This window comes from Erwinia sp. E_sp_B01_1 (assembly GCF_036865545.1).
Lineage (GTDB): Bacteria > Pseudomonadota > Gammaproteobacteria > Enterobacterales > Enterobacteriaceae > Erwinia.
Genome location: NZ_CP142208.1, coordinates 1,605,639 through 1,720,981, shown reverse-complemented (window position 1 = coordinate 1,720,981; position 115,343 = coordinate 1,605,639). Strand labels below are relative to the sequence as shown.

Genomic DNA, 115,343 nt, shown 5'->3' with positions numbered 1-115,343 from the left:
GGTAATGAGTGTAGGCACGCACGATGTGCTGGTGTGCGAAGCCCAGGCACTGGTTTGTAACGAAAACACCCACGGCCTGATCTATTTCGATCGTGGCTATCATCATCTGCACCGGCAGGAAGCCTGATCCCGCCGCATCCCGCGGCTACTGCTTTATTCACTTCTCTGGAGAAGACGATGGCGAGTTCCTGGTTTCCTCAATGGCATAAGAAGTCCGCAATGGCGCAGGGTATCGTGGCACCTGATGAAACGTTACCTCTTGGGCAAACGGTGATTATGGGCCTTCAGCACGCGGTGGCGATGTTCGGGGCCACTGTGCTGATGCCCCTTCTGATGGGTTTAGATCCCAATCTGTCGATCCTGATGTCTGGCATTGGCACCCTGCTGTTTTTCCTGATCACCGGCGGCCGTGTGCCAAGTTATCTGGGATCCAGCGCGGCCTTTGTCGGCGTAGTCATTGCGGTGACCGGTTTTAACGGCCAGGGCATCAACCCAAATCTCAGCATGGCGCTGGGCGGGATCATTGGCTGTGGACTGATTTATACACTCATCGGCTTTGTGGTCATGAAGGTGGGAACCCGGTGGATAGAGAAGCTGATGCCTCCGGTAGTGACCGGTGCTGTGGTTATGGCTATCGGGCTGAACCTGGCACCCATTGCGGTACGTAGCGTCTCTGCCTCAACGTTTGACAGCTGGATGGCCGTGATGACCGTGCTCTGTATTGGCGTGGTAGCGGTCTTTACGCGGGGCATGGTGCAGCGACTGCTGATTCTGGTGGGATTGATTGTTGCCTGTGCCATTTATGCCCTGTTAACCAACGGCCTGGGGCTGGGAAAACCGGTCGATTTCAGCCTGATGAGCAGCGTCCCCTGGTTCGGTTTGCCCGCCACCACCTTCCCTGTTTTCGACAGCCATGCCCTGTTTATGATTGCGCCAGTAGCGGTCATTCTGGTGGCTGAGAATCTGGGCCATATCAAGGCCGTAGCGGGGATGACTGGCAAAAATCTCGACCCCTATATGGGACGGGCTTTTGTTGGAGACGGCCTGGCGACGATGCTTTCGGGCGGTATCGGCGGCAGCGGTGTGACAACCTATGCCGAAAACATTGGTGTGATGGCCGTGACCAAAGTCTACTCCACGCTGGTGTTTGTCGCTGCGGCAGTGATTGCCATTCTGCTGGGATTTTCCCCTAAATTTGGCGCGTTGATCCATACCATCCCCGGCCCGGTGATTGGCGGCGCTTCTATTGTCGTCTTTGGACTGATAGCGGTGGCTGGCGCGCGGATCTGGGTGCAGAACAATGTCGATCTCGGGCAGAACAACAACCTGATTATGGTGGCAGTCACGCTGGTACTTGGTGCAGGCGATTTTGCGTTAAAAATCGGCAGCTTTACCCTGGGCGGAATTGGCACCGCGACCTTTGGCGCTATTATTCTCAACGCCATTCTTACCCGACGCCGTGCCGCTGCGCTGAAAAATAGCGACGTGGCACATCAGGAAAGCTAGAGACTCTTTGTGTTCACAGGCGAAGGATCATCCTTCGCCTTTTTTTCCGACTGAGCTTCAGCTCACTGACCAGAACGCCCGCCAGGATCATCGCCCCACCCACCAGCGCGGCAGCGGGCAACCTTTCGCCGGCAATCCGGCCCACAATACCTGCCCATACAGGTTCACCGGCATAAATTACCGTTGCACGCGTGGGAGAAACGCTTCGTTGTGCCCAGTTCATGGTCACCTGGATTACCGCACTGGCTACCCCTAATCCCAGAGCGCTGAAGAGTAAATATGGGGAGTACTCCGGCACCTTCTCAGCGTTGGGGATCATCAGCAGAAAAGCCAGCAACGAAGCAAAAGCCAGTTGCACAATGGTCACTCTTTTTACATCTACCTTGCCCGTACTGGCACCGATCAGAATAATTTCTGCCGCAATGGCCAGCGTGCTGGCCAGTGTGGCAATCTCACCCGCTCCAAAGGCCAGCGAATTCCCCTCCGGCCCGGCCAGCAATATCAGGCCAGCAAAGGCCAGCGCCACGCCTGCCCACGACATCAGTCCCGGCGGACGCCTCAGAAACAGCCACTGAAGTAGCGGCACCAGTGGTACATACATGGCGGTAATAAAGGCTGATTTGCTGCTGCTGATGGTCTGCATCCCATAGGTCTGTAAGCCATAACCACAGCCAATAGCAATGCCAATCAGTGCGCCTGCTTTCACTTCAGTGCTGGTCAGGCCGCGCAGGGTTCGCCAGGAGATAGCGGCCAGCATCAGTGCAGCAGTAGCAAAGCGAACGCCTACAAAAAAGAAAGGGCCACTGACGGTCATAGCATGATGGACGGCGAGAAAAGTGCCGCCCCAGACCATAGTGATCAATACCAGCACCGATTCCTGGCGGGTAAAAGCTAGCTTATAGCGGGAGAGTAAGGCAGACATAGCAGGCTCAACGAAGGATTTGGCGCTAGTTTGCAGGGAGGATTTGTCGGGGTCAACAGTCTGACGGTCCCGCCGGTTTAACCCGGCGGGGTAAGGGAGAATCAGTCATTCTGGCCAGATTTACTCCGACTGCCACGACTGTTTCGCCCTCCTTTCTCGCCAGCCAGTGAGGCGCGTTGAGGGTCATTCTTAAAATTCCCTCCGCTGGCTTTACCGCCTTTGCGTCCTGCTTCTGAAGCTCTCTTACGATCTTCAGCGAAATTTCCAGATCCACCACGATGTTCGGCCATTTCATACCTCCGAATAGTTAAGCTCTCATACTGTATTCATAGGGCAGCTTTAAGGTCTGCCGCAACGGTAAATCAGGAAAAGCACTCCCTTTACCGCGTTACTAAGCATAGATTATCAAGCCTGAAGTGAGAGAAATTTCTGCTTTACCCGCCGGTTTCTCAGGTTGCATCTGGCCCGAAACCCCTGAAGAGTCTCATAATTAACGCTAATATTTTTTCATTTCCCGCTGGCCAGTTGCTTACTTCTTAGGCAAAAGCACCGTGACGCTCTGCACGTCCTGCAAGGCTCTTCTATACTGATTTGGTGGCTGCAAAGCCGTTGCACGATCCCAACCGATTTTTTTACGCAGTCAATGAGGGAACAGATGGCAAAAATATTAGTGCTCTACTACTCCATGTATGGTCATATCGAAACCATGGCCAACGCGATTGCTGAAGGTGCGGGTCGCGTTAGCGGCGCGGAAGTCACGATCAAACGCGTTCCCGAGACCATGGATGCAGAACGTTTCGCCCAGGTGGGCGGTAAATCCCAGCAGGCCGCTGAGGCCACACCCGATGAACTCCCACAGTATGACGCCATCCTGTTCGGTACGCCGACCCGCTTTGGCAATATGGCCGGTCAGATGCGGACTTTCCTTGACCGGACCGGGGGACTTTGGGCGTCTGGTGCCCTGTATGGCAAGCTGGCCAGCGTCTTCGCCTCAACGGGTACCGGAGGCGGTCAGGAGCACACCATCTCATCCACCTGGACTACCCTTGCCCACCACGGCATGGTGATTGTTCCCATCGGTTACGGCACCAAAGAACTTTTTGATATTTCGCAGGTACGTGGCGGTACACCTTACGGTGCCACGACCATTGCAGGCGGTGACGGTTCGCGACAACCCAGTGAAGAAGAGCTGACTATTGCCCGCTATCAGGGTGAATATGTCGCGGGTCTGGCCGTAAAACTTAACGGATAACGCTTAACAGGAGAACAACATGGCAACTCAACAATCGAAAGCACATCGTGTAGGTGAATGGGCAAGCTTGCGGAGCACCTCGCCGGAAATCGCTGAAGCTATTTTTGAAGTGGCTGACTACGATGAAAAACTTGCCGAAGGGATTTGGGAGCAGCAAGGCAGCGACGAAGTTCTGCAACTTGCCTTCGGAAAAACCGACAAAGATGTGCTCACCTGGGATAATAAAGTGGTTGAGCGTAAAAACGTTTAGCAGTTGAAATCTACATTCAGGGCGGATTTTCCGCCCTTTTTGCTGTTTTAAACCCTCAGAAACGTCTGAAACCCCCGGTTAATCACGTTGTGAAACCACCTTTTTTCTACCAGGCTTATGCCCAGATAAATTTTGCCTGACAGACAGGCCGATTACCGAAAAGGAGTCCACTATGTCTTATAAGACAATCAATCCCGCAAGTAACGAGCTTGTTAAAACCTGGCCGGATCATAATGATGAGCAGATTGAACAGTCACTGAAAATCGCAGATGACCTCTATCATTCCGACTGGTCGAAAGGCGCTATTCAGCCACGACTTCAGGTACTGAAAAAACTGGCCGACCTGATTGATGGTCGGGTTGATGAACTGGCTAAAGCCGCCAGCATTGAGATGGGAAAACTGATCAACCAGAGTCGCGGTGAAGTGAAACTTTGTGCGCAAATCGCCCGCTATTATGCTGAAAACGCCGAGCGTTTCCTCGCGCCTACCCGTTATCCCAGTGAGTTAGGTGAGGCCTGGGTTGAGAACCACCCGATTGGGGTCCTGGTCGCCGTTGAGCCGTGGAACTTCCCCTTCTATCAACTGATGCGCGTGCTGGCCCCCAACCTCGCAGCCGGGAACCCGGTACTGGCGAAACATGCTGCTAACGTGCCTCACTGCGCCACGCTCTTTGAAGAGCTGGTGACAGAAGCCGGCGCACCAAAAGGCGCCTGGACCAATTTATTTGTCAGTAACGAGCAGATTGCCACGCTGATTGCCGATGACCGCGTTCAGGGTGCAGCCCTGACGGGTTCTGAACGTGCCGGAAGTGCCGTCGCTCAGCAGGCTGGCAAGTATCTGAAAAAAACCACGCTTGAACTGGGTGGTAATGATGTGTTTGTGGTGCTGGATGACTGCGACCTGGATAAAGCGGTGAAGGCTGGTGCAGGTGCCCGTCTCAGCAACTGTGGTCAGGTCTGTACTGCCGCCAAACGCTTTATCGTGCACGAAAAAGTGGCTGATGCCTTCCTGGAAAAATTCACTCAGGCTTTCCGTGAAATCAAGATCGGCAATCCGCTGGATGAGAGCACCACCTTAGGCCCGCTCTCCTCCTCCTCTGCCCGGGATACGTTGGTAAAACAAGTTGAGCAGGCGGTGTCAAAAGGCGCGAAGCTTCATCTTGGTGGTAAACCTGTTGAGGGGCCTGGCTGCTTCTACCAGCCCACTATCCTGACTGGAATTACTCGCGATAACCCGGCTTATTTCGAAGAGTTCTTCGGCCCGGTAGCTCAGGTTTATGTGGTTAAAGATGATGATGAAGTGGTGAAGCTTGCCAACGATTCTCACTACGGTCTTGGCGGCGCAGTATTTACCCGCGACATTCCACGCGCTAAAAAACTGGCCTCGCGGATTGAGACTGGCATGGTGTATATCAACTCCGCCAGCGATACCTCGGCAGAGCTGCCCTTCGGCGGCGTGAAGCGTTCAGGCTACGGGCGTGAGCTGTCCGACCTGGGTATCAAAGAGTTTGTAAACCAGAAACTGGTGGTCGTCACCGGCGAGTAGCTGATCACCGGATCTAAAGCGGAGCAAAGTGCTCCGCTTTTTTTATGTCAGGCTCCCGGTGCCTCAGAAACTGGCTGCGTGTCCGGGCCCAGTTGATGAGCATAGTCACTCTGCCAGAGCTGATTGAACAGCCGATCCAGGCGCAGGGTCAGTGCCGTATCCTTCACTACAATTTCCAGATTGCGGGAGTTATCCAGATATCCTCCACTCCAGTTACTGGTCCCCACCCAACTGTGTGACCCGTCCAGCGTCATCACCTTGCTATGTAGTACCCTGGCATACGGAACAGGGCCGCTACTTGCCTCCGGAATATGGACATAGCGGATATTGATCCGGGGCAACATTGCCAGGCTCTTCAGATAACTGAGCGCGGGCTGATGAAGGTTCCAGTCTGCCACCATCAGATTGATTGTTGCCCCGTGCGCTGCTGCTGCGCGCACGGCATTATCAATAAGTGGATAATACTGGCGTACCGGCCCATGACCATAAGCCAGCGGCGTATAATCCATCACCATGATGTTGACCTGTTTTCTGGAAGAATTCAGGAGTGTGGTGAGTGCCTGTTCAGAGTCCGTAATACCGGCCGGATTCCAGGCTTTTGGACTGGCTACCAGCTGAATCCCGGGCGCATCAACAAAGGGGAGAGGCTGAATATTATCAGGTATCACTTTCTGGTCCGCAGCCAGCCTGGCCTGTAACTGCCAGTCGTGATCGAACAGGCTTTGCACTTGTTGCACGACTTTTTCATCGTGGATCAGCAGCCCCGTCTCATGAATATGCTCCAGTGCGCGCCAGTCGAGGTTCTGACTGCCAACCCAGGCATCCTTGCTGTCTACCACAAGATATTTGGCATGCTGAATGCCCCCGGTCAGGCGACCAAAAGGGATCTGACTGAATGTCAGATTTGGAATGGCTTTCAACATGGCAATGGTTTCTGGTGTTGACATCCCAGCCCCCTTCTCTTCCATCAACACGCGGATCTTTACTCCCCGCTCACCCGCAGCACGCAGATGCTCCAGAGTCCTGTTCAGACGAGACCCCGGCTTACCGGAAATATAGAATGCGGCCAGATCGATTTTCTGCCCGGCATGGTCGAACAGGGATTGCCAGACCTCTTCAGCCGGACGAAGGTCGTTCACTGCCAGCGAAGTCTCAACCGGGGCATTGTAGACCAGCTCCCAGCCAGGGGATCCGGCCTGAGCCGCACTGGCCAGGGAGGCCAGCAATAAAGCGGCCCCGGTCTGCCATCGGGCTGACTTTGGGCGCAAAGTGTATGCATTACAGTCAGGCATAATGATTTTTCTCAACCCCTGTCAGCCGGGAAGTACTGCTGGCAACTGACGGATGCCCACCCAGCGTGGCGCGGATCAACAGAATTTTGAACTGCTCCTGAATGGCCTCCATGCGGCTTTGCAGGAAATTGTTTCCCAGCAGGCACAACAGCGCAATAGCTATGCCTAATGCTGTAGCATTCAGCGCCGTCCCCATCCCGGCGGAAACCTGACCGGGATCGGAAATGCCGGAAGCGGCAAGCGCTTTAAAGGTATCGATGATTCCCATCACCGTTCCCAACAACCCCAACAGCGGTGCGGCGGTAACAATGGTTTCCAACAGCCAGATCCCCCGGTTTAATGCTGGCTTGCAGCTGAGATATTGCTGTTCGGTCAAATCGCTCAGTCCCTCACGATCGCGAACCCCTGCCTGCTCCATGACGGGTGAAATCATGCGTAAAGCCACTGAAGGGCGCGAACGGATTTTTTCCGGCAGGTGAGAAAGCTGAGTGATAGTCTCACCCAGAGCCTCCTGAAGCTGACGCGTGTGGCGATGCGTCCAGCTGTAATAAAGGGTGCGTTCAATGATGATGACTACCGCAATCACCAGTGCGGCATACATCACCCAAAATATAATATCGTGCATCAATGTAGCGTCCATTATTATCCCGTTTTACCTGTCAGAAGGTTGTTTCCAGCGAGGCGTAGAATGTCCGCTCCTCACCAATGTTGTAGTAAGGCGTATCGGCACTGAGGCCGTTCTGCGCCACGGAGTTGGTGACAACGGTGCGGGCCGAGCTCAGATACTCTTTATCAAACAGGTTGTTGATACCAAACCGGAGCGTGGCACTTTTAACAATCTTTTTATCAATTGGCAGATAAATTCCTGCACCGAGGTCGTATACGGTGCGGCCACCAATCTTCTGATCGTTGGTCAGGTCGCCATAGAAAGCGCCCGTGTAGCGACCCGTGAAATTGCCGTAGAACAGACCATCGTCATAGCCCAGCGTGGCGTTGAACATATTTTTCGGTACATTGGCCAACTCCTTACCGCTGGTGGAGAGTGTGCCCCCTTTGGCACTGATATCATCCCGCTGCTCTGAGTCGGTATAAGTGTAAGCCGTGTGATAATTCAGGTTGTACGGCAGCTTGCCGCCCCACTCCAGCTCCAGTCCTTTGTTTACCACGTCACCCACGTTGATCAGGATGTCATCGTTATCTGCATCTTTGGTGGACAGCTGACGGTTTTCAAAGGTGAGATAGAACAGCGTGGCGCTAACCAGCATCTCTTCGTTCTGGAAACGCCATCCCAGTTCGTTGTTCCAGCTCAGCTCGGGTTTGGTGTTGATTGAATCGCCGGTGTTGTACAGCACATAGTTCATCGGGGTACGCATATTACGCGTCAGGTTATAGAACAACTGCTGTTCGGGAACAAATTTCCAGCTGGCGTTAAAGCTCGGCAACAACTCATGATAGGTGGCATCAGTTCTTGCGGGAGCGGCGCTCAGGCTTCCATGATTTTCACCTCTGCGCTGGACATATTCATAGGCCAGCCCTCCACTGAATGTCCATTCAGGCGAGAAGAACCAGGTATCCTGAACCCAGACGCGATGTGCAGGGGTCGTGGTGTTTTGATTACGTCCCTGCACCACATTCCCGTTAGCATCCTTCACCTGATTTGAACCACCGGGCTCTCCCCACAACTCCGCCGGATTACCGTCGCTGTTGATATTGATATAGGGCTGAGTCTGTCGCTGACGAGCGCGCTCATACCAGTAGCCCACATCCAGGCTGTGTTCTTCATTAATATCCCAGCGGAGTTTAGTGGTGATACCCGGGCGCCAGGTCTGCGTCCACGAGGGGCGGTAATAGGTGTTACTCTCAAGGTCGCTCAGATCATACATTCCAGCCCTGTCGCTGGATGAAGAGAGGCTGCTCGCGGTCTGGCCGTTAAAGCTTCCGCCATTACCATAGTAATAATAAGGCTGGATGGTCAGGGATAAATCATCTCGTAACTGCAATTTCTGCGTGAAAGAAATAGTCATATTCTCAAACGGGTTACGGTCAATTTTATAATCATTTGCCACGCTTCCATCACTGTTATAGGTGATGCCGTGGCGGTAATCAGAACGGGGATCGCTGTTAAACTGATCGCGACTGGCAGTGTTATAGTTGGTCAGATCCTGACGATTGAACTTCACAATCAGGTTACTGCTGTTGCCACCTTCATCTTCGTAGAGGGTATTGAATTCCAGCTTATCAGCCCGCTGCCCCCCCTGACCTTTCCACTTATCTGCTTCAGTATGGGAATAAGACATCCAGGCGCTGAAGCCATCATGCTCTCCGGTTTCTACCCGGGCGAAAGTCTTGCTCAGATTGTTGCTGCCCATAGTTTGTTTCACAAAAGCGCCAGGCTCTTTTGACGGGCGACGGGTAGTCATGGCGATGTTTCCACCGCTGGAGCCGATATGCGGGCCGTCCATTTCTGAAGAGCCCTGGGTGACAAACATGCCATCAATGTTTTCAATATCACCCAGCAGGTTTGGATAGCTCGCATAGTTACCGGAATCGTTGATGGGAATACCGTCAATAGAGAGGCCAATCTGGTCAGAATTCATCCCCCGCATGGTGTAGTCAAACCCACTTAGTCCAACCGAGTCGTTGCTGTTAACGTTAATACCGGGGGTATATTTCAGCCGATCGATGGAGTTAGTTGCTCCTCCCAGCTTAGCGATAGCCTCTTTGGTGACGGTCGACCGCGCTTTTGCGCTGTCTTCCTGCACCATCATACCTCCGCCCAGCGACTGCCCTTCAACGTTGATACTGCCGACATCGGTAGAGGAGGTATCAGCCGCCTGCGCGCTCAGCGCTGCTAAAACGGCCAGCGCCACCGCTGAAATCGAAAAACGCTTCATCTTTGTCATCCTTTGGCAATAGTGTGGTTTTTAAGGCGCCCGATAGCTAAATGTGGCGCTGAATCTTTTACTGTTTTGTCCTGCATAGGCTTCCGCAGGGAAAGGCTTGACCTGTGTCAGTGACTTTAATGAGGTCAGTGCAGCACGGTTCAGCAGCATATTGGTCGCTCGCTTACCGATTCCCGAAGCTAAAACCCGTCCACTGCGATCCACCTCCAGCCAGACCTCAACATCCCCTTTTGGTCGCTCCAGCGCGGCCTGCCGACCGGTGGGGTAGCGTTTGGTTTGTTCCAGCAGCCCACGAAGGCCACTCTGGTAGCTATTTTCCTGCCCTGCATTGTTAGCCACAGGCCGGGTGACGGGCTCAACGGGAGCTTTTTTAACCGCCTGAGGGGCTGGTGCTACCTGCTTTGCCGGCGCAGCTTTTTTCACGGCGGGCGTCTTTTTCTCGGGTGCTCTCTTTGCAGGCTCAGGCTTACGAGGTTCAGGCTTGCGCACCGGAGGGGGCGGCTGAGGAATTTCCGCCGGAACGGGGGGGCCTCTGGCGGCGGTGGAGGTTCGGCCACAGGCTCTGGTTGAGGTTCAGGCGGCGTCTGAGGTTCAGGAGGTGGTTCAACGGACGGTGAGGGTTCAGCCGCAGGTTCGACCAGCGCCAGCTCCATGGTAGTTTCTTCGTAATGAGGCTGGATTTTCAGTGGTGCCTGTTTACTGACCTGCCAGAGAGTCACTAATAAGGCCAGAGCAGGAAACCAGCTGAGCAGGTGGCGGATACGATAGAGGTGGAACATATCAGCGCTTCCGGGTGGCGATTGATATGGAAAAGAAGCCGCCCTGACGCAGCGTATCCATCACTTCTACCAGGCGTTCAACCGGAACGCTCTTGTCGCTGTTAACAATGATGGTGGTCTTTTCATCGCCTGTCTGCTGTTGACGCAGCGTGTCTACCAGAGAAGCCAGCGACTGGTCTTTACCATCAAGCTGAAGCGTATTTCCTTCCCCAAGCGTCAGGATAGCTTTCTGCTGCGGTTTCAATTCCTGGGTAGTATTAGCGGAGGGAAGCTGTGTTTTTAGCCCCTGAGAGGGGATAACGTTCAGACTGATTAACACAAAGAAGACCAGCAGAAACATCATCACATCGATCATCGGGATCAATTCGATGTGCGCTTTTTGTTTCTTAAGTTCGTTCCAGTTACGCATGGCACCTCCATAAATTCGAAGGGCCAAATATAAGTAGAAAATATTTACGTTTTATTACTTTTTAAATCACCCGCATACACTTAACTGTCAATAAACTGACATATTTGATTCCATAACCCATTGATAACCTAGAGTTAAAGTTTCATTCCGATATTAAAGCATTTTTTAATATTCGATAATAAATAATTAAATCAGTTAGTTATACATTTCACCAGCAGCCAGATCTGTAAATATCAGCCGGATTTAACTACTTCTTATTTTTCCTCACACCACTTTTAAACAGATTTAATAAGTTCTGTTTTATTTGACCATTAAGATAAATCCCCCGTTGACTGCACCAGAAACAGGCAAAAAGATTAACGTAAAGGCATAAAAAAACCGCCCCTTAAAAGGAGCGGTTTTTGAGGATACTGAAGAGCGTCTGTCAGATTATTTTGCTCTTAGCTGTGCTTAAAGATCCCGGATCAGGAGGCTTTTTCAGCTTCTGCCTGTGGCTCAGCCGGTTGTTCGGTTTGAGCTTTTTCAGCGTTTGGTTTATCCGCGTCGGCTTTAGCAGGTTCCGCTTTGGCCTTACCGGCATCAGCTTTGGTTTTATCAGCCTCTGCTTTCTCTTTCGCAGCCTGGTCAGCAGCAGCTTTGTCCGCTGCAGCTTTCTCTTTGGCTGCCTGGTCCGCGGCGGCTTTATCCGCAGCCGCTTTTTCCGCAGAGGCTTTTGCCTGAGCCGCTTTATCCGCAGCAGCCTGATCGGCAGCCGCTTTGTCAGCCGCTATTTTATCTGCAGGTTGCGCTTCCGCTTTCGCTGGCGCAGCCGCCTGGGCTGGTGCTGGTGCCGCAGCAGGTTGAGACGCATTCGCCGCCATTGGCGTGCCCTGAATCGCTTTATTCAGCACCTGTGTAAACTGCTCCCAGGGGCAAAAACCGTTAGCATCTGTCTGGCAACCATTCATCTGCAGAGTGACACGCTGAGGTGGCGTATCCAGAGAGAGCGGCGTGGCATTACGCAATTGATCGCTGGACTGATAAACGTACTCAACTTTCACCAGTTCACGATCGTTTTTCTTGTCATGCCAGCGCTGGAACTGAATCATCCCACCGATTGGCGTGCGTTCATTCTGTCCCGGCAGCGTGTAAGCTTTGAAATCCAGGGCCGTAAGCAATGAAGCGATATTCGAGTCATGCCCTACCATCAGAGTGACTTTAGGAGCGGTAGCTTTATCTTCATCCACCAGCATACTGCGGATGTAGTCAACAAGCGGGGCTGCCACGTCACGAGCAACTTCAGGCGAGGTGAACAGAGTATCCTGGTAACCATTTTTAATGGCAGAAAGCTCTTTCCACTGTTCAGGCGTCTTGATCTGCCCCCAGGCAACCTGATCCAGCGGCATACCTTCGTAATATTGCAGGGTGAACGCATCAACCAGCGAGTTTCCTACTTTCAACGGACCGGAAACATTGGGTTCTTTGCCATTTTCTGCGCTGAACTTATTCTGATTATCGCTGGAAAGATCGCATTTCTTTTTGCCATCACAAGCCGCAGCATTTTTGTAATCAATGATTTTTTCCAGACGCTGGAAAGCCGGCTTAAGCGCCAGTTTTTCACCGGTGCTGTTCATGGCCGTCAGCGCCTGCTTGTTGAAAGCTTCACTGTCATCGGTAATCACCGGATTAAACACCGGGTCCATAGACCCCATCTCATCCTGGTGTGAAACAGGAATATCGCAACCCGGGAAGGCACCGGTAATGAAGAACTGTGCAGTAGCAACAGTACGTTGCAGGCTGTTGGCGTAGGCATAGACCTCATCAGAGGTCGGGCATTGATCCTCTTTGATCACTCCCTGTTGTGCCAGCCATTCACGGGTATAGCGGCCCATATAGACTTCCAGTACGCCACCTTTGGTGGTCAGCTGACCACCCGGCACATCCCACTTTGGCCAGGCTTTTTTAGTGGACTGTGCCAGCACGCTGCCGTTATCCGCAAGGGGTGCACGGAGGTTGTGGCGACTCATCATTAACACTTGTTCAAGCTGGTAGTTGTCGTCGGCCGCATAAGCTGACATCCCGGTGAGTGCCGAGCAGACGGCTAACGCGCAAAGACTGAACTTTTTAATCATCTGTTTTTCCATTGATTCAAGGGTATATCACCCGGCCGTAGTATGGCGATGCGGTTGGAAAAGTTCACAACAACGCAGAGAATACTCGCGACGGCGCTCCGGAGAAAATGGGCCAGGCGCAGGGTCTGATAGTGAGAATATAGCAGAGTAACGCCTTTGCGGTTTAGTCGCATCAGGAGATTGAAAAGAAACAGGATGTTTTTTGCAAAGCTAAGATCTGCAGGAATGACCGGAAGAGGAAAAGCAGGAGTAAGGCAGAAAGCAAAACGGGCCAGCCTGAGCTAACCCGTTGAATTTGATGGCGGAGGAGGAGAGATTCGAACTCTCGAACGGTTTCCCGTCGCCGGTTTTCAAGACCGGTGCCTTCAGCCACTCGGCCACCCCTCCGCACTTTTATCAGCTACCGTTCAGGATTGCTCCTGAGCAACTGATGGCGCGCATTATAGGGGATGCCAAAAGCTTTGCCAAGCAAAACTTTTCCTACTTTGTTGAATTTATGCGCTTTTATACAATTTATTTTTCAGTGCCTGGTAAATGCACAATCGGGCGTTTTTGCCGCCCATAGCAAAACGGGCCAGCTTTCGCTGACCCGTTAAATTTGATGGCGGAGGAGGAGAGATTCGAACTCTCGAACGGTTTCCCGTCGCCGGTTTTCAAGACCGGTGCCTTCAGCCACTCGGCCACCCCTCCGCAATGAGGCGAACTATAAACATCCCCCCCGGCGATGTAAAGTGCGTTTTGGTTCAGTTGTCTTAAAAACCAGCAAATGACGTTTAACTGCTGCTTATCTCGCCACCCTGCACGCAAAAACAGCTGCTTAACGCGTAAAGAAGGGTAAAACGGCTTCCCCCGCTTCGTCGCCCTGCCTATTCTCTCTGTTAATTTGGTGACCCTGGAGGCATTTTTATGGATCGCATTGTATCGACTACCCGCAGCAGCTCGCTGATTACCACCCACAAGGTGTTGCGCAATACCTATTTCCTGCTGGGGCTGACGCTGGCCTTTTCTGCCGTAACCGCCACCCTCAGCACCGTCTTTGCCCTGCCAGCCCCCGGATTTATCCTGATGCTGGCAGGCTTTTACGGATTGATGTTTTTGACCTACCGCCTGGCTGACAGCCCGACCGGCATTCTGGCAGCCTTCGCATTTACCGGCTTCCTCGGCTATTGCCTTGGCCCAATGCTGAATTCATTGCTCTCTGCCGGAATGGGAGATGTCATTGGTCTGGCGCTTGGCGGCACCGCGCTGGTGTTCTTTAGCTGTTCAGCCTATGTGCTGACTACCCGTAAGGATATGTCGTTCCTGGGCGGCATGATGATGGCCGGTTTTGTTGTGCTGCTGGTTGCCGTAGTGGCAAACCTGTTCCTCAACATTCCTGCCCTGCACATGGCCATCAGCGTGATGTTTATTCTGTTCTCTTCAGGCGCAATCCTGTGGGAGACCAGCAACATCATTCACGGCGGCGAAACCAACTACATTCGGGCAACCGTCAGCCTGTACGTGTCGATTTACAATATTTTCGTCAGTCTGCTGAGCATCCTGGGGATGTCCCGCAGCAACTAACGTCGCCCGATCTGTTTACAACCCCGCTTTGCGGGGTTTTTTTGTGTTGAATAAAAGCGGCGTTCTCTCTCCGTGGCTCATTTACAGACTACCCAGCCCTGATGCCATTTTGCTAAACTGCACGGCCAGGCAGAACTGACAGAGGCTACACAGTGTTATTTGAAGGTAAAGAGATCGTGCGGGACGCGCAGGGATATCTGAAGTCCACGGCGGACTGGAGTGAGGCGCTGGCACCTTTACTGGCAGAGGAAGAAGCCATTGAACTGACAGAAGCCCACTGGGAAGTGGTGCTTTTCGTCCGCGCTTTCTATCTTGAGTTCAACACTTCACCAGCCGTACGTATGCTGGTTAAAGCCATGGCTAAAAAGTATGGCGAAGAGAAAGGTAACAGCCGCTATCTGTTTCGTCTTTTCCCTAAAGGTCCCGCGAAGCAGGCAACAAAAATTGCCGGTCTGCCAAAACCGGCAAAATGCCTGTAAAGGTTAACCGGTAGTAAAACCGCCGGGAAGGGTCTGCGGATGATGAGGCTCTTCCAGCACTTTATCCACCCTGGCACTTCCCGGCCCGCCCTGCTTCAGCCATGCGATCAGCGACTGAACTTCCTGCTCTTCTCCACAGGCCAGCACTTCGACGCTGCCGTCATCCAGGTTTCTGGCATGCCCTGTCAGCCCCAGCTCTTTAGCCTTATGCTGAGTACTGAAACGAAAACCTACCCCCTGAACGCTGCCGTGTACCCAGGCTTTTACGCAGACAGTTGTCATATTTCTTCTCCTTTCACTACGCAGATTGCATTTTGCCGGCTTGCACCGGACAATAACGCCTGTTTTTCTGACTGTAAGCATAGCAAATATGACTGTTCGTTTGATTCTTGCCAAAGGACGTGAAAAGTCCTTACTCCGTCGTCATCCGTGGGTCTTTTCTGGTGCGGTTGCCCGCCTGGAAGGAAAAGCCGTATCGGGTGAAACTATTGACGTCTGTGACAGCCAGGGTAACTGGCTGGCCCGTGCTGCCTGGTCTCCCGAGTCGCAAATTCGCGCCCGCGTGTGGAGCTGGCAACAGGATGAGTCGATCGACATCGACTTTTTCATCCGTCGTCTGCAGGCCGCGCAATCCCTGCGTGACTGGCTGGCCGAACGCGATAACCTCGACAGCTATCGCCTGATTGCCGGTGAATCTGATGGCCTGCCGGGCGTGACCATCGATCGTTTCGGCAACTTCCTGGTGCTGCAACTGCTTTCCGCAGGCGCAGAGTATCAGCGTGCCGCGTTGATTTCTGCACTGCAAAGTTGCTATCCGGAATGCGCAATCTACGATCGCTCCGATGTTGCGGTACGTAAAAAAGAGGGTCTTGAACTGACCCAGGGTGTGGTACTGGGCGACACGCCTCCGGAACTGCTGCCAATAACCGAACAGGGTATGAAACTGCTGGTCGATATCCAGACCGGTCATAAAACGGGTTATTATCTGGATCAGCGCGACAGCCGTCTGGCGACCCGCCGCTATGCAAAAGACCGTCGGGTGCTGAACTGCTTCTCTTATACCGGCGGTTTCGCGGTTGCTGCGCTGATGGGCGACTGTCAGCAGGTTATCAGCGTGGATACGTCTCAGGGTGCGCTGGATGTTGCGCGCCAGAACGTTGAGCTGAACGGGTTGGATCTCTCTAAAGCGGAGTTTCTGCGTGATGACGTATTTAAATTACTGCGTCGCTACCGTGACAGTGGTGAAAAATTCGATCTGATCGTTATGGATCCACCGAAATTTGTGGAAAACAAAAATCAGCTTGCTGGTGCCTGTCGGGGTTATAAAGACATCAATATGCTGGCTATGCAGCTGCTTAATCCAGACGGCATGCTGCTGACATTTTCCTGTTCAGGGCTGATGCCAACGGATTTATTCCAGAAAATCATCGCGGATGCCGCGCTGGATGCTCAGCGTGATGTACAATTTATAGAGCAGTTCCGGCAGGCAGCCGATCACCCGGTGATCGCCAGCTATCCGGAAGGACTGTACCTGAAAGGGTTTGCCTGCCGCGTTCTGTGACTTGAAAACACCGTTCCTGCCCCCAAATCGGTAGCAGGGCATGTTTATCAGGAGGTCACAATGATTGCCAGCAAATTTGGACTCGGCCAGCAAGTGCGGCACCAGCTGCACGGTTTCCTTGGGGTGGTTGTGGATGTGGATCCGGAGTATTCATTAGAGGATCCACAGGAAGATGAGGTCTCTTCCAGCGAAATGCTGAGAGACGCTCCCTGGTATCACGTTGTAATGGAAAATGAAGAAGGCGAGGCTGTTCATACCTATCTGGCTGAAGCCCAGCTCTCCTGGGCACTGCCGGGCGATCATCCGGAACAATCGTCAATGGATGAACTGGCTGATTCAATCCGGGAGCAACTACTGGCACCCCGCCTCAGAAACTGATCAAAACCCCCGCTATGCGGGGTTTTTTTATCTTTTTTCCAGCCCCAGCCGGGGAATTTCGATTTTCGGGCAGCGATCCATCACCACTTTCATTCCCGCTTCCCCCGCCAGCACGGCAGCCTGTTCGTTGATGACGCCCAGCTGAAGCCACAAAGATTTTGCCCCCACGGCAATCGCTTCCTGCGCAACGCCCCAGGCGGCCTCAGCGTTACGGAAAACATCGACCATATCAATGGCTTCAGGAATATCCTCCAGCCTGGCGTACACCTTTTGCCCTAACAGCGTCTCCCCTGCCAGCTTAGGATTGACCGGTGTCACCTTGTATCCCTGCGCCAGCAGATAAGCCATTACGCCGTAACTGGCCCTGGCAGGATTATCGCTCGCCCCAACCAGCGCAATATGCCGGGTAGAAGTCAGCACATCAGCAATCATTTTATCTTGCATACACCTCTCCTTGTTTGTCAGATAAGTCAGTTTATGCCCACTTTGGCGATTCAGGGAACCGCGATAAACAGTGACAGGCAATCCGGAAGATAAAACGTCAATAAATATGTTAAAATGTTAATATGCTGCCATACTGAAAGACTTTGATACATTCGATGTTTTTGCGTTTTTTGTACCCGGGAGAAAGAATGAAGCTGCGTTTGGTCATGACAGGCGTTTTAGCTCTGCTGGTTGCGGCAAATGTTTCCGCAACCACGCTGAAGCTTGCCCCTGATATTGATCTGTTGGTACTTGATGGCCGTAAAATATCCGGTTCTTTGCTGAAAGGTGCTGAAGGTCTGGAGCTTGAACAGGGTCAGCATCAGGTGCTGTTTCGTGTGGAAAAGAGCCTGAAAAAAGATGCGCAAACAGCCACGCCCTGGATCTCTGTTCCATTAATCGTGACTTTTACTACCAAAGCTCAGGCTATTACCATCACTTTGCCTCCCCTCAGCACGGCGGCGCAGGGTAAAGTCTTTGATAAAAAACCTGAATTCCAGCTGCTTGATGAGCATGGTGCCGTCATTGAAAGTCAGCAGGATCACCTGATCGTTAAGCCAGGAACCAATTTCGAACAGGTGATGGTGATCTATAACCTGAAAGGAAATGTCGCATCGGTTCCCCGTTTTGCCCAGCCTCAGCCTTCCAGCTCTCCGGTCAGTAGCAGTTCACTGGATTTTGCCAACGGCAACCATGCAGGCAACCGCGTGCTGCAACTCTGGTATCAACAGGTCGATTCGGCAACCCGTCAACGCTTCGTTTTGCTGATGCGCGCACTGCGTACCAGTTGATGTCTGAAGCCCTTCGGCCTACTATCAGAACGCTTAACAGGCCTTTACCCTACTCTGTTTGACGCTAAACCAGGAAGCCGGAATGGATCAGACCACCCGTAAGATTCAGGAAAAAAAACATATCGCGCTGGTTGCGCATGACCACTGCAAGACCTCTCTTATGCAGTGGGTTGATATCCACAAAGAGGTTTTACAGGCCCATACGCTTTACGCCACAGGTACCACTGGCAATCTGATTCAGCGTGCCACTGGCCTGCCAGTCACGGCCATGTTGAGCGGCCCGATGGGGGGCGATCAGCAGGTGGGAGCAATGATTTCGGAAGGGAAAATTGATGTGCTGTTCTTCTTCTGGGATCCGCTGAACGCGGTGCCGCACGACCCCGATGTCAAAGCCCTGCTGCGCCTTGCCACCGTATGGAACATCCCGGTGGCGACCAACCGTGCCACAGCCGATTTTATTATCCACTCTCCTCTTTTTGCGCAGTCCGTGGAGATCATCATTCCGGATTATCAGCGTTATCTGCAGGAACGTCTCAAATAACAGCCTTAGCGTGCCTGCGCGTTAAGGTTTACGTAGTGCAGGCACCCCGAGGCGTTTTAACTCCTCCACAAAGCCCGACGGGTTCTCTTTATCGTAGAGTAACCATACCTGCTGTTTCGCTCGCGTTATTGCCACGTATGCCAGCCTGCGCTCTTCAGCGTCCGGGAAATCCTCTGGCTGAGGCAGTAAAGCCTGCTCCATCACCGACTCCCGTGCCGCCGCCGGGAAACCGTCTTTCCCGGCCTGCAAACCCAACAGTATTACATAATCTGCCTGCTGGCCTTTACTGGCATGGACAGTGGTGAAGTCGATTTGTAATCGTGGCCAGCGTGTGTTTGCCTTTTCCAGCAGCGCCGGACGCAGGTGATGGTATCTCGCCAGAATCAGAATACGTTCATCTGCGGTGGCATAGCCGCTGATTTTATTCAGCAGCGCTTCAAGCTGGTTTTCCACAAGCAGAGATATCGACTTCTTCGTTCCCTTGCTCAGGCTGTTTAAAGGTTTTTTCAACTGATGCGGATTGCTCTGCACAAACTTGTTGGCAATATCCCCGATGCGATCGTTGAACCGGTAAGTAGTGTCGAGCACGCAGCGATCGCCTTCACCAAAGTGATGATGAAAAGCGGTGGTAAGGCTCATTTCAGCGCCGCTGAAGCGGTAGATAGCCTGCCAGTCATCTCCTACCGCAAACAGCGAAGTTTGCCTGTTCTGCCTTCTCAGGGCGACAAGAAGTGCCGCGCGCTGTGGCGAGATATCCTGGAACTCATCAACCAGAATATGTTTCCAGGGGCTGATAAAACGGCCTTTATCGAGAATATTTACCGCCTGATGAATTAACCCGGAAAAGTCTACCGCCCCCTCTTCTTTCAGGGCATTTTTCCAGGCTTTCATCAGCGGCGCCATCAGCTTCACCCGTTTTGCAAAGCGATCGCGAATCTCCTCAGGCGCAGAGTCAATCATTGCCGCCTGAGCACCGCCATGCATACGCATCAGTCCCAGCCAGCGTTCCAGCCGGCTGGCTAACCGTTTTGCCAGTCGCTCATCTTTCCAGTATTCCCCTTCACCCAGCTCCCACTCCAGCTCCTCCTGCAGCCACTGCTTCCAGCCATTGGCATGCGCTTTCTTTTCACTGCACTGCTGACGCCAGACATCAAGCAACAACTTATGACGAAGAGCGGTATCGGTTTCCAGCTTGCTGATTGCGGGTGATTTGTTACTGCCCTGTTGAATGATGTTCAGGGCGAGTGAATGGAACGTGCGTGCCTGGATCCCATCAGTATTCAGGCGCGCGCTGATACGATCGTTCATCTCTTCTGCTGCCTGGCGGCCAAAAGCCAGTAGCAGAATTTGTTCAGGAGTGGATTGCCTGCGCAGTAACAGCCATCCGGCCCGGGCAACAAGTACCGATGTTTTACCGCTGCCCGCCCCTGCCAGCACCAGCAACGACTCTTCGCCATTGACCACGGCTTTAGCCTGAGAAGCGTTGAGCGGGGAGGTTTCCACCGTATTGAAAAAATCGGCATGCTGAATCAGCATCCTTTCTGACCACTGCGCGTTGCGCTTGTGGCGCTGGAGGTCGCTGCTGTCCAGCCACGAAAGAGAGTAAGAGTAAGCTTCCCGACAGTTATCAAACTCGTCCAGTCTTTCCACCGGCAGTGGCAAAGAGGAAAATGCCGCCAGGATTGCCTCGCGCCAGCCAGACATCTCGCTACGCTTCAGCCATTTATCCTGCTGTTCATCGTTGCGAAGCCGGTCAACCAGCTCATCAAGTACCCGGGCGGAGACATCACTCATCTCCTCACTCCAGTGCTGCCAGGCCTGATTGAGATAGTGATAAAAGCGCTGCGTTTCCTGCCACTCGGTGCCGTGCAGCCGGACCACTTTTTCGTCGGGCAAGGCAAACTCCAGCTCGCCCCAGACCAGCCCACGCTTGCACCTGATTGCCAGCAACTGATTGAACGGGATGAGATATTCATGCTTCTCACCACTGACCTCAACGCCTGCGCTCAGTAATCGCACCCGGTTATAGGGATGTTGCGCCAGATGCTTACCCAGCGACGTTGCTTTCAGTTCCATGACCTGCCTCTGGCTGTCGTTGCCTTTGATGGGCTGTAGTTTACCTGGCGGGAGTGTACCGCTCCAGAGTTAAAACGCGCTACAATCAACGCATTGTAATATTGTGCTGCGCGCACTTTACGGGAAGAAAATTCATGCGTACTGTTTTAAATATTCTTAATTTTGTTTTGGGTGGTTTTGTGACCACCTTTGCCTGGCTGGTGGCGACGATCGCCAGCATCGTTTTCATCTTCACGCTCCCTCTCACCCGCTCCTGCTGGGAAATTACCAAACTCTCCCTTTTGCCTTTTGGTAATGAAGCCGTGCATGTTGATGAAATCGAGCCGGGCCGAAAAAACGCCCTGATGAACTCGGGCGGCACCCTGTTGAACATTGTCTGGTTTATTGTCTTCGGCTGGTGGCTGTGCGTAATGCATATTCTGGCCGGGATAGCCCAGTGCATTACTGTTATTGGTATCCCCGTGGGGATCGCCAATTTTAAAATTGCCGCGATAGCTTTGTGGCCTGTCGGTCGCCGCGTAGTCAGCGTTGAAGAAGCAAAAGCTGCCCGCGAAGCCAACGCCCGTAGCCGGTTCAACTGAGGCTATGCGTGTATCCTTGAGTTCGGGGCTGCGGCGTTATGCCTTAAACAGTACGCTACTTTATAACCTGCGTATTCTGATTGCCCTGCTGGGCACCGCTGCTTTTCCCTGGTGGCTGGATCAAATTACCTGGACCATTCCCCTGACGCTGGGGGTGGTTGCCGCTGCTCTTGCCGACCTGGACGATCGTCTGAGCGGCAGGCTACGTAATCTGTTCATTACCCTGGTTTGCTTCTGCATTGCTTCTGTGTCGGTAGAACTGCTTTCGCCCTGGCCCTGGCTTTTTATCCTGGGGCTGGCGGTGTCAACCTGGGGCTTTATTCTGCTGGGCGCGCTGGGACAACGTTACGCCACTATCGCCTTTGGCGCTTTACTGATCGCAATCTATACGCTTTTAGGTCTCGGCTTATTCCCACAGTGGTACCTTCAACCCGCCCTGCTGCTGGTCGGGGCCATGTGGTATAACCTGCTCACCCTGACCGGGCATCTTATTTTCCCCATCCGCCCGTTACAGGAAAACATCGCCCGCTGTTTTGACGGTCTGGCCGTTTATCTGGAAGCCAAGGCAGGACTCTTTGATCCGGACATTGAAGAGAATGATAATGCCACGCTGATTGACGTGGCGATGGCGAACAGCCAACTGGTAGCCACGCTCAATCAGGCGAAAATTTCTGTTCAGTCCCGTCTGCGTGGCGATCGCGGCCAGCGCAGTACCCGCCGGACGCTGCACTACTATTTTGTCGCCCAGGACATACATGAGCGCGCCAGCTCTTCACATGTGCAATATCATGCCCTGCGGAAAGAGTATCGCTACAGCGATATCCTGTTCCGTTTTCAACGCCTGCTCACGCTTCAGGCGAAAGCCTGTCAGCAATTAGCCAGGGCTATTCTGATGCGTGAAACTTATCAGCATGATGGGCGTTTTGAACGGGCATTTGTGCATCTTAATGCGGCACTTGAGCGCCTCTCCAACGCGCAACCCGGCAGCAGTGAGGTAAAAGCCATGCACTATCTGCTGAATAATCTCAAGGCGATTGATGCACAGCTGGCAACCATAGAATCTGAGCAGATACAGGAAAATCATGTCGAACGGCACGATCAGACCCTTTCCCACGAAGGGCTGACAGGCTGGTCAGATATTCGTCTTCGCCTCAGCAGGCATTTGTCGCCCGAATCCGCTTTATTTCGTCATGCTGTGCGAATGTCCCTGTTACTTTGTTCGGGTTATGGGTTCATCCAGTTAACCGGCATTGAACACGGATACTGGATCCTGCTGACCAGCCTGTTTGTCTGTCAGCCTAACTATAACGCCACTAAACGCAGACTGGCATTGCGTATCGTGGGAACCGTAGCGGGGATTATTCTCGGGCTTCCTCTGCTCTGGCTGGTGCCATCAGTTGAGGGGCAGCTGATACTGATGGTGGTGACTGGCGTGCTGTTCTTTGCCTTCCGGCAGTCGCAATATGCCCATGCCACCATGTTTATCACTCTGCTGGTGCTGCTTTGCTTTAATCTGCTGGGTGAAGGTTTTGAAGTCGCGCTGCCGCGAATTATTGATACCCTGCTGGGCTGCGGCATTGCCTGGCTTGCGGTAGCCTTTATCTGGCCTGACTGGCGGTTCCGCCAGTTGCCTGCGGTTGCCGAACGTACGCTGAATGCTAACTGCCGGTATCTCGATGCCATTCTGGTTCAGTATCATCAGGGTAAAGATAATCGTCTTGCCTACCGTGTGGCTCGTCGTGATGCGCATAATGGCGATGCGGAACTGGCTTCTGTAGTGTCGAATATTTCTGCCGAAAAGAATGCACCAGCCAGCCTGCGTGAAGCGGCTTTCCGTCTTCTTTGCCTGAATCACTCTTTTCTGAGCTATATCTCTGCGCTGGGTGCCCACCGTGAAAAAATTACCCGGCCTGCCATGCTGCAGTTAATGGATGATGCCGTCTGTTACGTGGATGATGTCCTGCAGGTTGATCTTGTCGATGAAACCAAAGCCCAGAGATTGTTGGCCAGTCTTTCTGAACGTCTGGCAGCAACAGAAGCCGACCCAGAAACGAAAGAACCTCTCGTATTGCAACAAGTCGGCTTACTGATAGCCCTGCTGCCGGAAATAGCCCAATTGAAAAAACAGGTTTGGGAAAACTAGTTTCTGTAAAGTTCACTCAGAGACTGGTATAGCAGGGTTTCAAGATGCCAGAGCCGAAGCTCATCTTTAACGACAGACGGCAAAGCTTCATAGTGCAACCCCTGAATTGCTCCCTGCAGAGCCAGCAGAATGTTGACGCCAAGATTGCGGTTGCACGCATGCAGTTTTAGCCAGCTACGCTTGGCACCCTGCTCTTTCAGCATTTCAACCGTAGAGATGCCTACTCTCCTGAGCTGGACTTCGAGTTTCAGGCTCAGGTTGGGCAGATCTTTGAGGCGTCGTCTGTTCTGTTGGCTTTGACGTTGCTGCTGCGCGCCCTGCAGGCAGAGTTGAGACAGGGCCAGCAGCTGATCGGGCTCTGCCCAAAGAGGGTCATCAACCCGGTAGTACTCCAGCACCACCGGAATACCGCGTCGGGTAAATAACAGAGGCTCCATTTTCCGCTCAATAATATAAGGCTTAACTTCTTCACAGGCCCTCAGGTAGAGATCTCCCTCGCTGACAAGCGCAAATACCACGCTTTCCACCGAGAGACTGTACCCTCCGAACTGGCTGCGGCTGCTTATCTCCCCCAGCGGGGAAAGCTGCCGTTTAGCCCGGATGATACTTTTTTTTGCATCTTGCATAATCAGCATCCTTTTTATGGTAAAAATCCTGAAAAATCCTTTTGTTGCGCATTCTGAACATAGGCAATCGCTGTTACAAGTTCAATGAATAATTGCCTGAAAAGCCATCAGCATTCCGTTTTTGCGAGACGTTTTCAAAAAAAATAAGATTGATCTTTAGTCACCCTCGCTATACTGTATATCCATACAGTAACCTTGTGAGCGAAGCCAAAATGCATACTCATTCCCTGAAATCATCTTCTGTTAAAACTGCTCTGCGTTCTTCCGCAGAATGTGCAACTGCACAGCCCGCAGCCGCGACAGGGCTAATCAGTGAGCTGACATACAGCGAGCCCGGTATGACACAAATGCTGCTTCTGCCTTTGCTGCAACAGTTGGGTACGCAGTCCCGCTGGCAGCTGTGGCTGACGCCCCCACAAAAGTTGAGCCGCAGCTGGCTGAAGCAATCAGGGTTGCCGCTGGATAAAGTCATGCAGAGCCCTCAGACAGGGGCAATTACCACTGTAGAGGCGATGATTAAAGCGTTGCAGACGGGGAATTACAGTGTGGTTTTAGGCTGGTTACCTGGCGAGATTACGTTAAAAGATCGTCAACGTTTGCAGCAGGCCGCCTTAAAAGGTCATGCGCTAGGGTTAATTATGCGTCCGGATCGGATCAATATTGCCTCCCCCAGACCCTTTAGCGGGTTAAAAATTCACTCAAGTTTGTATCATTAAGTAAAAATAAGAATTTTCTCATAAGATTATTCCAGTGTGTACCGGATAAGCCTCTGATTATGCTGTGAGCCGGTGGGACAATGGTTTAGCGCCATTTTGGCCTTATTGCATTCAGTGAATTTGGCTCTTCAGATGTGTAAATTTGTGTACGAAACCCTGTTTTTTTGCGGAGCCCCGTCACATCATACTTGTAAGTTTGCTGGTACGTTGTAGACTTTACGTCGCCAGGGTGCTCAATAATCTCCCTTTTTTGGATGAGTCATAATCGAGCGTCAGAACCCGGCGAAGGATTAATCAAAGAGCTAATTAAAGCTCATTGCCTATTTGGATGATAACGAGGCGCAAAAATGAAAAAGACAGCTATCGCAATTGCAGTGGCACTGGCTGGCTTCGCTACCGTAGCGCAGGCCGCTCCTAAAGATAACACCTGGTATACCGGTGCAAAACTGGGTTGGTCTCAGTACCATGACACTGGTTACTACGGTAACAACTACGTCAACAACGACGGCCCAACTCACGAAAGTCAGCTTGGTGCTGGTGCGTTCGGTGGTTATCAGGCTAATCAATACCTGGGCTTCGAACTGGGTTATGACTGGCTGGGTCGTATGCCTAACAAAGGCAACAACGTAAACGGCGCATTCAAAGCACAGGGCGTTCAGCTGGCTGCTAAACTGAGCTATCCAATTGCTGACGATCTGGACGTGTACACTCGTCTGGGCGGCATGGTATGGCGTGCTGATTCTACCCAGAACAACAACGGTACCCGTCAGAGCGATCACGACACCGGTGTTTCTCCACTGGCAGCCGTTGGTGTTGAATATGCAATTACTCAGAACTGGGCTACCCGTCTGGATTACCAGTGGGTTAACAACATCGGTGATGCACAGACCGTTGGCGCTCGTCCAGACAACGGCATGTTAGCACTGGGTGTTTCTTACCGCTTTGGTCAGGATGAAGCTGCTCCAGCACCTGCTCCAGCTCCAGCCCCAGCGCCAGTTGTTGAAACCAAGCGTTTCACTCTGAAATCAGACGTTCTGTTCACCTTCAACAAAGCTTCCCTGAAGCCAGAAGGTCAGCAGGCTCTGGATCAGCTGTACACCCAGCTGAGCTCCCTGGATCCTAAAGATGGTTCAGTAGTTGTTCTGGGTTACACCGACCGTATCGGTTCTGACCAGTACAACCAGAAACTGTCTGAGAAACGTGCTCAGTCCGTAGTTGACTACCTCGTTTCTAAAGGCATCCCTTCTAACAAGATCTCTGCACGTGGCATGGGTGAATCTAACCCAGTTACCGGCAACACCTGTGACAGCGTGAAAGGCCGTAACGCCCTGATCGATTGCCTGGGCCCGGATCGTCGCGTAGAAATCGAAGTTAAAGGCATCAAAGACGTGGTAACTCAGCCTCAGGGCTAAGTTCACTTTGATGAAAAAAACCCCGCTTCGGCGGGGTTTTTTTATGCTCAATTTTAGCCTGTAACCGCTGTGCTCCACGGGGAAGATCAGTCCGGTTTACCGAGGATCGCTTTAAGATCCTGCTTCAGCGAAGACATCTGACTGGCATATTTCTCTTTACGTTCAGCGTCTTCAATTAACTGAACCACGGTTTCTGACAACGTGCTGTTACGGCGTTGAGCCAGACCCGCCAGGCGCTGCCAGACAAGGTACTCTAAATCGATGGATTTTTTACGCGTGTGCTGATGTTCAGCATTGAAATGGCGTTTACGACGGGCACGAATGGTCTGCTTCATTCGATTTTCAAGCGCTGGGTTTATGTGCTGCGCGATCCAGGTCAGTACATCAACCGGGCGGTTTTCCATCGCTAACAGTTCATCCACCACCACCTGAGCCGCACTGTATTCCAGATAGCGCGTGATCGCTTCACCCTCCCGGTGCTTCTTCACCAGGTATTTCCATTTCCAACCGCTTTCAAGATTTTCCAGTTGCTGATATTTCATCGGAATCTCATGCTGACTTCGTGACGAGTTTAGAATAACAGCTTTTATTGACCATGCCGCTAAGAAAACAGGCCTGTCATCGCATTCTGCTGGTGAACATCATCTGAAGTAACAGTCTACGGTGCTTAACAGGCTGAATTATTGTATAATGCCGCTTTTACTCATTTCAGAAAAATACGATAACTTTGACCAACAACCGACTTGAATGGCGTGCCCTGCAGCCCGATACAGAGAGCGTCCAGCCCCTATTCCTGCAGGCATCTGACGATACCAGCTGCTTTGAAGCCGTACAGTCACGCCTGTTCAACGGCCTCAGCCTGTTACTGCAAACACCGGCTAAATTGCCGATGATGCTGGTAAAAACAGCGGAAAACGTTGAATACCAGTCTTTGATGCAGGATATCCTCTTAAGCCTTACGGAAGAAGATAAGATAACGCTTCAGGGAGGCCATTACCACGTTGAAGGTATGTCGGTTAGCTGGCGCCCTGCAGAAACTTTGCAGGATAATTTTGCCAGCACCGGCGGCATTCATCGTGCTGACTGGATTGAAGCTGAAGAGCTGCTGGGCTGTGTCCGGATCCATAACAATACGCTGACGCTGGAACCCGGTCTGGTTCACAGGGCCAACGGCGGCACAATAATCCTTTCGCTGCGGACTTTGCTCGCACAGCCGATCCTCTGGTTGCGACTCAAACAGATCCTGACCAGACAGCGTTTTGACTGGCACTCGCCGGATGAAACCCGCCCCCTGCCGGTCTCTATTCCATCAATGCCCATGCAGTTTCGTCTGGTCCTGACCGGCGAGCGTGATGTGCTGGCAGAATTTCAGGAAATGGAACCAGAACTGGCAGCGCTCAGCTTCTACGCCGAATTTGAAGAGAATATTCAGATTGTGGACGCTGACGATTTCAGTCTGTGGGTGAAGTGGCTGCTTGCCGTTGCGGCGAGCGAAGGCTATGGCCCCGTTGCTGAAGATTTCTGGCCAGTGCTGATCCGCGAAGCCGTGCGCTATACCGGCGATCAGGACACGCTGCCCCTCTGCCCGCTGTGGATTGGCCGTCAGTTACAGGAAGCTGGCATGTACAGCCCGGACGAGACGCTCAATGGCGAGCAGCTTCAGACCGCTCTGGAGACAAGGTCATGGCGTGAAGGTTTTCTTGCTGAACGCATGCGGGATGAAATTCTTCTGGACCAGATTCTTATCGAAACAGAAGGTGAGATGGTTGGTCAGATCAATGCCCTTTCAGTCATTGAATTCCCTGGCCACCCCCGTGCTTTTGGTGAACCTTCCCGTATCAGCTGCGTTGTGCACGTGGGTGACGGGGAGTTTATGGACGTCGAGCGCAAAGCTGAACTGGGTGGCAATATTCATGCGAAAGGCATGATGATTATGCAGGCGTGGCTTATCTCCGAGCTGGAACTTGAGCAGCAGCTGCCCTTCTCCGCTTCGATTGTGTTTGAACAATCCTATTCTGAAGTGGATGGCGACAGCGCCTCACTGGCGGAACTTTGTGCGCTGATCAGCGCCCTCTCCAGCCAGCCACTGACGCAACAAATTGCGGTGACCGGGTCGGTAGATCAGTTTGGCCGGGTACAACCGGTTGGCGGACTGAATGAAAAAATCGAAGGTTTTTTCCACATCTGTCACCAGCGCACGCTCAACGGTAATCAGGGGGTGATTATCCCTGTATCCAACGTTCGCCATCTCTCCTTACAACAGGAAGTGGTGGATGCCGTTCGTGAAGGAAAATTCCATATCTGGGCAGTCAGCAGTGTGGAAGAAGCCCTGACAATCCTGACAGGTGCAGAATGGGACAAGGAGGAAGGTCCTTGTCTGCTAAGATCAATACAGGAGCGCATCGCGCAGATGACACAGCATGATGGGCGTCAGCGGTCGTGGCCGCTGCGCTGGCTTAACTGGTTTAACCAGAGCTGATCGGACTTGTTCAGCTTACACCTGTTAGCTAACCTTCGTGATTCACTAAAATAAGGCTTATTAAGAACATGGTAGATAAACGCGAATCCTATACAAAAGAAGACCTGATTGCCTCTGGTCGTGGTGAGCTGTTCGGTGCTGAAGGCCCACCGTTGCCTTCCGGCAATATGTTGATGATGGACCGCGTGGTCAAAATGACCGAAGACGGCGGTAACTACGGCAAAGGTTTCGTTGAAGCCGAACTGGATATCAATCCGGACCTGTGGTTCTTCGGCTGTCATTTTATTGGCGACCCGGTAATGCCTGGCTGCCTCGGTCTGGATGCCATGTGGCAGCTGGTTGGCTTTTACCTGGGCTGGTTAGGCGCTGAAGGTAAAGGACGTGCTTTGGGTGTGGGTGAAGTGAAGTTCACCGGCCAGGTATTGCCAACCGCGAAGAAAGTCTCTTACCGCATTCACTTCAAACGCGTGATTAACCGCAAACTGGTGATGGGTGTGGCTGATGGTGAAGTGCTGGTAGACGGTCATGTGATCTACACCGCTACAGATTTGAAAGTGGGTCTGTTTAAAGACACTACAGCTTTCTGATCGGCCTTTAAAACGGAAACCTCCGCTTCGGCGGAGGTTCTCATCCTTTTAACATTGAACAGTCAGATTACACCGTAGCCGTCCTGTCCTCCATGGCTTGTCGCCAACCTCCCAACCAGTGAGATCTCGCATCAATTAACTGATAAGGACACATCTCCTTAGAGCGTCCGGTGATACCGGCCTGATAGCCTCTTGAATGTGCCCGTTCGAGCCGATCTCGTTTCTGTCTCTTCATCATGCCTGTAATCCCCTCTTCAGGTCAGGTGGAATCTGGTGGAAAGAAATGAGTGGTCACAGAATGTGCAACCACTATTAAGTTCTAACGCCAACTGGCCCAAAAATCAATGCGCAAATTTCACGCCAATGTCATCTTTGTATGCCAGAGTGAGGGTGATCTTTCGCCTGAAAATCGTGGTGGGAAACGAATAAACTTCTGTTTAGCAATAAAAAAACCCCTGAATGCGGAAAATCTTAATTTTCGACAATCAGGGGTTTAGGTTTAAAGATTAAATTTAATTAATTAATGCCACGGATCACATTAGCCATCTGACTGGCTTCCTGCTGCCACCCCTGAGCCAAAGTTCTGACTAAAGCATCATACCCATCTTCGTTCTGCGGCAGGGTCAGCGCAAAAGCACGCTTGATCACCTGCCCCTGATGTTCCAGCACCCAGTCTCCGCTGATGACCACATGGCCATCGTACCGGCCATGGAAACCGGTGACGTTGACGTTAAGGGTATCCTGCTGCTGTCCTAGAGGTTTGGACGAGACCAGGGAGCCAGGCAGCGCCTGACTCAGATTGCTTACCAGCGTCTGCTGTAACTGTTGGTCCAGCGGGCTGGCCCAAAGATTATTACTGGCAATAACGTACTTCACGTCGCTGCTTTGATAGACAAGGCCGTTTCCGGCCAGGTAATCAGGCACGGAAACATGCTCTACGAATATCGCCGGTTGAGTGCCGGCAGAGAGGCTGCTGGCAGGACGGGAAGCAGCAGCGACCGCCGGCAACTGATAATAAGTTGTCTCCGGGGTACTGCTACAGGCAGTCAACACCAGCGCCAGCGCTACGGGAATCCATTTCATCATTATTTAGCCCTCTTCGGCTGTGGGTCCTGTCCGGGTTTGGCTTCAAACACCAGAGCATTGCTTTTACTGTTCAGCGTTTTCAGCACCGGTTGCAGTTCCCGCATCACCTGGTCCAGTCGCTGCATATCACCAACAAGTTTACTGTAGGCAGGCGATCCTGGCTGGAAACCTTTCATACTGCGGTTCAGTTCACGAAGCGTTTTCTGCATATCATCAGGCAACTCTTTCATCGACTGACTGGAAGTGATCTGGTTAATGTTATCCAGCGTTTTCTGCAGTTCACGCATGGTCTGCTGACTCTGTTTCAGCGTGCCGGTTGCCTGCTCCAGCAGCGGATTCAGTGGCAGATTATTCACTTTATCCAGCGCATCCATCAGCTTCTGCTGAATCTGAGCCAGACCTCCGCTCATGGTAGGGATCAGCTTATAGCCCGCAAAGTTAACAGGTCCTGTTACCGGTTTAGCATTTTTGTAGAAATCGAGATCGATATATAAGGCGCCGGTCAGCAGGTTACCCGACTTCAGGGAAGCCCTGAGTCCATTGGCAATACCCTCTGTCAGATGCTGATCAATATTGAACTCCTGTCCCAACATGCTCTGGAAACGATCCGGTTCGATACGGATCAGCACGGGTATGCGGTAATCGGTATCCAGCTGCTGAGTGACTTCCTTAGATTTATAAGGCACCTCTGCCACCGTACCTAAACGGATGCCGCGGAATTCAACTGGCGCACCAGGTTGCAGGCCACGAACAGAGTCACTGAAGAACATCAGGAAGTCTTCATGCACCGTGTATAGCGAATCCTGAATGCTGCGCTGATCGTCAAACAACTTGTATTCGGATTTGTTTTTGGCAACCTGTCCCAGTTCCCAGCCGTCAGGTACATCAAAACTGACGCCGCCGCTGAACAGGGTAGTCAGCGACCCCATTTCAACCCGCATACCTGAAGCCGACATATCCACAGCGATGCCACTGTCTTTCCAGAAGCGAACATTGGTAGTGATCAGACGATCGTAAGGCGCAGCTACAAACAGCTGGTAGGTCATCATGCGCTTGTCAGCATCAAAATGGCTGGTCTCGACTGTACCCACACGGTAGCCGCGGAACAGCACGGGATCGCCGGCGTTGAGCTGACCCGATTTGGCACTGTCCAGAGTGATGCGAATACCTTTAGCGTCTGGTGGAGCCAGCGGCGGTGAGTCTAGCAGTTCATACTGCTCTGCCTTTTCGCCTTTGTTGCCCGGCTGTAACTCAATATAGGCGCCGGAAAGCAACGTTCCCAGCCCCGTGACCCCCTCTCGGCCAATTGTGGGTTTGACCACCCAGAAGGCGCTGTCACTTTTGAGCAGTTTCTCCATGCCGGAGTTCAGCCGGGCAGTGATCTCGACATGGTGCAGGTCGTCTGTCAGCACCGCGCTTTCCACGATACCAACGTCCACGCTGCGGCTCTTGATGGTGGTTTTCCCCCCTTCAATTCCTTCGGCATTGGTGGTGATCAGCGTGACCAGCGGGCCCTGATGACTGAAATGATAAAACAGGATCCATGCCCCGATCAGCAGGGTGACAACAGGGATGATCCAGACCGGTGACCAGCGTTTGATTTGATCAACCTTCGCCACGCCGTGATTATTTTCCTTCAATGCTTGGCTCCTCAAGACTTTTTTCACGTACACGATCCCATGTCAGGCGAGGGTCAAAGGTGATGGCTGCAAACATAGTCAGAATAACTACAATGGCAAACAGCAGCGCCCCCGCCGCGGGATAAATATTCATCAGTTGCCCCATTCGCACCAGCGCAGAAAGGACAGCAATAACAAACACGTCTATCATCGACCAGCGGCCAACGAACTCTACGACCTCATAAATTTTGTGCATCCTTTCACTGTCATGATGCGCCTCTCCTTTGCTGTTGGCATCCCAGCACAGCCAGCCAATCGCCAGCATTTTCAACGAAGGCACCATGATACTGGCGATAAAGATCACCAAAGCGACCGGGTAGGAACCTTCGCTCCACAGCAGGATTACGCCTGCCATGATTGTTGAGGTGATTTTTGAACCCAGGGCTTCAGTGATCATGATTGGCATCAGATTCGCCGGGATATAGAGCAGCACAGAGGTTAACAGCAAGGCCATCGTCCACTGCAGGCTGTGTCTCCGACGCGCATGGCCACGCGTGCCGCAGCGCGGGCAGACAAGGCGATCGGCAGGAAGAATTGCAGTGCAGCACCGGCAGGAACGCAGGCCCTGATGTAAACCGGTGATTGCCGGAACCGGTTTAGCGGGGAGTAGCGGCATTGGGGTGATGCGATTCCAGAGCCAGCGGCGATCCACACACTGAAAAGCTCTGAGTTGAAGAACGCAGAAGAGACACCACGGGATAAAGCTGGTGCCGATGCCAATATCGCCATAAGCCATGAGTTTGACGAAGCTGACCAGCACGCCTGCCAGAAAAATCTCTGCCATGCCCCAGGTTTTAATCTGGAACAGGACGCGGGACATTGCACGCTTTAGCGGCAAAGGCAAGGTGACAGGATTGACCAGCAGGATAATGGCCACCATGCAGATGGCTGGCACCACCTGGACAAACACCATAAACAGGGTTGCCAGACTGCTGTAGTCTTCAGAAACCATCACCTGCGGGATGCGCAGCAGGGAAATTTCGCTACTCATCCCCGCCACGTGCATATTGACGAACGGGAACAGGTTAGCCAGAACCAGCATAAACAGCGCAGCCAGCGCATACCCGGTGGGCCGCCTCTGCGGCTCCACCCAGCTGGCGGTCAACGTGGTACTGCAACGCGGGCAGCTGGCTTTGCTGCCCGGTTTCAGTTCTGGCAACTGTGTCATCAGGTCACACTGCGGGCAAAGCATCCATTGGTCAGCGTGGTGCGATGAACACATAAACTACCTCTTACTTAAGCATCAGCCGTTTTTCAACGACTCCAGATATTCCCAGCGTTCAAACGCCGTCTCCAGCGCCTGCTCTGCTTCAGCTAATGCATCAAGCACTGGCTGAGTCACATCATGAGGCTGGTTGAAGAAGTCGCCATCCGCCACTTTTGCCTGCAGCGTTTCCAGCTGGCTTTCAAGGGCTTCCATTTTTTGCGGCAGCTGCTCCAGCTCGCGCTGTAAGTTATAGCTTAGCTTACTGGCTGCACGTTTCTCAGGTTCAGATTTTACATTTTCCTGACGGGCAACCGGGGCAGCTTTAGACTGAGAGCGGCTCTGCTTGTAAGCCGAACGCTGCAACTGGGCATCGTGATAGCCGCCGACAAAGGCACCGATTTCTCCGTTACCTTCGAAGATCCAGCATTCAGTCACGGTGTTGTCGACAAACTGACGATCGTGGCTGACCAGCAGCACGGTACCCTGATAGCCATCGACCAACTCTTCCAGCAGCTCCAGCGTTTCCACGTCCAGGTCGTTAGTCGGTTCATCGAGGATCAGCAGGTTGCTTGGCTTCAGGAACAGACGTGCCAGCAACAGGCGGTTACGCTCTCCACCGGAGAGCGCACGCACAGGTGTCATAGCGCGTTTAGGATGGAACAGGAACTCCTGCAGGTAGCCCAGCACATGGCGTGGCTTACCGTTAACCATCACTTCCTGCTTACCCTCTGCCAGGTTATCCATTACCGTACGGTCCGGATCCAGTTCTGCACGATGCTGATCGAAATAGGCTACTTCGAGTTTAGTCCCGATATGCACGCGGCCACTGTCTGCTTTCAGCTGATCCAACATCAGCTTCAGCAGCGTGGTTTTACCGCAGCCGTTAGAACCGATCAGGGCGATTTTGTCGCCACGTTGCACCTGGGCTGAGAAATCCCGTACCAGTTGCTTGCCACCCACGCTGTAGTTAACGTTTTCCATCTCGAAGACAATTTTGCCCGAGCGGCTCGCTTCTTCTACCTGCATATTGGCTTTACCCATCACTTCACGGCGTTCTGAACGCTCATTACGCAATGCTTTCAGCGCACGGACACGGCCTTCGTTACGCGTACGGCGAGCCTTGATGCCCTGACGGATCCAGACTTCTTCCTGCGCCAGTTTGCGGTCGAATTCAGCGTTCTGCATCTCTTCCACCCGCAGCGCTTCTTCTTTGCTTTCCAGATACAGGTTGTAATCACCCGGCCAGGAAACCAGCTTGCCACGGTCCAGATCTACAATACGGGTAGCCATATTGCGGATAAAGGAACGGTCGTGGGAAATAAAGATGATGCTGCCCTGGAACGTTTTCAGGAACCCTTCCAGCCAGTCGATCGTTTCAATATCCAGGTGGTTGGTTGGCTCATCCAGCATCAGTACGCGTGGATTGCTGACCAGCGCCCGGCCCAGAGCCGCTTTACGCAACCAGCCTCCGGATAAGGAAGAGAGCGGCGCATCCGCATCCAGACCAATCTGCTTCAGCACATCGTGGATACGGTTTTCCAGCTGCCACAGGTTCTGATGATCCAGAATTGATTGCAGGCGGCCCATCTCATTGAGGTTTTTATCGCTGGGATCGGTCATCACCAGGTGGGAGATGGCATGATAGGCTTTGAGATATTCAGCCTGCTCGTTGACGCCTTCCGCCACGAAATCATACACCGACCCCTTCACGTTACGGGGTGGATCCTGTTGCAGACGAGAGACGACCAGATCCTGCTCATAAATGATGCGGCCATCATCCAGCGGCTGCTCACGGTTAATGATTTTCATCAGCGTGGATTTACCCGCGCCGTTACGACCTACCAGACAGACCCGCTCATTCTCTTCAATGTGCAGTTCCGTGTTATCCAACAACGGGGCATCACTGAAGGAGAGATACGCACCATGAATACTGATTAATGACATAAAACCTTATTCCTTACCGGCGTGAGTAATCAGCCAGCAGTTATGTATTTGACGGTTGCGGGCAAAATCCTGAGACTGAGTTTTGGCGGTGATATCCTGCGCAGCAAGATTCAACCCGGCCAGACCCTCAAGGTCCATTTTGAAACCGCGTTTGTTGTTGGAGAACATAATAGTGCCGCCTTTACGCAGCAGCTTTTGTAAGTCTTTCATCAGGCCTAAATGATCCCGCTGAACGTCAAAACTCTCTTCCATTCGCTTGGAATTTGAGAACGTAGGCGGATCGATAAAGATCAGATCGAACTGTTCGTTGGCGTCCTTCATCCAGCTCAGGCAGTCGGCCTGCATCAGACGGTGCTGACGACCGGTCAGGCCGTTAAGGCGCAGGTTACGCTCTGCCCACTCCAGATAGGTACGCGACATATCTACCGTGGTGGTACTGCGGGCGCCGCCCAGCCCCGCGTGCACGCTGGCACTGCCGGTATAGGCAAACAGGTTAAGAAAATCTTTATCACGGCTCATCTGGCCCAGCATTTTGCGGGCAATACGGTGATCCAGGAACAGCCCCGTATCCAGATAATCGGTGAGATTCACCCACATTTTGGCATTGAATTCGGAAACTTCGAAGAAGTCACCCTTCTCACCCAGCTTCTGATACTGGCTTTTGCCTTTCTGTCGTTCGCGGGTCTTCAGCACCAGCTTGTTGGACGGCAAATCCAGCACGTGAAGCGTGGCTGAAATAACGTCAAACAGACGCTGGCGGGCTTTAGCCGGCTCGATGGTTTTCGGCGGCGCGTACTCCTGCACCACTACCCAGTCACCGTAGCGATCCACCGCTACGTTGTAATCAGGCAGATCCGCGTCATAAATCCGGTAGCACTCTATCCCTTCCTGCCGGGCCCACTTCTCCAGCTTCTTGAGATTTTTACGCAAGCGGTTTGCATAATCTTCGGCTACCTGGCCACCCGCCGCTGCGGATGGATTCACCGCCAGCTGATAGTTTTTCTGCACACAGTCCAGCGGGCCATTTTTCGCCTTGAACTGGCGATCGGCACGCAGCTGCAGGCAGCTCAGCAGCTCTGGTGAGGCGCTGAACAGCGAAAGGTTCCAGCCACCGAAGTGACTCTTCATGATGCGGCCCAGCTGGCTGTGCAACGCAATCAGTGCCGGCTCGCTGTCCAGACGCTCACCATAGGGAGGGTTGCTCAGCACGGTGCCGACTGGCCCCTCTGGCAGCGGATTGGTCAGCTTAAGCACATCCTGTACGGTGAAGCTAATGACATCAGCAAGACCGGCGCGACGGGCGTTCGCTTTAGCACGCTCAATCACCCGCGAATCATTATCGTAGCCATAGAAGCGGGAGGGGGTTTCCTGTAAACCACGCTTTGCGCGAACCTGTGCTTCACTGGTGACTTCACGCCACAACGCCTCATCAAATTTAGCCCAGCCGGTAAAACCCCAGTGTGGACGATGCAGACCCGGCGCCCGGTCGCTGGCGATCATTGCGGCTTCAATCAGCAGCGTGCCGGAACCACACATAGGATCGACCAGCGGCGCACCCATTTCCCAGCCCGAGCGCAGCACGATGGCGGCGGCCAGGTTCTCTTTCAGTGGCGCCTGACCCGCCTGCTGGCGATAACCACGCTGGTGAAGTCCCTCACCGCTCAAATCAAGTGCAATGCTGGCGGTATCTTTGTTCAGCCAGACATTGACGCGGATATCAGGCTGCTCACGATCCACATCCGGACGCGGCAGGTTTTTACGGGTGAAGCTGTCCACAATGGCGTCTTTGACTTTCAACGCGCCATACTGGCTGTTGCGGATCACTTCATTGAGGCCGCTGAAATGCACCGCAAACGTTTTATCACTGCCGAACATCGCCGGCCAGTCGATTGCCTGCACGCCCAGATAGAGATCCAGATCGCTGTAGACGCCGCATTCGGTCAACGGCAGAAGGATGCGCGAGGCCAGACGGCTCCACATCAGACTCTGGTACATCAGACGATCGTCACCCTGATAATGTACGCCGCCCTGGACGACCTGGCAGGCTTGCGCCCCCATCGCTTCCAGTTCACTTTTTAACAGCTCTTCGAGCCCACGCGCCGTACTGGCAAACAGAGAATTCATAGCGTCACTTATCGTCTTCAGAAAATTGCTGCGCATTATAGCTAATCACAGGCACATGTCATAAAGTTAGCTTCTTTTCATCAGGCAGCCCGCCGCTTTTCTTGCCTGAAAACCGCTTTTTCTCTTTTATTTGCTGGAGCGCACCATGATTAGCCTGTCCCGTCTGTTTATTCATCCGGTGAAATCCATGCGCGCCACGCAGGTTTCCCACGCGCAGGCACTGGAAAGCGGGCTGGCATTTGATCGTGTATTTATGATCGCCGAGATGGATGGCACCTTTATTACCGCCCGCCAGTTTCCGGAGTTGGTGCTTTTCACGCCAGCCCTGATCCCTGAAGGTTTATTCCTCTCCGCGCCGGACGGCACCAGCGCCACAATCCGCCTGGCAGATTTTGCGCCTCAGGAAGCGCCAACAGAAGTCTGGGGTAACACTTTTACCTCACTGGTTGCGCCAGAGGGGATCAACCAGTGGCTCAGTGGATTTTTCCCGCGTCCTGTTCAGCTTCGCTGGACCGGTCAGCAAATGTCACGTCGGGTAAAACGCTTTGAGCAGGTGCCGCTGGGCTTTGCCGATGGCTTCCCTTTCCTGCTTATTAATGAAGCCTCCCTGCACGATTTGCGTCAGCGCTGTCCGGCGGGCGTTAAACTAGAACAGTTTCGCCCCAATCTTGTGGTGACAGGCGCAACGGCCTGGGCTGAAGACAGCTGGTCCACTGTACGAATCGGCGAGATCCTGTTTGATGTGCCTAAACCCTGTAGCCGTTGCGTGTTCACAACCATCAGCCCTGAACGGGGCCGTAAGCACCCGAGCGGTGAGCCGCTGGCCACACTGCAAAAATTCCGGACCGCAACGGACGGCAGTGGCGATATCGACTTTGGCCTGAATCTGATTGCCAGAACCAGCGGCATCATGCGGGCAGGCGATGAGCTTCAGGTGCTGGCCAGCAAACCGCCCCGCCCCTATGGTGAAGGTCAGGTGACCGAATCACTGGAAGTGGAAAACAGCAACGCTGCAAGCATCGATATCAGCTGGCAGGGAGAAACGTTCAGGGGTAATAATCAGCAGATCTTGCTGGAGCAGCTGGAAATGCAGGGTTTCCGCATTCCTTACTCCTGCCGGGCCGGGATTTGTGGCAGTTGCCAGATGACACTGGTTTCAGGTGAAGTCAGCCCTTTGAAGAAAGGGGCTGTTCGGGATAATGGCACGATACTCAGTTGCAGTTGTATACCAGCTGGGGATATCGTCCTGACGCGCTGAGGCTATACAGCCCTGGCAAATGCCATGGGCTGAGACAAAGGCTGCAGACGATCGTGCATCACCTTAATCGCATCCCCCAATACCATTCCACGTCCGGCTACCGTTAACTGTGGCTGGGCCAGCAGACAAAGCGCGGCGTTTTCTCCGCCTTCCACCACCAGCAAACTGGCCTCTTCACCCGTTTCGCAGAGTTTTACACTGACCAGCTCGCCTTCTGCCGGGGTCAGGTAACCCTGGCGATGCGTTTCAAAATGCCAGCTTTTGGGCATCAGCGGCTTAAGAAAACGACAGGCCACCAGCGCATTTAACACCAGCTCTGCCCGTTGATCCGCGTTCAGTCCGCAACGTCGGCAGTTTTCTTCAAAAGTAAAAAACAGTGCGGCATCATCAACGCAAAAACCTGAGGTATCAAAGGCATCTGGCGTCAGCATCTTACGAGGAAAGCGTGAACGGAACAGCATTCCGTCAGCCAGATCCAGCATCATACGATCCTGTTCTTCATCAAAAAACCAGCGCCAGCTGTCGTCAGGTTTAATTCTCATGATGCATCCTGTAGTAAAAAACTAACCTTCTGTTCAATGGTCGCACGCCTGAAATGAACATTCTCATCAGTTTGTCTGCGGGCGAAAATAGGCTTATTACTGCTTAAACAGGATAAAATATAAACGAGCCAGTGGCGAAAATAAAGCCCCTGGCCAATTTATATGAGGATTCTCTTAGAGATGGGTCACGATCTCTTTAATCAGCGGCGGTCCTTTGTAAATAAAGCCGGAATATATTTGCACCAGCGAGGCACCCGCAGCAACTTTTTCACGGGCTGAAACCAGTGAATCAATTCCCCCAACGCCAATTATTGGCAGTTTGCCCTGCAATTCCTGAGAGAGGCGACGAATAATTTCAGTGCTGCGTAGCTGTACCGGGCGACCGCTTAATCCCCCTGCTTCTTCGGCGTGTTTTAAGCCTGCCACCAGCGACCTGTCCAGCGTGGTATTGGTAGCAATCACCCCATCAATATTATGACGGACCAGGCTGTCGGCAATCTGAATTAACTCTTCTTCAGAAAGGTCGGGCGCGATTTTTACCGCTACCGGAACATATTTGTGATGAAGCATTTCAAGATCTTTCTGTTTTTGTTTTACCGCTGACAGAAGATCGTCCAGTGCCTCACCATATTGTAATGTGCGTAATCCTGGAGTGTTTGGTGAAGAAATATTAATGGTGATGTAGCCTGCATAGGCATAGATCTTCTCCATGCAGATTAAATAGTCCTCTTTACCCAACTCTACCGGCGTGTCTTTATTTTTACCGATATTGATCCCAAGTACGCCATCGTAATGGGATTTTTTAACGTTCTCGACCAGGTTATCCACGCCGAAATTGTTGAAGCCCATGCGGTTGATAATGCCCTCTGCCTGCAGGACGCGGAACATTCTTGGCTTATCATTGCCTGCCTGCGCACGAGGCGTCACGGTGCCAATTTCAATCGATCCAAAACCCATCGCGCCAAAGGCATCAATACATTCGCCATTTTTATCAAGCCCGGCGGCAAGACCCAGCGCATTTTTAAAGGTCAGGCCCATGCAATTCACCGGCTTAAACGGCAGTGTCTGACGAACCAGATGCATTAATGGCGTGCCGGTCACACGGTGAAGCTGTTGCAAAGTCAGCTCATGGGCACGCTCAGCATCAAGCTGGAATAACGCCTTACGGACGAAAGGGTAATACATGGTTGCTCCTGACTGCCCGATACTCTCAGGCCTGAATAGGACAAAAAGTCGATATCGCATGACGATACAAACCCGTAAAACTGCGTTTATCGGTCACAGCCCTGACTTCACACCTTTATTGTGTTGTAAAAATTGGTCGTGAAGAGGGTTGGGCTGCCAGAGGGTAACCCTGTGACGCTGCAGGCGCGGGGGAAAATGGTAAGGGCCTTTGCCATGAAAGTAAAATGGTTGATATCCGCAAAACGACTTATTTAACCCGAATAAATCATTTAAGCCTCTCCGGGCTCTCTGTCAGGATAGATTCATCAGTTCCTGAATAAGACAGTTCAATAACTTTTAGTTATAAGGAGAGGTTATGCGCGTTATTACTCTGGCGGGAAGTCCTCGCTACCCTTCAAGATCCACCGCCCTGCTTACCATTTGCCAGCACCTGCTCGAACAGCGAGGCGTGGAAGTGATCCCGTGGAATCTGCATAACTTTGCCCCTGAAGATCTGCTCTATGCCCGGTTTGACTCCCCCGCTCTGCTGGCTTTGAAAGAGGATCTGGCGCAGGCCGACGGCGTTATCGTCGCCACGCCGGTATATAAAGCCTCTTTTTCCGGCGCGCTGAAAACCCTGCTGGACCTGCTTCCTGAACGGGCCCTGGAACATAAAGTTGTCTTGCCACTCGCCACGGGCGGAACCGTGGCGCACATGCTGGCGGTGGATTATGCCCTCAAGCCGGTGCTGAATGCCCTTAAGGCACAGGAAGTTCTGCACGGCGTTTTCGCCGATGATACCCAGGTGACCCAGTACGACCGCCAGCCGGAACTTGCGCCGATCCTGCAGGAACGCATCACAGAATCGATAGATACCTTCTGGTCGGCTCTCGCTCGCCGTCATCAACCTCTTGCCATTGCCGTGTAAGGAAGAATGTGATGACGTTTGCACGAATTCTGGCGGCGCTCACGCTGAGCAGCGTACTGGCCGCTCCGGCAATCGCTGCCGGAAACGCCGCGCCTGAAACTTTTCGTATTGGCTATCAGAAAGGATCGGTGAGCATGGTTTTAACCAAAACTCACCATCTGCTGGAAAAGCAGTTCCCTGATACGCGGATTAAATGGGTGGAATTCCCTGCCGGCCCACAGATGCTGGAAGCATTAAACGTCAACAGCATCGATCTGGGCAGCACCGGTGATATTCCGCCAATCTTCGCCCAGGCTGCCGGAGCGGATCTGCTTTATGTCGGGGCTGAACCAGCCAAACCAAAAGCAGAAGTGATCCTGGTCGCCAAAGACAGCCCCTATAAAAGCGTTGCCGATCTCAAAGGTCATAAAGTGGCGTTTCAGAAGGGCTCGAGTTCTCACAACCTTCTGCTGCGGGCACTGGAGAAAGCCGGGCTCAAGTTTACCGATATCCAGCCAGCTTATCTCACGCCCGCCGATGCCCGCGCGGCATTCCAGCAGGGCGACGTGGATGCCTGGGCAATCTGGGACCCTTACTACTCGGCAGCTTTGCTGCAGGGTGGCGTAAGAGTGCTGACCGATGGCAGCGAGTTAAGCAAAACCGGCTCTTTCTATCTCGCTACCCGGCCTTTTGCCGAAGCTAACGGCGCCTTTATCAGCCAGGTTCTTGCCACTTTCAGCAAGGCAGATGCACTGACCCTCAGCGACAGAGATCAAAGCATTGACCTGCTTGCTCAGGCAATGGGTCTGCCAAAGGCGGTGATCGCCAGCTATCTGGACCACCGTCCGCCCACCACTATCGGGCCGGTCAGTGAAAAAATCACTCAGGCTCAGCAGCAGACTGCTGATTTGTTCTATGCCAACCACCTGATGCCGGTAAAAGTCGATATTGCCAGTCGTATCTGGCACGCCGCCAGCACTAATAAAGGAGCCACACAATGAGCCTTTCTGTTTTCTGGTTTTTACCCACGCATGGTGATGGACACTATTTAGGCACGGCTGAAGGTGCCCGCCCGGTCGATCACGGCTATCTGCAGCAGATTGCTCAGGCGGCAGACCGTCTGGGATTTGGCGGCGTGCTGATCCCAACGGGCCGCTCCTGTGAAGATGCCTGGCTGGTTGCCGCTTCTCTGATCCCGGTAACTCAGCGTCTGCGTTTTCTGGTAGCGCTGCGTCCTGGCGTCATCTCACCTACTCAGGCTGCGCGTCAGGCGGCAACGCTTGATCGGCTGTCAAATGGCCGGGCCCTGTTTAATCTGGTTACCGGCGGGGATGCAGAAGAACTGGCAGGCGATGGTGTGTTCCTCGATCACCGCGAACGCTATGCCGAATCTGCCGAATTTACTCGCGTCTGGCGCAGGGTGCTGGAAGGCGAAACGGTAGATTATGAAGGTAAGCATGTTCATGTTCGCGGCGCCCGCCTGCTGTTTAAACCGGTACAGCAGCCTCGTCCTCCTTTGTGGTTTGGCGGCTCTTCTGAGCCTGCGCAGGATCTGGCCGCAGAGCAGGTGGATGTCTATCTGACCTGGGGTGAACCTCCTGCTCAGGTAAAAGAGAAAATTGAACAGGTGCGCGCCAAAGCGGCGGCCCAGGGACGCAAAGTGAAATTCGGTATCCGTCTGCATGTAATTGTGCGGGAAACCAATGAGGAAGCCTGGAAAGCTGCTGAACGTCTGATCTCACATCTGGACGATGCCACCATTGCCAAAGCTCAGGCCACGCTGGCGAAAACGGACTCCGTCGGTCAGCACAGAATGGCTGCACTGCATGGAGGCCGTCGGGACAAGCTGGAGATCAGCCCTAACCTCTGGGCTGGCGTTGGGCTGGTGCGTGGCGGAGCAGGCACCGCTCTGGTAGGTGACGGTGAAACCGTTGCGGCGCGGATGCAGGAGTATGCCGACCTGGGAATTGAAACCTTTATTCTCTCCGGTTATCCGCACCTTGAAGAAGCTTATCGCGTTGGCGAACTGCTGTTCCCGCATCTGGATCTGGCAGTACCTGAGATCCCACAACCTCGCGTCGTCACCCCTCACGGTGAAGCTGTGGCCAATGATTTCACGCCACAAAAAGTAGCCCAGAGGTCATCATGAATAAACAGCTTTCGCGTATCGGCAATCAGTTTGTGCCCTGGGCACTGCCCATTCTGCTGATTGTGGTCTGGCAAATTGCTTCGCAGACCGGCTGGCTTTCCACCCGAATCCTGCCCTCACCTGAAGCCATTGTGATTACGTTCTGGAACCTCTCAGCCAGTGGTGAACTCTGGCAGCATCTGGCTATCAGTAGCTGGCGCGCCGCTGTAGGCTTTGGAATCGGGGGTTCAATCGGGCTGATACTGGGGTTAATCACCGGCATGTCACGGTTAGGAGAAAGACTGCTGGATACCTCAGTGCAGATGCTGCGTAACGTGCCGCATCTGGCGCTGATCCCCCTGGTGATTTTGTGGTTTGGCATTGATGAGTCCGCCAAAATTTTCCTGGTCGCGCTTGGTACCATGTTCCCTATCTACCTCAACACCTACCACGGTATCCGTAATATTGACCGGGGTCTGGTGGAGATGGCCCGCAGCTATGGCCTTTCCGGCTGGAGCCTGTTTATCCAGGTCGTGTTGCCTGGTGCCCTGCCTTCAATCATGGTCGGCGTGCGGTTTGCACTTGGCCTGATGTGGCTGACGCTGATTGTGGCTGAAACCATCTCGGCAAACTCTGGCATTGGCTATCTGGCCATGAATGCCCGGGAGTTCTTACAAACTGATGTGGTTGTGGTCGCCATTATTCTGTATGCCCTGCTCGGTAAACTGGCTGATGTCAGCGCGCTGTTACTGGAACGCGTCTGGCTGCGCTGGCATCCGGCTTATCAACTGAAAGAGGAAAATGCATGAGCGAATTAACGCCTTCTCCGGCACGTCTCATTGCCGGTACGCCGCTGGTTATCAATGGCGTCAGCAAGCAGTACAAAGGACGTACGGTACTGAACAGCATCGACCTGCATATTCCTTCAGGTCAGTTTGTGGCGGTGGTGGGACGCAGTGGCTGTGGGAAAAGCACCCTGCTGCGTCTGCTGGCCGGGCTGGAAAAAACCACTTCGGGCGATCTGCTGGCGGGCAATGCGCCCCTCAGCGAAGCCAGAGACGACACGCGCCTGATGTTTCAGGATGACCGTTTGCTGCCGTGGAAAAGCGTGATTGATAATGTCGGCCTTGGTCTGAAGGGGAAAAGCTGGAAAAAGATGCGCTTGAAGCTCTGGAGGCGGTAGGGCTGGCAGACCGGGCGAATGAGTGGCCAGCAGCCCTTTCCGGTGGGCAAAAGCAGCGAGTGGCGCTGGCCCGGGCACTGATTCATCGCCCGGGACTGTTACTGCTTGATGAGCCGCTGGGCGCGCTGGATGCATTAACCCGAATCGAGATGCAGGACCTGATTGAATCCTTGTGGCAAAAACATCATTTCACCGTTCTGCTGGTCACTCACGATGTCAGTGAAGCGGTAGCAATGGCCGATCGGGTGCTGTTAATCGAAGAAGGCTCTGTCGGGCTGGATTTACTGGTTGATCTGCCCCGCCCGCGGCGTAAAGGGTCGGTCAGGCTGGCTGAACTGGAAGCCGAGGTGCTCGATCGCGTGATGAAACGTTCGCCGGTTGAAGCGGAGAAACGTTACGCACAGCGCTAAAGAAAAGGGGCCACTGAATGTCTCAGTCGCCCCTTTTTTACTCTTTAATCACTATCAGGCATTCAGTGCTTTACTGATTTTCTCGTAAAGATCGCCCGACAGTTTATCCAGCCCTTTCAGCTGCTCCAGCGCTTTACGCATCAGCGCCTGACGTCCTGCGTCATAACGCTTCAGACGGATCAAAGGTTCAATCATTCGCGCCGCAACCTGTGGGTTACGCGTGTTGAGATCGGTGAGAATTTCCACCAGGAACTGATACCCACTGCCGTTGGCTGCATGGAAAGCAGACGGATTAGCAGAGGCAAAAGCCCCAACCAGAGAGCGGACGCGGTTTGGATTGCTCAGGGTAAACGAACGGTGGCTCAGCAACGCACGCACGCGGTTAAGCACGTCCGGAGCCGGGCTGGTGGCCTGCAGAGCAAACCATTTGTCCATTACCAAACCATCTTTATGCCAGCGCTCATCAAATGCCATCAGCAACGATTCGCGGCACGGCAGCTGCGCGGCAACGGCTGCGGACATGGCGGCCAGCGAGTCAGTCATATTGTTAGCCTGGTTGAACTGCGCCTGCACCAGTTTGTCAGCCAGCCCAACTTCACCAAAGGCCAGATAGCCCAGGCAGACATTTTTCAGCGAGCGCTTCCCGATTTCGGCATGCTCAACGCGGTAGTCGGTGCTGTGATTAGCGTTGTAGACCGCCAGCCACTCATCCGCCAGTTCGGTAGCCAGCAGGCGAACCAGAGATTCACGCACGTCAGAGATGGCCTGAGGATCGATAGTCTCAAACAGCTCGGCAATTTCGTTTTCACCAGGCAGGGAGAGGATCAGCGCCATCAGCGCAGGATCGCTGTTCTCTTCCAGCAGCACAGCGCGAAACGCATCGGCCACATGCAGCGGCACCGAGAGCGGTTGTCCCTGCTGATGGCGGGCAACATTCAGCCTGATATAGGTTGCCATCAGGCTTTGTGCAGCATCCCAGCGGGCAAAGTCGTTGCGGGCGTGACGCATCAGGAAGGTTAACTGGGCATCGCTCCAGTTATAGTCCAGCTTCACCGGCGCAGAGAATTCGCGTAACAGTGAAGGCACCGGCTGGAAATAAACGTTATCGAAAACGAAGCTCTGGAACTCATCGGTGACGTTCAGCACGTTATGGACAGGATGGCCATTGTGCTGCAACGGAATGACATTGCCTTCACCATCATAGAGTTCAATATCCAGCGGAATATGCAGCGGCAGCTTCTCTTTCTGATCGGCTGTGGCTGGCGTTCTCTGTGTGACGTGCAGGGTGTACTGCTCCAGCTCGGCATTATAATCGTCTTTGACAGAGAGAACTGGCGTACCGGACTGGCTGTACCAGCGGCGGAACTGGGACAGATCAACGTTCGAAGCATCCTCCATCGCCTGCACAAAATCGTCACAGGTCGCGGCACTGCCATCATGGCGTTCGAAATAGAGCTGCATGCCTTTCTGGAAGTTTTCTTCACCCAGCAGCGTGTGCATCATGCGGATCACTTCAGAACCTTTCTCATACACCGTCAGGGTGTAGAAATTGTTCATCTCGATCACCTGCTCAGGACGAATCGGGTGCGCCATCGGGCTGGCATCTTCAGCAAACTGGGCACCGCGCATCACGCGGACATTGTCGATACGGTTTACCGCTCTCGATCCCAGATCGGAACTGAACTCCTGATCGCGGAACACCGTCAGCCCCTCTTTCAGGCTGAGCTGGAACCAGTCGCGACAGGTGACGCGGTTACCGGTCCAGTTATGGAAATATTCGTGGCCAATGACCGCTTCAATCCCCAGGTAATCTTTGTCGGTGGCGGTTTCGGCTTTAGCCAGAACGTACTTCGAGTTAAAGACGTTAAGGCCTTTATTCTCCATCGCGCCCATGTTGAAGAAGTCCACGGCGACAATCATGAAGATATCCAGGTCATATTCCAGACCGAAACGCTCTTCATCCCACTTCATGCTGTTTTTCAGCGAGGTCATCGCCCAGTCGGCACGGTCAAGGTTGCCCCGATCGACAAAAATTTCCAACGCAACATCGCGGCCTGAGCGGGTTTTGAAGCTGTCACGCAGCACGTCAAAATCACCGGCGACCACGGCAAACAGGTAGCAAGGTTTCGGGAAGGGATCTTCCCACTTCATCCAGTGACGCCCATCTTCTAACTGGCCGCCGTCAATACGGTTGCCGTTGGAGAGCAGATAAGGATAGAGCGTTTGCTCTGCAATAATGGTGGTAGTGAAGCGGGCCAACACATCCGGACGGTCGGGATACCAGGTGATATGGCGGAATCCTTCAGCTTCACACTGGGTACACAAAGCTTCGCCAGATTTATACAACCCTTCCAGCGCGGTATTCTGGTCCGGATGAATGTCGTTGATGATTTTCAGCGTAAACGTATCTGGCAGTTGAGCCAGCACCAGCGCCCCTTCTTCAAGCCGGTAATGTGGCCAGGCCCGATCGTTAATCTCCAGCGAAACAAGCGTGAGGTCTTCACCATCCAGACGCAGTTCCACGCCTTCAGCACCGACCCTTTTCACCTGGCTGACAGCAGTCACCCGGGTAGTGCTGGCATCCAGATTAAATGTCAGATCGATATCCGTAATGGTGTAATCCGGAGCGCGATAATCATGGCGATTTTTAGCTTGTGGCAATTGCGTCATAAGTCCTTCTCACGTCAATAATTAGTTAACCTTTTCAAGTCTATTCCTGTTAGCCCGATGTTGCCACGTTGAATCACGCTGTTAGCATGACATTGGCCTTAAAATATACATTTCATTAACAAGCGCACAGATTGCCCTCGACGATGCCGCAGGAATTATGCTGTGATCGGGTTCAATATATGAGTAATCAAGTTATACTCCTGCGTCATTTCTTTTTTTAACCAGGGATAACGCTCTTCGCCAGAGGATGCTGAAACGCACCATGACACGACATGCTACCCCGATCCTGACCACGTTGTTGGACACGGACGCCTACAAATTGCATATGCAGCAGGCGGTGTTTCATCGTTACCAGAACGTTTCCGTGGTGGCTGAATTCCGCTGCCGGGGTGATGAACTGCTTGGCATTTATGCCGATGAAATTGTGCGTGAAATCGCAACCCTGCAGCATCTCGCACTGACCGAAGAAGAAGCCGGTTATCTTCAGGGGCTGCCTTTCTTTAAAGCCGACTACCTCGCCTGGCTTCGCGAGTTTCGTTACGATCCCTCACAGGTGAGCGTGCGTAATAACAAAGGCAAACTGGACATCCGCATTCGCGGGGCCTGGCTTGACGTCATCATGTGGGAAGTGCCGCTGCTGGCGTTGATCAGTGAAGTGGTGCATCGCCACCGCTCACCTCTGGTCACCCCGGACATGGCCATCACGCACCTGCATAGCAAACTGGCAGGCTTTAAAGAGCTGACGGCAGACCTGGATATGTCCCGCTTCAAGCTGATGGACTTCGGGACCCGCCGTCGCTTCTCCCGCGATGTGCAACTGGCGATTGTTGGCACGCTGAAGCAAGAGTTCCCGTGGCTGGTTGGCTCAAGTAACTACGAAGTCGCCCGCCAGTTGTCCATTGCGCCGGTTGGCACTCAGGCCCACGAGTGGTTCCAGGCCCATCAGCAAATCAGTCCGGTGCTGGCGAACAGCCAGCGCGCCGCACTCCAGGCCTGGCTCGATGAATACCCCGACAGTCTGGGTATTGCGCTGACGGACTGCATAACCATGGATGCCTTCCTGCGTGATTTCGGTGAGAACTTTGCCACCCGTTATCAGGGGCTGCGTCATGACTCTGGCGACCCCTTTGAGTGGGGTGAAAAAGCCATCGCGCATTATCAGCACCTGGGCATCGATCCGATGAGTAAAACGCTGGTCTTTTCCGATAACCTGGATCTGGAAAAAGCCGTGGCGCTTTATCGTCAGTTTGGCCAGCGAACCAATGTTATTTTCGGCATAGGAACCCGTCTGACCTGCGACATTCCTCAGGTTACGCCGCTGAATATCGTGATCAAGCTTGTTGAATGTAACGGTAAGCCGGTGGCAAAACTTTCTGACAGCCCTGGCAAAACCATCTGTCAGGATAAAGCCTTTGTCCGCGCCCTGCGTAAAGCTTTCGATCTGCCGTTGGTTAAAAAAGCCAGTTAATAACAGGTTAAAAAGAGAAGAGGCTCCCGCCTCTCAGACTGCTGACAAAGCCCGGAGCTCAAGGAGCCTGTGCCTTGAATAAAGCATCACGGGCCACGGATGGCCCGTACTGAGCTGCCAGGGACGGCGCTTTTTGCGTCTTTGTGAGAGGCACAGGTTCCCTGAGCCTGCACTTTGCTCCTCCCTCTTCTCTTTTCTGTACCGATCATTTCCCGAAGAAATCTCCCGCCTTACCACGAATTCTTCTTGTGTCTCGCCTGTCGGCAAGTAACATAGCACTACCCCAAATCCGGGGTATTTTTTTCAATCCTGATTAATAGTGAGAGACTTTTATGAGCGTTGTGCCTGTAGCGGATGTACTGCAAGGCCGGATCGCGGTTGACAGTGAAGTCACCGTACGCGGCTGGGTACGTACCCGAAGAGATTCAAAAGCTGGTATTTCCTTCATCGCCGTGTATGACGGCTCCTGCTTTAATCCCGTCCAGGCTGTCGTCAATAATGCTCTGAATAATTATCAGGACGAAGTACTGCGACTGACTACCGGCTGTTCCGTAGCGATCACCGGCAAAGTGGTGGAGTCTCCGGGCGAAGGCCAGAGCTTTGAAATTCAGGCGACGGCAGTTGAAGTGGTGGGCTGGGTGGACGATCCGGATACTTACCCAATGGCGGCTAAACGTCACAGCATCGAATACCTGCGTGAGGTTGCTCACCTGCGTCCACGTACCAACCTGATTGGTGCGGTAGCGCGTGTTCGTCATACGCTGGCACAGGCGCTGCATCGTTTCTTCGATGAGCAGGGTTTCTTCTGGGTCTCCACCCCGCTGATTACCGCTTCTGATACTGAAGGTGCCGGTGAAATGTTCCGCGTCTCCACGCTGGATATGGAAAACCTGCCACGCACGCCAGAAGGCAAAATCAACTATGACGAAGATTTCTTCGGCAAAGAAGCCTTCCTGACCGTTTCGGGTCAGCTGAACGGCGAGACCTATGCCAGCGCAATTTCCAAAATCTATACCTTTGGCCCCACTTTCCGTGCAGAAAACTCCAACACCAGCCGCCATCTGGCAGAGTTCTGGATGCTGGAGCCGGAAATCGCCTTTGCCGATCTGGAAGATAACGCTGCCCTGGCAGAAGCCATGCTTAAGTACGTCTTCAAAGCAGTGCTGAATGAACGTGCGGACGACATGGCCTTCTTCGCCGAGCGCGTAGACAAAGATGCGGTAAATCGCCTGGAGCGATTTGTAACTACTGATTTTGCCCAGGTAGATTATACCGAAGCGGTAGAGATCCTGATTGCCTGTGGTGAGAAGTTCGAAAATGACGTTTCATGGGGTATCGACCTTTCCTCAGAACACGAGCGTTATCTGGCAGAAAAACACTTTAAAGCGCCGGTAGTAGTGAAAAACTACCCTAAAGATATCAAGGCGTTTTATATGCGCCTTAACGATGACGGTAAAACCGTTGCCGCTATGGACGTTCTGGCTCCCGGCATTGGTGAAATCATTGGCGGATCGCAACGTGAAGAGCGTCTGGACGTGCTGGATGCCCGCCTGGCTGAAATGGGCCTGAATAAAGAAGATTACTGGTGGTATCGTGACCTGCGTCGCTACGGCACCGTGCCTCACTCTGGCTTCGGTTTAGGTTTCGAACGATTAATCGCCTATGTCACCGGCGTACAAAATGTAAGGGATGTTATCGCCTTCCCAAGGACGCCGAGAAACGCTACCTTCTGATTTCATGCATTAAATATAAGAAATTCATATATATACTCAAGGTCAGCTCTGCTGGCCTTTTTTTATTTTTGTAAATTTAGAGATAGTTCACAAAGTTCCGTGTTTTTTACATTTTGTAATACATATTTTCCTCCTGTTACCAGAATAGGAGATTAGTAGCATTTTCGGGCTAGATAATCAGCGCCGCGAATGGAAAGATGCGTGCAGACACAGGAAGACACCAAACTCTCTTCGGGGTTCTGTAAAGAATTGTTGACGGCAGTGGCAGGTGTCCAAATAACTCCAATGAGGGTAATAAAAAATGATGAAGCGCAACATTCTGGCACTGGTTATCCCGGCCCTGTTAGCAGCTGGTGCAGCCAATGCAGCAGAAGTTTATAACAAAAACGGCAACAAGCTGGACCTCTATGGCAAAGCTGTTGGCCTGCATTATTTTTCTGATAATGACGGATATGCAAGCGACGGCGACAAATCCTATGTGCGCTTTGGTTTCAAAGGTGAAACCCAAATTAACGACATGATGACTGGATTCGGTCAGTGGGAATACAACATCCAGGCTAACCACTCTGAAGGCGGTAACGACTCTCAGACTGGTAACAAAACCCGTCTGGGCTTTGCAGGTTTAAAATTTGGTGATGCAGGTTCATTCGACTACGGCCGTAACTACGGCGTTGTGTATGATGCAATCGGCTGGACCGATATGCTGCCAGAGTTCGGTGGTGATTCTGGATACTCTGATAACTTCTTCGTAGGTCGTGGTAACGGTTTTGCTACCTATCGTAACACCAACTTCTTTGGTCTGGTTGACGGCTTAGACTTCGCTGCACAGTACCAGGGTAAAAACGAAGACAGCGCAACAGGTCGTGGCGTAGCTCAAGCTAACGGCGACGGCTATGGAGTTTCTGCTACTTACACCTTGCCAATCGGTATTGGCTTCACTGGTGCTTATGGTTCAGGTGACCGTACTAATGGTCAGGTGAACTCCTTCTTCGGCAACGGTGGCGACCGTGCTGAGCAGTGGGCTGGTGCAGTTAAATATGATGCTAACAACATTTATCTGGCAGCGATGTACAGCGAAACTCGCAATGCAACCTACATCGAAGATAACTCTGTAGGTAACACTACTTCTGGCAACGTTGGTTTTGCTAACAAAACTCAACAGATCGAATTCGTTGCCCAGTATCAATTTGACTTCGGCCTGCGTCCATCCATCGCTTACGTTCAGTCTAAAGCGAAAGATGTTGATGGCATTGGCGACGTTGACCTGACCAAATACTTCGAAGTGGGTGCGACTTACTACTTCAACAAAAACATGTCTACCTATGTTGATTACATCATCAACCAGATCGATGATAACAACCGTCTGGGCATCGGCTCTGGTGACACTGTAGCATTGGGCCTGGTTTACCAGTTCTAATTGCCTGCCGGGGTGATTCAGTTCACCACCGTGCAACTCTGAAACGGGGCTTTGGCCCCGTTTTTGTTTTTATGATTCTGGCTGCTGCTTTCTGCCTGAAGCGATGTTTCATCCTGCCCGCCCTGTCCGTCTCCCTTTTTTTACGATAACCCTTTTCCTCACCCTGTTTTTTAGCGCAAACGGTTGGCAATTTGTGCGCCCTGAGGGTAACCTGAAACCTCATTTCGCCTCAGTTTACGCTAACGGACTTCGACTATGTTTGAACGCATTGCAGCTGCACCCGCCGACCCCATTCTTGGTTTAGCCGACCTCTTCCGCGCCGATGACCGCCCAAATAAGATCAACCTTGGCATTGGTGTTTTCAAAGACGAAACCGGTAAAACCCCGGTACTGACCAGCGTGAAAAAAGCTGAGCAGTATCTGCTGGAGAATGAGACCACCAAAAACTATCTCAGCATTGATGGCCTGGCCGACTTCGGCAAGTGCACCCAGGAGCTGCTGTTTGGGAAAGAGAGCGTCATCGTGAGCGCTAAGCGTGCCCGCACGGCACAAACCCCAGGTGGAACCGGTGCGCTGCGCGTTGCGGCTGACTTTATTGCTACCCAGACCAGCGCTAAGCGTATCTGGGTCAGCAATCCAAGCTGGCCTAACCATAAAAACGTCTTTGAATCCGCTGGTCTGGAAGTATGTGAGTATCAGTATTACGATGCGGCGAACCACGCTCTGGATTTTGACGGGATGGTTTCTGTCCTGCGCGAAGTTAAAGCGGGCGATATCGTGCTCTTCCACGGCTGTTGCCACAACCCAACGGGTGTCGATCCTTCGGCTGAACAGTGGACGAAACTCTCTGAAATGTCACTGGCTAACGGCTGGCTGCCGCTGTTTGACTTCGCTTACCAGGGCTTTGCCCGTGGTCTGGAAGAGGATGCAGAAGGCCTGCGTATTTTCGCCTCCAGCCATCAGGAGCTGATCGTCGCCAGCTCCTATTCTAAAAACTTTGGTCTGTACAACGAGCGTGTCGGTGCCTTAACGCTGGTCGCCAGTGAAGCCTCAGTGGCTGACACAGCCTTCAGCCAGGTTAAAGCCACAATCCGTGCCAACTACTCCAACCCACCTGCACACGGTGCCGCTGTGGTAGCAACCATCCTGAGCAATGCTGAACTGCGTGCGCTCTGGGAGCAGGAACTGACCGACATGCGCCAGCGTATTCACCGTATGCGTCAGCTGTTTGTGAATACCCTTCAGGAAAAAGGGGCTAAAGGTGACTTCAGCTTTATCATCAGTCAGAACGGCATGTTCTCTTTTAGCGGCCTGACTAAAGATCAGGTGATCCGTCTGCGTGAAGAGTTTGGTGTCTATGCGGTGAATTCTGGCCGGGTAAACGTTGCCGGGATGACGCCTGACAATATGGCCCCGCTTTGCGAAGCCATTGTTGCCGTGCTGTAGAGCCTGTAAGCTACGCCCATAAAAAAGCCTGCATCGCGCAGGCTTTTTTTTGCCCTCTCTCCCGGAGAAAGAGGCGCCCCAATCCGGACCAGAGAAAATTATTGCAGGAAGGGATTAGAAATTCTTTCACGACCTAAAGTAGAAACCGGCCCGTGCCCCGGCAGGAAGGTCACGTCATCACCCAGCGGAAGAAGTTTGTTTTTAATGGAGGCAATCAGATCCGTGTGGCTGCCCTGAGGGAAATCAGAACGCCCCACGCCGCCATTGAAAATTACATCGCCGGAAATCAGCAGGCGTGAAGGCCGATCAAAAAAGACAATGTGGCCAGGGGTATGGCCCGGACAGAGCAAGATTTCGAAAGTAATCTCACCCAACTTCACGGTATCCCCCTCTTCCAGCCAGCGGTCTGGCGTCAGCGGATCGCAGTGTGTAAAGCCAAACATTTCGCTCTGCGTCGGCAGATTATCCAGCCAGAAAGCATCGGCTTTATGAGGACCGACCAGCGGTACTCCATAAAATTTCGCCAGTTCTGCAGCAGCACCAACATGATCGAGATGACCATGCGTCAGTAAAATCTGCGTGACGGTCACGCCCTGGTCAGCCACTTTGGCTTTAATGGTTTCGGCATCGCCACCGGGATCAACCACGGCGGCATGCTGCGTGGCAGTGCACCAGATCAACGTGCAATTCTGGGCGAATGCCGTGACCGGAATAATTTGATAGTCCATAACGCTCCGTTACCGGCGAGCCATGGCCCTGCCGGAATTTCATCTTACCAGTGCCGTGCCGGCCCGGTATCAATATGCACAAAGTTACTGCTGGGATAGTATCCTACACCACCCGTGCGCATGGAAAGCGCGGCTTTGCGAACATTGCTCAATGAAATCCCTTCAATATGAAAATCCATTGCCTGACCCAGCGTGTGGTAGCTGTGTTTTGCCACGCCCCTGCTGTGCTCGCGCAATGAATTATTGGTGGCCAGAGAGCGGTAACCGGAAATTAACTGCACCGGTTTGGTCGTTCCCAGCATCGCCTGCAGGCGGTAAAGCTGATCAAAAAGCTTAGGATCGATGCTTTTGATTTTATTGGCCCGAAAATCACGGAAAAAATGATCCAGACGCGACAACTCATCCTTGTCGTAACTTTTACCGTTGAAAAACTCCGTTTTGAGCGTTTCACCAGTATGCAGGTTATTCAGTGTCAGTATGCGAGGTCGTGAAGTGGAAAGCGAAGCAACAGCCTGCTTTGGCAGCAGCGCAAAACCCAGTGCAGCGCCCCCTAAAGTCAGCCACTTACGGCGATGAGAGTCGAAACTATTCATTAATCAGTGTTATCCAGCAAAATTGTTCAGAAATGGTGCAAAACGGTCACCGTCGGGAACCTTAACTGGCAGGAAGTGCTGAGTCAACTCGCGAAATGTGACAGGCGCTGCAATTCATAAGGTGAATTCAGCACCTGTCAGGAGTGACCGCAGTGGGGTCAGAGAGGAATATCAGAAGAATCAACCGTTAGAGCATTAATTGACCAGCCGCAGCCATGCTCTGTACTCCGGAGCGCGCGGTCATATCATAATTGTAAATATCTGTACGATATTGTGCCTTCCCATCGTCAGCAACCCATGCTGTCAGATAGTAAAGATTGACCGGAATACGATGACGAATTGGTACATAGCGCGTATCCCCTTCCTTAAGCGTGCTGGAAATACGGGTATCATTCCATCCTGCATCCTGTAACAGCAGGTTGGCGAGATCGGAAGCCTTATTGACGCGTACGCACCCCGAACTCAGTGCCCGAATATCTTTCTGGAACAGATTGTGGTTCGGCGTATCGTGAAGATAGATTGCATCCGAGCTCGGCATATTGAATTTATAACGGCCCAGCGAGTTGGTCGCCCCCGGAGCCTGACGGATGCGATAAGGGAATGAAGCCGCAGAGACCATGCTCCAGTCAATCATCGTTGGATCTATCACTTCCGCATCATTACTCCAGCCGGAAAGCAGCGTGTAATTATGCTTGTAGAGATAAGCCGGATCCTGCTTCACTTTTGGAACGATGTCCTTACGCACCAGCGTGGTAGGCACATTCCATGGCGGGTTAAGCACCACATTGTTTAACGCACTGCGCATCAGCGGGGTTTTACGATCCGGGCGGCCAACGATCACCCGCGACGTGAGGATCTGGCTGCCATTAAGATAGTAAATCAGTGAGTAATTGGGGATGTTCACCATAATCCCGTTGTGCATATCATCCGGCAGCAGGCGTAATCGCTGGATATTTAAAGCCAGAAGTGATGCCCTTAACTGCGGCGAGACATTCAGCCATTCACGAGTCCGGGGGCCAATAGCGCCATCGGGTTCCAGGCCCTGCCAGCGCTGAAAACGTTTCACCGCTTCCACCAGCTCAGCAGAATAAATATGCGTCGGGTCAGCGGGCACGGCTTCACTTTGTAAAATCCCGGAAGCTTCAGGCGAACCGGCCTGCTGTTCTTCAGGAGCGGGCGTAGCGGAAGGACTGACCGGAGCCTGAGGCACTGAGGTTGCTGAGGGGCTAACTGCAATCTCTTCATCTACGAAACCTGAGGGAACGGCCGTTGTCGTTACGGCATCTTCTGTTGGCTTAGGCGCCTCGTTTTCAGCACTCATCATCCCGGTACGCTGCAGAATCTCCCGCAGCGCCGGCACATCATCGCTGAGCTGGCCCGGTTTCAGGGTCTGTTTAGCGGCAAGCTGAGGCCAGGGATGGCTGTCTGCAAGCAGCGTTTTCAGTGCCTGATGCATAGGGACATACTGCGGATGCTGCGGGGTTAGAGAAGTGACAAAAACAGTTGTTCCGCCCTGTTCTACCGCTCGTTGCCACTGATTGATCACCGATAATGCCGGCACTTCCAGCTTGTAAGGCACATTGCTGTAAAGCCAGGTCTCACCTTTAGCTGGCACGGTAGAGACAAACTGCAGATAGCCCAGCATCGCATCAGACAGGACCACATCACGAGCCAGCCCGGTTATTGCCGGATCGGTTAACAGCCTGACCCATTGGTTAAACTGCGGCTGCACACCGGATATGGCCACTTCAGCAAGCTGCTGCTGAAACTGGTGTACGGCCTGGCGATCCTGCCACATCGGCTGCATGTCATGCGCTGCATAGAGCGAAGCCAGCGAGGTAAGATAAAAAGGTTTGTAGCCAGCAGGCAACGCAGCCATAAGCTGGCCCTGAGCCTGAGAAGCTGTATAGCTGGAGGTTACGGGCGCAGAAACAGGTGGGATCCCCGCAGAAGCGGGTTGCATCTGTCCCAGGGCTATCGCCAGACAGATAGCGGACAGCGTAAATTTTGCAGCATTCATTTTTGTCAGCAACATCCCTTGCCCCCTGTTCAATTGCCAAAACAGATGCAAGTCACCTGTTTATTACTTGTTGTTATCAGTATAGAAAAAGAAAACGGCATTTGCCGTAAATAGAGCAAATGCCGTTATGTAGAGTAATCCTACGCCTGGATTTTTACTATATCCGGCGGCGGTATTTTTCTCAGGAAGAGGCCTGTTGGTCCTCCGGCGTGACAGAGTTTGCTGCCGCAGGTTCAGCAGCAAAACCACGCAGCCCTACCACATGCACGTGTTCAATATTATTGACCACTTTACGGACCAGCTTATAAGTGGTGCCTTTCTCAGGACTGATGTTTTCCGGGGCCGCAATGATCAGCTGCATCTCAAGACGATCGCACAGCTCAAACAGGGTGGCGATGGATTTGGCATCCAGTCGGGCTGCTTCATCCAGGAACAGCAGGCGGCAAGGCGAGATATCTTTGCCACGCAGGCGACGAGATTCCTCTTCCCAGCTCTGCACCACCATCACCAGGATCGACATCCCGGTACCGATCGCTTCCCCCGTTGACAGCGCACCACTCTCTGCACGCAGCCAGCCATCCGATCCACGGTTAACTTCAACTTCCATTTCCAGATAGTTACGGTAGTCGAGCAGCTCTTCCCCGATGGTCTGCGGCGTGCGCTGACCCATGTCGATCTGCGGATTCAGACGCTGATAGAGCTTAGCCAGCGCTTCTGAGAAGGTCAGGCGGTTACTGTTAAACAGATCCTGATGCTGTTCATGCTGCTCAGACAACACATCCAGCAGCGTGGAGTGTGCTTCACGCACGTTCACGTTCAGACGCACGCTCTTTACCTGGCCAAAGCTGACGCTTTGCAGGCCCTGGTTCAGCTGGCGGATACGGTTCTGTTCGCGCTGAATCGTCTTACGGATAATATTCGCTACGCTGCGCGAACTGATAGCCAGCATCTGCTCGCGGGCGGTCAGCTCTTCTGTCAGGCGACCCAGCTCAATTTCCATCTGCTCAATCGCTTCTACCGGATCGTCCGTCCTGATAATGTCCTGACGGATACGTTCACGCAGATGCTGATAGACGGCAATAAAGAACTGGATTTTGCGTTCTGGCCGTTTTGGATCCTCAGAGAGACGCAGAACATCACGCAGATGTTCATTATCAGCCACCGCCAGACGCAGCGCACCTAAAGCCTTATCCGACATTGAGCGCAATTCGTCGCCACCCAGATAGGCCAGTTCGCGACGGTGCAGACGACGTTCCACGCCGTTGTCTTTCACCAGACGCAGAACGGCAACCCAGCCGGCCTTGGCATGCACAACCTGTTCACGGCCCTGGTGATAATCACGCTCCACACGCCTGAGTTTTTTCTGCAGCGCGTCCATCTCTGCTTCGCAGAAAGTAATCTGTTTTTCAAGCTGGTTACGACGGGCACGGTTGTTGCTTAAAGCAGCGTAGAGTTCATCGCGACGCAGGCGCGCGCGCTCTTCCGAGCTGGCATCAGCCTGTACGCCAATATCCTGCATCTCCTGCTGAAGTTCTTTCAGCATATCGCGCTTGGCATCGTAAGAGCTTTTCAATGAGGCCAGCACCTGCGAATACTGCGTAAACTGCGCCTGATGACTGCGCAGACGCTCACGGGCGCGGGCGCGTTCAGATTCAGCCTGCTCCAGACGCTTACGTAATTTCTCATTGAGATCGCTGTTACCGTCCAGCATACCCGCAGAGTCAACATAGCCAAAGTGGGCGCGACGCTGGACCACTTCAGTCAGGGCAAATGCCTGCTGGCGGGCATCGCGTTGCATCTGCTGCGCCTGCTGATAATCCAGCTTCAGCTGTTCGTGCTGCTCCGGATCGCTCTGCAATACGGCGATCAGAGGTTCCAGCTTAGCCAGCTGTTTTTCATGCTGCTGCAGGAAGCGGGCGGCTTCCTGCGCTTCGTCCAGCCGCTCCAGCAGTTCGTCATAGCGATCCTGCAGGGTCTCATCCTGTAACAGGCTGACGCGAGGCATCAGACGGTTCAGCTGCGCCACGCCCTCTTTCGCCTGGTCAAATTGCTGACGCTGCTGCTGATTTTCCGATTCATGAGCAGTCTGAGCGCGCTCAAGCTCGCTACGGCGGTTGTTGAGCACGCGAAGTTCAGCTTCCGGATCGGCTTCAAAGGCCACGGCCAGATGGCTACCGATAAAGCGGCTGAAAGACTGATGCAGACGCTGGGTTTTCTGCACGTCAAAGGACAAGGTGGCATAACGCTCAGCCAGCGTTTCACGCTCGGCATGCAGGCGCTCTAACTGGCTTTCGCGCGCTGCCCGGCCAAATAATGGCACTTTCGGGAAGCGCGAGTAGCGCCACTGACGATCGCCCGACTTGACCACAACCGCTTTCTGCAACTCGTCTACGTTGAAGACGCTGTCATCAAAGGATTGAGGATCCCCTTCGATCAGGTAGAGATCTTCTGGACAGTCTTCAAGGCCATCCAGCAGATCCTTAACCAGCGAGAGGTCCGGCACCACAATACCGTGACGCGCAGGACCGTACAGCGCCGAGAAGTAAGGCGCATCTTCGAGGGTCACATCATCATAAATTTCTGAGAGCAGCACCCCGCCAAAGCGTTCTGCCAGATGATTCAGGCGGGCATCTTCTGCGCCGCCTGGCTGGCTCAGACGCTCAATCTGGGCTTCAGCTTCGCGCTTGCGGGTGGAGACTTCGTCACGTTCTACGGTGGTTTCGCGTTCACGTTCCAGCAACTGCTGCATGAACTCCGTAACCTGCTGGCTGTTGTCAAACGCCTGGCCGGTCTGCTCGCTGAGCTGGGTCAGGATCTCCTGCGCCGCGTGCCAGTGAGGTGCCTGCTTAGTCAGACGGGCAATGCGATCGCGAACCTGCTCCAGCTCCTGACGCATTTCCATGCGCCGTTCACCGGCTTCCGACACGCTTTCAGAAAGCTGTTCGATGCGGGCTTCAAGCTCGTACTGGTAAGCTTCCAGATCCTGGGGTTCAAACTGCTGACCATGACGCTTACAAAACTCGGCGAGCAGGCGTTCCGCGTCCTGCTGTTCACGCAGGCGCTGTTCCATCTCTGACAGACGGGAACGTAAAGACTGGACCTGCTCCGCGTGATAACGCTGGTTGCTGGCATCGCGAAGCAGTTCCCGGCCACGCTGATACGCCTCTGAACGGCTGACCGGTCCGCCAATGCGGGTAACCAGTTCAAAAGCCTGCTCAAACTGACTGTGTGCGGCCTGAGCCACGCTCATCTTCTGTTCAAGCTGCAGTAATTTATCCGTGGCTTCCTGCTCCTTCGCCCGGAACGTTTCCTGCCAGGTTTCGGCATTGTCCACGCTCAGGTCTGCGATCTGGCAAACCTGCTGCGCACGCTGCAAGGCCTGCAACGCCTGCTGATACTGGATGGCGCGGGTTTGCTGCACATCCAGCGCCTGCTGGTAGTCAGCCAGCTGACTTTTCAGCTCATCCACTTCCAGTTCGGCGGCTTCGCTGCGCGCTTCGTTCTCTTCCTGCACTTCGCGTGCTTCGGCAACCACTTCACTCTGCTCTTCCAGACGGTAGGTCAGCTCATCGATGTCGCCTTCATAGCGCTCAATTTTTTCCTGCTGACGCATCGCCGTCTGCACCAGGCTCAGGTGGTCGCTGGCGCTCTGGTAATCGGTTTCAAGATCGCTCTCGGCACCGTTATGTTCGGCCAGTTCACGGGCCATTTCGACATGACGATACTGTTCGGCGCCGAGCTGCTTACGGCTGCCAGAAAGCTCATTGCGGTGCAGCAACGCGTTGTCGAGGTGGATGCGTCGCTCATTGGCATGACGCATATAGTCCGCCGCCACATAGCTGGTCGCTTCAGAGATCAGATGCTTAAAGAGATCGCGATCGGACTGGGTAACGCGAATGGCTTCCAGCGTCATGCGGTTTTCGCGCAGAGCCGCTTCCATATCCTGGAATGCTTTGCGCACGCCGCTGTTTTCAGGCAGCAGGTAATCGCGCAGCGAGCGGGTGATGGCGCTGGAAATCCCGCCATACAGCGAGGCTTCAATCAGACGATAATATTTGCTGCGATCGGAAGCTGAGCGGAGACGACGCGCCACAATCCCCAGATCAAACATCAGCGAGTGGTATTCAGTGATGGAGTTGAACTGCTTAAACTGCACGCTCTCCATCGCTTCGAACTTCTCTTTGAGTTCGCTAAGCGGCAATACGCGTGCCTGACGGGCATTCACGGTCTCGGTCAACACTTCTGTCGGGTTGATCGACATGGGCAGGCCGTGGATGCTGAACGGCTTGATGTCCACTTTGCGATCGCGGCCTGCGACCTGCTGAAGACGCACGCCCACAATCACGCGCTGATTAACAGAGTTCACCACATCCAGCGCGGCATAACAGACGCCCGGACGCAGCTTACCGTGCAGGCCTTTATCGCGTGAACCCGAGGTGGCACCCGCTTCAGTGGTGTTACGGAAGTGCAGCAGCGTCAGATCGGGGATCAGTGCGGTAATAAATGCCGCCATGGTGGTGGATTTACCCGCCCCGTTACCGCCTGACAGAGTGGTGACCAGCTCATCGAGATCAAAGGTTCGGGCAAAGAAGCCGTTCCAGTTAATCAGCGTCAGCGATCTAAATTTTCCGCGTTCAATCATTCGTCATTCTCCGCGTTTTCAGACCCGGCGCTCTGCGCCTCGTTGTCTTCTTCGCTTTCATCATTCAGCGCCAGGCCATCATCAATCGACATCGCCTCGCCATCCCTGATCATTCTCAACTGCGCTTCACGGGCATCGTCACCACTCCGCACGTCAGCACCAAAGCGAAACACCGATTCAATGATGCGGAACTTGCTGTTGTCATTCCCCATAAACCACACCATGCCCAGACGGCGCAGGCGGTTCAGGGAGGCACGCATTTTTTCCTGCAGCTTTTGCCGGTCGAGATCGGATCCTGTAGAGCGCTGGTTAACCAGCTTCAGCAGTTTGCCCTCATCGGCCAGCGTCACCAGCTCATCATAAAGTTCCTGCTGGGTAAAAATGCCTTCATTGGCCAGACGCTCAGGGCTGAGATAGAGATAGCAAAGAATTTTACCGACCATCATATCCAGCTCGGAAAGCACCGACCTTGGGATCAGCGTGGTGGAGCGAGGGCGCAGATAGAAAAAGCCCTCGGGCGCGCGGATTAACTCAACGTTGTAGCGCGCATAAAACTCTTCCAGATACTCCTGATAATCCATCAGGAAAGCGTGCTGGTCTAACTCTTCAATACCAATGTGGCGACCCGCACGTAGCTGGCTGTCCAGCGCCGGGAAAATCGAATTGGCCAGCGCCTGAGCCATTTTAACTGGCATCACTTGTTCAATATTTATCGATGACATGCGCCTGCACCTTGGCTCCGTAATCATTAATGACCTGCCATTCAGCTGGCAGGCCGGAGAAATCTGCTTCGGCCACGCCTAAGCGTACGGCCTGATCCACGACAATGCGCGCCACGTCAAAATGACGCGCCCGGGGATACTGCACCAGGTAATCACGCATCACTGCGCCCAGATTCAGCGGTTTTTGTTGCGCTTTATAGATGGCCAGCGCTTCTTCAATCATCGCCGCCAGCTGTTCGCGGATCTCGTTGAACTCTTCAAATTCCAGCTCGGAAGGCAGCTCGCCCGTGACCTCTTCGTTACGCAGGATTAATTCTTCGTCACGAACGTCGTAGAGGCGATCCGCATTGGCGTAAGTTAAGGCCCAGGGATGGTCAAAGTAAGTCTGAACTGAATGGCGAAGACGTTGAGCGAAGACGCGGTTTTTATCCATATCAATCGCGGTACGGATAAATTTATGCACATGCCGGTCATAGCCGATCCACAGATCGATCGCCTGCTGACCCCAGCTGATAATGCGGTCGAGCTTGTTTTGCAGGTCAAACACCAGCTTATCGATAAAGCCCAGGTCAGGACTGCTCAGTGTGGCATCCTGAATCCGCAGCAGGTTGGCCTGAAGTTTATCGCCTGCCGCTTCCAGCGTATCCTGCAACTCGCGCAGCGTGCCGGACGTTTCGTTCAGCAGCATTTCACAGCTGGAGATAGCGGCACGCCAGTCTTTGTTCAGCAACTGCGCGATATCATCTTTTACCGCCTGCTGCTGCTCATCCATGATGCGCTGGGTGATGTCGATGCTGTCAAAAATTTCCGCTACCGAGTACTTCAACGGCGCAAAGACATTACGGTGCCAGTGGAACTCATCACCATCTTCATCAGCCGCATCGGCAGCGCGTTTCAACTCACCGGCAACGATCGACAGCTGCATTGAGAGCCTGAGCGTGGAGAACTCCCGCTGACGTATGTAGTAGTCGGTAATTCCGATGGCGAGTGGCGTAAGACGGTAGATCGCGTTGCCCTCCGCCTGTTCACTGACAAAGCGGTTAAGCAGGCGCTGGCGTACCATATCGTTGATGGCATTGTTAGCCCTGACATTCACGGTTTCACTGGTTTGCTCAAACCCTTCACTGACGTGACGAAATGCGTCGGTCAGTTCACCTTCGCTCATCTCGCCATCCATGCGTTCTCCGTTCAGCGTGGCAACGGCCAGCAAAAACGTCAGGCGTTCGGTAGGCAGGGTGACGGAAAAGTCATTTTTTCGCGCCCAGGCGACCAGTTCCGGTACGGTCTGGGAAAATTCACTCATGGTTCGTCCTGTTTATGGGTTTCCGCGCTGTCACGTGGATATAACGGCCCAAACTTAAAAAAGGTTCCTGGCGGCAAAAGCGTTTTTCCAGCGCCAGAACTTCGTCAAATCGTTCAGTCTGCTTGAGCTTATCGCGCATGTAATCATGGAAAACGCGGATACCGGTTTTGTTCTCAACGGTAAATCCTGCTTCCTCCAGCCAGCGATAAACTTCCTGAGGTTCCCGCGGATAGTCAGGCGACAACGTTTTGCGTTTGCGCTTACGCAGACCAGCCTGCATATAGCCGAAGTTCCCCAGCACCAGCGTCTGCATCATCAGGCCATTGACGTTATAAAACATCAGCGACAACACGCCGCCTGGCGCCAGAGCATCATATAATGCTGCCAGAATGGCCTCGGGGTCGGCTACCCATTCAAGCACAGCGTGGAACAATACCAGATCGGCTGGCTTATCCAAATGTTGGCCGACTTGTTGGGCGCTAATTTGTCTGAATTGCATGTTCCCGCTCACACCTTTCTCTTCGGCGTTTGCCCGGGCGCGCTGCAACATTTCTTCGGATAAATCGCAAAGTAAAACCTGGTGGCCCAGCGCGGCCATACCGCAACCGGTTTGCCCTTCTCCTCCGCCTGCATCCAGAACCTGCAACGGCCTTTGCGGCAGACTGGCCAGAATTTCATCCAGCTCCTGCCAGACGATGGCCTGGCGGATACGCCCTTTGGTGGTACCGTAGATATTTTGTGAAAACTTTTCGGCTATATCATCAAAGTTGCGATCCTGCATGGCGGTTCCCGGCTGGTGAGAGGGTGAAACTGGGGGCTATTTTGACATACACTGACCCAGAATGAACCTTTCAGTGATCACAAGGCTCTCGGGTGGTGTTTTTTCGGACAAAAGGAGTCTGTTTTCATGCTTTTTGCATTAAAAAAATTCATTGGCGGGCTGTTACTTCCCCTGCCTTTGCTGATTATTGTTATGGCAATCGCCCTTTTGTTGCTCTGGCTCAGCCGTTGGCAGAAAACAGGCAAAATCCTCCTCTCTGTGGCCTGCCTTTCGCTGGCGCTGCTCAGCCTGCAGCCTGTGGCAGATGGCCTGCTGGCACCCACGGAAAATCGTTATCCAACCTGGCAAGGTCAGCAGAAGGTGGCATATGTGGTGGTGCTCGGCGGGGGATACACCTGGAACCCGGAGTGGGCACCGGGATCGAATATGATCGGTAACAGCTTGCCGAGGCTGGTGGAAGGGATCCGCCTGTGGCGGGAAAACCCCGGTTCAAAGATGATCTTCACCGGTGCGGCGGCACAAAACAATCCCGTCAGCTCTGCAGAGGTGACGTCCAGAGTAGCGCAATCTTTGGGCGTGCCGCTGAACGAGATCATCACGCTTGATAAGCCCAGAGATACGCGACAGGAAGCGGCTGAAGTGGCAAAAATTGTAGTGAGTCAGCCTTTCCTGCTGGTCACTTCCGCTTCTCATTTGCCACGAGCGATGATCTTTTTCCAGCAGCAGGGTCTGCACCCTTTACCCGCTCCGGCCAATCAACTGGCGATCGCTTCACCGCTGAATATCTGGGAGCGTGTCATTCCGTCCCCTCTCTGGCTGGGTCACAGCGATCGGGCGATTTACGAGTGGTTGGGCAGAGCCTGGCAGAAAGTGACCTCAGGCGAGACGGCGTCAACTGAGCCAGGGGAGCAGTGAGTCTGCGGCATGCTGGAAGCGCTGGGGATTAAACTGACCATTATGCAGCAGACGATCGGTTTCATCCCAGAGGGTATAGAGCCAGCGTCGGGCAACAAATCCTTCCGCTACAGGTGCCTGCTTCAGGTAGTGGAACAGCAACGATTGCGCCATACCCGCTTCATTCAGCCTGAAAAGTTCATATTCACGCGGTGCCCAGAGCATCATGCCGGGGTTTATCATCGACAGTAACCGATCGCTCCAGGCTTCTTTCAGAATAGTATTCAGGGAGAGATTGCCGTGCACCAGCACGCAGGGATCGTTGAAATCCGCCAGCAGATTACCAAGATTCTCCCGACTGCGGTAAAGCACCCGACGATGATCCATCGACAATGCTTCAGGCCGCATAAATCCCAGCGTTGACCAGAGAACCTCGACCCTTTGCGCATACCAGGCGACCCAGTTATTTTCCTGAGTACTGTCAACGCGGCCTACCAGTCCGTGGCTGTCGATACGATGCCAGGCCAGTAAAGCTTCAACAATCTGGTCCTGCAACTGTAACCAGCGTGCTGGCGTGCGGGTTGGAGCTTCTACAGAGACGCCACCCATACGCTCAATCAGCAACACTTCGTGCAGGGGTTGTTGCTGGCTGACAATCAGACCATAGACCGTGGGTAAACGAAGCGTGCTGTCACGCGCCAGCATTGAAAGCTTGTAAGCTTCCTGGGCTGCGACGCCCTTTACATTGAAATATTTTGCCACCAGCGGCAGTGAATGCCCCTGCTGGTCATAAAGCGAATAAAGGCTGGACCAGGGCTGGACGCTGATGCATTCGAGACGGCTCAGGGTTTCACCCAGCACCTGGGAAAGTTCAGTACGGAGTTGTTCCATCTCCTCCTCCTTTAAAAAAGTGGAGAGGGGGCCGGTGATGGCCCCAACAGCATTACTGCATGGCTTCGCGCACGCGCGCTAAATCCTCTGGCGTATCGACGCCGACGCTGGGGATCGCTTTCGCGACGGCAACGTGGATCTTCTCGCCGTACCACAGCACCCGCAATTGCTCCAGCAGTTCGATCTGCTCCAGCGGGCTCGGCTCCCAGCTGACATAACGGCGGATAAAGCCCGCCCGGTAGCCATAAATTCCGATATGACGCAGGAAGTGATCGCCGATTGTTTCACGTGAAGCGGTGAAACGCTCACGATCCCAGGGAATGGTAGCGCGGGAGAAATAGAGTGCATACCCTTTCGCATCCATCACCACTTTCACCGCATTGGGATTGAACGCCTCTTCTGCGGATTCAATCGGCACAGCCAGCGTCGCCATACCCGCTTCGCTGGTAGCCAGATTCTCAGCTACCTGACGGATTATGACCGGGGGGATCATAGGTTCATCACCCTGCACGTTCACAATGATCGTGTCATCCGGGAACTGATAACGTTCAATCACTTCGGCCAGACGTTCCGTTCCCGACTGGTGATCGGGCCGGGTCATGCACACTTCGCCGCCTGCGGCCTCAACTGCACGTGCCACATCATCGTTATCGGTTGCCACAATCACGCGATCGGCACCGGATTCCAGCGCCCGCTCCATTACGTGCACAACCATAGGCTTACCCAGAATATCTACCAGGGGTTTGCCTGGCAGCCGCGTTGAAGCAAAACGCGCAGGGATGATAGCGACAAAACTCATGGATGGATCTCTTCCATGGTCAGCGAGCGGGCTTCCGTCTCCAGCAGGACCGGGATACCGTCGCGCACAGGATAGGCTAACCCATCAGGCTTACAGATAAGCTCCTGCTGGTCTTTGTTGTAATACAGTTTGCCGTGACAAACCGGACAGGCAACGATTTCTAATAAACGGTGATCCATGGTTTCTCCCTGGTGGACCCGAACAGACAGATCCTTAGAATATCATAGCTGGGGAAAGAGCGGTTACTCCTGCAAGATGTTAAAGTGTCCACCCTTTTTGCCAGGCAGTCGCCAGCGGTTCCGGCATTTTATCCAGTACGACGGCATCAGCGCCCTGCCAGCGGGCAAACCGGGAAATGGCCAGACGCAGATCGTTAATCATCCCCTGACTGATACGTACCCCCGACTCAAACCAGAGTTGCTTAACCAGAAACACTTTCTCTTTACGCAACATTTTACTGTCAAGCCGCCCTTTCAGTTCACCCCGGTGCAGTATTGGCAGGACGAAATAGCCATATTGCCGCTTCGCTTCCGGGGTGTAGCACTCAAGCCGGTAGTCGAAGTTAAACAGCGCCAGCGCCCGTTTACGATCCCATACCACAGGATCAAAAGGAGAGAGCAGCGCAGTATGAGTCGCCTTTGGCCCGACTTCCAGCAAGGGCAGCAGCGAAGCGTGCAGATAGCATTGCCCCAGGGATTCAACATCTACCGAGACAACCTCCTGGTTCTCCAGCAACTCACCGATGACTTGCCGGATCGGTGCCCGTTTCAGCCGGTAATAATCTGCAAGCCAGGCATCCCGGAATAAGCCGAGACTCTTTGCGCTGTTGCTTAACATCTGCCTGACTGCCGCAGGTTCATCCAGCGCATGCACTGCGTCGTCCCATTCAGGCATCACCCTCTGACGGAGATCGTAGACCCGCTGGAAATTACGACGCTCAGTGACCATCAGTTCGCCGGCTGAGAAAAGATTTTCCAGATGACGCTTGTGCGGCTTCCAGGCCCACCATCCCGGTTTTTGCCCTTGTGGTGCGACGAAGTCTGCTGATTTCACCGGCCCGTTTTGTTCAATGTGTGCCAACAGTTCGCTGATTTCCTCCTGCCAGTTCTCCACCCACTCACTGTTATATTTCCAGCCAAGACGGTGGGGATTCAGCATCCGATGACGCAGCAAAGGATAGTCTTCGACAGGAATAAAACAGGCTTCATGGGCCCAGTATTCAAAGACACTGCCGGAGGAAAGCGCCTTGCCCAGCCAGGCTTCGGGATACTCGCCCAGCCGGCTAAACAGAACCAGATAAGGGCTGCGGGCAACGACATGGATAGTATCTATCTGTAACAGTGACATCTGACGTATGGCACTAAGCAGCTCTTCGTAACGGGCTTTGCGGGTAGGTGGACGCAGCAGTCCCTGGGCGGCGAGGTGAAGCTGCCGGGCCTGAGAAAGTGAAAGCTGAGAAGCGGACATAAAGCACCTTCATTGCCAGGATGCAGTGAGTGTAGACGCTTAGCCCCACTCCGGGGAACATAACCGGCATTTTCAGCCCGGTATCCGTTAGTCGCGCTGCCTTAACCCGACAGCAGGCCAGGTTATAGCTATCAGGGGTCAGGGGTCAGGTAGCGGGTTTTAGCGCCATGATGGTGTCGAGTAAAGAGTCTGCGGCCGCCTGAGGGAAATCCGCATCAACTGGCAGATACCACCAGTTATCACTCGCAAATGAGCGCGCTTTCACCGCATCCTTTTCGGTCATCAGTAATGTCTGACCTGGCTCAAGCAGAGAAGCAAGTTGCTGGTGTTGATAAGCCTGATGATCGGCAAAAGAAACTTCTTTTACTGCGGTTACGCCTTGCTGATGAAGCGTGGCAAAAAAACGGGGAGGATGACCAATCCCCGCCATGGCTACCACGTTTTCCAGCGCGGATGCCGGACGCTTTTCACCACTTTTCAAATTAACGGCCATGCCCGGCGTCAGTTGCATGGGCAATTCACCAGCCTGCGCCTCACCGCCATTCACAATGACAGCGTTCACGCTTTTCAGACGTGAAGCCCGTTCACGCATCGGGCCGGCAGGCAACCACCAGCCGTTACCAAAACGACGCTTACCGTCGATAACCACAATTTCAAAGTCTCTGGCCAGCGCATAATGCTGCAGACCATCATCAGTGATAATCACATCGATGTTGCCCTGCGCGGTCAGCGCCTGAACCGCCTCTTTTCTGACTGGAGACACCGCTACAGCCGCACCGGTCCGCTGGTAAATTAATACCGGCTCATCGCCTGCTTGTTCTGTAGTGCAGTGGTCGTCAAGCACCAGCGGATAACTTTCTGCCTTGCCGCCATAGCCCCTGGAGACAACACCGGGGCGTAAACCCCGTTGCTGAAGTGCCTGAACCAGCCAGATGACCACGGGCGTTTTACCATTGCCCCCGGCAGTGAGATTCCCCACCACCACCACAGGAACAGGCGCGCGCCACGCTTTGCGCCAGCCCCTGATATAACTGAGGCGGATCAGATTACTGATCAGACCATACAGCCAGCTCAGAGGCAGCAGCAGCAGATAAAGCGCGGAGCGACCGCTCCAGAGGCGCTCAATCATTGACCAAACTGCATCTTGTGAAGCTGAGCGTAGACGCCACGTTCCTGTAAGAGATCGGCATGGCTGCCACGCTCCACAATGTATCCATCCTCCACCACTACGATCTCATCGGCTTTTTCAATCGTTGAAAGACGGTGTGCAATAACCAGCGAAGTGCGGTTTTTCTGCAATTCATCCAGAGCAGACTGAATAGCACGTTCAGATTCGGTATCCAGCGCTGAAGTCGCTTCGTCCAGAATCAGAATGGGGGAATCGCGAAGCAGGGCACGAGCGATAGCGATACGCTGACGCTGACCACCTGAAAGCAACACACCATTTTCGCCAATCATCGTATCCAGGCCTTTATCCATTTTATTGATAAAGTCCATGGCATGCGCCATCACAGCGGCCTTTTCGATATCTTCACGGCTGTACTGTTCGTTACGCGCATAAGCGATGTTGTTAGCCACGGTGTCGTTAAACAGGTGCACATTCTGAGAAACCAGCGCGACCTGGTTACGCAGTGAACCCAGCGTATATTCACGCAGATCGTGGCCGTCCATCAAAATTTCGCCCTGCTGGACATCGTAAAAACGCGTCATCAGGCTGGCGATAGTGGATTTACCGGAGCCAGAACGCCCTACCAGCGCCACGGTTTTTCCAGCCGGGATAGCCAGATTGATATTGTGCAGCGCTGGTGCTTCACGCCCCGGATAGGTAAAGGTCACGTTACGGAATTCAATATCGCCCTTAGCGCGTTCGATAACACGAGTGCCTTTATCTTCTTCCTGCTCGCTATCCAGAATAGAGAACAGAGTCTGACAGGCCGCCATTCCACGCTGAAACTGGGCGTTGACGTTAGTCAGAGACTTCAGTGGGCGCATCAGAGCAATCATTGAAGAGAACACCACGGTGATGGTACCGGCGGTCAGCGTTTCCATCATGCCCTGCAGGCTCGCGGCTATCAGCACAAATGCCAGCGCCAGCGAAGCAATAAGCTGAATAATAGGATCGGAAATTGAAGAAGCTGAAACCAGTTTCATCCCCTGCTGACGCATACGGTTACTGACGCGGCCAAAGCGCTCGCTTTCTACCTGCTGGCCGCCAAAGATCAGCACTTCTTTATGCCCTTTCAGCATCTGTTCGGCGCTGGTAGTGACATGCCCCATGGTATTCTGCATGCCTTTACTGATATTTCTGAAGCGCTTTGACACGGTACGTATGGCAAAAGAGACCACGGGAGCCAGAACGATCAGCACCAGTGACAGCTGCCAACTGTAGTAAAACATCATGATGAACAGGCCGATAATGGAAGCCCCTTCACGTACCACGGTCACCAGCGCGCTGGAGGAAGAGGAAGCCACCTGCTCTGAATCGTAGGTAATTCTTGAAAGCAGCGTGCCGGTAGACTGCTGATCAAAGAAGGCAACAGGCATCCCCATCATATGGCTGAACAGCCGACGGCGCATTGACATCACAACGTTGCCAGATACCCATGAAATACAATAACTTGAAATATAGCTGGTCACACCACGCACTAACATCAGACCAATAATGGCCAGCGCCAGCCATCTCAGGATAGAGGGTTGCGCCTTGGAGAAACCGTCATCCAGCAACGGTTTCAACAGTGACAGCATTAATGTATCTCCCGCCGCATTAATTATCAGTGCTACCGCAGCCACAATCAGACCCGGTTTGAACGGTTTGATCATTGGCCAGAGGCGACGGAATGTCTGCCAGGTGGAGAGATCTTTTTCCTGATGCATTATTTAACCAGCTTTAAATGAAATAGCCGCTCATTCTACCTGGAATAACGTGGTACGCCAAACCACTGATGGTACCAACGAGACATTATTTGCGCCCTTAACCCTTTAACCTGCCAATTTTTTTGATAAAACGCGGCGCTCACCTGTCCGTAAACAGCCGTGTCATACCAGCTATAATGGTATTCCTGGTAACGCCTCAGTACCTTTTCAGCGGGGAGTTTCCAGGCGCTGTAACGTGCTGCAGATGCCAGCGCCACCTGCCCCTTAACTGCCCGAAGAAAAGGGGGGACTGAAGAGGTGTTACTGCCATGATGAGGTACCTGAAGGAGATCGGCATGCAGCGCCGTTCCGTATAGCCTGACCATCTCCAGTTCCGCCTGTGATTCAATATCGCCAGTCAGCAGAACGCGCCACTTTCCATCGCTGACACGAACAACGCAGGATTGATTGTTGCCCGACTGGCTCTGTCCGGATGATGGCCACAGGACCTGAAACAGTAATCCCCGCCAGCCCCAACTTTGGCCCATTTCACAGGGCAAATGGTTTTCAGTTCCCAGACCGCTGTGAACCACGGCATCAGGGAAAGCAGCAGAAAGGCTGGCAAAACCGCCAATATGATCAAGGTGGCCATGGCTGAGGATAATCTCTTTCACCTGTATTCCCTGCCAGCTAAGCCAGGGAAGGATCTGGCTCAGCGCCGCATCCCCTGCTGGCCAGCGGTTTCCCGTGTCATATACGACAGCCTCTCCCTGCTTTGAAATCACCACGGCCAGGCCGTGACCAATATCCAGCATATCTATCCGCCAGTCGGGCCGGGGCGTGTTCAGTCGCCAGCACCCCAGTGACAGGCAACAGCCAAGCAGCGTAACGGGCGAAGTACGCCACCAGTGGAACCGACAGGCGATAAGGCTCAGCCAGATCAAAGCGCTAATCAGCAGTGCCTGTTTATTCAGCGGCAGCCAGCCAGAGGGGAGCCAGCCCAGCGGAACGAACACCAGTTCAAGCGTGCGGTCAGCAAGCCACCAGACAGGATAAGAGAGCAGAGGAAATGGCGTCAGTGCCAGAGCACAAAGGATCAGGGGTACCGTCAGTAACGTCACCAGGGGAACCGCCCAGACGTTGGCGAGTAAGGCGCTGAAGCTGATGCCATGGAATATCAGCATTTGTACCGGCATCAGCAGCATAAAAAGACCCAACTGCAAATGCAGCAAATGCAACAGAAGCCAGCTTTTCTTTGCTGCAAACCGGGCAGGTAGCGGAAACCACTGAAACCAGAACAGCAGCCCTGCCACGGCCATTGCCGACAGCCAGAGACTGTCTGAAAGAATGCTCAGGGGATCGAAAAAGAGAATGATCCCGATGCAAATTCCCCAAACCTGCCAGTTATCGCAGCGAACCCCTGCCAGCCTGATGGTGCTCCAGGTGGATAAGGCCAGCATTGCCCTGATGGAGGGCGGATTCCCCCGGAAAGCCAGGTATAGGCCAGGGCGACCATCAGGCTGAGGAATAATGGGAAACGATAGCCAATCCAGTGAGCACGGAAAGTCAGTTGCAGTGCTCTGGCTATCAACCAGCCTACGCTGGCCGCCAGGCTGATATGCATACCGGAGATAGCCATGAGGTGCGCCGTTCCCGTCTCTCTCAACAGCCGGGTCATTTGCTGGCTGACCTCTCCCCGCTCTCCAAACGCCAGTGCGGAGATGATCGACTGCCACGGCAGGTCACCATACGCTGCCTCACTCCGCTGGATGATCCGATCGCGCCAGCCGCATCCAGCTTCCACTGGCTCCAGGGATAATACTCTTCCCGTTAGCGGCGTGCTGTTTGCCAGGGCAAAGCGTTGTGCATCAAATCCACCCTCATTCAGACGGGCATGGACGGGCCTGAGTTTGAGTTTCGCCGACCATTTTTGCGCCCGACAAAAGTGGCTTTTGTTCTGCTTTACGTTAATCAGCGCCTGGACGGGCGGAAAAATCTCTTTACCATTGACCTTCAGCAGCTTTATTTTGAGCCTTTCTGACTGGTTCAACACGCTCTCAATTTTTATCAATGCATCGGGTGTGCCCTGAGATAAAAGATCAACCTGATCAAGCAGGGTTCTCCCTGCCATTACCGCCCACAAAAAGAGCAGCATCAAAATAGCCAGATCTTTCGCCCAGCAACGGCACAGCCTCAGTAAACCCAGCGCACAAAGGACAATCCAGCCGTCATAGCGGGCTTCAGGAAGCTGGGGAAGGAAAACAAGGGGCAGCATAGCGACGATCGTCCACATCGCAAGCCGGCTGAGACTGTAAGGCATGACGGTTCTCCGTTATTCCGTCATCAGACACTACCTCCGTACTACAGGGCATGCAGCCCGGAATTATTGTTTTCCAGGTCCCGCTCGGTATATTTCAGAAGTCGTGACAATTTCACTCATTTTATTGCAGTCCGGCTCTCAGCGCTGGTGAAAAACAGGCAAAAAAAAACGACACCGAAGTGTCGTTTTTATTGGGTAATGCTAAGGCATCAGCCGTAAATATTTGCCCGGTCACGCAGCTCTTTACCTGGCTTGAAGTGTGGAACGTATTTACCTTCCAACTCCACTTTGTCACCCGTTTTCGGGTTACGGCCAGTGCGGGGTGCGCGATAGTGCAAAGAAAAACTGCCGAAGCCCCGGATTTCAATGCGTTCGCCCTGCGCCAAAGTGGTCGCCATGTGCTCAAGCATCTCTTTGACCGCATCCTCAACGACTTTCGCCGGAATATGAGAGTGCTGGCCAGCAAGTCTTTCAATAAGTTCTGACTTGGTCATAAATCCTCCGGTAAATTCCTGTTGGAAAAGCTCTGACAGTTACGGCATTCAGGGCAGCTTACACTGCCCTGCTGCAAAAGCAATTACTCGCCTTTAGCTGCTTTGAATGCTTCAGCCATAGCGTTAGAGAAGTTACCTTCTTCCTGTTTAGCGTTCACAGTATTGATGGCTTCTTTCTCGTCAGCCTGGTCTTTAGCACGAACAGACAAGCTCACTACGCGGTTTTTACGGTCAACACCGGTGAATTTAGCTTCAACATCGTCGCCAACATTCAGAACCAGAGTTGCGTCTTCTACGCGGTCAACAGAGGCTTCAGAAGCACGCAGGTAACCTTCAACGCCGTCAGCCAGTTCAACTGTTGCGCCTTTAGCGTCAACTGCAGTCACTTTACCGTTAACAATAGCACCTTTCTTGTTCAGAGAGATGTAGTTGTTGAACGGATCTTCTGCCAGCTGCTTAACGCCCAGGGAGATGCGCTCGCGCTCTGCGTCAACCTGCAGAACCACAGCTGCGATTTCGTCGCCTTTCTTGTATTCACGAACTGCTTCTTCTCCGGTAGCGTTCCAGGAGATGTCAGACAGGTGAACCAGGCCGTCGATGCCGCCGTCCAGGCCGATGAAGATACCGAAGTCAGTGATAGACTTGATTTTACCTTCAACACGGTCGCCCTTGTTGTGGGTTTCTGCAAACTGCTGCCATGGGTTGTTTTTGCACTGCTTCAGACCCAGGGAGATACGACGACGTTCTTCGTCGATATCCAGAACCATAACTTCAACAACATCGCCAACGTTAACAACTTTAGACGGATGAATGTTTTTGTTGGTCCAGTCCATTTCTGAAACGTGCACCAGGCCTTCAACGCCTTCTTCGATTTCAACGAAGCAGCCGTAGTCGGTCAGGTTAGTTACACGGCCAGTCAGACGGGTGCCTTCTGGGTAACGCTTAGCGATAGCGACCCAAGGATCCTCGCCCAGCTGTTTCAGACCCAGGGACACACGGGTACGCTCGCGGTCGAATTTCAGCACTTTAACAGTGATTTCGTCGCCAACGTTGACAATTTCGCTTGGATGCTTAACGCGTTTCCATGCCATGTCAGTGATGTGCAGCAGGCCATCAACGCCGCCCAGATCAACGAATGCACCGTAGTCAGTCAGGTTCTTAACGATACCCTTAACTTCCATGCCTTCCTGCAGGTTTTCCAGCAGCTGATCGCGCTCTGCGCTGTTTTCGGATTCGATAACTGCACGACGTGAAACAACCACGTTGTTACGTTTCTGATCCAGCTTGATTACTTTGAATTCAAGCTCTTTGCCTTCCAGGTGCAGCGTGTCGCGCACTGGACGCACGTCTACCAGTGAACCTGGCAGGAACGCACGAATGCCGTTCAGCTCAACAGTGAAGCCGCCCTTGACTTTGCCGTTGATAACACCGGTAACAGTTTCAGCTTCTTCGTAAGCTTTTTCCAGCGTGATCCACGCTTCGTGGCGCTTAGCTTTCTCACGAGACAGCAGAGTTTCACCGAAGCCGTCTTCAACAGCATCCAGCGCTACGTCAACTTCGTCGCCTACCTGGATTTCCAGTTCGCCGGCTGCGTTCTTGAACTGCTCTGCAGGAATTGCAGATTCAGATTTCAGACCCGCATCAACCAGAACGATGTCTTTGTCGATAGAGACAACAACACCACGAACGATAGAACCCGGACGGGTTTCGATTGTTTTCAGGGACTCTTCAAAGAGTTGAGCAAAAGATTCAGTCATATTGATAATCTTATGGATTCTTCAATTTAACGTCCACCTGACATCCTGACGGGTGGGGTTGTTTCACATGCCCCATGACGTCCATATCACAGGGTTATTTAAAATTTACGGGCCTGGAGGCCCGTGATTCACTGCGGCAAAGACAACTTTTCACGCGCATAATCGAGGGCGATTTTAATCACTTCCTCAATCGACATGCTGGTTGAATCCAGCACCAGCGCGTCATCTGCCGGTATCAGTGGTGCAATGGCGCGGTTACGATCGCGGTCATCACGCTCTTTTATCTCAGATAAAAGGCGCTCAAAGTTAACACTAAAGCCCTTTTCCTGCAACTGTAGCATACGTCTGTTCGCACGCTCATCCGGGCTGGCATCCAGAAAAATTTTCACTGGTGCATCAGGAAACACCACTGTGCCCATATCGCGACCATCGGCGATCAGACCAGGCATATCCCTGAAAGCCCGCTGACGGCGGAGCAACGCTTCCCGTACGCGGGGGAAAGCGGCCACTTTAGAAGCTGTGTTACTGACATCCTGCGTACGAATTTCGCCAGAAACGTCTTCCCCTTCGAGGATCACTTCCATTTCGCCATTCGTAGCCACGAAACGCACATCCAGATGCGCCGCAATGGGTACCAGCGCCTCTTCAGAGGTGATATCCACCTGATGATGTAACGCGGCTAACGCCAGCACGCGGTAAATTGCACCAGAATCCAGCAGGTGCCAGCGCAATGCTTCAGCCATCGCTTTACACAAGGTCCCTTTACCAGCACCGCTTGGGCCATCAATGGTGATCACCGGGGCTAAAGCCGTCATATCGTTCTCCTGTCGGTGGGATGCCTGTAAAACTCAGACAAATATCGACGCGCATTATACGCTATACAGACAGGATCGTTACCCCTTAAGCATAGTCGGGATCAAATTTATCGCGGGGATTAGCGGGAATAACCTTGCAGGACGTGAGTTGGCTCGCATCTCGCTGCACCGGAGTGCAGCGGAATGACAGATTTAAGCCAGCTTGCTGATACGGGCTAACTGCTCAAAATAATCAGGGAAGGTTTTGGCGGTGCATCCAGGATCAAGAATGGTCACTGGCGTGGAGGAGAGCGCAACCAGCGAGAAACACATGGCCATGCGGTGATCGTTATAGGTGCCAATTTCAGCATACTTTATCGTTTCTGATGGCGTGATGCGGATGTAGTCATGCCCCTCTTCCACTTCAGCGCCCACTTTACGTAATTCCGTGGCCATCGCAGCCAGACGATCCGTTTCCTTAACGCGCCAGTTATAGATGTTACGCATAACCGTGGTGCCTTCAGCAAACAGCGCGGCGGTGGCAATAGTCATTGCTGCGTCCGGAATATGGTTCATGTCCAGATCGATAGCCTTCAGTTCGCCGCGGGTGCAGGCAATATAGTCATCGCCCCATTCAATGACCGCGCCCATCTGCTGCAGCACATCGGCAAAGCGAATGTCACCCTGCATGCTGTTTCGACCGATACCGGTGACTTTTACCGTACCGCCCTTGATCGCAGCAGCAGCCAGGAAGTAAGAGGCTGAAGAAGCATCGCCCTCGACCAGATAGTCGCCAGGCGAAATGTACTGCTGATTGCCTGCGATCTGGAAGGTGCTGTAATTTTCGTTGATGACTTCCACCCCGAAAGTACGCATCAGGTTCAGCGTGATGTCGATGTAAGGTTTGGAAACCAGATCGCCTTTGATCACAATTTTTGTGTCGTTCGGTGCCAGTGGCGCTGTCATTAGCAACGCGGTCAGGAACTGGCTTGATACGCTGCCATCTACGGAAACTTCACCGCCGTTGAAACCGCCTTTCAGGCGCAGTGGCGGATAATCCGTCTGCTCCAGGTAATCGATCTCAGCCCCGCCCTGACGTAACGCATCAACCAGATGCCCAATCGGGCGCTCTTTCATTCGCGGCTCGCCGGTTAACACAATATCGTTGTGCCCCAGACAGAGTGCTGCAGCCAGTGGGCGCATCGCGGTACCGGCATTGCCTAAAAACAGCTCAACGGAACCTTCGGCACGCAGTGGGCCACCCTGACCCGTCACTTCACAGACGGTTCGATCTTCAGACAAGGTGAAAGCGACGTTCAGGGCTTTTAATGCTGTCAGCATGTGACGCACATCGTCACTGTCCAGCAGATTAGTCAGGCGGGTAGTGCCTTTAGCCAGTGCGGCCAGCAGCAAAGCGCGGTTCGATACGCTCTTTGAACCGGGTAAGTTAACTGTGCCATCTACCAGTGCAACAGGTTGTAGGGTCAGGGATTCCAGCATGTGAAACGTACTCTCCAGATAAAATGCAATGAAACCCCGCAACATCGCGAGGTTTCAATTTATTCAACTTATTAACCGGCTGACTTAACCGTGACGACGCTCAAAATCAGTCATAAAGTCGGTCAGTGCCTTCACGCCTTCCAGCGGCATGGCGTTGTAAATTGAGGCGCGCATACCGCCCACGACTCTGTGACCTTTCAGGGCATGCAGTCCGGCGGCAAAGGACTCTTCGAGGAACGCTTTATCCAGTGAAGCATCAGCCAGCTGGAAAGGCACATTCATCCGGGAACGGTTAGCCGTGGCCACTTCGTTGCGGTAAAATTCGCTTTTGTCGATGGTGCCGTAAAGCAGATCGGCTTTCGCCTGATTGCGCTTATCGAGTTCTGCCACACCGCCCTGCTCCTTCAGCCACTTGAATACCAGGCCAGAAAGATACCAGGCAAAAGTAGGTGGGGTGTTGAACATCGATTCGTTCTCACTGAGAACCTGATAATCCAGGATTGAAGGCAGCTCTTTCTTCGCCTTACCCAGCAGGTCTTCACGCACTACCACCAGCGTCAAACCAGCAGGACCGATATTTTTTTGCGCGCCCGCATAGATCACACCATAACGGTTGATGTCTATTGGCGAAGAAAGAATGGTGGAAGAGAGATCGGCCACCACCACTTTGTCGCCAAAGTCAGGCTCTTCGTGAATAGCCAGACCGTCAATGGTTTCGTTTGGGCAGTAATGAACATAGGCGGCATCATCTGATAATGCCCAGTCGCTCATCGGAGTAATAGCCCGCAGCCCATCCACCGTGGTTTTCACATCGATCACGTTTGGGGTGCAATATTTCAGTGCTTCATTAATAGCACTGTGCGCCCAGTAACCACCATCCACATAATCTGCAGTGGTTTTACTGCCTAACAGGTTCATGGGGATCGCCGCGAACTGCGCGCGGGCACCGCCATGAGAGAACAGGACTTTATAATTAGAAGGAATTTTCAGCAGGTCGCGAAAATCTTGCTCGGCCTCTACAGCTACCTGAATAAATTCTTTACTGCGATGGCTGATTTCCATCACAGAAGTGCCTAATCCCTGCCAGTTACGCAGTTCCTGTTCCGCACGACGCAGAACTTCTGCCGGCAGCATCGCCGGGCCGGAGCTAAAATTGAAAACCTGACTCATTTTCCCTCACCACTTTTAGTCCAATCGATTTCGATTCAGCTATCGGTTTTATCATTGCCCTTCTCCGGCTGCAATGTTTTATCCGGTAAGCCGACCAGTTCCGGAAAGATGCCAGTCAGCAGCGGCAGGAATTTCCCCCTCGCGTAGCGAATCGGGCAGAAACCCCGTATCATTGCGCCTTTTCCGCACAACCCAAAACAAGTGGGCACTATGACGCAAACTTATATTCCAGGCAAAGACGCCGCGCTGGAAGATTCCATCGCACGCTTTCAGCAAAAATTACAGGATCTGGGCTTCAATATAGAAGAGGCTTCCTGGCTGAACCCGGTTCCCCATGTCTGGTCAGTGCATATTCGCGACCGTGACTGCCCGCTCTGTTTTACCAACGGTAAAGGCGCCAGCAAAAAAGCGGCGCTGGCTTCCGCTTTGGGCGAATACTTTGAACGCCTGTCTACCAACTACTTTTTTGCCGATTTCTGGCTGGGCAACAACATTGCCAATGGCGATTTCGTTCATTATCCCAATGAAAAATGGTTCCCGCTGCCGGAAGATGACAGCCTGCCAGCCGGCATCCTTGATGAGCGCCTGAAAGCTTTTTACGATCCTGAGCAGGAAGTCAGCGCCAGCGAGTTGATCGACCTTCAGTCTGGCAACAGCGATCGCGGCATCTGCGCCCTGCCCTTTACCCGTCAGTCCGATCAGCAGACTGTTTACATTCCGATGAACATCATCGGTAACCTGTATGTCTCTAACGGTATGTCTGCGGGTAACACGCCTAACGAAGCGCGTGTTCAGGGCCTGTCAGAAGTGTTCGAGCGTTATATCAAAAACCGCATTATTGCGGAATCGATCAGCCTGCCTGCTATCCCGCAAACGGTGCTGGATCGCTATCCGGGCGTGGTGGAATCCATCGCCAGACTTGAAGCGGAAGGCTTCCCCATCTTCTCTTATGACGCCTCTCTCGGCGGCAAATATCCGGTTATCTGCGTGGTGCTTTTCAACCCGGAAAACGGAACCTGTTTCGCCTCATTCGGCGCGCACCCAGATTTTGGCGTGGCGCTGGAACGTACCGTCACCGAGCTGCTGCAAGGCCGTGGCCTTAAAGACCTTGATGTCTTTACGCCGCCAACCTTTGATGATGAAGAAGTGGCAGAGCATGCCAACCTTGAAACCCACTTCATTGATTCAAGCGGTCTGATCTCCTGGGATATGTTTAAAGATGACGCTGACTATCCGTTTGTTGACTGGCGTTTCGATGGCACAACGGAAGAAGAGTTCGCTACGCTGATGGCGATCTTTAAAGCGGAAGATCAGGAAGTATATATCGCGGATTATCAGCATCTTGACGTGTATGCCTGCCGTATCATCGTGCCGGGCATGTCAGATATCTACCCTGCTGAAGACCTGCTACTGGCGAATAACAGCATGGGGGCTTATCTGCGCGACACCCTGCTCTCGTTACCAGAAACTCAGTGGGAGAAAGCGGACTATCTGGCTCTGATTGAGCGTCTGGATGAAGACGGCCATGATGACTTCACCCGCGTGCGTGAACTCCTCGGCCTGGCTACCGGCAAGGATAACGGCTGGTACACTCTGCGCATTGGTGAACTGAAAGCAATGCTGGCGCTGGCCGGCGGTGATTTGGATCAGGCGTTGATTTGGACGGAATGGACGATGGAATTCAACAGTTCTGTCTTCACACCTGCCCGCGCTAATTACTATCGCTGTCTGCAAACTCTGCTGCTGTTAAGCCAGGAAGAAGATCGCGACCCGGTTCAGTATCACAATGCGTTCGTACGGATGTATGGGCTGGAAGCAGTGGAAGCCGCTTCAGCAGCCATTAGCGGAGAAGCCCCGTTCAACGGTCTGCAATCGGTGGATGAAGAGTTGCTGGCCTTCCCGGCTCATCAGTCTCTGCTTGCCGCCTATGAGAAACTTCAGCAGGCCAAGCGCCTGAACTGGAAATAACGTTAAAGCGGCCGGTAGCCTTTGCCGGTCGCTGTTTCTCTCCGTCAGTTTTGCTCCTCCCCTCCTCCTTTTTACTGTGCAAAAGTTAATGGAAAGTGAATTGTATTTTGGTTCCAGAAAACCCATTAACCTCCCAGCAACAAAACCAGCTAAAACAGGCCTCAACCAGGCGCAAAACGTGCTCATTTCAACTTTTTTTTAGAGTTTTAAAAAAAATTTAAATCAATAATTTCAATAAGATAAATCATTAACCTTGTAAAAATAAGGGTTTAATTGCCGCTTACTCCGGTGCAATATGATCCACATCAATTTCTCTCCTATACTCCTTTGTTAGTATCACGGCGTTGACTAATTTTGGGAGTAGTCAGAGTGAAAACTGCCAACCCGTTTGACTTAATATTGCCCTCTGAAATGGCCAAAGTGGCTGAAGAGGCGGGCGTCTATAAAGCCACTAAAAAACCTTTCGACACCTTTTTCCTGGCCATCACTGCGGGTGTCTTTATCTCTATCGCCTTCGTCTTTTACATCACTGCAACTACTGGCGCAGGTACTGCCCCCTGGGGCATGAGCAAGCTTGTTGGCGGCCTCTGTTTCTCTCTTGGCCTGATGCTGGTTGTAGTCTGCGGAGCCGATCTTTTTACCTCGACGGTCCTCACTATGGTAGCCAAAGCCAGCGGACGCATCACATGGGGACAACTGGCGCGAAACTGGATAAATGTTTATACAGGCAATTTTTTCGGCGCAATGTTCTTTGTCGCCCTGATCTGGTTTGCAGGTCAGGCTATGGCAGCCAATGGTGCATGGGGGTTAAATGTTCTGCAAACTGCTGACCATAAAATGCACCATACTTTTCTGGAAGCTGTCTGTCTGGGCACCTTGGCCAATCTGATGGTGTGTATGGCGGTGTGGATGAGCTATTCCGGCCGCAGCCTGACCGATAAAATGTTGGCAATGGTGCTTCCCGTAGCGATGTTTGTCGCCAGCGGGTTTGAACACAGCATCGCGAACATGTTTCTGATCCCCCTCGCCATCGTGATCAAAGATTTCTCCGGGCCAGAGTTCTGGCAGGCCACGGGCGCTACAGCCTCCCAGTTTTCCCATCTGACGGTCAGCAACTTTATTACAGATAACCTGATCCCCGTGACGATCGGCAACATTATCGGCGGTGGATTCCTGGTCGGACTGACATATTGGGTTATCTATCTTCGCGACAGAAATTATCATTAGCTGCACAACACTGATTAAGCACCTGCGGCTTTCAGGCGGCAGGAACAACAGAACTCCATGTAATTTAAGGCAGGTATCAAATGAGCGAGCACAACGAAAAACAGGCTGCGGCCTGGGAAAGCTTTGCACAGGGTGAATGGCAGAACAGCATTAACGTGCGTGACTTCATTCAAAAAAACTACACTCCGTATGAAGGTGATGAAGCCTTTCTGAGCGGTGCCACTGAAGCCACTACATCCCTGTGGGATAAAGTGATGGAAGGCATCAAGCTGGAAAACCGCACCCATGCCCCGGTAGATTTTGATACTGACCTGGCATCCACCATCACTTCACACGATGCGGGCTATATCAATAAATCCCTGGAAACTATCGTTGGTTTACAGACTGAAGCTCCCCTGAAACGCGCGCTGATTCCTTTTGGCGGCATCAAGATGGTGGAAGGTTCCTGCAAGGTATATGGCCGCGAGCTGGATCCTGGCGTTAAAAAAATCTTTAGTGAGTACCGCAAAACCCATAATCAGGGTGTGTTTGACGTTTATACCCCGGATATTCTGCGCTGCCGTAAATCAGGTGTGCTGACTGGCCTGCCAGATGCTTATGGACGTGGGCGTATCATTGGTGACTATCGTCGCGTAGCGCTTTACGGCATCGACATGCTGATGAAAGACAAGTTTGCACAATTCACCTCTCTGCAGGCAGATATGGAAAACGGCGTGAATCTCGAAGCCACTATCCGCCTGCGTGAAGAAATTGCTGACCAGCACCATGCCCTGCAGCAGATTAAAGAGATGGCCGCTAAATATGGTTGCGACATCTCCGGCCCGGCGCAGAATGCTCAGGAAGCCGTGCAGTGGACCTACTTCGGTTATCTGGCTGCGGTTAAATCCCAGAATGGCGCAGCAATGTCATTTGGCCGCGTCTCCACATTCCTGGATATCTACATCGAACGCGACCTGAAAGCAGGCAAAATCACCGAAGAACAGGCTCAGGAGCTGATTGACCACCTGGTGATGAAACTGCGTATGGTTCGCTTCCTGCGTACCCCTGAATATGATGAGCTGTTCTCAGGCGATCCAATCTGGGCAACGGAATCGCTGGCTGGTATGGGCGTTGATGGCCGTACACTGGTGACCAAAAACAGCTTCCGTTTCCTGAACACCCTTTACACCATGGGGCCTTCTCCGGAACCAAACATGACCATCCTGTGGTCTGAAAAGCTGCCGCTTAACTTCAAAAAATATGCGGCTAAAGTCTCCATTGATACCTCATCCGTTCAGTATGAGAACGATGATTTAATGCGTCCTGACTTCAACAACGATGATTACGCCATCGCCTGCTGCGTCAGCCCGATGATTGTCGGTAAGCAAATGCAGTTCTTCGGTGCCCGCGCTAACCTGGCAAAAACCATGCTGTATGCGATTAATGGCGGCGTGGATGAGAAGTTGAAAATGCAGGTTGGCCCGAAAGAAGCGCCAATGATGGATGAGGTGCTGGAATATAATAAAGTGATGGAGCGTATGGATCACTTTATGGACTGGCTGGCAAAACAGTATGTTACTGCGCTGAACGTTATCCATTACATGCACGACAAATACAGCTACGAAGCTTCACTGATGGCTCTGCACGACCGTGATGTTTATCGCACCATGGCTTGTGGTATCGCTGGTCTCTCTGTGGCTGCGGATTCTCTGTCAGCTATTAAATACGCTAAAGTCTCCACCATTCGTGATGAAGATGGCCTGGCCGTTGATTTTAAAATTGAAGGTGAATACCCGCAGTTTGGCAACAATGATGCTCGTGTGGATGATATCGCCTGCGATCTGGTTGAACGTTTCATGAAGAAAATTCAGAAACTGCAGACCTACCGTAATGCGGTACCTACTCAGTCAGTGCTGACCATTACATCAAACGTGGTTTACGGTAAGAAAACCGGTAACACCCCGGATGGACGTCGTGCTGGCGCACCATTCGGACCCGGTGCCAACCCAATGCACGGTCGCGATCAGAAAGGCGCAGTGGCTTCACTGACTTCAGTAGCCAAACTGCCGTTTGCTTACGCTAAAGACGGCATCTCTTATACTTTCTCCATTGTGCCAAACGCGCTGGGTAAAGATGATGACGTGCGCAAAGCTAACCTGGCCGGGCTAATGGATGGTTACTTCCATCATGAAGCCAGCATTGAAGGCGGTCAGCATTTGAATGTGAACGTGATGAACCGTGAGATGCTGCTGGAAGCAATGGAAGATCCGGAAAAATATCCTCAGCTGACTATTCGTGTCTCTGGTTATGCCGTTCGCTTTAACTCTCTGACCAAAGAGCAGCAACAGGATGTGATTACCCGTACCTTCACCAAAAGCATGTAAGTTTTGCCTCTGAGGCTCCACTTCGGTGGAGCCTTATCCAGTCTTGTTTGCCAGCCACCTTTACCCTGTTAAGAGGGCTGGCAAAACAGACTTAACGCAGCTTAAGACTGCGTGCCTGCCGAGAAATCAGGTTTAACGTGGAGAATTCATCGCAATGTCAGTCACAGGCCGTATCCACTCTTTTGAATCCTGCGGGACCGTTGACGGCCCCGGCATCCGTTTTATCACCTTCTTTCAGGGCTGCCTGATGCGCTGTCTGTATTGCCATAATCGCGATACCTGGGATACGCACGGCGGCAAAGAGATTACCGTTGAAGAGTTGATGAAAGACGTGGTTTCCTACCGTCACTTTATGAATGCTTCTGGCGGCGGTGTGACCGCTTCCGGCGGCGAAGCCATTCTGCAGGCGGAATTTGTTCGTGACTGGTTTCGGGCCTGCCATGCCGAGGGCATCAACACCTGCCTGGATACTAATGGGTTCGTCCGTCGCTACGATCCGGTCATCGATGAATTGCTGGAAGTGACCGATCTCGTCATGCTCGATCTGAAACAAATGAATGATGATGTTCATCAGATTCTGGTGGGCGTCTCAAACCATCGCACTCTGGATTTTGCCCGCTATCTGGCGAAGAAAAACATCCGCACCTGGATCCGCTATGTGGTTGTACCTGGCTATTCAGACGATGATGAGTCTGCACACCGGCTGGGCGAGTTCACACGAGATATGGGTAATGTCGAAAAAATCGAGCTGCTGCCCTATCACGAACTGGGCAAACATAAGTGGGTAGCGATGGGTGAGGAATACAAACTGGATGGCGTCCATCCGCCGACCAAAGAGACTATGGATCGGGTTAAGGGCATTCTGGAAGGCTACGGTCACAAGGTAATGTACTAAGAATTCCGGGCTGGTTACAGGCAAAGTGCAGGTTCTGGGAGCAGTTTATCAGCCGTCTGAAATGGAGCCATCAGGCTCCATTTTTTTCGGCTGTCCGGTCAGGCATGGGCAACAGGCGTGGCATGTTTGTCTGCTTTGCGTAACAGCATAACCAGATAGATAAAGGCCACGCCAGCGATCATCACAAACAGCACCCGGTCTGAATAGTTCTGCATCAGCATTGAGGTCATCGCCGGGCCCAGCAGGCTACCAATGGTGTAGCTCAACAGCAGTGCCTGATTCATTGCCACCAGCTCATGATGCGCCACGGTCTCACAGGCCCAGGACATCGCAACCGGGTAAAGCGTGAAGCCTGCACAACCCAGCACAAACAGGGCCGGGGCCATCGCAGCATTACTCAGCATGGCAAAGGCGCCCAGGATCACCACAAAGACCTGAACGCGCAGTACCAGCAGACGGCCATAACGATCGGCAAGACGCCCTACCGGCCACTGCCCTACAATTCCCGCGCTGACTAACAGCGCCATCCAGTAGCCGACTGTAGCGTCGCTCATGCCCTGATGGGAGAGGTAGAGTGGCATAAGACCGTACAGCGATCCCAGCAGGATGCCGGAAATGATGCAGCCATTGATCCCCAGACGCGCATTACGACGACGCAGCATCGACCACATACGTCCCGGCACCGCTTCATCATCACTCCCTCTGGCAGTAACTTTTGTGAAGACCAGGGGCAGAATTGCCGCCACCACAATGCCAGTCACCCACGGCAATACGTGCAGCAGTTCCGTTGAGACTTTACTGACCAGTAACTGGCCGGCAACGGTACCGATATAGTAAACGATCATATAAGCCGCCAGCAGCTGACCGCGATTACGCAACGTTCCGCTGCATAACAGCGCACTTTCGACCACAACCCATATCAGCGCACACCCCATCCCGGCTACGAAGCGCCACATTGCCCATGCCCAGAAGCCGCTTTCAAAACCCAGCGCCGCAGTAGCCACCGCAAAAACCGCCGAAGCGATATAATAACTGCGATTAAACCCCAGTTTTTTAATGGCCCAGCCTGCAAGCAAGGTGCCTGCAAGATTTCCTGTGTAATACGATGAACTGACCACACCAACCTGCCAAGTAGGCAACGAATCATGGGTGAGCCAGAGAGGAACCAGCGTATTCAGTACGGCGATAGAAATTGTCAGTAATAACAGGCCGCAGAGCAGCACAAGTACAGGGCGAGTCCAGGTAGACATAGGGGTGAAACTACCAAAAGAGGAGGAGATTTTGCGCGCATAATGCCATTAGCAAAAATATTGTCAACGGCACGAAATTGAGTGCAGCACGATTTGCTGCAGAGCGATTTAAATTTCTTATCTACAACGACTTAGATACCCCCTTCCGCCGCCAGGCCAAAAAGTTATCTCTATGAAAAAATGGCATTTTAACTATTCTGATGCATTTGATGTCGATAACTTTTATTTTTAGACTTTGGCAGCACTTTCAGAATCGTGCGTTTGACTGAAGATCCGTCAGCGGCTTTCATTATTCCCGGCCAGCTAAGGATTTGACGAGAAAGTCGCGGGGAAATTGCTGACAAAAAAAGCGCCCGGAGGCGCTTTCTGTTAGCTGACGTAATTCAAAGGCATTAGCCGATGAATTCCAGTCCTTTCATATAAGGTTTCAGTGCTTCAGGAACTGCGATACGACCATCAGCCTGCTGATAATTTTCCAGCACGGCAACCAGAGCACGACCTACAGCCAGTCCGGAGCCGTTCAGCGTGTGAACCAGACGAGGTTTTTTCTCGGTTTTGGTACGGCAGCGGGCCTGCATACGACGCGCCTGGAAATCACCCATGTTAGAGCAGGAAGAGATTTCACGGTAAGTATCCTGCGCAGGCAGCCATACTTCGAGGTCGTAGGTTTTGCAGGAGCCGAAGCCCATATCGCCAGTGCACAGCAGCACTTTACGGTAAGGCAGATCCAGTAACTGCAGCACCTTCTCAGCATGCCCCACCAGCTCTTCCAGTGCCGTCATGGAATCTTCAGGGCGGGTGATTTGCACCATCTCCACCTTGTCGAACTGGTGCATACGGATCAGCCCACGGGTATCACGGCCATAAGCACCCGCTTCAGAACGGAAGCAAGGAGTATGAGCGGTGAACTTCAGCGGCAGAGACTCTTCTTCCAGAATCTCATCACGGACCATATTGGTCAGCGGCACTTCCGAAGTGGGGATCAGCGCATAATCGCTGCTGGAAGCTTCTTCTTCCAGAGGGCGAGTGTGGAACAGATCTTCACCAAATTTCGGTAACTGACCTGTGCCATACAAAGAAGCATGGTTGACCAGGTAAGGCACGTAGGTTTCAAGGTAGCCATGCTGTTCAGTGTGCAGATCCAGCATGAACTGGGAAAGTGCGCGGTGCATCAGTGCGATCTGGCCCTGCATCACCACGAATCGTGAACCGGTCAGTTTGGCGCCCATGGCAAAATCCAGCCCGGACGCTTTTTCACCCAGTTCTACATGATCGCGTACGGCGAATTCGAATTTGCGCGGGGTGCCCCAGCGGCTGACTTCCAGATTTTCGCTGTCATCTTTACCCAGTGGCACTTCGTCTACCGGGATATTAGGAATAGCGGAAGCCATATCACGAATGGCGTTCTGTAACTCGTCCAGTTCCGCTTTGGCCGCATCCAGACGCTCGCCCAGCGCGTTCACTTCCTGACGTAATGGCTCGATATCTTCCCCACGCGCCTTGGCCTGGCCGATACTTTTCGATCGGGAGTTGCGTTCTGCCTGCAGGGTTTCTGTTTCTACCTGCAGAACTTTGCGGCGTTCTTCCTGCGAACGCAGCGTATCAACGTCAAGCTTAAAGCCCCGGCGTGCCAGTTTTTCAGCGACTGCGTCTGGCTCGTTACGCAGCAGATTGGGATCGAGCATGCTTGTCCTGTGAATAGTTTGATTGCGTGAAAGAGGGGCGCATCCGCTGTGCGAATGCATTGAATTGCCTGATAACCTTACCGTAACGACACTGTCAACGGTAGCGTTTTGTCGGGCTATTTTGATCCTGCTCAGCAAGCCAGGCTAGCTTTTCACCAATCTTACCCTCAAGTCCGCGGGAAGCTGGCTGGTAGTAGCGTGTTTGTGCCATTTCTGATGGGAAATAATTCTCACCAGCGGCATAGGCATTGGGCTCGTCGTGTGCATAGCGATATTCCGCGCCAAGCCCCATCTCTTTCATCAGTTTTGTTGGGGCATTACGCAGATGTTCCGGGACATCATAATCGGGATTTTCACGCGCATCACGCATCGCGGCTTTAAAGGCGGTATAGACGGCATTACTTTTCGGCGCACAGGCAAGGTAAACAATCGCCTGAGCGATAGCCCGCTCACCTTCAGCCGGGCCCACGCGAGTGAAACAGTCCCAGGCCGCAATGGCAACCTGCATAGCACGGGGATCGGCATTGCCAACATCTTCAGAGGCTATGGCCAGTAAACGTCGCGCCACATAGAGGGGATCGCCTCCTGCGGTAATAATGCGTGCATACCAGTAAAGCGCAGCATCCGGCGCTGAGCCCCGAACCGACTTATGCAGAGCAGAGATAAGATCGTAATAACGATCCCCTTTATTATCAAACCTGGCGCTGCGTTCACCGGAGACTTCATTCAACAGTTTGGCAGTGAGTTCCCGTTTGCCTTTGCTGTTGACCTCGGCCATATCGGCCATCATCTCCAGCGTGTTAAGAGCACGGCGGGCATCGCCATTTACCAGCTCCGCCACCATCCGGCGGGTGTTTGCAGGCAGAATGATATTCTCAGCGCCATATCCCCGTTCTTTATCTTTCATTGCCTGATCGAGAACAGTTTCAATATCTTCGCTGGTCAGCGATTTCAACAGATAGACACGAGCTCGTGAGAGCAGAGCCGAATTAAGTTCGAACGAAGGATTTTCCGTAGTGGCACCGATAAAGGTGATGGTGCCATCTTCAATATGCGGCAGAAACGCGTCCTGCTGGCTTTTATTGAAACGGTGTACCTCATCCACAAACAGAATAGTGCGGCGGCCGGCATTACGATTCTGTCGGGCACGTTCAATGGCCTCACGGATCTCTTTCACTCCGGAGGTCACTGCTGAAATACGCTCAACGTCAGCCTGACCATAGCGGCCAATAATCTCGGCCAGGGTTGTTTTCCCTGTCCCTGGCGGCCCCCACAGGATCATCGAGTGCAGATGCCCAGCCTCAATCGCCCGCGGTAGCGGTTTACCCGCGGCCAGCAGATGCTGCTGCCCGATATATTCCGCCAGCGTTCCTGGCCGCATACGCGCGGCCAGAGGCTGAAATTCGTTGTGGGAGAAATCCAGGGGCAGATTACTCAAGCGGACCTCACTGACGCTGATCGTCCAGCGTCACGCCTTTTGGCGGCGTAAACTGGAATTTACTGGCTTCGACAGCCCCGTTCTGCTGGCTCTTCAACGCATAGCTGCTGCGCTGACCATCCTGCTCCACGGCGCTGAACTGATTGATAGTGCCATTGGAAGAGACGTTGATGGTGAACTGCTTCAGGTTGCCATCGGTTGATTTAGGAGTCAGTTCAAAACTGTCTCCCTGCTGTTTGATGTTGTACTGCTTCCAGTCGCTTCCCTGATTACGCGCAATCAGCATAAACGGGGTATTGCTGGTGGCATCTTTCACCCAGGTCGCACTTACCTGCTCAACAAAAGGATTGTAGAACCAGAGCGTTTTGCCATCGGAAATCAGCACGCTTTCATCGGGTGCCGTCATATGCCAGTTAAATAAGTCCGGGCGCTTCACCCACAACTCACCTTCCCCATCCTGAACAGACTGGCCACTGCCATCGGTGACTTTTTGCGTGAAGCTGGCGTGGAAGCTGGTCACTTTACCCAGACGCTTTTGCAGATCTGATGAGGCATCAGCCAGAACGCTGGCAGAAGCAAAGGCAGTAATCAGACAGCAGGAAATCATTAACTTTTTCATTACGGCATCCTTATTAAAACTTTTAATCCCGGTAAGCGGGGAAGCCTGCGAGGATAACTGTAGCCAGGCAGTAGCGAAATCAACAGGAGATTATCCTGAATGAGACCGGCAATAGTGTCTGATATGGGGGCAATACCCAATAACTCAACGGGCCAGGTCGCCCTGGCCCGTGTTTCAGGCTACAACTGAAATCAACTGGCTTTACATCTCATGCGGCGGGGGTGAAAGCACCTCACGGTTGCCGTTATGGCCAGGTGAGGAAACAATTCCCTGCGCTTCCATTTGTTCAATGATACGCGCCGCACGGTTATAGCCGATGCGGAACTGACGCTGGACGCCTGAAATAGACGCACGACGTTTTTCCACCACAAAGCCAACGGCCTGATCGAACAGGGGATCCAGCTCTTCATCGCCATCAAGCCCCAGACCGCCTTCGCTCTCTTCACCCGCTGTGATGCTCTCAATGTACTGAGGACGACCGCGAGCTTTCCAGTCCTGAACGACGGCATGGACTTCCTGATCGCGCACAAAGGCTCCGTGCACACGTACCGGCATTGAAGAGTTAGGTGGCATGTACAGCATGTCACCCATCCCCAGCAAGGACTCGGCTCCCGCCTGATCGAGGATAGTGCGTGAGTCAATTTTACTCGACACGGTAAAGGCGATTCGGGTTGGGATATTGGCCTTTATCAGGCCTGTAATCACATCCACCGACGGACGCTGCGTAGCCAGTACAAGGTGAATACCAGCCGCACGAGCTTTCTGTGCGAGACGAGCAATCAGTTCTTCCACTTTTTTACCCACCGCCATCATCAGGTCGGCAAACTCATCCACCAACACCACGATATAAGGCAGTTTTTCCAGCACCGGCGGCGTGGTATCCATGCTGTCACCCGGCTTCCAGAACGGATCCGGAATAGGTCGTCCCATCGCTTCTGCCTGTTCAACTTTTTCGTTGTAACCAGCCAGATTCCTTACGCCTAACGCCGACATCAATTTATAACGACGTTCCATTTCGCCCACGCTCCAGCGCAGCGCATTGGCTGCATCCTTCATGTCGGTAACCACTTCCGTTAACAGGTGTGGAATACCTTCATACACTGAAAGCTCAAGCATTTTTGGGTCGATCATAATAAAGCGCACTTCTTCCGGCGTGGCTTTATAGAGCATGCTGATGATCATCGCATTGACGCCGACTGATTTACCGGAGCCAGTGGTACCTGCAACCAGCAGGTGAGGCATTTTTGCCAGATCCGCAATCACCGGTTGGCCGGCAATATCTTTACCCAACACCACGGTCAGTGGTGAAGGATTGTCACGGAACCTGGCGCTTTCCAGCACTTCACGCATGTAAACAGTCTGGCGATGCTTGTTCGGTAATTCCAGGCCAACATAAGGTTTGCCAGGGATAACTTCCACCACTCGCACCGCAACAGCGGACAGCGAGCGCGCCAGGTCACGAGACAGGTTAGAGATTCGCGCGGCTTTAACACCGGGAGCCAGATCCAGCTCAAAGCGGGTAATCACCGGGCCTGGAGAGATCCCGACAACTTCGGCTTTAACACGATAATCATTGAGGCGGGCTTCCACCAGACGCGCCGTTTGTTCCAGCGCGAACATATCAACAGGTTCGGCTTCCACAGGCGGTGACGTCAGCAGATCCAGCGAAGGTAATGGCGTGGTAGGCCTTTCCAGCGGCTGTTCATGGCGAACCAGGAACGGATGGAACAGGCTGTCGTGAGCTGGTTTAGCCGCTTCAGGCTGTGGAGCTGCCACAACAGGTTCAGGGGCAGCTGGTTGCTGAGCCGGAGGCGTCTGCCAGGCTGGCGTCTGTGGCTGTTGAACAGGTGGCGTCTGCCATGCAGGCGTTTCTGGTTGTTGAACCGGTGGCGTCTGCGGCTGTTGAACAGGTGGCGTCTGCCATGCAGGCGTTTCTGGTTGTTGAGCCGGTGGCGTCTGTGGCTGTTTAACAGAAGGCGTCTGCCATGCAGGCGTTTCCGGTTGTTGAGCCGGTGGCGTCTGTGGCTGTTGAACAGGAGGCGTCTGCCATGCAGGCGTTTCTGGTTGTTGAACCGGTGGCGTCTGTGCCTGTTGAACAGGAGGCGTCTGCCATGCAGGCGTTTCTGGTTGTTGAACCGGTGGCATCTGCGGTTGTTGAGCCGGTGGCGTCTGCTGAGGAGCCTGATTATGTTGCTGCCACTGAGTCTGCTCGGCTGGAGCTTCAGCAGGAAGCGTAAACAAAGGCTCACCTGGGCCATTATCGACCAGATCATCCACAGGAGAAAAATCAAATGCTCCGGCCGTGTTCAGATGCTGAGACAGGCTGCTTTCCTGGGACGGTTCCTCGCCATAGCGCTGATTTTGCTGGTCTGCAAACTGACGCGCCAGTGCAGCTTGTTGCTGCGCTTCTTCATCATCCTGCGCAAACTCTTCACCATAACGCGTCTGCTGCTGAGCCATAAAGGCTTCGCGCAACTGCGCCTCTTCCCTTGCCAGTGTTTCTTCATCCTGACTGCCGGAAGGCAAATCAGGTGACGTCTGCTCAAGCAAATCCTGTTCTTCTTTAGCTTTTTCTTCCGCCATACGCTGGGAGGGAAGTTTTATGCCATAGGAAGCCAGCTCACGGCGGGTAGGAAGCTTAACCGGATTAGGGCGCGGCAGCGTGGGGCCAATTCCCTGTTTAACCTGAGGATTGATATTCTCACTTGTTGCACTAAAGCCCGGCATAAATGGCGCTGAAGCTGCAGCTACTTTGGCCGCGTCACTCAGGCCCTGTGCACCCGCCACAATATCGCCAGGTTGCGAGGTTTGTGGTGACGAGAAGTCAAACGGTGATGACGTTGAGGCTTCACGCCAGTTACCCATTCGAGGGCCATCATCTTCCTGCTCGATCTGCACCGATGGCGCAGGCGTTTCTGCTTCAGCAGGCATTTCAAAGCGGTAAAGCTCAGGCGTTTCTACCGCAGGCGTAACTGGGCTGGCAGTTGACTGAACAGGCTGAGGAACGAGTGAAGCAGGCTGCGAGGTGGCCACTGGAGACGGAGCGGCAGCAGGTTGAGACGCGGCTACTGGTGATACAGGCGCAGACGGCGCGGCAGCAGGTTGAGATGCGGCCATTGGTGATACAGGCGCAGACGGCACGGCAGCAGACTGGGATGCAGCAGCCAGTGGCGTTGCGGAAGCTATTGCAGCAGCAGGCTTGCTGAGCAGAGGATCGTTGTCCTCTTCATCACCCTCTTCTTCTGACGTCACTTTCTTCGGAGCAGAAAGCAGAACATCATCCCGATCGCCCGCAGCGGATTGCTTCAGAACTGGCGCTGTTGTAGCGTCCTCATCATGATAGTCCTCTTCTTCATGCCAGCGCTCATCAGTGCGCGAGCGATTGCTGGCAAACGTCAGTACGCCCATCACAGCACCGCCGATCTTTTCGGCAATTGTAAGCCAGGACCAGCCAGTATACAGCGTAAGCCCGGCCGCCCAGATGCATAACAGCGTTAAGGTTCCGCCTGCGCCACTGAACCAGGGTGCCATAGCGTTACTCAACAGGCTGCCAATGACGCCACCTGAAGCGAAGTACCAGATATCATCAGCATTCAGCGCCGCAAGGCCGCAGGAAGTAACAACCAGCGCCAGCACGCCAATCAGCCGTAAAGCCACGGCAAAATAGTCGATATAATCCTGGGAATGTCGCTGACGGAAAGTGATCCAGCAGAGGCCTAAAATGACCGGAGGAATGGCATAAGCCATAACGCCAAAAATGAAAAACAGGGTATCCGCAAGCCAGGCGCCAACGCCGCCGCCTATATTGTGGATAGGTTCGTGCCAGGCGGTCTGAGACCAGCTGGGATCGGAAGGATTGAAGCTGACCAATGCCACCATCAGATAGACGGCGAAAAGAGCGACAATAATTAACAACGCTTCCAGCAGGCGACGCCCACTGCTCAGCGGTTGTAGGGATACATCTTTATCTTCTGTGTATTCCTGGCTCAAGAGTACTCTCCAGGGGCCTGTAAACTATGGAGGCAACAGCGCCGGGCGAGCCCGACGCTGAACCTGTATGAATTCACAGGAGTGTACCGAAATCTATCAGGTTTTGCACCTGCCCTGTGTTACCGCGTTTTAATGACTAAGCGGTTACTTTGTTTCACTTCTTCCATGACGACATAGGTACGCGTATCGTTAACGCCCGGCAGACGCAGCAGGGTTTCACCCAGCAATTTGCGATAGGCTGACATATCCGGAACGCGGGTTTTCAGCAGATAGTCGAAATCGCCTGAAACAAGATGACACTCTTGAGTTTCCTCAAGTTTTTGCACAGCGGCGTTAAATTGTTCAAACACGTCTGGCGCACCACGATTCAGAGTAATCTCAACGAATACCAGCAGCGATGCATCCAGATAGTGTGGATTCAGCTGTGCGGTATAGCCAAGGATGAATCCCTGACGTTCGAGGCGGCGTACGCGTTCCAGGCAGGGTGTAGGAGATAATCCCACACTCTTGGAAAGATCGACGTTGGAAATTCGACCGTTCTTTTGCAGTTCATTAAGGATGTTGCGGTCGATCCTGTCGAGATCTTTACCAGGTCGTTTTTTATTGTCTACCATTCTTATTGTCTCTCTAAATGCCTTCCCTTTACCTGCCATACCCTGAACGAGTTCATTGTGCAGGGTTGTTTTAAGTGAAGTCAGGAGCCTGTTGCGCCAGTAGTAAAACGCCCATCCGTATGACGCATGTGGTCTGTCCACCCCATGCGTCATGACCAATGACAGACTGAGTTTATCCGGCCTGATAGCTAAAACGCGGTATGAACGCCTGTTTTGCCAGCCTGAACACCCTCTGCTTCCTACACTGTTTTCGCAAAAGCGCAGCCGATTGTCAAAGCAAAACAACCAAAATCAGTACAACATGCCAGAAGTATCGCTGCGTGACTGTTTTTAAATGGATATTTTTCGTAGTGATGCACCTTAATCAGGCAATCCCTGCCCCAAAACAGCGCATTCTCACCTTGCCGGAACAACTGACTCATTGGTCAAACCTTTTACAACCATCGTTAACAAAAGCGCAGAAGGCTTTTGTTACCGCGTTAAATTCCCTACAATCGAAAAAATGTTTGCCAGACAAATAATGAGGGTCTCATGAGCACGGCAAGACACAGCAAATTACTTATCCTTGGCTCCGGTCCTGCAGGCTACACTGCCGCCGTTTATGCAGCACGAGCCAACCTCAATCCGGTTCTGATTACCGGCCTGGAAAAAGGGGGTCAGCTGACCACCACCACCGAAGTGGAAAACTGGCCGGGCGATCCCAATGACCTGACCGGGCCGTTGTTGATGGAACGGATGCAGGAGCACGCTGAGAAATTCAACACCGAGATTATTTTTGATCACATCCATACCGTTGATTTGCAGTCCCGTCCATTCCGCCTTACTGGTGACAGTGAAGAATACACAGCGGATGCATTGATCATCGCTACCGGCGCATCTGCCCGCTATCTCGGCCTGCCTTCTGAAGAGGCTTTCAAAGGTCGTGGTGTTTCCGCCTGTGCTACCTGTGATGGTTTCTTCTACCGCAACCAGAAAGTCGCGGTTATTGGTGGCGGAAATACTGCTGTAGAAGAAGCGCTTTATCTGGCAAATATTGCGGCCGAAGTTCATTTGATTCACCGTCGTGACAGCTTCCGTGCTGAAAAAATCCTGATTGACCGACTGATGGAAAAAGTGCGCAACGGCAACATCGTGCTGCATACCAATCAGACGCTGGATGAAGTGTTGGGCGATCAGATGGGCGTCAGCAGCCTGCGCCTGCGCTCCACGCTGGATGAACAACAAACCGAAGAGTTGACCGTTGCCGGCCTGTTTGTCGCCATTGGCCACAGCCCTAACACCGGCATCTTTAAAGATCAGCTGGAGCTGGAAAATGGTTACATCAAAGTGCAGTCCGGCCTTCAGGGGAATGCAACGCAGACCAGCATTCCGGGCGTCTTTGCTGCTGGTGATGTGATGGACCATATCTATCGCCAGGCTATTACTTCAGCCGGTACGGGTTGTATGGCCGCGCTGGATGCAGAACGCTATCTGGATGGATTAGTTAAAAACTCTCAGTAAGTTGTTAAATCCCTGCATCAATCTTTCCAAAGGCGACCTCCTCAGGTCGCCTTTTTGCTTTCTGCGTTGTAACATTGCAAACCAATTGCCCCTGTATATTGCAGGGTTGTTTTCTCCCTGTTTCGCATAACAACGCTCAGCTGGAAAAGCATGAACAAAACTCGACAGCAACAGTTACTCCGCTGGCTGAAAAGCCAGACCGGGCACGGCAAGCGCTGGCTACGGCTCTCAATGATTCTGGGCATGCTCAGCGCTTTACTGATTGTCTGTCAGGCCTGGCTGCTGGCCTCCCTGCTCCAGGCGCTGATCGTTGAGCATCTCCCCCGGGAATCAATGCTGTTCCGGTTCGCTTTGCTGTTTGGCTGTTTTGCACTTCGCGGTGTGCTAGCCTGGCTGCGTGAAAAAGTGGGATTCGAGTGTGGGAAAGCTATTCGAACCGCGCTACGCCGCACCGTGCTGAACCGGCTTAGCGAACTGGGCCCTGCCTGGATTCAGGGCAAACCGGCAGGAAGCTGGGCCACTCTGCTGCTGGAGCAAATTGAGGAGATGCAGGATTACTATTCCCGCTATCTGCCGCAGATGCTGCTGGCCGTATTTATTCCCTGCTTTATTCTGCTCGCCTTATTCCCGGTGAACTGGGTAGCCGCGCTGATTTTACTCTGTACCGCCCCGCTAATCCCTTTATTCATGGCGCTTGTCGGCATGGGTGCTGCCGATGCTAACCGCCGTAACTTCAAAGCGCTTAGCCGCCTCAGTGGTCATTTTCTCGATCGTTTAAGCGGGCTGGATACTCTGCGTTTATTCCATCGTGCTGAGGCAGAAACAGAGAGCATTCGTCAGGCTTCTGAAGCGTTTCGCCAGCGTACAATGGAAGTGTTGCGGCTGGCCTTTCTCTCATCAGCCGTGCTGGAGTTTTTCGCTTCGCTCTCTATCGCTGTTGTTGCCGTCTATTTTGGTTTCTCTTACCTTGGCGAGCTGAATTTTGGTCACTATGAAACAGGCATAACCCTGTTTGCTGGCTTTCTGGCCCTGATCCTCGCCCCGGAATTCTTTCAGCCATTACGCGATCTGGGGACCTTTTATCATGCCAAAGCCCAGGCCGTAGGGGGGCCGATTCGCTTGAAAGCTTCCTGAGCCAAAGCGAAACCCTGGCATCCGCAAGGGGTGATCTTGAGATTGATACGCAACGGGGCATTACTGTACAGGCAGAAGATCTGAATATTCTCTCACCTGACGGCAAAGTGCTGGCTGGTCCCCTGACGTTCACCATCAAGCCTGGTCAGCGTATTGCTATTGTGGGGCAAAGCGGCGCCGGTAAAACGTCCCTGCTCAATGCGATGCTTGGCTTTCTTCCTTATCAGGGGTCGCTGCGGGTGAATGGCGTTGAACTTAAGGCAATCAATCCTCAATTCTGGCAGCGGCAGCTGGCCTGGGTGGGGCAGAACCCTCACCTGCCTGCTGCCACAATACGGGCCAATATTACGCTGGATGGCCACGCCGATCCGCAAAAGCTGGCCCAGGTATGTGAACTTGCGGGCGTCACGGAATTTCTTCCCTGGCTTACTGAGGGTCTGGAGAGCCAGATTGGTGAACGGGCCTCAGCATTGTCAGTGGGCCAGGCACAACGTATCGCGGTTGCCAGGGCCCTGTATAAAACCTCGCATTTCCTGCTGCTTGATGAACCCGCAGCCAGCCTTGACAGCCACAGTGAACAGCATGTGAACCGGGCATTGTTGTCAGCCTCTTTCAGTCAGACCACTTTGCTGATCACCCACCAGCTTGAAGAGCTTGATCGCTGGGATGAAGTCTGGCTGATGCGCAATGGAAAAATTGTGCAGCAAGGCGGTTCCGACTTTCTGCTCAAAACGCCGGGCGCCTATGCCGGGCTGGTGGCGCAGCGTAAGGAGACCGTGGAATGAAAATCTTGCTTCCTTTTTTAGCTCTCTACCGTCGTCATTTCTGGCGTCTCTCTCTGGGAGTGGTACTGGCTGTCGTCACTTTGCTGGCCAGCACAGGCCTGCTAACGCTTTCCGGCTGGTTTCTTGCCGCCTCTTCAGTCGCTGGGGTGGCTGGCTTATACAGCTTTAATTATATGCTTCCGGCTGCTGGAGTCCGGGGGCAGCCATTATTCGCACGGCCGCACGCTATTTTGAGCGGCTGGTCAGCCATGATGGTACTTTCAGGGTGCTTCAGCACCTGCGCGTTTTCACTTTCAGCAAACTGCTACCCCTCTCGCCTGCGGGACTGACGGCTTATCGTAAAGGCGATCTGCTTAACAGACTGGTGGCAGATGTCGACACGCTCGATCATCTTTACCTGCGTGTGGTTTCTCCACTGGCTGGAGCCCTGGTGGTGATCCTGACCGTAACGGTGGGATTGAGCTGGCTGGACTGGCAGCTTGCGCTAACGCTGGGCGGCCTGATGCTGTTGACTTTGCTGTTGTTACCGCCGCTTTTCTACCGTGCCGGGCGTTCTGCTGGCATTGCCCTGACCCGCTTACGTGGCCATTATCGCAATCAGTTAACAGAGTGGCTGCAGGGACAGGCTGAGCTGACTGTATATGGCGCCGCCGCCCTTTTCCGGGGCGAGCTGGATCAAACCGAACAGCGCTGGTTATCCGCGCAGAAAAGCCAGGCCAGCCTTGCGGGGCTTTCGCAGGCCATGCTGACAGTGATTACCGGATTTACCGTAGTGTTCATCCTCTGGCTGAGTGCCGGAGGCACAGGTAGCGATCCGGAACCAGGCGCGCTGATTGCACTCTTCGTATTCTGTGCACTGGCCGCTTTTGAGGCACTGGCACCGGTCGGAACCGCTTTCCTGCATCTTGGCCAGGTCATGGCCTCTGCACAGCGTGTCACCGAGGTCATCAGTCAAAAGCCTGGTGTGGAGTTTGGAAATCAGGCTACGCCCGTCTCCTCAGGCACGATGCTCAGCGTGCAGAACCTGCACTTCAGTTACCCTTCTGGTCAGTCAGCGCTAAAAGACTTTACTCTGGACGTGAAGCAGGGAGAACACATCGCTCTGCTTGGCCGCACAGGCTGTGGTAAATCTACCCTGCTTCAGCTTCTGACCCGCGCATGGGATCCGGATAGCGGCACTATTATCCTCAATGGCCGGCCGTTAAAAACATGGAATGAACCGGCGTTGCGTGCCACCACAAGCGTGGTTACCCAGCGAGTACATCTTTTCAGCAACACGCTGCGGGAAAATCTGCTGTTGGCCTCCCCTTCGTGCAGCGATGAACACCTTACCCGGGTTTTACATCTGGTCGGTCTTTCGACGCTGCTGGAAAACGATTCCGGACTCAATGGCTGGCTCGGAGAAGGCGGCCGGCAGCTCTCGGGTGGCGAATTAAGAAGAATAGGCCTGGCCCGTGCATTGCTGCATGGTGGTGATTTGCTGCTGCTTGATGAACCCACCGAAGGACTGGATGCAGAAACTGAACAACAGATTCTGGCGCTGCTCCGGGACCTTGCCAGAGAGAAAACGCTGATTATGGTCACTCACCGTCTTCAGGGGCTTCAGCATTTTGATAAAATTTGCATTATGGAGAGCGGGAAAATTCTTGAAGCGGGCAATCATGCCGAATTAATCTCAAAACGCGGGCGTTACTGGTATTTTCACCAGCGGTTTGCGCTATAGTCTTACCCTCTCGTTTCGCTGAGACCGTCACTATGCGCCTGATCCAACTCTCCCGAGAGTCACTGAATTTCCCACCGCCAGAGATGGCGTTGCGGGAACCTAACGGACTGCTGGCCATGGGCGGCGATCTCAGTCCTGCTCGTCTGCTAAATGCTTATCATCGCGGCATTTTCCCCTGGTTTTCTCCCGGAGATCCTATCCTGTGGTGGTCGCCGGATCCGCGGGCTGTGCTTTACCCGGACAGGTTTCATCTCAGCCGCAGCATGAAGCGTTTTCATAAGAACTCGCCTTATCGCGTGACGCTCAATGAAAATTTTCATGATGTCATTGCCGGTTGCGCCAGCGATCGTGATGAAGGTACCTGGATTACTCATCAGGTTCAGCGCGCCTGGGAGCAATTATTTGATGCGGGCCATGCTCAGTCCATAGAGGTCTGGCATGACAAAGAGTTGGTCGGAGGAATGTACGGACTGGCGCTGGGGCACATTTTTTGCGGTGAATCGATGTTCAGCCGCAGAGAGAATGCTTCAAAAACGGCACTGCTGGTATTCAGCCGTTATTTTCAGCAGCAGGGAGGGAAGATGATCGATTGTCAGGTGCTTAATCCTCATACCGCATCACTGGGCGCGCAGGAAATTGCCAGGGCAGATTACCTGCAGCAGGTCAATTCGCTGGCAAATCAGCCGCTCTCCCCGCATTGCTGGCAGCCACAGACCCTTTTTTAATGCGATAATTCGATGTTTTCCACGCAAGATGAGATAACAGTGATATAATATGCGCGTTTGGTATGTCGTCCGCCCTTCGCCTCCTGTCACTGGCGAGCCGGGATCGGGCTGGCTGGGAATATTAACGCACCTTGTCTTTTGGTTTGCATTGCGCACAGGAGCGAATGCGAGACCCATTCTTAGCCCGCAATTCCCCCGCGCCGACGTCGATACACTACTCAGTTTTAATCTCCAATTCCTCTGCGCAGACGGCGCTACAGAGGGGTTGATGCTGGTGAATTCACCAACATTCTTTACATAATACTTGAAATTCGGCATTATCTTGCCGGTTCAAAACTAAGGTTGTAACACCTAGAGGATTCGATGGCCAAAGAAGACAATATTGAAATGCAAGGTACCGTACTGGATACGTTACCTAACACCATGTTTCGCGTTGAGTTAGAAAACGGACACGTGGTTACCGCTCACATCTCCGGTAAAATGCGCAAAAACTATATCCGCATCCTGACGGGCGACAAAGTCACTGTAGAGCTGACCCCGTACGACCTGAGCAAAGGCCGCATTGTCTTCCGTAGTCGCTAATTAGCATTCAGCCGTGCTGCCGCTTTCTGCCGCAGCACCCATAAAAAAAGGCCGGAATTTCCGGCCTTTTTCTTTTCTTCATCCTGCAAATCCATGCGCTGTTTAGTGCACAGATCCTTCCGTTTTACGCTTCTCAGCGCTGACGAAATCGTACGTCAGTTGGTTGTTTGCTTTGTCCAGCGCAACCGAGACCGAACCGCCATCCACCAGTGAGCCGAACAACAGTTCGTTCGCCAGCGGTTTTTTCAGGCTTTCCTGAACGGTACGCGCCATCGGCCTTGCGCCCATCGCCTTGTCGTATCCTTTCACTGCCAGCCATTCGCGAGCCTCATCGCTGACTTCAAGCGACACACCTTTGGCATCCAACTGCGCCTGCAACTCGACAATAAACTTGTCCACTACCTGGTGAATGACCTCAGTATCAAGGTGTTTAAACCAGATAATATTGTCCAGACGGTTGCGGAACTCTGGCGTGAAGATCTTCTTGATCTCTTCCATTGCATCGGTGCTGTTGTCCTGCTGGATCAGGCCGATGGATTTACGCTCGGTTTCACGCACGCCGGCGTTGGTGGTCATCACCACTACCACATTACGGAAATCAGCTTTACGACCGTTATTATCGGTCAGCATGCCGTTATCCATCACCTGCAGCAGGAGGTTAAAGACATCCGGGTGAGCTTTCTCAATCTCATCAAGCAGCACAACCGCATGCGGATGTTTAATCACCGCATCAGTCAGCAGCCCGCCCTGATCGAAGCCAACATAGCCCGGAGGCGCACCAATCAAACGGCTGACGGTGTGACGCTCCATATATTCCGACATATCGAAACGCAGCAGCTCAATGCCCAAAGCTTTAGCCAGCTGAACGGTCACTTCCGTTTTACCTACGCCCGTAGGGCCGGCAAACAGGAAGGAACCTACAGGTTTGCGATCCTGGCCCAGGCCTGCACGGCTCATTTTGATCGCTTCGGTCAGGGCTTCAATGGCATCATCCTGGCCGAACACCAGCATTTTCAGACGATCGCTCAGCGTTTTCAGCGTATCCCGGTCAGTGGCCGAAACACTTTTCTCTGGAATGCGCGCGATGCGGGCAACCACAGATTCGATATCCGACACGTTGACGGTTTTCTTACGCTTGCTGACCGGCATCAGACGGGAACGGGCCCCGGCTTCATCAATAACGTCAATGGCCTTGTCGGGCAGATGACGATCGTTGATATATTTTACCGCCAGCTCAACCGCTGCCCGTACCGCTTTCGCGGTGTAGCGTACGTCATGATGCGCTTCATATTTCGGCTTCAGCCCGTTCAGAATCTGTACGGTTTCATCAACAGAAGGCTCAGTGATATCGATCTTCTGGAAACGGCGGGCCAGCGCCCGATCCTTTTCAAAGATGTTGCTGAACTCCTGATAGGTTGTGGAACCCATCACACGGATTTTACCGCTGGAGAGCAGAGGCTTGATCAGATTGGCGGCATCTACCTGGCCACCAGAAGCAGCGCCTGCACCGATGATGGTATGAATTTCATCGATAAACAGAATGCTGTTGTTGTCCTGCTCAAGCTGCTTCAACAGTGCTTTAAAGCGTTTTTCAAAATCACCACGGTATTTGGTTCCCGCCAGCAATGAGCCGATATCCAGCGAATAGATCGTGGCATCCTTCATCACTTCCGGAACGTCGCCCTGCACTATGCGCCAGGCCAGACCTTCCGCAATGGCCGTTTTACCGACGCCAGATTCACCCACCAGCAGCGGGTTATTTTTACGGCGGCGGCAAAGTACCTGAACGGTACGTTCCAGTTCTTTCTCACGCCCAATCAGCGGGTCAATACCCCCCACACGAGCAAGCTGATTAAGATTGGTGGTGAAGTTTTCCATACGATCCTCCCCGCCTGCCTGCTCTTCGTTGACCGGGTTTTCCGCGCCAGAAGCGGGGCCTGGTTCATCTTTACGAGTACCGTGGGAAATGAAGTTAACCACATCAAGGCGGCTGACTTCATGCTTGCGCAGCAGATAAGCGGCCTGCGACTCCTGCTCGCTGAAAATAGCGACCAGAACGTTCGCACCGGCGACTTCGCTGCGTCCGGAAGACTGCACGTGAAAAACGGCGCGCTGTAATACGCGCTGGAAGCTGAGCGTCGGCTGAGTGTCGCGCTCTTCTTCGCTGACCGGCAAGACCGGGGTGGTTTGTTCGATGAAGGCCTCGAGTTCCTGTCGTAAAGCCACGATATCGACCGTACAGGCTTCAAGAGCCTCTCTGGCCGACGGGTTACTGAGCAGAGCCAGTAACAGATGCTCGACGGTCATAAACTCGTGACGGTGCTCGCGCGCTCTGGCGAAAGCCATATTTAAACTGAGTTCCAGTTCTTGATTGAGCATTGGCACCTCCCCCAATAGATCGCCTTATTCAGGCTTTTTCCAGCGTACACAGCAACGGATGCTCGTTCTCCCTGGCGTACTTATTTATGTGTGCGACTTTGGTCTCTGCCACTTCGGCAGTAAAAACACCGCAGATCGCCTTTCCCTGGTAATGGACCGCAAGCATCAATTGCGTTGCACGTTCAACATCATAAGAAAAGAACTTTTGCAGTACGTCAATAACAAATTCCATAGGTGTATAATCGTCATTGTTAAGAATAACTTTATACATCGAAGGTGGCTTAAGTCCTTCACGGAGCTTGTCATCTGCAAGGTGTTCAAAGTTAAGCCAATCGTTAGTGTTTCCCATACGTACCCAGTCTCAAAGCGTTACTTGCTTACGTCAGACTAACATTATTAAGGGTAAGTTTAACACGCCCAGAATGCTGGCCTGCGCGGGTGATTTTTTGCAACAAACTGCTGCTACGCGACCTTCATCACAAAAATTGGCAATAGCGTTAACTGCCTCAAATTTTGACGATTTCATCTCCGTTTCCCGGTCCCATTTGCTTGACGCTCTATACCAAATCTTTACAGTACAGGCATAAGCTGAATGCGTTTTAACCAGCTTTGAGGCTATCGCCTCGTCACCCCACTCAAATGAATGTCTTGCGAGGGATGTAGAAGCATGGAGACGGGTACTGTTAAATGGTTCAATAATGCCAAAGGCTTCGGTTTTATCTGTCCGGTCAGTGGCGGCGAGGATATCTTCGCGCACTACTCAACCATCCAGATGGATGGCTACAGAACGCTGAAAGCCGGGCAACAAGTCCAGTTTGATGTGCATCAGGGTCCGAAAGGCAATCACGCCAGCCTCATCGTCCCTGTGGAAACGGAAATGGCAATCAGTGCCTGACATTTCCTTTACTCATTCTGAACAACCCTACAGTAAAATGCCAGCAACGCACGCTGGCATTTTTATGAGCCAAACCCGGCAATACCTTTAAGATTGGGTTGCCGCCGCCTGTTTCAAGGGGGGAATTCAGAATTCCCCCTGTTCTCTTGCCAGCCGCTGCACGGTGGTAAACATTTCTCTCAGCACCTGAGGCACAGATTCCACACCCCGTTCCGCCGCCTCGGTAGCAACTTCAATAGCCAGTTCTGGCTTGGACGACCGCTGAATCGCTTTACTGATAATCCGCCGCAGGTTCATGGGCACATTCATGGGCAAGCGTGCCATTCGATGATAAACCTCTGAAAATCCCTGCTTATACAGGAAATGCTCCATATCCAGTGCGGGTAATTCCGTCAGATGACGATGCCCGGTTTGCCGGTGCTCTTGCAGCTGGCTTCTGGCCGTGGCGGCATACTTTTTCCCGGCCTGATCGCCATCGGTCAATACGTGCCAGGCAATGCCCATCCTTTGCGCAAATTTCAGCAAGGGACGCAGCCCCGATTGAGCAAATTCAATGACTTTGATCCCTTCAGCCGCAAAGTGAACCCCACACTGACGGGCCAGTTCATTCATCACCCACACTTCCGTTTCGCCCTCCACCAGCAGCCAGCAACGGGCAAAAAATGCAGAGGGACGGTTAAACCGGATATGAAAAGCGATGCGCCGGCTCTCTTCCGCGTTCATCCCGGAAGGCCCCAAACGCCAGGCAACCACCTGGCGATCCTCCCTCGCCAGGCGACAAACCTCTTCTACCGGCACCTGCGAAAGCAGTTCTGCGGAGTTCGTGGTGGTGATTTTCTGCAAAGGCAGCAGCGTGAGTAATCCCCACGCCACGGCCAGCATAATCGGATGCAGCCTTGTCTCGGGATCTTCAATCAACAGCAGAGGACGGGCATGAGGGTCCAGCCGATCGATACCTTTAGCCTGGGCCAGAAGCGAGAACATCCGCAACAGGATGAGCTGCCGGCTACGGTTATCAGCATCCGCCACCACCTGATTCAGGCTGTCCAGCGCGTGCCATCCCTGAGGGGTATGACGCTGTTGGGGAGCCATTCGCTGCTGAGGCTCTGCATCAGCACCGGGTTGCAGCGCAAAGTAGTGCCCGAGCAGCTGTTGCAGCGTCTGCACCCCTTGCCTGATAGCCTCATCAGTCAGGCTTTGCGGACGTGAAACCAGATCGCGAGTCAGGGCATCTATCTGGCCTGCCAGCGCAGTCAGAGACTCTTCTGAAGCGCCATTATGCGCAGGCTGACGCAGCCTCCGGGTAAAACGCGCATCCCTCAGCCGCAAAACCGGATGCAGCCGGATAAGTTGCCGGAGCAGCGCATCAGCGTCCACACCCTCAATCACTTTTCCCGCGTCGGTAACAAAATCTCTTCTGGTCGCCACCTGCTGACTCAGCAACACCTCGCCTTCGGTGCGAAACCGCAGGCGCGCCCTGCCATCCGGGCCTCGCTGCCAGGCGGAGAAAAACGGCGACCACAGCGGATTATGGGCTTCACCGGGCTCACTTTCGCAAAAGGTAAATTGTAACGACAGCGGGGTTAACCGGGCAGGCTGACTGCCATGAGGCGAGTGGAAATCGTGCAGGGAAAAGTCATACGGCAAAGCCTGAGGCGCCAGAAGCAGGGTCAGGGCATCCAGCAGGCTCGATTTCCCCCAGGCATTTTCGCCGATCAGCACGTTTCCCTGCTCCAGAGGCAACGAAAGATGTGAAATTCCGCGAAATCCCCTTACCGAGACATGTTCAAGAATCATGATCGTTTCCCTTTGTTTTTAGTGAGAATGGTCGCCGCCTCGTCAGGGGTCAAGCCGAAGCCGCTAAGATCCCTTTACAGCATTAAGAATATTCGCTAGCTTGGCGCCCTTCTTCTGCTCCCACGGACGACCTGCCCCATGTACTCAGGATTGCTGATCATTCTTCTGCCGCTCATTGTCGGTTATCTTTTGCCTGCTAAAAGCCTCTCATTGCAGCGACTGGTCAATAAATTTCTGAGCTGGATGGTCTATGTGATTCTGTTTTTTATGGGCATCAGCCTGGCTTTCCTGGAGGATTTGAATCGCAATTTGCTGGCGATTTTCCATTACTCTCTGGTCAGCGCGGCCTGTATCCTGATTGCCAATCTGTTGGCTTTACGCCTGCTTGAATCACGTCGCCCGTGGGCGCACTCCCATCGTCAGGAAGCGCTGCCCTCCAGGCTTCAGATAGCGCTGGAGTCATTGAAACTTTGCGGCGTGGTGGTGACGGGCTTTTTGATCGGTCTGAGCCACTGGGGGCCACTGCAATTTGCCACTCAGGCCAGCGAGTACGCGTTGCTGTTTCTGTTGTTCCTGGTGGGTTTGCAGTTGCGGGGCAGTGGCATGACCCTGCGTCAGATTTTGCTGAACCGCCGGGGAATGATGGTGGCGACCGTAGTCTTTCTGAGCGCGCTGGTCGGGGGACTGATTGCTGCCCTGGCGCTGGGCCTGCCGTTAAAAACCGGGCTGGCGATGGCGTCCGGCTTCGGCTGGTATTCGCTCTCAGGCATTCTGATGACCGAATCCTTTGGACCGGTAATTGGCAGCGCGGCATTTTTCAACGATCTGTTGCGTGAGCTGCTGGCGATTATGTTGATTCCAGCGTTAATCAGCCACCATCGTTCCACCGCTCTTGGCTTATGCGGCGCGACCTCCATGGATTTTACCCTGCCCGTTCTTCAGCGCAGCGGCGGCACGGAGATTGTTCCGGCCGCTATTGTTCATGGATTTATTCTCAGCCTGTTTGCTCCGATCCTTATTGCGCTATTCTCCTCCTGATCCCGCCCAAATATTGAGCCGGATCAATCCGGCTGCTGTTTTCTGAGACGCCGCCTGGGTCTGGGGTTTAAAGTTGCATTTTAAATGCAACTTAAGGATCACCCTGATGTTTTGCGTACAATGTGAGCAAACTATTCGTACTCCGGCAGGCAATGGCTGCGCCTGGTCACAAGGCATGTGCGGTAAAACGGCGGAAACGTCCGATCTTCAGGATCTGCTGATTGCGGTGTTGCAGGGATTATCAGCATGGGCCCATGAGGCGCGGCAACACGGCATTATTCTGCATGAGGTGGACAGTTTCGCTCCACGAGCCTTCTTTGCCACTTTAACTAACGTCAACTTTGATTCTCACCGCATCGTCGGCTACGCCAGCGAGGCTATTTACTATCGTGAGAAGTTAAGAGCGATGCTGCCTTCCTGCGTGATTTCCCTGAATCACCCGATGGCAGACATAACGCTGGCGAGTGACGATCTGGCACTACTTCAGCAGCAGGCTGCGGACTGGGCACTGAATCGCGATGAGGTCCATGAGGATATTTTTGGCCTGCGACTGCTGTGTCTGTATGGCCTTAAGGGCGCGGCAGCCTATATGGAACATGCTCACGTACACGGCAAATACGATGAAGAAATTTACCGGCAATACCATGAAATTATGGCCTTGCTGGGAACGCAGCCGGAGCAGGCAGATTTGTTACTGGCCACAGCCATGAACATTGGCAAAATGAACTTTGCCATCATGGGCCAGCTTGATGAAGCGCAAACCACTGCGTATGGGCATCCGCAGCCTGTCTCCGTTAATACGCGGCCGGTAGCCGGGAAAGCCATTCTGATTTCGGGCCACGATCTGAAAGATTTACAGCTGTTGCTGGAGCAAACCGCCGGAACCGGCATCAATGTCTATACCCACGGTGAGATGTTACCTGCACATGGTTATCCGCAGTTGAAAAAGCATCCTCATCTTGTCGCCAACTATGGCAGCGGGTGGCAGAACCAGCAGCAAGAGTTTGCCCGTTTTCCGGGGCCCATCCTGATGACGTCAAACTGCATCATCGATCCTCACAAAGGGGAGTATCAAAACCGAATCTGGACGCGCAGCATTGTGGGCTGGCCGGGCGTAAATCATCTTGAGGAAGATGATTTTTCAGCGCTTATCGCGCAGGCTCATCAGCTGAACGGCTTCCCCTGGAGTGAGATCCCTCATGAAATTACCGTGGGTTTTGGCCGTCAGGTGCTGCTGGATGCCGCTGACACAGTCATTGACCTGGTTGCTCAGCAAAAACTTCGTCATGTGTTCCTGATTGGCGGCTGCGACGGCAGTAAAGATAAACGCAGTTACTTCACCGATCTGGCGACTGCAGTGCCCGATGACTGCCTGATCCTGACGCTTGCCTGCGGAAAATATCGCTTTAACAAGCTCGATTTCGGTTCGCTGGAAGGTTTGCCACGCCTGCTTGATGTCGGGCAGTGCAACGACAGCTATGCCGCCATCATGCTGGCCGTCAGGCTGGCGGAAAAGCTGGGATGCGGTGTCAATGACCTGCCGCTGTCACTGGTTCTTTCCTGGTTCGAGCAAAAAGCCATTGTGGTGCTGCTGACGCTGTTGTCACTGGGGGTAAAAAACATTCGCACCGGCCCTGATGCGCCAGGTTTTCTCTCCGACAACGTGCTTGCCATCCTGCAAAAAGAGTTCGGTTTACAGCCGGTGACCTCGGTTGAAAACGATCTCAATGCCATGCTGGTTCATTAAGGAGGACATCATGACCACAGCTTCTCTGTGCCCCTGGCGCATGCAGGTTCATCATCTTCAGCAGGAAAGTGCAGATACCTGGACGATTTCGCTGATCAATCACGATTTTTATCGCTGGCAGGCTGGCCAGTTTGCCCTGGTGAAGATTGGCAGCAGCGGGCAATTGCGCGCCTACACGCTCTCTTCCACGCCGGGTCAGAGTGAGTTTATTACCCTGACCGTCCGTCATATTGAGGGGGGACCGGATCAAGCTGGCTGACCCAGGCAGTGCATCCCGGCGACACGCTGTGGCTTTCCGATCCGCAGGGCAGCTTTACCTGCGAAAGTCACCCTTCGGAACGCTACCTGTTCCTGGCTGCCGGGTGCGGGATCACTCCCATGATGTCGATGTGTCGCTGGCTGAAAGCGAACCGGCCAACCTGCAACGTGCAGTTGTTTTACAGCGTCCGTTCCCGGGATGCGGTTATTTTTGCTGAAGCGCTGGCAGCAATGACACCCTGGCTGGACTTACATATTACTGAAGAGAACAGGCCTTCTGCTGAACTTCCGGACGGCAGGATTACGCAGGCGTATTTGCAGCAGCGCGTGCCGGACATCGCCGACCGCACTGTGATGATCTGTGGTCCTCAGGGCTATATGGATCAGGTTAAAGGGTATGCCGCAAACCTCGGCGCTGAGAAAATCTTCCTGGAGAATTTTGTCCCGGTTGCCAGCCAGCGACCTGAGGGGCAGGCTGAAACCTTCAAAATTGGTTCTGCACAAAGTCCCGGAGAGGCTGAATTCCGTTACGGAGAAACGTTACTGGAAGCGATGGAAAACAATCAGATTGCCATAGAGACGGCATGCCGTACTGGCGTGTGTGGCTGTTGTAAAACCCAGGTGCTCAGTGGCCGTTACACCACGCAAAGCCAACAGACGTTGAGTGAAGCTGAGCAGCAAGCCGGTTACGTTCTCGCCTGTAGCTGTTATCCTGCCAGCGATATTATGATTGCCTGATCTCGCTGAGGGAGAGGCGCTGGCAGCACTGAGTGTCAAACGCCCTCCCTCAAATTTCCCCAGCCTCGTCTATGCTCTCTGCTTACCAGGAATAATGCTGAAAGGAGAAAAGCATGAAGCAGACAGTAGCCACGCTGGTGGCAAAAACATTAGAAAGCGCCGGGGTAAAACGTATCTGGGGAGTGACCGGGGATTCCCTGAACGGGCTGACCGACAGCCTGAACAAAATGGGCACCATTGAGTGGATGCCTACCCGTCATGAAGAGGTGGCCGCCTTTGCCGCCGGAGCAGAAGCCCATATCAGCGGCGAACTTGCCGTTTGCGCCGGCTCCTGCGGGCCAGGCAATCTCCATCTGATCAACGGTCTTTTTGACTGCCACCGTAACAACGTGCCGGTGCTTGCCATTGCGGCGCATATTCCTTCCAGCGAGATTGGCAGCGGCTATTTTCAGGAAACGCATCCGCAGGAACTGTTTCGCGAATGCAGCCATTATTGCGAGCTGGTTTCCAATCCTGAGCAGTTGCCGCAGGTCCTTGGCATCGCCATGCGCAAGGCGATCCTTAATCGCGGTGTGTCGGTGGTGGTTCTGCCGGGGGACGTTGCCCTGCAGGCGGCCCCTGAAGGCGCAACGTCAGACTGGTATCCTCCGCAGTTACCGGTGATCCAGCCGCCCGCCAGCGAGTTGACCAAACTGGCCGCGCTGCTTAATGGCTCGGCGAATATCACTCTGATGTGCGGCAGCGGCTGTGCCGGCGCGCATGCGGAAGTGATGAAGCTGGCAGAGACGCTGAAAGCGCCCGTCGTGCATGCCCTGCGCGGCAAAGAGCACGTGGATTATGACAACCCTTACAATGTCGGGATGACCGGTTTGATCGGTTTCTCATCGGGTTTCCATGCCATGATGAACGCCGATACGGTGGTTCTGCTCGGAACGCGTTTCCCCTACCGCGCGTTTTATCCTGCCGATGCCAACATTATTCAGATTGATATCGATCCCGGCAGTATTGGCGCCCACAGCCACGTCGATATGGCGCTGGTAGGGGATATTCAGTCCACGCTGGCCGCTTTGCTTCCTCAACTGGACGTTAAGCAGGATCGTGATTTTCTGGATAAGGCGCTTAAGCACTATGCAGAAGCGCGCAAAAGCCTGGACGACCTGGCGACGGCCAATGATAAACAGGCTATTCATCCGCAATATGTGGCGCAGCAATTAAGCCGCTATGCCGATGAGGATGCCATTTTCACCTGTGACGTTGGCACCCCTACCGTCTGGGCGGCGCGCTACCTGAAAATGAACGGCAAACGTCGCCTGATTGGCTCGTTCAATCACGGTTCAATGGCTAACGCCATGCCGCAGGCGTTAGGGGCGCAGTCGCTGGATAAACAGCGTCAGGTCATCGCCCTGTGCGGTGATGGTGGCTTCAGCATGCTGATGGGCGATTTTCTCTCGGTAGCCCAGTTAAAACTGCCGGTAAAGCTGGTGATCTTCAACAACAGCGTGCTGGGTTTTGTGGCGATGGAGATGAAAGCTGGCGGTTATCTGACGGATGGGACCGATCTGGAAAATCCGAATTTTGCCGACATTGCTAAGGCATGCGGCGTGAAGGGGATCCGGGTTGAACGTGCCTCCGATCTGGACGCGGCGATTCAGGAAGCGCTCGCCCACGACGGCCCGGTGCTGGTTGACGTGATCACCGCCAAAGAGGAGCTGGCGATGCCGCCGCAGATTAAAATGGAACAGGCTAAAGGTTTCAGCCTCTATATGCTCAGAGCGATCATCAACGGGCGCGGCGACGAGGTAGTTGAGCTGGCAAAAACCAACTGGCTGCGGTAAAACATTTGCAGGTCTTTTTTCGGACGCTTCGGCGTCCGTTTTCATAAGAGGAGCGCAAGAGTGATCGATTTACGCAGTGATACGGTAACCCGCCCCAGCGAAGCGATGCTGTCAGCCATGATGGCCGCAGAAACCGGGGATGATGTGTACGGCGATGATCCCACAGTAAATGCCCTGGAAGCTAAGGCAGCCAGACTCAGCGGCAAAGAAGCCGCCCTCTTTTTACCCACAGGTACCCAGGCCAACCTGATTGCGCTGCTTTGTCACTGTCAGCGCGGTGAGGAATATATCGTCGGGCAGTTGGCGCATAACTACAAATATGAGGCTGGCGGCGCGGCGGTGCTGGGCAGTATTCAACCTCAACCCATCCTTGCCGCTTCTGATGGTACGCTGCCGCTGGACGTGGTGGCGCAGTTTATCAAACCTGACGATTTTCACTTCGCGATCACCAAACTGCTGAGTCTGGAGAACACGCACAACGGTAAGGTGCTGCCGGTAGCTTATCTGCAACAAGCCTGGGAGTTCACCCGTCAGCATAAGCTGGCTTTGCATATCGATGGCGCCCGTATTTTCAACGCGGCGGTGGAACTTGGCGTCGAACTCGAGGCCCTGACCCGTTACTGCGATACCCTGACCATCTGTCTGTCGAAGGGGCTGGGGACGCCAGTGGGATCGCTGCTATGTGGCAGCGCAGAGTATATTCAGCGTGCGCGACGCTGGCGGAAAATGACCGGGGGGCAATGCGCCAGTCCGGGATCCTTGCCGCCGCTGGCTTGTATGCGCTGGAACACAATGTTGCCCGTCTGAAGGATGACCATGACAATGCCGCCTGGCTCGCAGGGCAGTTGCAGGCGGCTGGCGTCACGGTTTCACGTCAGGACACCAACATGGTGTTTGTCCGCCTGCCGGCAGAGCAGATCACACCGTTGAAAGAGTGGATGCAGCAGCGGGATATTTTGATCAGCACCGGCGCCGTTACCCGCCTGGTGACGCATCTGGATATTGATCGCCACGATCTGGAAACGCTGGTCGCCCAGTGGAAAGCGTTCCTGGCCAGCTAGCCGTCGCCGTACTTCTCCAGTAGCGCCTTCACGATGGCTTCACTTTCCGCATCCGGCAACCCACGGTAGTCCGCGGCGCGGAAGTGCATCTGGAAGGCCGCTATCACTTTCTGCTGCTGTTCTTCCGGCATTTCCGGTGAAGCCCTGTACCCGTAAAGCGAGAGCAACGTCAGCAAATGCGCCTGATCCACCCGCTGCTGAGGTGCCCGGTTTGCCAGATAAAAACGCACGCGGGCCGCGTCAGGCCAGGCACCAATCCCCTGCTTTGCCAGCCATTCCCACGGGAATAACGGGCCGGGATCCTGTTTTCGCTGCGGGGCGATATCGCTGTGGCCTACCACATCCTGTGGCTGGATGTGGTAACGGTGCACAATGTCCCGTGCCAGCGGCGCCAACGCGGCTATCTGCTGGGGAGCAAAGGGATACCATATCCTGCCACCTGCCACTCGCGTATAGCCCTGATTCTCAAGCTCGATGCCTACCGACGTATCATTTAAGCGTGAAGCACCCCGCCAGAAGCTGGGACCAGCGTGCCAGGCAAGCTGATCTTCAGGCACCAGACGCAATACCACCGGCTGCTGACGATGCTGGACGGGGGCGGCAGGGATCAGGTAATGAGCGCTGACATCCCGGTCTGTGAGGGTAGCCAGCGCGGCAGGGAAATCCTCCGCGGTATAGTGGATAACCAGCACTTTAACGCGGGGACGCGCGCCATAAGCCGGATGGCGCGTATCCAGGGTATAACCGTTATGCGACTCAAATCCTCCCGAGCCGCACCCGCTTAACAACACCGCAGCCAATGCTGCCATCAGCAGACGCATCAGTGGCTGGTTTTAACCGCGGTGCCGCTAACGCTGACCATCAGCATACTGCTGTCTTTCCCTACGGTTTCATAATCGATATCAATTCCCACCACGGCATTTGCCCCCAGCGCTTTGGCCTGCTCCTCAAGTTCTGCAAAGGCAATCTGTCGCGCTTTACGTAACTCTTTTTCATAGGCTCCGGAGCGTCCGCCAACGATGTCGCGGATACCGGCAAAGAAATCGCGGAAAATATTGGCACCCAAAATTGCCTCGCCCGTTACCACGCCGCAGTAATCGGTAATGGTGTGTCCTTCAAGCGTGGGAGTGGTCGAAAATTTCATCATTTGTTCTCCATTTGCGGTTCTTTCCGAGTGTAGCCCTTGTGGTTAAACAGAGCGGCTATACTTTATGCTAAAAAACGTCACCCAGAAACAATAAGGAAATCAAGATGAAATACCAAGCGATTGCTGCACTGGCTCCGGTGGCGCTGCTGCTCAGCGCCTGTACCACAGTAGAACCCGCGTACAAGGACACAGGGACACGCATGGGTCCCTGTGTTGAAGGCGGCCCGGACTCTGTCGCACAGCAATTTTACGACCTTCGTCTGAAAGAGCCCGCTCAGGGTCTGCCCAATGCGCAACAGCTGGCCAAATATCGTCCTTATCTCAGCGATAAACTCTACGCAACGCTGGTGAAAGCTAACGGTGAAACCGATAAGCCTGCCACGGTAAGTCAGGGTGATATCTTCTCAAGCCTGGCTGCAGGTCCAACCTCCGCCAGCGTGGCGGACTCCTCCTCAATTCCGAATACCGAT

The 115,343-nt window shown here is 53.2% G+C and carries 92 protein-coding genes, 2 tRNA genes and 5 pseudogenes (2 of these 99 cut by a window edge); 44 read left to right on the top strand and 55 right to left on the bottom strand.

The features are described from left to right. Both rutF and rutG read left to right on the top strand, forming a co-directional pair. Nucleotides 1–127, top strand: partial view of an NADH-dependent FMN reductase RutF gene (rutF, locus tag VRC33_RS08310; protein WP_338562731.1) — the 3' portion only. The gene continues 398 nt to the left of window position 1, outside the view; the window shows 127 of its 525 coding nt (coding positions 399–525); its start codon lies off the left edge, out of view; it ends in the stop codon at nt 125–127. A 50-nt stretch (nt 128–177) separates the two neighbouring features. Next, on the top strand, nt 178–1,506 hold the full coding sequence (gene rutG, locus VRC33_RS08305) for a pyrimidine utilization transport protein G (RefSeq protein ID WP_338562729.1): 1,329 nt from the start codon (nt 178–180) through the stop codon (nt 1,504–1,506). A gap of 13 nt (nt 1,507–1,519) precedes the next feature. Here the strand turns inward: rutG and VRC33_RS08300 are convergent, their stop codons facing one another. Both VRC33_RS08300 and VRC33_RS08295 read right to left on the bottom strand, forming a co-directional pair. Beyond that, nucleotides 1,520–2,428, bottom strand: coding sequence for a DMT family transporter (locus tag VRC33_RS08300; protein WP_338562727.1), 909 nt, complete (start codon nt 2,426–2,428; stop codon nt 1,520–1,522). Between the two features lie 101 nt (nt 2,429–2,529). Beyond that, complete coding sequence (locus VRC33_RS08295) at nt 2,530–2,718, bottom strand: general stress protein (RefSeq protein WP_338562724.1); 189 nt, start codon at nt 2,716–2,718, stop codon at nt 2,530–2,532. Nucleotides 2,719–3,083: 365 nt separating this feature from the next. Between VRC33_RS08295 and wrbA the strand changes: the two genes are divergently transcribed. From wrbA to VRC33_RS08280, 3 genes are all read left to right on the top strand, one after another. After that, nucleotides 3,084–3,680 (top strand): NAD(P)H:quinone oxidoreductase, encoded by a 597-nt coding sequence (wrbA, locus tag VRC33_RS08290; RefSeq protein WP_338562722.1) that lies wholly within the window; start codon nt 3,084–3,086, stop codon nt 3,678–3,680. Nucleotides 3,681–3,699: 19 nt separating this feature from the next. Next, the gene (locus VRC33_RS08285) at nt 3,700–3,930 is read left to right on the top strand and encodes a YccJ family protein (RefSeq protein ID WP_338562720.1); all 231 of its coding nucleotides are present in this window, start codon (nt 3,700–3,702) and stop codon (nt 3,928–3,930) included. Nucleotides 3,931–4,102: 172 nt separating this feature from the next. Beyond that, nucleotides 4,103–5,476, top strand: coding sequence for an NAD-dependent succinate-semialdehyde dehydrogenase (locus tag VRC33_RS08280; protein ID WP_338562718.1), 1,374 nt, complete (start codon nt 4,103–4,105; stop codon nt 5,474–5,476). Between the two features lie 47 nt (nt 5,477–5,523). Here the strand turns inward: VRC33_RS08280 and VRC33_RS08275 are convergent, their stop codons facing one another. The 8 genes from VRC33_RS08275 to VRC33_RS08240 form a co-directional block, all read right to left on the bottom strand. Beyond that, nucleotides 5,524–6,768 (bottom strand): phospholipase D-like domain-containing protein, encoded by a 1,245-nt coding sequence (locus tag VRC33_RS08275; RefSeq protein ID WP_338562716.1) that lies wholly within the window; start codon nt 6,766–6,768, stop codon nt 5,524–5,526. Beyond that, nucleotides 6,761–7,408, bottom strand: a complete 648-nt coding sequence (locus VRC33_RS08270) for a MotA/TolQ/ExbB proton channel family protein (RefSeq protein WP_338562714.1) — start codon at nt 7,406–7,408, stop codon at nt 6,761–6,763. Before VRC33_RS08270 ends, VRC33_RS08275 begins: the two co-directional genes overlap by 8 nt. 19 nt (nt 7,409–7,427) lie before the next feature. Further along, entirely contained in the window at nt 7,428–9,662 is a 2,235-nt protein-coding gene (locus VRC33_RS08265; protein WP_338576966.1) for a TonB-dependent receptor, read from the bottom strand. A 30-nt stretch (nt 9,663–9,692) separates the two neighbouring features. Next, nucleotides 9,693–10,094, bottom strand: a complete 402-nt coding sequence (locus tag VRC33_RS08260; protein ID WP_338562712.1) for a hypothetical protein — start codon at nt 10,092–10,094, stop codon at nt 9,693–9,695. Nucleotides 10,095–10,451: 357 nt separating this feature from the next. After that, a complete protein-coding gene (locus VRC33_RS08255; RefSeq protein ID WP_338562710.1) occupies nt 10,452–10,859 on the bottom strand; it encodes a biopolymer transporter ExbD in 408 nt (135 codons plus the stop codon). 464 nt (nt 10,860–11,323) lie between these two features. Next, nucleotides 11,324–12,970, bottom strand: coding sequence for a bifunctional glucose-1-phosphatase/inositol phosphatase (gene agp / locus VRC33_RS08250; RefSeq protein ID WP_338562708.1), 1,647 nt, complete (start codon nt 12,968–12,970; stop codon nt 11,324–11,326). A 299-nt stretch (nt 12,971–13,269) separates the two neighbouring features. Next, a tRNA-Ser gene (locus tag VRC33_RS08245) sits at nt 13,270–13,357 on the bottom strand. A gap of 215 nt (nt 13,358–13,572) precedes the next feature. Further along, nucleotides 13,573–13,660 (bottom strand) — tRNA-Ser (locus tag VRC33_RS08240). Nucleotides 13,661–13,876: 216 nt separating this feature from the next. Here VRC33_RS08240 and yccA point away from each other — a divergent pair. Together yccA and tusE are read left to right on the top strand one after the other, a co-directional pair. Further along, nucleotides 13,877–14,533, top strand: a complete 657-nt coding sequence (gene yccA / locus VRC33_RS08235) for an FtsH protease modulator YccA (protein ID WP_338562704.1) — start codon at nt 13,877–13,879, stop codon at nt 14,531–14,533. 152 nt (nt 14,534–14,685) lie between these two features. Then, nucleotides 14,686–15,012, top strand: coding sequence for a sulfurtransferase TusE (tusE, locus tag VRC33_RS08230; RefSeq protein ID WP_338562702.1), 327 nt, complete (start codon nt 14,686–14,688; stop codon nt 15,010–15,012). 3 nt (nt 15,013–15,015) lie between these two features. Here tusE and yccX read toward each other — a convergent pair whose 3' ends face one another. Next, nucleotides 15,016–15,294, bottom strand: coding sequence for an acylphosphatase (gene yccX / locus VRC33_RS08225; RefSeq protein WP_338562700.1), 279 nt, complete (start codon nt 15,292–15,294; stop codon nt 15,016–15,018). Between the two features lie 88 nt (nt 15,295–15,382). On the opposite strand from yccX, the gene rlmI reads away from it, so the two are divergent. Continuing rightward, complete coding sequence (gene rlmI / locus VRC33_RS08220; RefSeq protein WP_338562698.1) at nt 15,383–16,573, top strand: 23S rRNA (cytosine(1962)-C(5))-methyltransferase RlmI; 1,191 nt, start codon at nt 15,383–15,385, stop codon at nt 16,571–16,573. A gap of 60 nt (nt 16,574–16,633) precedes the next feature. Further along, the gene (hspQ, locus tag VRC33_RS08215; protein ID WP_338562696.1) at nt 16,634–16,951 is read left to right on the top strand and encodes a heat shock protein HspQ; all 318 of its coding nucleotides are present in this window, start codon (nt 16,634–16,636) and stop codon (nt 16,949–16,951) included. A 27-nt stretch (nt 16,952–16,978) separates the two neighbouring features. On the opposite strand, the gene VRC33_RS08210 is transcribed toward hspQ, so the two are convergent. Further along, a complete protein-coding gene (locus VRC33_RS08210; protein WP_338562694.1) occupies nt 16,979–17,395 on the bottom strand; it encodes a CoA-binding protein in 417 nt (138 codons plus the stop codon). Nucleotides 17,396–17,583: 188 nt separating this feature from the next. On the opposite strand from VRC33_RS08210, the gene VRC33_RS08205 reads away from it, so the two are divergent. Next, nucleotides 17,584–18,225 (top strand): DUF2057 family protein, encoded by a 642-nt coding sequence (locus VRC33_RS08205; protein ID WP_338562692.1) that lies wholly within the window; start codon nt 17,584–17,586, stop codon nt 18,223–18,225. Nucleotides 18,226–18,307: 82 nt separating this feature from the next. After that, entirely contained in the window at nt 18,308–18,766 is a 459-nt protein-coding gene (locus VRC33_RS08200) for a methylglyoxal synthase (protein WP_338562689.1), read from the top strand. 21 nt (nt 18,767–18,787) lie between these two features. On the opposite strand, the gene helD is transcribed toward VRC33_RS08200, so the two are convergent. Beyond that, a complete protein-coding gene (helD, locus tag VRC33_RS08195) occupies nt 18,788–20,842 on the bottom strand; it encodes a DNA helicase IV (protein WP_338562687.1) in 2,055 nt (684 codons plus the stop codon). Between the two features lie 134 nt (nt 20,843–20,976). On the opposite strand from helD, the gene VRC33_RS08190 reads away from it, so the two are divergent. Continuing rightward, nucleotides 20,977–21,423, top strand: coding sequence for a YccF domain-containing protein (locus VRC33_RS08190; RefSeq protein WP_338562684.1), 447 nt, complete (start codon nt 20,977–20,979; stop codon nt 21,421–21,423). A 4-nt stretch (nt 21,424–21,427) separates the two neighbouring features. Then, nucleotides 21,428–23,566, top strand: coding sequence for a YccS family putative transporter (gene yccS / locus VRC33_RS08185; protein WP_338562682.1), 2,139 nt, complete (start codon nt 21,428–21,430; stop codon nt 23,564–23,566). Here the strand turns inward: yccS and VRC33_RS08180 are convergent. Further along, entirely contained in the window at nt 23,563–24,192 is a 630-nt protein-coding gene (locus VRC33_RS08180; RefSeq protein WP_338576963.1) for a TfoX/Sxy family DNA transformation protein, read from the bottom strand. The two genes, yccS and VRC33_RS08180, sit on opposite strands and share 4 nt — an antisense overlap. A gap of 212 nt (nt 24,193–24,404) precedes the next feature. Between VRC33_RS08180 and sulA the strand changes: the two genes are divergently transcribed. Beyond that, entirely contained in the window at nt 24,405–24,908 is a 504-nt protein-coding gene (gene sulA / locus VRC33_RS08175) for an SOS-induced cell division inhibitor SulA (protein ID WP_338564164.1), read from the top strand. Nucleotides 24,909–25,255: 347 nt separating this feature from the next. Continuing rightward, nucleotides 25,256–26,320, top strand: coding sequence for a porin OmpA (gene ompA / locus VRC33_RS08170; RefSeq protein ID WP_338562680.1), 1,065 nt, complete (start codon nt 25,256–25,258; stop codon nt 26,318–26,320). A gap of 86 nt (nt 26,321–26,406) precedes the next feature. Here the strand turns inward: ompA and matP are convergent, their stop codons facing one another. Beyond that, nucleotides 26,407–26,862 (bottom strand): macrodomain Ter protein MatP, encoded by a 456-nt coding sequence (gene matP, locus VRC33_RS08165; RefSeq protein ID WP_338562677.1) that lies wholly within the window; start codon nt 26,860–26,862, stop codon nt 26,407–26,409. 185 nt (nt 26,863–27,047) lie between these two features. On the opposite strand from matP, the gene VRC33_RS08160 reads away from it, so the two are divergent. Both VRC33_RS08160 and fabA read left to right on the top strand, forming a co-directional pair. Then, the gene (locus VRC33_RS08160; RefSeq protein WP_338562675.1) at nt 27,048–28,799 is read left to right on the top strand and encodes a Lon protease family protein; all 1,752 of its coding nucleotides are present in this window, start codon (nt 27,048–27,050) and stop codon (nt 28,797–28,799) included. 68 nt (nt 28,800–28,867) lie between these two features. Next, nucleotides 28,868–29,386, top strand: coding sequence for a bifunctional 3-hydroxydecanoyl-ACP dehydratase/trans-2-decenoyl-ACP isomerase (fabA, locus tag VRC33_RS08155; RefSeq protein ID WP_338562673.1), 519 nt, complete (start codon nt 28,868–28,870; stop codon nt 29,384–29,386). 67 nt (nt 29,387–29,453) lie between these two features. Here the strand turns inward: fabA and rmf are convergent, their stop codons facing one another. From rmf to rlmKL, 6 genes are all read right to left on the bottom strand, one after another. Then, nucleotides 29,454–29,621, bottom strand: a complete 168-nt coding sequence (gene rmf / locus VRC33_RS08150; RefSeq protein ID WP_338564161.1) for a ribosome modulation factor — start codon at nt 29,619–29,621, stop codon at nt 29,454–29,456. Between the two features lie 281 nt (nt 29,622–29,902). Next, on the bottom strand, nt 29,903–30,472 hold the full coding sequence (gene pqiC / locus VRC33_RS08145) for a membrane integrity-associated transporter subunit PqiC (RefSeq protein WP_338562671.1): 570 nt from the start codon (nt 30,470–30,472) through the stop codon (nt 29,903–29,905). Then, nucleotides 30,472–32,112 (bottom strand): intermembrane transport protein PqiB, encoded by a 1,641-nt coding sequence (gene pqiB / locus VRC33_RS08140; protein ID WP_338562668.1) that lies wholly within the window; start codon nt 32,110–32,112, stop codon nt 30,472–30,474. The genes pqiC and pqiB overlap by 1 nt, the downstream gene beginning before the upstream one ends. Beyond that, nucleotides 32,099–33,373, bottom strand: coding sequence for a membrane integrity-associated transporter subunit PqiA (gene pqiA / locus VRC33_RS08135; RefSeq protein WP_338562665.1), 1,275 nt, complete (start codon nt 33,371–33,373; stop codon nt 32,099–32,101). Before pqiA ends, pqiB begins: the two co-directional genes overlap by 14 nt. Before the next feature lie 21 nt (nt 33,374–33,394). Further along, a complete protein-coding gene (locus VRC33_RS08130) occupies nt 33,395–35,302 on the bottom strand; it encodes an ABC transporter ATP-binding protein (protein WP_338562663.1) in 1,908 nt (635 codons plus the stop codon). 6 nt (nt 35,303–35,308) lie between these two features. Continuing rightward, a complete protein-coding gene (rlmKL, locus tag VRC33_RS08125) occupies nt 35,309–37,426 on the bottom strand; it encodes a bifunctional 23S rRNA (guanine(2069)-N(7))-methyltransferase RlmK/23S rRNA (guanine(2445)-N(2))-methyltransferase RlmL (RefSeq protein ID WP_338562660.1) in 2,118 nt (705 codons plus the stop codon). A gap of 145 nt (nt 37,427–37,571) precedes the next feature. Here rlmKL and VRC33_RS08120 point away from each other — a divergent pair, with 145 nt between their 5' ends. Beyond that, nucleotides 37,572–38,684 carry a YcbX family protein gene (locus VRC33_RS08120; protein WP_338562657.1) on the top strand — a complete coding sequence of 371 codons (1,113 nt, stop codon included), beginning with the start codon at nt 37,572–37,574 and terminating at the stop codon, nt 38,682–38,684. A 2-nt stretch (nt 38,685–38,686) separates the two neighbouring features. Here the strand turns inward: VRC33_RS08120 and VRC33_RS08115 are convergent, their stop codons facing one another. Both VRC33_RS08115 and pyrD read right to left on the bottom strand, forming a co-directional pair. Next, nucleotides 38,687–39,226, bottom strand: a complete 540-nt coding sequence (locus VRC33_RS08115; RefSeq protein WP_338562655.1) for a cell division protein ZapC — start codon at nt 39,224–39,226, stop codon at nt 38,687–38,689. 174 nt (nt 39,227–39,400) lie between these two features. Then, complete coding sequence (gene pyrD / locus VRC33_RS08110) at nt 39,401–40,411, bottom strand: quinone-dependent dihydroorotate dehydrogenase (RefSeq protein WP_338562653.1); 1,011 nt, start codon at nt 40,409–40,411, stop codon at nt 39,401–39,403. A 355-nt stretch (nt 40,412–40,766) separates the two neighbouring features. On the opposite strand from pyrD, the gene ssuE reads away from it, so the two are divergent. The 5 genes and pseudogenes from ssuE (at nt 40,767) to ssuB (ending at nt 45,018) form a co-directional block, all read left to right on the top strand. Continuing rightward, nucleotides 40,767–41,318, top strand: coding sequence for an NADPH-dependent FMN reductase (gene ssuE / locus VRC33_RS08105; protein ID WP_338562652.1), 552 nt, complete (start codon nt 40,767–40,769; stop codon nt 41,316–41,318). Nucleotides 41,319–41,326: 8 nt separating this feature from the next. Further along, complete coding sequence (locus tag VRC33_RS08100) at nt 41,327–42,298, top strand: sulfonate ABC transporter substrate-binding protein (protein ID WP_338562650.1); 972 nt, start codon at nt 41,327–41,329, stop codon at nt 42,296–42,298. Next, on the top strand, nt 42,295–43,446 hold the full coding sequence (gene ssuD / locus VRC33_RS08095; RefSeq protein ID WP_338562647.1) for an FMNH2-dependent alkanesulfonate monooxygenase: 1,152 nt from the start codon (nt 42,295–42,297) through the stop codon (nt 43,444–43,446). Before VRC33_RS08100 ends, ssuD begins: the two co-directional genes overlap by 4 nt. Further along, complete coding sequence (gene ssuC, locus VRC33_RS08090) at nt 43,443–44,234, top strand: aliphatic sulfonate ABC transporter permease SsuC (RefSeq protein ID WP_338562644.1); 792 nt, start codon at nt 43,443–43,445, stop codon at nt 44,232–44,234. The genes ssuD and ssuC overlap by 4 nt, the downstream gene beginning before the upstream one ends. After that, nucleotides 44,231–45,018: pseudogene (gene ssuB / locus VRC33_RS08085) on the top strand (aliphatic sulfonates ABC transporter ATP-binding protein). Before ssuC ends, ssuB begins: the two are co-directional and overlap by 4 nt. Nucleotides 45,019–45,072: 54 nt before the next feature. Here the strand turns inward: ssuB and pepN are convergent. Continuing rightward, the gene (gene pepN, locus VRC33_RS08080) at nt 45,073–47,688 is read right to left on the bottom strand and encodes an aminopeptidase N (protein WP_338562639.1); all 2,616 of its coding nucleotides are present in this window, start codon (nt 47,686–47,688) and stop codon (nt 45,073–45,075) included. Nucleotides 47,689–47,950: 262 nt separating this feature from the next. Between pepN and pncB the strand changes: the two genes are divergently transcribed. From pncB to VRC33_RS08060, 4 genes are all read left to right on the top strand, one after another. Then, nucleotides 47,951–49,156 carry a nicotinate phosphoribosyltransferase gene (gene pncB / locus VRC33_RS08075; protein ID WP_338562637.1) on the top strand — a complete coding sequence of 402 codons (1,206 nt, stop codon included), beginning with the start codon at nt 47,951–47,953 and terminating at the stop codon, nt 49,154–49,156. A 332-nt stretch (nt 49,157–49,488) separates the two neighbouring features. Then, entirely contained in the window at nt 49,489–50,889 is a 1,401-nt protein-coding gene (asnS, locus tag VRC33_RS08070) for an asparagine--tRNA ligase (RefSeq protein WP_338562635.1), read from the top strand. A gap of 301 nt (nt 50,890–51,190) precedes the next feature. Continuing rightward, a complete protein-coding gene (ompF, locus tag VRC33_RS08065) occupies nt 51,191–52,306 on the top strand; it encodes a porin OmpF (RefSeq protein ID WP_338562632.1) in 1,116 nt (371 codons plus the stop codon). A 255-nt stretch (nt 52,307–52,561) separates the two neighbouring features. Further along, nucleotides 52,562–53,752 (top strand): amino acid aminotransferase, encoded by a 1,191-nt coding sequence (locus VRC33_RS08060; RefSeq protein WP_338562630.1) that lies wholly within the window; start codon nt 52,562–52,564, stop codon nt 53,750–53,752. Nucleotides 53,753–53,850: 98 nt separating this feature from the next. Here VRC33_RS08060 and VRC33_RS08055 read toward each other — a convergent pair whose 3' ends face one another. The 7 genes from VRC33_RS08055 to cmoM all read right to left on the bottom strand — a co-directional run bounded on the left by VRC33_RS08055 (nt 53,851) and on the right by cmoM (nt 64,541). Next, complete coding sequence (locus VRC33_RS08055) at nt 53,851–54,480, bottom strand: MBL fold metallo-hydrolase (protein ID WP_338562628.1); 630 nt, start codon at nt 54,478–54,480, stop codon at nt 53,851–53,853. A 44-nt stretch (nt 54,481–54,524) separates the two neighbouring features. Next, complete coding sequence (locus VRC33_RS08050) at nt 54,525–55,073, bottom strand: YcbK family protein (RefSeq protein ID WP_338562626.1); 549 nt, start codon at nt 55,071–55,073, stop codon at nt 54,525–54,527. A gap of 187 nt (nt 55,074–55,260) precedes the next feature. Beyond that, entirely contained in the window at nt 55,261–57,036 is a 1,776-nt protein-coding gene (gene ldtD, locus VRC33_RS08045) for a L,D-transpeptidase (protein WP_338564159.1), read from the bottom strand. 238 nt (nt 57,037–57,274) lie between these two features. After that, on the bottom strand, nt 57,275–61,735 hold the full coding sequence (gene mukB / locus VRC33_RS08040; protein ID WP_338562623.1) for a chromosome partition protein MukB: 4,461 nt from the start codon (nt 61,733–61,735) through the stop codon (nt 57,275–57,277). Beyond that, on the bottom strand, nt 61,732–62,457 hold the full coding sequence (mukE, locus tag VRC33_RS08035; RefSeq protein ID WP_338562621.1) for a chromosome partition protein MukE: 726 nt from the start codon (nt 62,455–62,457) through the stop codon (nt 61,732–61,734). The genes mukB and mukE overlap by 4 nt, the downstream gene beginning before the upstream one ends. Continuing rightward, nucleotides 62,438–63,760, bottom strand: coding sequence for a chromosome partition protein MukF (mukF, locus tag VRC33_RS08030; protein WP_338562619.1), 1,323 nt, complete (start codon nt 63,758–63,760; stop codon nt 62,438–62,440). The genes mukE and mukF overlap by 20 nt, the downstream gene beginning before the upstream one ends. Then, nucleotides 63,753–64,541 (bottom strand): tRNA uridine 5-oxyacetic acid(34) methyltransferase CmoM, encoded by a 789-nt coding sequence (gene cmoM, locus VRC33_RS08025; protein ID WP_338562617.1) that lies wholly within the window; start codon nt 64,539–64,541, stop codon nt 63,753–63,755. Before cmoM ends, mukF begins: the two co-directional genes overlap by 8 nt. Nucleotides 64,542–64,667: 126 nt before the next feature. Here cmoM and elyC point away from each other — a divergent pair, with 126 nt between their 5' ends. Next, entirely contained in the window at nt 64,668–65,456 is a 789-nt protein-coding gene (gene elyC / locus VRC33_RS08020; RefSeq protein ID WP_338562615.1) for an envelope biogenesis factor ElyC, read from the top strand. On the opposite strand, the gene VRC33_RS08015 is transcribed toward elyC, so the two are convergent. The 13 genes from VRC33_RS08015 to serC all read right to left on the bottom strand — a co-directional run bounded on the left by VRC33_RS08015 (nt 65,433) and on the right by serC (nt 79,480). Further along, entirely contained in the window at nt 65,433–66,326 is an 894-nt protein-coding gene (locus VRC33_RS08015; RefSeq protein ID WP_338562613.1) for a YcbJ family phosphotransferase, read from the bottom strand. The two genes, elyC and VRC33_RS08015, sit on opposite strands and share 24 nt — an antisense overlap. A 52-nt stretch (nt 66,327–66,378) precedes the next feature. Next, complete coding sequence (kdsB, locus tag VRC33_RS08010) at nt 66,379–67,125, bottom strand: 3-deoxy-manno-octulosonate cytidylyltransferase (protein WP_338562611.1); 747 nt, start codon at nt 67,123–67,125, stop codon at nt 66,379–66,381. Continuing rightward, nucleotides 67,122–67,304: a Trm112 family protein gene (locus tag VRC33_RS08005; RefSeq protein ID WP_338562609.1), complete on the bottom strand. Its 183-nt coding sequence runs from the start codon at nt 67,302–67,304 to the stop codon at nt 67,122–67,124. The genes kdsB and VRC33_RS08005 overlap by 4 nt, the downstream gene beginning before the upstream one ends. A 79-nt stretch (nt 67,305–67,383) precedes the next feature. Next, nucleotides 67,384–68,592, bottom strand: a complete 1,209-nt coding sequence (locus tag VRC33_RS08000) for a winged helix-turn-helix domain-containing protein (protein ID WP_338562607.1) — start codon at nt 68,590–68,592, stop codon at nt 67,384–67,386. Between the two features lie 145 nt (nt 68,593–68,737). Further along, nucleotides 68,738–69,721, bottom strand: a complete 984-nt coding sequence (lpxK, locus tag VRC33_RS07995) for a tetraacyldisaccharide 4'-kinase (protein ID WP_338562605.1) — start codon at nt 69,719–69,721, stop codon at nt 68,738–68,740. Beyond that, complete coding sequence (gene msbA, locus VRC33_RS07990; protein WP_338562602.1) at nt 69,718–71,466, bottom strand: lipid A ABC transporter ATP-binding protein/permease MsbA; 1,749 nt, start codon at nt 71,464–71,466, stop codon at nt 69,718–69,720. The genes lpxK and msbA overlap by 4 nt, the downstream gene beginning before the upstream one ends. Before the next feature lie 35 nt (nt 71,467–71,501). Next, nucleotides 71,502–72,905, bottom strand: a complete 1,404-nt coding sequence (locus VRC33_RS07985) for a DNA internalization-related competence protein ComEC/Rec2 (protein ID WP_338567579.1) — start codon at nt 72,903–72,905, stop codon at nt 71,502–71,504. Further along, complete coding sequence (locus VRC33_RS07980) at nt 72,797–73,765, bottom strand: ComEC/Rec2 family competence protein (RefSeq protein ID WP_338564764.1); 969 nt, start codon at nt 73,763–73,765, stop codon at nt 72,797–72,799. The genes VRC33_RS07985 and VRC33_RS07980 overlap by 109 nt, the downstream gene beginning before the upstream one ends. 209 nt (nt 73,766–73,974) lie before the next feature. Then, nucleotides 73,975–74,259, bottom strand: a complete 285-nt coding sequence (ihfB, locus tag VRC33_RS07975; protein ID WP_013201528.1) for an integration host factor subunit beta — start codon at nt 74,257–74,259, stop codon at nt 73,975–73,977. 83 nt (nt 74,260–74,342) lie between these two features. Then, nucleotides 74,343–76,016, bottom strand: a complete 1,674-nt coding sequence (gene rpsA / locus VRC33_RS07970) for a 30S ribosomal protein S1 (protein WP_338562595.1) — start codon at nt 76,014–76,016, stop codon at nt 74,343–74,345. Nucleotides 76,017–76,144: 128 nt separating this feature from the next. Then, nucleotides 76,145–76,831, bottom strand: coding sequence for a (d)CMP kinase (gene cmk / locus VRC33_RS07965; protein ID WP_338562593.1), 687 nt, complete (start codon nt 76,829–76,831; stop codon nt 76,145–76,147). 192 nt (nt 76,832–77,023) lie between these two features. After that, nucleotides 77,024–78,307 (bottom strand): 3-phosphoshikimate 1-carboxyvinyltransferase, encoded by a 1,284-nt coding sequence (gene aroA, locus VRC33_RS07960; RefSeq protein WP_338564156.1) that lies wholly within the window; start codon nt 78,305–78,307, stop codon nt 77,024–77,026. A gap of 87 nt (nt 78,308–78,394) precedes the next feature. Then, nucleotides 78,395–79,480, bottom strand: a complete 1,086-nt coding sequence (gene serC, locus VRC33_RS07955) for a 3-phosphoserine/phosphohydroxythreonine transaminase (RefSeq protein ID WP_338562591.1) — start codon at nt 79,478–79,480, stop codon at nt 78,395–78,397. A gap of 210 nt (nt 79,481–79,690) precedes the next feature. On the opposite strand from serC, the gene ycaO reads away from it, so the two are divergent. The 4 genes from ycaO (at nt 79,691) to pflA (ending at nt 85,933) form a co-directional block, all read left to right on the top strand. Then, nucleotides 79,691–81,448 carry a 30S ribosomal protein S12 methylthiotransferase accessory factor YcaO gene (gene ycaO, locus VRC33_RS07950; RefSeq protein WP_338562586.1) on the top strand — a complete coding sequence of 586 codons (1,758 nt, stop codon included), beginning with the start codon at nt 79,691–79,693 and terminating at the stop codon, nt 81,446–81,448. 369 nt (nt 81,449–81,817) lie between these two features. Further along, the gene (gene focA / locus VRC33_RS07945) at nt 81,818–82,675 is read left to right on the top strand and encodes a formate transporter FocA (RefSeq protein WP_338562583.1); all 858 of its coding nucleotides are present in this window, start codon (nt 81,818–81,820) and stop codon (nt 82,673–82,675) included. Between the two features lie 80 nt (nt 82,676–82,755). Next, entirely contained in the window at nt 82,756–85,038 is a 2,283-nt protein-coding gene (gene pflB, locus VRC33_RS07940; protein WP_338562581.1) for a formate C-acetyltransferase, read from the top strand. A gap of 154 nt (nt 85,039–85,192) precedes the next feature. Continuing rightward, nucleotides 85,193–85,933: a pyruvate formate lyase 1-activating protein gene (gene pflA / locus VRC33_RS07935; RefSeq protein ID WP_338562579.1), complete on the top strand. Its 741-nt coding sequence runs from the start codon at nt 85,193–85,195 to the stop codon at nt 85,931–85,933. Nucleotides 85,934–86,031: 98 nt separating this feature from the next. Here pflA and VRC33_RS07930 read toward each other — a convergent pair whose 3' ends face one another. From VRC33_RS07930 to lrp, 6 genes are all read right to left on the bottom strand, one after another. Then, the gene (locus VRC33_RS07930) at nt 86,032–87,183 is read right to left on the bottom strand and encodes an MFS transporter (protein WP_338562577.1); all 1,152 of its coding nucleotides are present in this window, start codon (nt 87,181–87,183) and stop codon (nt 86,032–86,034) included. 392 nt (nt 87,184–87,575) lie between these two features. Next, nucleotides 87,576–88,868: a serine--tRNA ligase gene (serS, locus tag VRC33_RS07925; protein ID WP_338562575.1), complete on the bottom strand. Its 1,293-nt coding sequence runs from the start codon at nt 88,866–88,868 to the stop codon at nt 87,576–87,578. A gap of 94 nt (nt 88,869–88,962) precedes the next feature. Then, nucleotides 88,963–90,306, bottom strand: coding sequence for a replication-associated recombination protein A (locus VRC33_RS07920; protein WP_338562572.1), 1,344 nt, complete (start codon nt 90,304–90,306; stop codon nt 88,963–88,965). A gap of 7 nt (nt 90,307–90,313) precedes the next feature. Continuing rightward, nucleotides 90,314–90,925, bottom strand: a complete 612-nt coding sequence (gene lolA / locus VRC33_RS07915) for an outer membrane lipoprotein chaperone LolA (protein WP_338562569.1) — start codon at nt 90,923–90,925, stop codon at nt 90,314–90,316. A gap of 201 nt (nt 90,926–91,126) precedes the next feature. After that, nucleotides 91,127–94,915, bottom strand: a complete 3,789-nt coding sequence (locus VRC33_RS07910; protein ID WP_338562567.1) for a DNA translocase FtsK 4TM domain-containing protein — start codon at nt 94,913–94,915, stop codon at nt 91,127–91,129. Between the two features lie 119 nt (nt 94,916–95,034). After that, a complete protein-coding gene (gene lrp, locus VRC33_RS07905; protein ID WP_013201514.1) occupies nt 95,035–95,529 on the bottom strand; it encodes a leucine-responsive transcriptional regulator Lrp in 495 nt (164 codons plus the stop codon). Nucleotides 95,530–96,060: 531 nt separating this feature from the next. Between lrp and trxB the strand changes: the two genes are divergently transcribed. The 5 genes and pseudogenes from trxB to infA all read left to right on the top strand — a co-directional run bounded on the left by trxB (nt 96,061) and on the right by infA (nt 101,978). Continuing rightward, nucleotides 96,061–97,029 carry a thioredoxin-disulfide reductase gene (trxB, locus tag VRC33_RS07900; protein WP_338562562.1) on the top strand — a complete coding sequence of 323 codons (969 nt, stop codon included), beginning with the start codon at nt 96,061–96,063 and terminating at the stop codon, nt 97,027–97,029. A 150-nt stretch (nt 97,030–97,179) separates the two neighbouring features. Further along, nucleotides 97,180–98,948 (top strand): annotated as a pseudogene (gene cydD, locus VRC33_RS07895) (cysteine/glutathione ABC transporter permease/ATP-binding protein CydD). Continuing rightward, a pseudogene (gene cydC / locus VRC33_RS07890) lies at nt 98,945–100,671 on the top strand (cysteine/glutathione ABC transporter ATP-binding protein/permease CydC). Before cydD ends, cydC begins: the two co-directional pseudogenes overlap by 4 nt. 32 nt (nt 100,672–100,703) lie before the next feature. Next, nucleotides 100,704–101,396 (top strand): leucyl/phenylalanyl-tRNA--protein transferase, encoded by a 693-nt coding sequence (gene aat / locus VRC33_RS07885; protein ID WP_338562560.1) that lies wholly within the window; start codon nt 100,704–100,706, stop codon nt 101,394–101,396. A 363-nt stretch (nt 101,397–101,759) separates the two neighbouring features. Next, nucleotides 101,760–101,978, top strand: a complete 219-nt coding sequence (gene infA, locus VRC33_RS07880; protein WP_002211347.1) for a translation initiation factor IF-1 — start codon at nt 101,760–101,762, stop codon at nt 101,976–101,978. Nucleotides 101,979–102,080: 102 nt separating this feature from the next. Here infA and clpA read toward each other — a convergent pair whose 3' ends face one another. Further along, nucleotides 102,081–104,357 (bottom strand): ATP-dependent Clp protease ATP-binding subunit ClpA, encoded by a 2,277-nt coding sequence (gene clpA, locus VRC33_RS07875; RefSeq protein ID WP_338562558.1) that lies wholly within the window; start codon nt 104,355–104,357, stop codon nt 102,081–102,083. A 28-nt stretch (nt 104,358–104,385) separates the two neighbouring features. Further along, nucleotides 104,386–104,706 carry an ATP-dependent Clp protease adapter ClpS gene (clpS, locus tag VRC33_RS07870; protein WP_338562556.1) on the bottom strand — a complete coding sequence of 107 codons (321 nt, stop codon included), beginning with the start codon at nt 104,704–104,706 and terminating at the stop codon, nt 104,386–104,388. A 318-nt stretch (nt 104,707–105,024) separates the two neighbouring features. Here clpS and cspD point away from each other — a divergent pair, with 318 nt between their 5' ends. Further along, nucleotides 105,025–105,252 (top strand): cold shock-like protein CspD, encoded by a 228-nt coding sequence (gene cspD / locus VRC33_RS07865; RefSeq protein WP_338562554.1) that lies wholly within the window; start codon nt 105,025–105,027, stop codon nt 105,250–105,252. A gap of 126 nt (nt 105,253–105,378) precedes the next feature. On the opposite strand, the gene VRC33_RS07860 is transcribed toward cspD, so the two are convergent. Then, a complete protein-coding gene (locus tag VRC33_RS07860) occupies nt 105,379–107,049 on the bottom strand; it encodes an ATP-dependent endonuclease (RefSeq protein WP_338562551.1) in 1,671 nt (556 codons plus the stop codon). A gap of 138 nt (nt 107,050–107,187) precedes the next feature. On the opposite strand from VRC33_RS07860, the gene VRC33_RS07855 reads away from it, so the two are divergent. The 5 genes and pseudogenes from VRC33_RS07855 to ltaE all read left to right on the top strand — a co-directional run bounded on the left by VRC33_RS07855 (nt 107,188) and on the right by ltaE (nt 113,726). Continuing rightward, entirely contained in the window at nt 107,188–108,087 is a 900-nt protein-coding gene (locus tag VRC33_RS07855) for a lysine exporter LysO family protein (RefSeq protein ID WP_338562549.1), read from the top strand. A 106-nt stretch (nt 108,088–108,193) separates the two neighbouring features. Continuing rightward, a complete protein-coding gene (gene hcp, locus VRC33_RS07850; RefSeq protein WP_338562547.1) occupies nt 108,194–109,834 on the top strand; it encodes a hydroxylamine reductase in 1,641 nt (546 codons plus the stop codon). 10 nt (nt 109,835–109,844) lie between these two features. Continuing rightward, nucleotides 109,845–110,830, top strand: a pseudogene (gene hcr / locus VRC33_RS07845) (NADH oxidoreductase). A 113-nt stretch (nt 110,831–110,943) separates the two neighbouring features. After that, nucleotides 110,944–112,665, top strand: a complete 1,722-nt coding sequence (gene poxB, locus VRC33_RS07840) for a ubiquinone-dependent pyruvate dehydrogenase (protein WP_338562545.1) — start codon at nt 110,944–110,946, stop codon at nt 112,663–112,665. Between the two features lie 60 nt (nt 112,666–112,725). Next, nucleotides 112,726–113,726, top strand: a pseudogene (gene ltaE / locus VRC33_RS07835) (low-specificity L-threonine aldolase). On the opposite strand, the gene VRC33_RS07830 reads toward ltaE, so the two are convergent. Both VRC33_RS07830 and VRC33_RS07825 read right to left on the bottom strand, forming a co-directional pair. Next, entirely contained in the window at nt 113,723–114,547 is an 825-nt protein-coding gene (locus VRC33_RS07830; RefSeq protein ID WP_338562543.1) for an N-acetylmuramoyl-L-alanine amidase, read from the bottom strand. The pseudogene ltaE and the gene VRC33_RS07830 sit on opposite strands and share 4 nt — an antisense overlap. Then, complete coding sequence (locus VRC33_RS07825) at nt 114,547–114,870, bottom strand: heavy metal-binding domain-containing protein (RefSeq protein WP_338564154.1); 324 nt, start codon at nt 114,868–114,870, stop codon at nt 114,547–114,549. Before VRC33_RS07825 ends, VRC33_RS07830 begins: the two co-directional genes overlap by 1 nt. Before the next feature lie 107 nt (nt 114,871–114,977). Here VRC33_RS07825 and VRC33_RS07820 point away from each other — a divergent pair, with 107 nt between their 5' ends. After that, nucleotides 114,978–115,343, top strand: partial view of a lipoprotein gene (locus VRC33_RS07820; protein WP_338562541.1) — the 5' portion only. The gene runs 177 nt beyond the window's last position; the window shows 366 of its 543 coding nt (coding positions 1–366); its start codon is at nt 114,978–114,980; its stop codon lies off the right edge, out of view.

Coding starts and splice junctions, on each gene's coding strand:
- VRC33_RS08120 (WP_338562657.1), top strand. CDS start 37,572: ATGATTAGCCTGTCCCGTCTGTTTATTCATCCGGTGAAATCCATGCGC.
- hcp (WP_338562547.1), top strand. CDS start 108,194: ATGTTTTGCGTACAATGTGAGCAAACTATTCGTACTCCGGCAGGCAAT.
- VRC33_RS08060 (WP_338562630.1), top strand. CDS start 52,562: ATGTTTGAACGCATTGCAGCTGCACCCGCCGACCCCATTCTTGGTTTA.
- VRC33_RS07830 (WP_338562543.1), bottom strand. CDS start 114,547: ATGCGTCTGCTGATGGCAGCATTGGCTGCGGTGTTGTTAAGCGGGTGC.
- VRC33_RS08115 (WP_338562655.1), bottom strand. CDS start 39,226: ATGAGAATTAAACCTGACGACAGCTGGCGCTGGTTTTTTGATGAAGAA.
- mukB (WP_338562623.1), bottom strand. CDS start 61,735: ATGATTGAACGCGGAAAATTTAGATCGCTGACGCTGATTAACTGGAAC.
- serC (WP_338562591.1), bottom strand. CDS start 79,480: ATGAGTCAGGTTTTCAATTTTAGCTCCGGCCCGGCGATGCTGCCGGCA.
- matP (WP_338562677.1), bottom strand. CDS start 26,862: ATGAAATATCAGCAACTGGAAAATCTTGAAAGCGGTTGGAAATGGAAA.
- ompA (WP_338562680.1), top strand. CDS start 25,256: ATGAAAAAGACAGCTATCGCAATTGCAGTGGCACTGGCTGGCTTCGCT.
- hspQ (WP_338562696.1), top strand. CDS start 16,634: ATGATTGCCAGCAAATTTGGACTCGGCCAGCAAGTGCGGCACCAGCTG.
- elyC (WP_338562615.1), top strand. CDS start 64,668: ATGCTTTTTGCATTAAAAAAATTCATTGGCGGGCTGTTACTTCCCCTG.
- ycaO (WP_338562586.1), top strand. CDS start 79,691: ATGACGCAAACTTATATTCCAGGCAAAGACGCCGCGCTGGAAGATTCC.
- pyrD (WP_338562653.1), bottom strand. CDS start 40,411: ATGTATTACCCTTTCGTCCGTAAGGCGTTATTCCAGCTTGATGCTGAG.
- cmoM (WP_338562617.1), bottom strand. CDS start 64,541: ATGCAGGATCGCAACTTTGATGATATAGCCGAAAAGTTTTCACAAAAT.
- VRC33_RS08055 (WP_338562628.1), bottom strand. CDS start 54,480: ATGGACTATCAAATTATTCCGGTCACGGCATTCGCCCAGAATTGCACG.
- asnS (WP_338562635.1), top strand. CDS start 49,489: ATGAGCGTTGTGCCTGTAGCGGATGTACTGCAAGGCCGGATCGCGGTT.
- infA (WP_002211347.1), top strand. CDS start 101,760: ATGGCCAAAGAAGACAATATTGAAATGCAAGGTACCGTACTGGATACG.
- VRC33_RS07825 (WP_338564154.1), bottom strand. CDS start 114,870: ATGAAATTTTCGACCACTCCCACGCTTGAAGGACACACCATTACCGAT.
- VRC33_RS08280 (WP_338562718.1), top strand. CDS start 4,103: ATGTCTTATAAGACAATCAATCCCGCAAGTAACGAGCTTGTTAAAACC.
- ldtD (WP_338564159.1), bottom strand. CDS start 57,036: ATGCAACCCGCTTCTGCGGGGATCCCACCTGTTTCTGCGCCCGTAACC.
- pflB (WP_338562581.1), top strand. CDS start 82,756: ATGAGCGAGCACAACGAAAAACAGGCTGCGGCCTGGGAAAGCTTTGCA.
- pflA (WP_338562579.1), top strand. CDS start 85,193: ATGTCAGTCACAGGCCGTATCCACTCTTTTGAATCCTGCGGGACCGTT.
- ihfB (WP_013201528.1), bottom strand. CDS start 74,259: ATGACCAAGTCAGAACTTATTGAAAGACTTGCTGGCCAGCACTCTCAT.
- VRC33_RS07980 (WP_338564764.1), bottom strand. CDS start 73,765: ATGCCTTACAGTCTCAGCCGGCTTGCGATGTGGACGATCGTCGCTATG.
- VRC33_RS07855 (WP_338562549.1), top strand. CDS start 107,188: ATGTACTCAGGATTGCTGATCATTCTTCTGCCGCTCATTGTCGGTTAT.
- rlmI (WP_338562698.1), top strand. CDS start 15,383: ATGACTGTTCGTTTGATTCTTGCCAAAGGACGTGAAAAGTCCTTACTC.
- rlmKL (WP_338562660.1), bottom strand. CDS start 37,426: ATGAATTCTCTGTTTGCCAGTACGGCGCGTGGGCTCGAAGAGCTGTTA.
- VRC33_RS08255 (WP_338562710.1), bottom strand. CDS start 10,859: ATGCGTAACTGGAACGAACTTAAGAAACAAAAAGCGCACATCGAATTG.
- VRC33_RS07930 (WP_338562577.1), bottom strand. CDS start 87,183: ATGTCTACCTGGACTCGCCCTGTACTTGTGCTGCTCTGCGGCCTGTTA.
- VRC33_RS08300 (WP_338562727.1), bottom strand. CDS start 2,428: ATGTCTGCCTTACTCTCCCGCTATAAGCTAGCTTTTACCCGCCAGGAA.
- VRC33_RS08005 (WP_338562609.1), bottom strand. CDS start 67,304: ATGGATCACCGTTTATTAGAAATCGTTGCCTGTCCGGTTTGTCACGGC.
- trxB (WP_338562562.1), top strand. CDS start 96,061: ATGAGCACGGCAAGACACAGCAAATTACTTATCCTTGGCTCCGGTCCT.
- VRC33_RS08190 (WP_338562684.1), top strand. CDS start 20,977: ATGCGTACTGTTTTAAATATTCTTAATTTTGTTTTGGGTGGTTTTGTG.
- VRC33_RS08295 (WP_338562724.1), bottom strand. CDS start 2,718: ATGGCCGAACATCGTGGTGGATCTGGAAATTTCGCTGAAGATCGTAAG.
- ssuC (WP_338562644.1), top strand. CDS start 43,443: ATGAATAAACAGCTTTCGCGTATCGGCAATCAGTTTGTGCCCTGGGCA.
- pncB (WP_338562637.1), top strand. CDS start 47,951: ATGACACGACATGCTACCCCGATCCTGACCACGTTGTTGGACACGGAC.
- cmk (WP_338562593.1), bottom strand. CDS start 76,831: ATGACGGCTTTAGCCCCGGTGATCACCATTGATGGCCCAAGCGGTGCT.
- rutG (WP_338562729.1), top strand. CDS start 178: ATGGCGAGTTCCTGGTTTCCTCAATGGCATAAGAAGTCCGCAATGGCG.
- yccX (WP_338562700.1), bottom strand. CDS start 15,294: ATGACAACTGTCTGCGTAAAAGCCTGGGTACACGGCAGCGTTCAGGGG.
- agp (WP_338562708.1), bottom strand. CDS start 12,970: ATGATTAAAAAGTTCAGTCTTTGCGCGTTAGCCGTCTGCTCGGCACTC.
- VRC33_RS08180 (WP_338576963.1), bottom strand. CDS start 24,192: ATGCAAGATGCAAAAAAAAGTATCATCCGGGCTAAACGGCAGCTTTCC.
- msbA (WP_338562602.1), bottom strand. CDS start 71,466: ATGCATCAGGAAAAAGATCTCTCCACCTGGCAGACATTCCGTCGCCTC.
- cspD (WP_338562554.1), top strand. CDS start 105,025: ATGGAGACGGGTACTGTTAAATGGTTCAATAATGCCAAAGGCTTCGGT.
- ompF (WP_338562632.1), top strand. CDS start 51,191: ATGATGAAGCGCAACATTCTGGCACTGGTTATCCCGGCCCTGTTAGCA.
- VRC33_RS08275 (WP_338562716.1), bottom strand. CDS start 6,768: ATGCCTGACTGTAATGCATACACTTTGCGCCCAAAGTCAGCCCGATGG.
- aat (WP_338562560.1), top strand. CDS start 100,704: ATGCGCCTGATCCAACTCTCCCGAGAGTCACTGAATTTCCCACCGCCA.
- mukE (WP_338562621.1), bottom strand. CDS start 62,457: ATGTCATCGATAAATATTGAACAAGTGATGCCAGTTAAAATGGCTCAG.
- clpS (WP_338562556.1), bottom strand. CDS start 104,706: ATGGGAAACACTAACGATTGGCTTAACTTTGAACACCTTGCAGATGAC.
- pqiA (WP_338562665.1), bottom strand. CDS start 33,373: ATGTGTTCATCGCACCACGCTGACCAATGGATGCTTTGCCCGCAGTGT.
- pqiC (WP_338562671.1), bottom strand. CDS start 30,472: ATGATGAAATGGATTCCCGTAGCGCTGGCGCTGGTGTTGACTGCCTGT.
- rpsA (WP_338562595.1), bottom strand. CDS start 76,016: ATGACTGAATCTTTTGCTCAACTCTTTGAAGAGTCCCTGAAAACAATC.
- lolA (WP_338562569.1), bottom strand. CDS start 90,925: ATGAAAAAGTTAATGATTTCCTGCTGTCTGATTACTGCCTTTGCTTCT.
- lpxK (WP_338562605.1), bottom strand. CDS start 69,721: ATGATTGAGCGCCTCTGGAGCGGTCGCTCCGCGCTTTATCTGCTGCTG.
- VRC33_RS08015 (WP_338562613.1), bottom strand. CDS start 66,326: ATGGAACAACTCCGTACTGAACTTTCCCAGGTGCTGGGTGAAACCCTG.
- VRC33_RS08270 (WP_338562714.1), bottom strand. CDS start 7,408: ATGGACGCTACATTGATGCACGATATTATATTTTGGGTGATGTATGCC.
- poxB (WP_338562545.1), top strand. CDS start 110,944: ATGAAGCAGACAGTAGCCACGCTGGTGGCAAAAACATTAGAAAGCGCC.
- clpA (WP_338562558.1), bottom strand. CDS start 104,357: ATGCTCAATCAAGAACTGGAACTCAGTTTAAATATGGCTTTCGCCAGA.
- VRC33_RS08205 (WP_338562692.1), top strand. CDS start 17,584: ATGAAGCTGCGTTTGGTCATGACAGGCGTTTTAGCTCTGCTGGTTGCG.
- VRC33_RS07860 (WP_338562551.1), bottom strand. CDS start 107,049: ATGATTCTTGAACATGTCTCGGTAAGGGGATTTCGCGGAATTTCACAT.
- VRC33_RS08130 (WP_338562663.1), bottom strand. CDS start 35,302: ATGTCATTAATCAGTATTCATGGTGCGTATCTCTCCTTCAGTGATGCC.
- ssuD (WP_338562647.1), top strand. CDS start 42,295: ATGAGCCTTTCTGTTTTCTGGTTTTTACCCACGCATGGTGATGGACAC.
- rmf (WP_338564161.1), bottom strand. CDS start 29,621: ATGAAGAGACAGAAACGAGATCGGCTCGAACGGGCACATTCAAGAGGC.
- helD (WP_338562687.1), bottom strand. CDS start 20,842: ATGGAACTGAAAGCAACGTCGCTGGGTAAGCATCTGGCGCAACATCCC.
- sulA (WP_338564164.1), top strand. CDS start 24,405: ATGCATACTCATTCCCTGAAATCATCTTCTGTTAAAACTGCTCTGCGT.
- VRC33_RS08265 (WP_338576966.1), bottom strand. CDS start 9,662: ATGAAGCGTTTTTCGATTTCAGCGGTGGCGCTGGCCGTTTTAGCAGCG.
- pepN (WP_338562639.1), bottom strand. CDS start 47,688: ATGACGCAATTGCCACAAGCTAAAAATCGCCATGATTATCGCGCTCCG.
- VRC33_RS08210 (WP_338562694.1), bottom strand. CDS start 17,395: ATGCAAGATAAAATGATTGCTGATGTGCTGACTTCTACCCGGCATATT.
- yccS (WP_338562682.1), top strand. CDS start 21,428: ATGCGTGTATCCTTGAGTTCGGGGCTGCGGCGTTATGCCTTAAACAGT.
- wrbA (WP_338562722.1), top strand. CDS start 3,084: ATGGCAAAAATATTAGTGCTCTACTACTCCATGTATGGTCATATCGAA.
- fabA (WP_338562673.1), top strand. CDS start 28,868: ATGGTAGATAAACGCGAATCCTATACAAAAGAAGACCTGATTGCCTCT.
- lrp (WP_013201514.1), bottom strand. CDS start 95,529: ATGGTAGACAATAAAAAACGACCTGGTAAAGATCTCGACAGGATCGAC.
- VRC33_RS08050 (WP_338562626.1), bottom strand. CDS start 55,073: ATGAATAGTTTCGACTCTCATCGCCGTAAGTGGCTGACTTTAGGGGGC.
- VRC33_RS08000 (WP_338562607.1), bottom strand. CDS start 68,592: ATGTCCGCTTCTCAGCTTTCACTTTCTCAGGCCCGGCAGCTTCACCTC.
- serS (WP_338562575.1), bottom strand. CDS start 88,868: ATGCTCGATCCCAATCTGCTGCGTAACGAGCCAGACGCAGTCGCTGAA.
- yccA (WP_338562704.1), top strand. CDS start 13,877: ATGGATCGCATTGTATCGACTACCCGCAGCAGCTCGCTGATTACCACC.
- VRC33_RS08285 (WP_338562720.1), top strand. CDS start 3,700: ATGGCAACTCAACAATCGAAAGCACATCGTGTAGGTGAATGGGCAAGC.
- VRC33_RS08200 (WP_338562689.1), top strand. CDS start 18,308: ATGGATCAGACCACCCGTAAGATTCAGGAAAAAAAACATATCGCGCTG.
- kdsB (WP_338562611.1), bottom strand. CDS start 67,125: ATGAGTTTTGTCGCTATCATCCCTGCGCGTTTTGCTTCAACGCGGCTG.
- VRC33_RS07985 (WP_338567579.1), bottom strand. CDS start 72,905: ATGCTGGCCTTATCCACCTGGAGCACCATCAGGCTGGCAGGGGTTCGC.
- mukF (WP_338562619.1), bottom strand. CDS start 63,760: ATGAGTGAATTTTCCCAGACCGTACCGGAACTGGTCGCCTGGGCGCGA.
- ssuE (WP_338562652.1), top strand. CDS start 40,767: ATGCGCGTTATTACTCTGGCGGGAAGTCCTCGCTACCCTTCAAGATCC.